Source organism: Pseudonocardia sp. ICBG601 (assembly GCF_020496245.1).
This window is the reverse complement of the sequence record NZ_JAHLJA010000148.1, coordinates 737349-851501: the sequence shown is the minus strand read 5'-3', so window position 1 is coordinate 851501 and position 114153 is coordinate 737349. Positions and strand designations below refer to the sequence as shown.

Sequence of the window (114153 nt, the reverse complement as noted above, 5' to 3'; positions counted from 1 at the left end):
GGTGCCGTTCAGCAAGGCCGCACTGGGCACCCTGCACTGACCGTCAGGCGGTCCCGGTCCCGATCATGCCCTGCAGCGTGACGCGGACCGGGGTCGCCGGTCGGCCCAGCAGCGTCGCGAGGAAGGGATCGGCCGTGGCGAACTCGCCCCGCCGAGCGGCGAGGTAGCTGCCCAGCAGCGCCCTCGCCATGGCCTCCGGGACCCCCGCCGCGACCCGCCGGGCGACGAAGTCCTCGTCGTCGAGCACCACCCGGCGGACGGTGCGTCCCGTCAGCTCCGACAGGGTCCGTGCGACCTGCTCCAGGTCGACCGCCTCGGACGCGGTCAGCGGCGGGGTCGGCCCGTCGACGACGTCCGTCCCGACGAGCAGGGCGGCGGCCGCCTCCGCGAGGTCGTCGTGCGTCGTCCAGGCCACCGGTCCGTCGGCCGGTGCGAGGAGCTCACCGGTCGAGGCCGCGTCGCCGAGATGGAACAGCAGGCTCGTCGCGTAGTACCCGTTCCGCAACGACGTCCAGGCCCGTCCGGTCGAGGCCAGACGGGCCTCGACCGCGGCGTGGTCGCGAGCGGGCGCGAACAGCGAGTCCGGAGCCGCGGCCTGGTGGCCGGTGTAGAGCACCCGCTCGGCGCCGGCCCGGTACGCGGCGTCGACGGCGGCGACGCTGCGGGCGACGCCGTCGGGACCGAGCACGTCGGGGGACACGACCAGAACCCGGTCGGCACCCTCGAAGGCGCGGTCGAGGGTGGCCGGCTCCGAGAAGTCGCCGCGACGCACCCGGACGCCCCTGTCCGCCAGCTCCCGCGCCCGCTCGGGGTCGCGGACGCTGACTCCGACCCGTCCGGCAGGGACCCGGGCCAGGACGTGCTCGACGATCTGCGCCCCGAGACTGCCGGTCGCACCCGTAATGATGATCATGAACTCTCCTCGGTCGGTTCCGGCACGGTCATCAGGGGGAGCAGGACGTCGTCGGCGAGGTGCACCAGGAAGTCCTCGTCGCAGGGCTCGCCGACGACGAGTGTCCGGTGCACGATCACCGCCGGGGCGATCTGCGCGAACAGCTCCCGCGCGCCCGGCCCGGAGGTCTCACCGGGCGCCGCGGCGCCGAACACCGTGTCGGCCATGGCGGCCACGTCGCGATCCAGCACGCGGCGCATCACCGCCGCGAGGGCCGGCTCGGTGCGCATGGCCGAAAGCATCGCCCCCACCAGACCCCCGTCCTGCCCCGCGACACCGTCGGCCAGCCACCGCAGCACCTCCAGCAGCGCCCCGCGCAGGTCGCGCGCACGCAGCGCCGGGAGTCCGGCTCCCGCCCCGGCCTCGACCGCCGCGGCCACCAGCTCGGGCTTCCCGGGGAAACGGCGGTAGACCGTCGTCTTCCCGACCCCGGCCCGTGCCGCGACCGCCTCGATCGAGAGCCGGTCGTAGCCCAGCTCGACCAGCAGCCCTCGGGTCGCCCCGAGGATGGCCTCGCCCCGGGTCGTGTCCCTGGGCCGTCCCGGTCCGACGCGTCCCACCACGACTCCCCTTCCGATACGAGTCTGTATCGTATCGTAATTGGGTCCGACCGGCACCCGGCCGGGACGGCCGGGCCGGTCAGGTCAGATCAGGTCCCAGGTCAGCGGCGTGCCGCGGGCGACGTCGCGGGTGAAGGTCCGGCCCAGGACGGTGCCGATCGTGTCGGTGTGCAGACCGCCCGCCGGGCGGATCGACCGCACGTTGTCCGCGGTCACCTGCTCCCCCGCGGCGACGTCGGCGACCACCCACAGCGAGCGGCGCAGCGCGAGGGTGTCGCGCTCGGACTCGCGCGGGCCGAACCGGGCCGGGCCCATCGCGCGTCGCGCCACGTCGGTCTCGGTGACCAGCGACGCCAGCTCGGCGGGCTCCAGGGAGAAGTCGGAGTCGACGCCGCCGTCGGCGCGCTGCAGCGTCACGTGCTTCTCGATCGCGACCGCGCCGAGCGCGACCGCGGCGACCGGCACCCCGATGCCCGGGGTGTGGTCGGACAGCCCGATCGGGACGCCGAACGCCTCGCGCAGCGCGGGGATCGTCTGCAGGTTCGCGTCGACCGGGTCCGCCGGGTAGGAGGCGGTGCAGGCCAGCAGCACGATCCGCGTCGCACCGCCCTCCCGGGCGGCGGCGACGGCGGCGTCGATCTCGGCCAGCGTCGCCATCCCGGTGGAGATCACCATCGGCTTGCCGGTCGCGGCCATCGCCCGGATCAGCGGCAGGTCGACCAGCTCCGCCGAGGCCACCTTGTACGCCGGCGCGTCGAGGGACTCGAGCAGCTCGATCGCCGTCGGGTCGAACGGCGAGGAGAACGGCACGAGCCCGTGCTCGCGGGCCCGGGCGAACAGCGGCTCGTGCCACTCCCAGGGCGTGTGCGCCTGCTCGTAGAGCTGGTAGAGGTTCCGCCCGCCCCACAGGCCGTGGTCGTCGCGGATCCGGAAGGCCGGGCCGTCGGCGTCGATGGTGATCGTGTCGGCCCGGTAGGTCTGGAACTTCACCGCCTGCGCCCCGGTGCCGGCGATCGCGTCGACGATCTCCAGTGCCCGGTCCAGCGAGCCGTTGTGGTTGCCGGAGACCTCCGCGATGACGAACGGTCGCTCGCCGGGGCCCACGCGGTGGCCGCCGATCTCGATCGGGTCCGGGGTGCGCATGCGCGCCACCCTACGAGCGCCGCGCGAGCACCATCACCTCGGACACCGTGCCCTCGGAGTCCTGGCCGTAGAGCCCGGCGTCGGAGTCGACGAGCTCGAACCGGTCGAACATCTCCAGGTAGCGGTGGCGCAGCATGGGCTCGCGGACGTTCGGCTTGCCGGTCGGGGAGTTGCGCAGCAGCAGCCAGCGGGCGCCCAGGTCGGTGACCAGGCTCGCGTAGTTCGCGACGACGTCGGGCTCCATCTCCTGGAAGGAGATGAAGTTGGCGAACAGGTCGACGGTCCCGGTGAGCCGGGGCAGCTGCCAGGAGCAGAGCACCGTCGCCGGCTGCTCCAGCTCCTCGATCACGATCTTCTCGCGCTCGCGGGTGGCGGCGTAGTCCAGGACCTTCTCCGGCCCGAGCGCCTCGCGCAGGTAGTGCGTGGCGACGGCGGCGACCGGCGGGATGTCGACGTCGATGTAGCGCAGCCCGGGGTTGCCCGACAGCAGGATCTCGCCGAGCGTGCCGAACCCGCCGCCGATCTCCAGGACCGTCGAGACGTCGAGGTCCGGCACGGCGCGCTTGAGCATGACCAGCCCGCGCAGGTAGTTCAGCGACGACCGGCTGAACCGGCGGCCGTCGAACACCAGCTGCTCGGCCGGGGCGCCGGCGGCCGACTCGCTGAACCCGGCGAGCGACGGCGACCGGTCGGCCGGGTCGAGCGCGGTCACCGTGGCGTGGTGGGCCCGGGCGACGGGCACCTGGTCGATCCGCTCGCGCAGCAGCGTCCCGGGGCCGCCCGCCAGACCGAAGGCCCGCGACAGGGCGGCCGCCGGGCGGGACACCGGTGCGTACTGCGGGGCGTAGAAGAACGTCGCCGAGGGGTGCCTGCGGAACTCCGCGAACCCGCGTTCCCGCAGGTCGGCGACCACCTTCTCCAGGCCGGTCTTCCAGAAGTCCGTCGGCCGGTACAGCTCCGGCGCGCTGTCCAGGTCGGCCAGCATCAGCTCGAGCAGCGTCCTCGGGTCCATGTGACGAACGGTACGGAACATCACCTTCGCCCCGATCGTGACCCACCGTCGCACGGCCCGGGTCCCCGGACCGATAGCCTCTGCGGTGCGGCTGTGGACGGCCGCCGGTCAGTGACGAGGGAGTGGGACGTGGTCGCCGACACCGGCACCTGGGTGGTGGTCCCCGTGTACAACGAGGACACCGTCATCGCCGACGTCGTCGCGGAGATCCGCACGAGCTTCCCGAACGTCGTGTGCGTCGACGACGGCAGCCGGGACTCCTCCGCCGAACGCATCGCCGGCACCGAGGCGCACCTGGTGCGGCATCCGATCAACCTCGGGCAGGGCGCGTCGCTGCAGACCGGGATCGACTACGCGCTCCTGAACGGCGCCGAGCGGATCGTCACCTTCGACGCCGACGGTCAGCACGACGTCGCCGACGCCGTCCGGATGGCCGCGATCCTGCGCAGCGGCGAGGCCGACGTCGTCCTCGGGTCGCGCTTCCTGGAGTCGACCGAGCCGGTCCCGCCGCTCAAGCGGCTGGTGCTGCGCACCGTCGCGGCGCTGTCCCCGGCCAGCCGCAAGCTCAAGCTCACCGACGCCCACAACGGGCTGCGGGCCATGAACCGGGCGGTCGCGGAGGACCTGCGGATCACCATGAACGGGATGGCGCACGCGTCGGAGATCGTCGCGTCGCTGGCCCGGTCGTCGTGGCGGATCCGCGAGGTCCCGGTCACGATCCGCTACACCGAGTACTCACGATCCAAGGGCCAGTCGCTGTTCAACGGGGTGAACATCCTGTTCGACCTGTCGGTACGGCAGCGATGACCCAGGAGGCGAACACCGTGATCCTGCAGATCCTGCTCCTGGCCGCCGCGGTCGGAGCGCTCGTCTACTTCGTGCGCAGCGGCCAGAGCGTCGGCGTGCGGGCGAGCAAGCGGATCGCCTTCGGCGCGTTCATCGTGCTGAACATCTACGCGGTCCTGCGCCCCGACGACCTGACCTATCTGGCCCGGGCGGTGGGCATCGGCCGCGGCACGGACCTGCTGGTCTACCTGCTCGTCGTCTCGTTCGTGTTCGGCATGCTGAACACCTACCTGCGGGACCGCGAGATCAGCCAGCACCTGACGAACCTGGCCCGTCAGATCGCCGTCCGGGACGCGGAGCTGACCCGGCGGGAGAACGACCTGGAGCAGCGGCTGACCGCGCTGGAGCAGCAGGCGACGACGAACGGCCACCGGCCCGCCACCACCGAGCCCGCCGCGACCGCATCCGCCGACGAGGTGGGGACGGCCCGCTCCACCGGGAGCTGAGCGGCGATCCGCGCGGGTCACGATCCGGTCGCAGACGGTGACACGTCGGCCGCGCGTGCCGGTCTGCGGCACGACGCTCGTAGGGTGCGCCGGATGCGGCTGCCGATCGACGACGCGCGGAGCCGGGGATGACGTGGGCCCAGGCCGTCCCCGTGGCACTGGTGACCGCGGCGTGGTGCGTACTGCCCGGGGCACTCGTCGCCCGCGCCGCGGGACTGCGCGGGGCGGTCTGCTGGGGCGCCGGGCCGCTGGTGTCGGTCGCGCTGATCGCGACCACCGCGGTGCTGGCCGGCCGGGCCGGGGTGCCGTGGGGACCGTGGCCGGTGCTGGGCGCCACCGCCGTGCTCGCGCTGGTCTGCGCCGCGGTGACCGCCGCCGTCCGGCGGGTGCGCCGGGACCGGGCCGAGCCCGGCGGGGACCCCGGCGACCGTCCGCCGTTCCTGCTGCGCGCGGGACCCGACGGCCCCCTCGGCGGGATCGCGCTGGCGATCGGGACGGCCGTCACCGTCGCGATCGGCTGGCTGACCGTGATGCTCGCGTTCGGGCCCGTCGACGCGATCTCACCGACCTACGATGCGATCTACCACTACAGCGCGGTCGCCCGGATCCTGCAGACCGGCGACGCCTCGTCGCTGACGCTGGGTGAGCTGAACAGCCCCGGGCGGCCCTCGGCCTACCCCGCCGCCTGGCACGACGTCGTCTCGCTCGTCGTGGCGAGCACCGGCACGTCGATCCCGGCCGCGTCGAACCTCGCCGCGTTCGCCGCGGCGGCCGTCGTGTGGCCGCTGTCGTGCACGCTGCTCGTCCGCCAGGTCGTCGGGCGCCGGGCCGGGGCGCTGCTCGTCACCCCGGTGCTCGCGACGGCCTTCACCGCGATGCCGTGGCTGCTGCTGAACTGGGGCGTCCTGTGGCCCAACCTGCTCGGGCTGGCGCTGGTGCCCGCCGGGCTGGCCGCCGTCGTCACCGTGCTGGGGCTGACCCGCGACAGCGTGGTCGGCCGGTTCCGGGCGCTGCTGCTCGGGGCCGCGGCCGTCCCCGCGCTGGCGCTGGCGCACCCCAACGCCGCGGTCAGCCTGCTCGTGCTGGGCCTGTCCCCCGTGGTGGTCGCGGCCGCGACCACCACGGTCCGGCACGTCCGCGAGCGCCGCTTCGCCACCGCGGCCCTCGCCCCCGCGGGCGCGCTGGCCGCGGTCGCCGCCGTCGTCTGGCTGCTGGCGTGGTCGCCCTACCTCGACGGCGTGCGGGCGTTCGACTGGCAGGCCTCGATGGGGGCGCGCGAGGCGCTGACCGGCGTGCTGTGGAACGGGATGAACAAGCGGCCCGAGCTGGTCGTGGTGTCGGTGCTGGTCGTGGTCGGCGCCGTCCTGGCGCTGCGGCACGCGCGCACCGCGTGGCTGGTGCCGGCGCACCTGACCTCGGCGCTGCTCTACACCCTCGCCGTCGCCCGCGAGGGCGACCTGGTCACCGCACTGACCGGGGCGTGGTACAACGACTCGCACCGGCTCGCCGCGATGGTCCCGATCACCGGGGTGCCGCTGGCGACGCTGGGCGTGCTCGGCGCGGCCGGCCTGGCGGTCCGGGCGGTGACCGCGCTGCGGCGGACGGAGACCACCCCGGAGCGACGACGGCTGCTGGCCGTCCCGGCCGTCGCCGTCCTCGCCGCGGCGCTGGTCCTACTCACCGACGGGTTCCGCATCGGGGTGCACGCCGCCGTGATCGCCGACGCCTACCGCTACGAGACCGGCCGGGTGCTGCAGCCCGGCCAGCGGGAGTTCCTGGAGGCGGCGGGCCGGGCGACCGCACCGGGTGCCGTCGTCGCGGCGAACCCGTGGACCGGCAACGGGCTGCTCTACCCGCTGACCGGGCGCCAGGTGCTGTTCCCGCACCTGTCCGGGACCTGGACGCCCGACCAGGAGCTGGTCCGGATGCGGCTGCACGACGTCGCCCGCGACCCCGTCGTCTGTCCCGCCCTGCGGGCCACCGGCGTCGGCTACGTCATCGACGGCCCGGTCACCTGGTGGCCGTGGGACCCGCGGGCCGACACCTACCCCGGGCTGTCCGAGATCGACCGCGCACCGGGGTTCGAGCCCGTCCTCTCCGGGGGCGGCAGCACGCTCTACCGGATCACCGCCTGCGGCGCGGACCCCGCCCGCTCCACCGGCTGAGGCGCCCCGGACACCCGCGGTTACCGTGTGCGCGCAGCCGGGTGCACACACCGTCCGCCCCGGAGGAAGGCAGGTATGCGCGCGCTCGTCACCGGCGGAGCCGGCTTCATCGGCTCCACCCTGGTCGAGTCCCTGCTCACCCGCGGCGACGACGTCCTCGTCGTCGACGACCTCTCCGCCGGGACCCGGGACAACCTCGCCCCGGGCGTCACGGTGGCCGAGCTCGACATCCGCGACACCGCCGCGCTCACCGCGCTGGCCGCGGAGTACCGCCCGGACGAGGTGTTCCACCTGGCCGCCCAGATCGACGTGCGCCGCTCGATGGAGGACCCGGTGCACGACGCCTCGGTCAACGTCCTCGGCACACTGAGCGTGCTGCAGGCGGCCCGGGACGCGGGCGCGGGCGCGGGCGCGGTCGTCGTCTGCTCCACCGGCGGCGCCATCTACGGCGACGGCGCGCCCCTGCCGACGACCGAGGCGGAGCCGGCCGAGCCGGAGTCGCCGTACGGGATGAGCAAGCTCGCCGCGGAGCGCTACACCCGGTTCTTCGTGCGGGCGCACGGCCTCCCGGCGCTGGTGCTGCGCTTCGCGAACGTCTACGGGCCGCGCCAGCACCCGGCGGGCGGGGCCGGGGTGGTCTCGCTGTTCTGCGACCGGGCCCGCACCGGGCTGCGGCCGACCGTGTTCGGCGACGGCGGCCAGACCCGCGACTTCCTCTACGTCGGCGACGTCGCCCGGGCGGCGCTCGCCTCGGCCGACCGGCTGGCGGCCGGGGAGCTGGCCGGCGAGGTGTTCAACGTCGGCACCGGCACCGAGTCCACGGTCGTCGAGCTGGCCGCGACGATCGGGGAGATCGCCGGGCTCGCCCCGGAGGCGTTCGCGCCGGAGTTCCTCCCGGCCCGGGCCGGGGAGCTGCGCCGCAGCTGCCTCGACCCGTCGCGCGGGATCGCCGCGCTCGGCCTGCCCGCGCCGACCCCGCTCACCGAGGGCCTCGCGCACACCTGGGCCTGGCACACCGGGCGCTGACACACCGGGCACCGACACACCGCGGGCCCGGCCCCCTGTGCGGGGAACCGGGCCCGGGCAGCGGCCGGCGTCAGCTGTAGACGGCCAGGGTGAGCATCGCGATCCAGGCCAGCGCCAGGACCTGCAGCGCCCGGTCGCCGAGCGCGATCTCCTCGGGCTCTCCGCCGGTGCCCCGGTCGACGTCCACCGAGTAGCGCAGCACCGCGATCACGAACGGCACGATCGACAGCACCGACCACACCGAGTTGTGGTCCTCGCGGATCTCGAACGCCCACAGCCCGTACATGACGATCATGACGGTGGCCGAGAGCGACCAGATGTAGCGCAGGTAGGACGCCGTGTAGTTCTCCAGCGACTTGCGGATCTTGGCCCCGGTGCGCTCGGCGAGGTTGATCTCGGCGTAGCGCTTGCCGGCGACCATGAACAGCGAGCCGAACCCGGTGACCAGCAGGAACCACTGCGACAGCGGGATGCCGGTGGCCACACCACCGGCGATGGAGCGCATCAGGAAGCCGGAGGCGACGATGCAGATGTCGAGCACCGGCTGGTGCTTGAGCCACAGGCAGTAGGACAGCTGCACCGCCACGTAGACGGCGAGCACGATGATCAGCTGCCAGGTCACCGCGAACGACAGCGCGATCGACCCGGCGAACAGCACGCCCGCCGCGACGAAGGCCAGCGGCACCGGGACGATGCCGGACGCGATCGGGCGGCGGCGCTTGGTCGGGTGCGCCCGGTCGGCCTCGACGTCGAGCGCGTCGTTGACCAGGTACACGCCGGACGCGGCCAGCGAGAACGCGACGAACGCGATCACGCAGTCGATCAGGACCGGCACGTCGAACAGCTGGCCGCTGACGAACGGCGCGGCGAAGACCAGGACGTTCTTCACCCACTGGCGGGGGCGCATCGTCTTGAGCAGACCGCGGGCGACCATCGTGGTGGTGCGCTCGGACGGGTCCATCGGCACGTGCGGGGCGTGCTCGGCGGCGACGGCGGCCGGGGCCGCGTCGGCCTCGTGGCCCTCGGGGGCGCCCGCGTCGTCGGGGGCGTCCGGGACGACGGGGGTCTGCGGGTCGGCGGCCCGGGCGACCTTCTCCTTCTCGGAGTCGTCGCGGTCGACCTTCGTGGGGTCGGTGCTGGTCATGCGCTCACCCTCCGGTGGTGGGGTTGCGTGAGATCACGCGACGCGCGGTACCGGCGACGGCCGCGCCGAGCGCGGTGCCGGTGGCGACGTCGGTCGGGTAGTGCACGCCGAGGACCAGGCGCGACAGCGCCATCAGGCCCACACCCGCCGCGGCCACCGGGCGGGAGCGCCTGCCCAGCAGGCCGCCGTAGAGCACGGCGGCGGCGGTGGTGGACGTGGCGTGCGAGGACGGGAAGCTCAGCCGGCTCGGGGTGCCCACCAGGACCCGGACCGCGGGGTGGTCGGGGCGGCGGCGCCGGACGACGCGCTTGATGCCGATCGAGGCGCCGTGCGCGAACGCGACGGCCGCGGCGGAGCCGAGCCACTCGCGACGGCGGGGGCGGTCCAGCGCGGCACCCACGACGCCGATCGCCAGCCAGCCCGCGGCGTGCTCGCCGAACAGCGACATCCCGCGGGCGACCCGCACGGTGCTGTCGTTCGCGAGAGCGCCCTGCACGGACGCCAGCACGGCGACCTCGCCGGTGGGCGGGACGTCGGCGGGCGGTTGCGGACCGGAACGGTCCAGGGTGTCTGCCGTGTCAGCCACGGGTGGGGGCCTCCTGGCGCGGGCGCTGGCACCCGGCTCGCGGGCGATGACAGCCGGTGATGGTACGCGCGGGCGGGGTCGTGGGCCGGGTCGGGGCGGCCCGTGGGACCGGGCATGACCGCTCGTCGACGGGCAGGTGAACGGCGCCGGGTGCGCTCAGAACCAGCGCTCCAGGATCTCGGCGAGCCCGTCGTGGGTGTGCGGTGCCGTCACCTCGTCGGCGAGCCCGACCAGGTCCGGGTGGGCGTTGCCCATCGCGACGCCGAGCCCGGCCCAGCGCAGCATCTCCCGGTCGTTGGGCATGTCGCCGAACGCCACGGTGTCCGCCGCGGTCACGCCGAGCCGGCGGGCGACCTCGGCCAGGCCGGTCGCCTTGGTGACCCCGGGGGCGGAGGCCTCCAGCAGCCCCGACGAGTGCGAGAACGTCAGGTCGGCCAGCCCGCCCGCCTTCGGTGCGAGCGCGTCCATCATCTGCTCGCTGGTCAGCTCCGGGGAGCGGATCAGCACCTTCGTCGCCGGGCGGCCGAGCAGGTCCTCGCGGCTGGTGGAGCCGCCGTCGTGCTCGCCCCAGGCGTGCACGTAGCCGGGGTCGGTGAGGAACTCGTCGACGACGCCCCGCACGCCGTCGTCGCCCTCGGCGTTCCCGACGCGCTCGACGCCGAACCCGCAGCCGGGGAACAGCTCCGCGGCGAGGCCGGCGAGCTCCCGGATCGTGGCGGGCTCCAGGGTGTGCGCGCCGAGCACGACGTCGTCGGCGGCGTCGTAGAGCACCGCGCCGTTCGCGCACACGCACAGCCGCACCAGGCCCTCGGGCAGCCGCGCGAGCACCGGCGGGATCCAGCGTGGCGGGCGGCCGGTGACCAGCACGAAGCCGGCGCCGGCGGCGACCGCCCGCTCCAGCACGGCGACGGTGCGCGGGGTGACCGCGCCGCCGTCGTCGAGGAGGGTCCCGTCGACGTCGGTGGCGACGAGCCGGGGCGCGTTCTCGACGATCACACCCAGAGCGTACGGAACCGCGCGGAGACCGCCCCCGGACGACCGCGTGGCGGTTACCCTCGAACGGTGCGCGTTCTGGTGGTGGCGGCCCCGCTGTCGGGACACCTGACACCGCTGTTGCCGCTCGCCCACGCGCTCTGGGACTCCGGGCACGAGGTGCTGCTCGCCGGCGGCGGCGACGCGCACCCGCTCCCCGGGACGGACCCGCTGCCGTTCATCGACGTCGCCCGCAGCCTGCGGGTGGGCAGGCTGGCCGCGCGCTCGCTCGTCGCGCACCCGGTGACCGCGCGGGCCGAGCTGGCCGGGCGCGGCGGCGACGCCGGGGTGCGCTCGCTGTTCGGCCCGGTGAACGAGGAGCTGACCGACGCGCTGGTGACCGTCGCCGAGCAGTGGCGGCCCGACGTCGTGGTGTACGAGCCCCTCGCGGTCGCGGGGGCACTCGCGGCCGCCCGGCACGACGTCCCGGCGGTCCTGCACGAGAACGGCCTGCTCGACGGGTTCGCGCTGGTCCGCACGCTGCTGGACTCCCGCCCGCTGCAGCGTGCCCGGCTGCGGCACGGGCTGCGCGGGGTCCCGCCACCGGCGATCGCGCTGACCATCGCCCCGTCGAGCCTGGTCGGGGCGCGCGACGCGCTGGCCGTGCGGCCGGGCCGGGCCCGCGGCTCCGGCCGGTCCTCGCTGCCCGCCTGGCTGAGCGGCCCCTCGGTCCGCCCCCGGGTGCTGGTGCTGCGCGGCGGCGGACCGGTGCGCGGGGACCTGCAGTCCTCCGCGGTGCGCGCGCTGCAGGGCGTCCGCGCCGACGGCCCGGACTGCGAGCTCGTGCTCGTCCGTCCCCCGGCGCGGCTGCTGCGCCACCACGGGCCGGGGGTGCGCACCGTCGGGCGGGTCCCGCTGGACGAGCTGCTGCCGGCCTGCGCGGCGGTGCTGCACGACGGCAGCGCCGCGCACGTGCTGGCCGCGCTCGCCGCGGGCGTCCCGCAGCTCGCGCTGCCCGGGCCCGGCGACCGGCGGCACAACGCCGAGCTGGTCGCCGCCCGCGGCGCCGGGCTGGGCGGCCCGTTCACCGCCGACACCCTGCGCAGGCTGCTGGACGACGGCGAGCTCGCGGCCGCCGCCCGCGACGTCCGCGCCGAGATCGCCGCGATGCCGACGCCGCAGGCCAGGGTCGAGGTGCTGACCGCCCTGGCCTGAGCGGCGCCGGGACCGGGGTCTAGAAGACGGCGACCGCGACGATCAGGCCGAGCGCGACGTGCGCGGCCGCGACGACCTTCGCCACCGCCCGCGGCTCGTCGGACTGGATGACCTCGCCGATGTCGATGCCGGTCACCCACTCCAGCAGCCGCACCGCGGCGACCTGGGCGATGATCCCGATCAGGCCGAACACCAGCGACGACACGACGCCCTGCAGCAGCGAGCCGTACGAGCCGTAGATCGCGGTGACGATGATGAACGCCATCGACACCATGCCGGCCGAGGTGATCGTGACCGCGTTCGGCAGGCCGCCGCGGACCATCGCCGGGAGCTTGCCGGGCGTGGTGAGGTCGATGGCCCAGAAGCCGACCAGCATGAGCAGGGTGCCGATCACGGCGTAGAGCAGGATCGCGCCGACACCGCGGCCGAGGAAGCCCCAGTACGTGGCGTCGAACGCCTGGGCGAGGATCACGGGAGGTACCTCCGGGGAGCGGGGGTGTGCAGGAACTGGTGCGGGAACGGGGGTCAGGACTCGGGGATGCGGTGCGGCACGAAGGCCGCGCCGTCGTCGGTGATCAGGCCGGCGGTCTCGCGGATGCCGAGCCCGGCGGCGGTGTCACCGACCAGCCAGGCGCCCAGGCAGGGACGGAACCCGTCGAACTCGGGCAGCGGGTCGAACATCTGGTAGACGAAGCCCTCGTCGCCGTAGACGCCGCCGGTGGCGGTCTCGTAGCCGGGGGCGACGATCTGGATGTTGGCGCCCTCGCGGCCCAGCAGGGGCTTGCGGACGTACTCGGTGAGGATCCCGGGGTTGCCGAGCGAGGCGGGCAGCAGGTTCGGGTGCCCGGGGTACATCTCCCAGAGCACCGCGAGCAGCGCCTTGTTCGACAGCAGGGTCTTCCACAGCGGCTCGAGCCACAGCGTCTCGGGGAGGCTGCGGGTGACGTGCTTGCCGAACTCGTCCGACAGCATCCACTCCCACGGGTAGAGCTTGAACACCGTCGACATCGGAGCTTCCTCGAGGTCGACGAAGCGGTCCAGTGCGGAGTCCCAGCCGATGTCCTCGATGGACAGTCCGACGGTGTCGAGGCCCGCCTCGGCGGCGGTCTCCTGGAGGTAGCCGACGGTGATGTGGTCCTCGCCGGTGGACTCGGCGCCGGACCAGGTGACGTGCACCTCCGACGACGGCAGCAGCCCCTTCAGCTCGCCCCAGCGTTCGACGAGCTTCTCGTGCAGGGAGTTCCACTGGTCGTCGCCGGGGTGGACGTCCTGCAGCCAGTGCCACTGCAGGATCGAGGCCTCCAGCAGCGAGGTGGGGGTGTCCGCGTTGTACTCGAGCAGCTTGGCCGGGCCGGAGCCGTCGTAGCGCAGGTCGAAGCGGCCGTAGAGGTGCGGGTCGGAGCGGCGCCAGGACTGCGCGACCTGCTCCCAGCACCACTCGGGCAGCGCGAAGTCCTTGAACCGCTCGGTGGTGACCACGTGGTCGACCGCCGACAGGCACATGGACTGGAGCACCTCGACGTCGGCCTCGAGGGACAGGACCTCGTCCATCTCGAAGACGTAGTGCACCGACTCGTCCCAGTAGGGCCGCTCGTTGCCCGAGCCGTCCCGGCCGGGGGTGCCGAAGGCGAGCCCCTGCTCGGCGACGGTGCGCTGCCAGTCCGGACGGGGGGTGCCGCGTTCGCGTCGCACGCCTCAGCTCCCGCTGGACGAGCCGGACCCGCCCGAGGACGACGACGACCCGCCGCCGACGCCGAGACCGCCCCGGGAGATCGTGCCGCTGCGGTTCGCCGAGCCGATGGTCGAGCCGGTCGTGCCGCTGCGGACCGTGGTGCCGCTCGGCGGCGGGGACACGTTCCCGCCGGTCGCGACCTGGCCGACACCGCCGGTGCCGCCGTAGTTGTAGTGGTACTGGCGGCCGCCGCCACCCAGGAAGATCGGGACGAAGGCGAAGCCGCCGCCCCCGTTGGAGACCTGGCCCTGGCTCTCCGGCCCGCTGCAGTTGTCGTCCGGCACGACGACGCCCTGGTCGTCGACGCAGCGCGCCTCGACCGACTCGCTGCCGCCACCGGACCCGGCGTAGACGGCCGCGATCAGGGCGACGACGCCGACGGTCGCGCCGGCACCGATCAGCACCCGCTTGGTGGTCTTGGAGCGGGCCTCCTTGAGCCGCACCGCCTCGCGGTCCGCGCGCAGCTTCTGCTCGCGGGCACGCTTCTCGGCGAGCGTGGGCTCGCGCGGCGCGGTGCTGCCGTCCTGCTGCCGGATCCGGCCGCGCGGCGCCTCGGCGGGCTGCTCGGCGGGCGCGTTCGCCCACGGCGCCGTCGCCGGTCCGTCGGTCTGCGGTGTCGGCGTCGTCGACTGCGGCTCCGGCGGCTGCGGTGTCGCGCCGCCCGGTGTCGCCCTCGGCGTACCGGCGGGCGGCGTGCTGTCGTCCGGGCCGCCGCCGGCGCGCGGTCCGTCGGTCATCGCTGGTCCCCCATCGTCACTCTCGTCCCCCGCGCGCACCGTACCGGGACCGGCCGACGACCACCGGCCGTTCCCGGATGACGATTCGGCTGCGTTTCACCCACGCCCGCCCGGACGAGTGGTCGCGGCACCCCGTCGCACCGGGCGGACCTGCACGTTCACAGCATCCGGCCGACCGACCGCCGCGCCGGGGCACCGGCCGGGTGAAGCCGGGCCGACCCCGGCTGCATGATGGGGACGTCATGGATTCCCGCTCCCCCGCCGGCTCCGACCGGCCCGACGCGACCGGCCGCACCGCCGTCCACGGCGGGCAGGGCACGACCTCGGTGCTGTCCCGGCCGTCGGCCACCCCGGTGGTCCCGACCCGTCGGCGACGGTCGTCGGAGGCCTCCGGAGGGGCGGGCGCAGGGCGGGGCGGGCTCCTCGGGGCCCGCCGGGTCGGCATCGGGATCCTCGTCGGCGCGCTGCTGATGCTGACCGTCGCGTCGGTGGACTCGCTGCTCGGCGCCGAGGTGCCGGTGCTGGGCTCGTTCGCGTCCTCCGGGGTGCCGAAGGTGGAGGAGCCCCCGCCGCTGCCGCCCCCGCCGGACACCGCGGGCACCTGCCTGAACTGGACCCGCTCCGACGCGACCGACACCGCCGCCGTCGACTGCGCCCGGCCCCACCTGTTCGAGCAAGCGGGGCGGGTCGCGCTGACCGACCAGCCGACGTTCCCGGCCGACGGGGCCTGGCAGAAGCTCGTCGCCGACCGCTGCACCCCGGTGGTCACGAAGTACCTGGACGGCAAGTTCGACCCGGACGGGAAGTTCCGCGTGGGCGCGCTCAAGCCGTCGCAGCAGCGCTGGGACGGCGGCGACAAGGGCATGCGCTGCGGCCTGCAGATGGCCTCGCGCAGCGGGGAGATGTTCCCGATCACCGGCAAGGTCGCCGCGCAGGACCAGTCCGCGGTGCAGCCGGTGGGCACCTGCCTGGGCATCGACGGCCGCACCGTCGGCGACCCGACCGACTGCGCCGGGCCGCACGCCGTCGAGGCGGTCGGGCTGGTCGACCTGGGCACCGAGTTCAAGGAGGACTGGCCGGCCGTCGAGGACCAGGACAAGTTCCTCCAGCCCGCCTGCACCGACGCCGCCAACACGTTCGCCGGCAACGACCAGGTGATCGGTGCCAAGGGACTCACCGTCTACTGGGGCAACCTCTCCGAGGAGTCCTGGAAGGCCGGCAGCCGCAAGGTCAACTGCAACATCGGCACCCTGCTGCCGGACAACAGCGGCTTCGCCTCGATCACCGGCTCGGTGAAGGGCAACCTCGTGGTCTCCGGGCAGCCCGCGGCCCCGGCGCCGTCCGCGCCCGGTGCCCCCGCCGGACCGGACGGCGCCCCGGCAGACGGTGCGGCCACCCCGGCGCCGGGCTCGCAGGCCCCGGTCGAGCAGCCCGACGCCGAGCAGCCCGCCGCACCCGACAGCGGCGCCGGGCAGCCGAACCTCGACATCCCGCCCGGCCTGCCCGGGCTGTCGGGCAACTGACGTGCCGGTGGCGATGCCCGCCGACCGATTCGACGAGCTGGTCGGCGAGGCGCTCGACCTCGTACCCGCCGAGCTCGCCGCAGCGATGGACAACGTCGTCGTGCTGGTCGAGCCGCGCCACCCCGACGAGCCGGACCTGCTCGGGCTCTACGAGGGCGTCGCGCTGACCGAGCGCACGGCGGACTACGCGGGCGAGCTCCCGGACCGGATCACCGTCTTCCGGGACGCCGTCCTCGACTTCTGCGACGACGAGGAGGAGGTCATCGACGAGGTCGCGATCACCGTCGTCCACGAGATCGCGCACCACTTCGGCATCTCCGAGGAGAAGCTGCACGAGCTCGGCTGGGGCTGACCCCCTACCGGTGGGTGGCGCGCCGCCCGCCGGGCATCGCGTCCCACAGCTCCGGGACCCAGCCGCCGCGGTCCCGACGCAGCACGACCCGGCCGGTGTTGGGGACCGGGCGCTCGCGGCCGTAGGTGACCTCGCCGTGGCCGGCGCCGGAGCCGTCGTGCCCGCCGAGCAGCGCCAGCGACAGGATCCGGATCGCCGCCCCGTGGCTGACGACGACGACCGCCCCGTCCGCCACCCCGGAGGTCACCGCAGCGAGGTCGGGCAGCGCCCGGTCCCACACGTCGCGGGCGGACTCGCCGCCGGGCATGGCGCGGTCGACGTCGCCGTCCCACCAGGCCTCGAAGACCTCGTCGAACGCGGCGCGGGCGTCGTCGCCCTCCTGGCCCTCGAGGTCCCCGACGAACACCTCGTGCAGGCCCTGGAGCAGCTCCACCTCGCGTCCGAGCGCGCGGCCGATCGGGGCGGCGGTCTCCTGCGCCCGGGTCGCCCGTGACGCGTACAGGCCCCGGACGGGCCACCCGGCGAGCAGCCCGGCGACCTCCTCGGCCTGTGCGTGACCCAGCTCGTCCAGCCCGGGGCCGGGCAGCGCGGTGTCGAGGCGGTGCCGCACGTTCGACGGGGTGCGGCCGTGCCGGACCAGCACGAGCCGCAGCGCGCCGTCGTCCGGCGGGACCTGTGCGGTCCGGGTGCCGGTGCCGACGGCCGCGAAGGAGGCGGCGCCGTCGTGCTCGTCGTCGGTCTGGTGGCTCACGTGTCGGCTCCCCGTCGGACCGCGGCGAGCCAGCGCTCGGACGCGGCGTAGTCGTCGGCGGTGGCGACGCCGAGCGCCGCCACCGGGCTCCCCACCCCGGCCGCCGGGGCGTCCGGTGCGGGATCGGATCGCGGGAACGACCCGAGGTAGATCAGCCGGTCGCAGCGACGGTGCAGCGCGGCCAGGGCCTCCCCCATCGCCGGGTCGGCGACGTGACCCGAGCAGTCGAGGTGGAACCAGTACTCGGCGTGGCGGTCCTTCACCGGGCGGGACTCGATCCGGGTCAGGTCGATGCCGCGGACGGCGATCTCGGTGAGCAGGCCGAGCAGGGTGCCGGGGCGGTTCGTCGTCGTCGCGACGAGGGTGGTGCGGTCCCAGCCGGTCGGCGCCGGTGGCGGGCCGGGGCGGGTCAGCAGCACGAAGCGGGTGACGGCGCCCGCGTTGTCGGCGATGTCGTCGGCCAGCACCTCCAGCCCGTGCTGCGTGGCCGCGAGCGGGGCGGCGACGGCGGCGTCGACCTCGCCCCGGGCGGCCTGGGCCGCGGCCTCCGCGGTGGAGGAGCTGACCCGGATCTCGGCGGCGGGCAGGTGCTCGGCGAGCCAGCCGCGGGTCTGGGCGATGCCGTGGCCGTGGGAGGCGACCGAGCGGATCGCGTCACGCGTGGTGCCCGGACGGCCCATCAGGCAGAACCGGACCGCGATCCGGGCCTCACGGGCGATCACCAGCGGCGGGTCGGCGACGAGCCCGTCGAGCACCGGCGGGACGGCGCCCTCGACGGTGTTCTCGATCGGCACGCAGCCGGCGTCGACGGAGCCGTCGCGGACGGCCGCCAGCACCGCGGGGGCGCCGGGCAGCGGCACGAGCTCGGCGCCACGCGACTCGGGCAGGGTCAGCAGGGCCTGCTCGGTGAACGTGGCGTGCGGCCCCAGGAATCCGATCCGCATCCGATCCGTCCTGATCAGTCCAGCAGCCCGAGGGCGACGAGGTCGGCGATCGGGACCGGCTCCGGGTCGACGCCGCAGCGCGGCAGGACGGTGCGGACCTGCTCGACGGCGGCCTCGGGCAGCTCGTCGAGCTCCCGGGCGAGCTTCTCGCCGTCGGTGCAGGCCAGGGCCTCCTCGGCCGGGTCGGGCGAGGCGCTGACCCCGGTCATCCGCGCGACGGCGGCGATCAGGTTCAGCAGGCCGTGGCGGCCGCGGGGCGTCGACGCGGACGAGTCCTCGCGGACGATCCGGTCGATGCCCTGGGCCGAGATCCCGCCGGTGCCGCTCTCCAGGCCGGCCAGCAGGAACTTGTGCACGTCGACGATCTCCGGCACGTCGGAGGCGCGCGGCCCGCCGAGGCGGATCTTCGGGGTGCAGCCGTGCTCGGCGACCTTGCGGACGGCGGCGAGCCAGGCGAGCGTGCCCTCCTCGTCACCCTCGACGGGGCGGCGCGGCTCCACGACCGGGGTCACCTCGTCCGGCACGAACTCCGAGACGCGCTCGAGCCAGATGCCGTCGACGTCCGGCGGTGCGGCGCACTCGACGGTGCTCGGGGTGAGCAGGCTGGAGCGGGAGAACACGGTCGACAACGCCTTCGGCACCGCACCCAGCCCGGTGTCGACTACGAGGGCCAGCTCCGCCGGCCGACTCGGCGCGGAACGGGCGAGCTCGGTGACGACGGCGGGCAGCTGCGACGCGGGGCAGACCAGCCGTCCGACGAGGCCTCCGTAGTGGCCGTCGCGGGCGGCGAGATAGCGCGACACGACGGCGTCGACGCCCGGTGCGACGGTCCTCGGCTGCAGCAGGCTGGTGTCGTCGACCAGCGCGGCGAGCAGCGGACGGATCGGCCACGGGTCGGCTGAGGAACCCGAGGGCACGGTCATCACGTCGACAGACGCTAACGGTCGGGTCACGGCGACCCATCAACGGGGGTTGCCCCCCTGTGTCCACAGCCACTGGACAGGCGATACTTCCTACTGATTAGGTAAGGGTTACCTAATCGGAGGTGAGAGTGGGAACGACCCGAGTGCGCCGCCCCCCGACGCCCGCCGTCGCCGAGCGAGCCCGCAGCCTCGTCACCCGTGGTGGCCGCGCGGCACTCGTCGGCACCGGCGAGCCGGAACCGTGTGCGCCGCTGATGCACCACACCTGGCCGGACGGCACGACCGACCTGCTGCTGCCCGACGACCACGTGCTCCGCGAGCGCGCCCGGCTCACCCTCGACGGGCTCCCGGTGATGCTCGAGCTGACCGGCAGCACGCCGGTGCCGCTCGACGAGCCGGTCCGGGAGCTGCTGTGGCTGGTCGGGACCCTGCAGGAGCCGGACCCGACGACCGGCCGGGAACGGGCGCTGCGGCTCGCCGAGAAGGCCCCGCACCCCAACCTCCTCGACGCCGGGCGCGGCGCCACGCTGCTGCGGCTGCACCCGTCGTCGGCGGTCTACTCCGACGCCGAGGGCTGCGCGCCGGTCTCGCCGACCGAGCTCGCCGCGGCCGAGCCGGACCCGTTCTGCCGGGTCGAGCAGGTGTGGCTGGAGCACCTGGACCGGGCGCACCCGGAGATGCTGTGCGCGCTGCGCCGCCACCTGCCCGACGGGCTGGGGTTCACCGGCGGCCGGGTCCGCCCGGTCGGCGTGGACCGCTTCGGGCTCCGCGTGCGGGTGCCCACCGCGACCGGCACCCAGGACGTGCGGCTGGCGTTCTCCGCGCCCGCGGACACGCCCGAGGAGCTGCAGCGCCGGTTCGCCGAGCTGGTGGGCTGCCCGGCGGCCGGGGGCCGCTGAGCCGGGCTCAGGGACCGGCGGGTGCCAGGTGCTCGGCCTGCACCTTCCGGGTCACCTTGCGCTCGGCGACGAACGACGCGACCGGGATGGTTCCCGCAGCCAGGATGACCACGGCGAACACCGGCTTCCACCGGCAGCGCTCGGCCAGGATCAGCGTGCACACGATGTAGATCATGTACAGGAAGCCGTGCACCATCCCGATCAGCGCGACCGGCCGCGGGTCGTCGAACAGGTACTTCGCCGGCATCGCGTAGAAGGTCAGCAGCAGCAGGCCGACGCCGGTGACCCACGCGGAGATCCGGTAGGCCTTCAGAGCGGTCGCGACGGTCACGGGGTGGACTCCTCCCGGTGCCGGGCCGCAAGGCGGGCCAGCTCCTCGTTGTAGGCCCGCAGCTGCGGGTCGGTGCTGCGGGGCGGGGCGGCGTTCGCCGGGCGGGACGTGAACGGCGACGGCCCGGCCGGGGGTGCCGGGACGGCGGGCTCGGTGGCCGGCGTCGAGACCGACGCAGCTGCCTCCTTCGAGGCCGCCCTCGTGGCCGCCTTCGTCGCCGACGCAGTGGCCGGCGTCGGGGCCGCGGAGGGGGCGGTCCCGGCGACGGGTGCCTCCGCGGCCGACGGCGCCCTGTCCGGCGTCCCCGCGGTCCCGCCGGGTCCGTCCGCGGCCGCCCGCAGGTCGGCGATCTCCATGCTCAGGAAGCGCCACCACATGACGCCGAAGAAGACGGCGAACAGCGGCCACTGCAAGCCGTAGCCCACGTTGAGGGCCGAGCCCATCGCCGATCCCGCACGTCCCCACTGCCAGATGGCCAGCCAGGTGCAGGCGACCATCGCGCCGAGTGTGAGGACGTGCCAGACCATCCACCTCGGGGACAGCAGCAGCCGCATCACGCCGACCAGGGTACGCACCCCGGCGTGGCCACGGCCGGGCCCCGACGAGCGCTCGGTCACGCCGGCCCGGGCGCCGTGGTGCGCAGACGGGCTCGTGGTCGCCCCGCCGCTCCCCGCCCGCCCCGTGACCCGCGACCCGCAACGCCGATCCGTCACCCACGCCGCGATCCGTCGCCCACGCGGTGGTCCGGTCCGTCGCCCGTCCGGCGGCCCGTCGCCCGACCGGGTGGTCCCCCGCTCGCCCGGCGGCCCCTCGCTCGCCCGGTGGTCCCCCGCCCGGTGGTTCCCTGCTCGCCCTGTGGTTCCCTGCTCGCCCTGTGGTTCCCCGCTCGCCCGGTGGTCCCTCGCCCGCCCGGTGGTCTCACCCCTCCGGCGGGCTCGCCCGCACGGTGGGCTCCCGCGCGCGGTGATCCGCAGTCCGCGCGGTGATCCGCGGACCGCGTGCGTCCGGACGCACGCGAACGACGAAACTGCGCGCGCCATGTGGATCACCGGCCGATGCGCACGCCGGGGCCCCGCAGTCCGCCGCCCGTTACCCCCGCCAGCGCGGCCATGCATCACCGGCGCGGTGGTGCCCCACCCGCGCGGTGATCCGCGGCTCGCGCGTGTCCGGACGCGCGCGAGCCGCGGATCAGCGCGCGCGGTGCCGATCAGGCCGCGATGCCGATCAGCCGCGGTGTGGATCACCCTGCCCACGCCCCCGCCTGCACCCCCGCGACGCGGCCCGCGGAGCCCCCCGGCACCCGGTGCAATGATCGCCCCATGACGAGCGGACCGGTCCCGGCACGACCGCGTGGGGCCCTGCGGGACTGGCTGAGCCCGGCGCCCCCGTCCTTCCCGGGCGTCGCCACCGACCCCCGCGAGCGACGGCTGATCGGCCTGGAGATCGCCGTCGTCCTGACCGTGACGCTGGGCCTGTCCGCGGTACGCAGCGCGCTGTCGCTGCTCGAGGCCCTGCTGAACCCCGCCCCGCTGGCCGACCAGCAGGTCACCCTGAACGCGCCCGCGTCCACCGACGCCTGGATCGACCTCGCGTTCCAGCTCGTCCGCGCGCTGCAGCTGGCCGGATGGGGCGCGCTGGCCGCGTACCTGCTGCTGCGGGCGGGCATCGCGCTGCGCCGGGTCGGGCTCGACGGGCGGCGGCCGTGGCGCGACGCGGCGCACTCCGCGGGCCTGGCCGCGCTGATCGGCCTCCCCGGGCTGGGGCTCTACCTGGTCGGACGGCTCGCCGGGATCACTCCGGACGTTGCACCCAGCACGCTGACCGACCAGTGGTGGCGGATCCCGGTGCTGGTGCTGTCCGCGGCGGCGAACTCCTGGGCGGAGGAGGTCGTCATGATCGGCTACCTGCTCACCCGGCTGCGGCGGCTCGGCTGGTCGGAGAACCGGTCGGCGTTCGCGGCCGCCGTCCTGCGCGGGTGCTACCACCTCTACCAGGGGATCGGCGCGTTCGTCGGCAACCTCGTCATGGGCCTGGTGTTCGCCCGCTACTGGCAGCGGACGAACCGGCTGTGGCCGCTCGTCGGCGCCCATCTGCTGATCGACGTCGTGGCGTTCGTGGGGTACGCACTGCTCGGTGGCGTGCTCCCGTTCTGACCCGGGAAAGCGGCCCTCACCAGCGGAAAGGTGACCCTGTCCAACTGAGACGGACACCCTTTCTGGAGCCGTTCCAGGAAGAGCCGCCAGTCGCTAACCTGGATGACATGACCGACGAGTCGAAGTTCCACGCCCTGCTCCGCGACCAGGTCCGGAGCGAGTTCACCGCCGCCCAGCAGTACCTCGCGATCGCCGTCTGGCTCGACGACGCCGACCTCCCGCAGCTGGCCGCGCACTTCTACGCGCAGGCCGTCGAGGAGCGCAACCACGCGATGATGATGGTCCAGTACCAGCTGGACAACGACCTCACGGCGACCATCCCCTCGGTCGGCGAGGTGCAGAACGACTTCGCCTCGGTCGAGGAGCTCGTGCAGCTCGCGCTGACCCAGGAGAAGCAGGTCACCGAGCAGATCACCACGCTGGCCCGCACCGCCCGCGACGAGGACGACTACCTCGGCGAGCAGTTCCTGCAGTGGTTCCTGAAGGAGCAGGTGGAGGAGGTCGCCTCGATGACGACGCTGCTCACCATCGTCCGCCGCGCCGGCGACGACCTGTTCCACGTCGAGGACTTCGTGGCCCGCGAGCTCGCGCGCGGCGACGCCGCCGACGCGACCGCCCCGGCCGCCGCGGGCGGCGCCCTGTAGGAACCCTCGTCGGTCCGACCCGGGTCCCGGCGCTCCTCGCAGGAGCGCCGGGGCTCGCGGCCGTCTAGCGCAGGGTGATCTGCTTGCCCGCGAGCACGTCGCGCGCCCGGTGCTCGGACTCGGTCAGCGGCGTGGCGTCCAGCCCGGCCACCGCCTCGTCGAGCCGCTTCGCGAACTCCGCGGCGGGACCCGCCCACTCCGAGGAGTGCATCTCCCGGTCGACGTCCCAGACCGGCACGAGCAGCCCGTGCGCCCGGAACGACCCGGCGTAGCGGGAACCCTCGCCCAGCTCCAGGCCGCCCTGGCCGGACAGCCGCGCCAGCGCCGCCATCAGCGTCGTCTCGTCCTCGGTCCGCACCCAGCGCACGTGCGCCTTGGACCCGGTGTCGACCCAGTACGCGCCGCGCACGCCGTCGGCGGTGACCGCCTCGGTCGGCATGATCACCGAGTTGGCGCGCTCCAGCATCGCCTGCGCCTCGGGGTCCGGGCTCTCCGACGGCAGCCACCACGCGAAGTCGGCGTGCACCGTCGGCTCCAGCGGCGTGCCGGGCTCCAGCACGTCCTGCAGCCGCTCACCGGTGTGGCGCCCGGCGCCGACGACCGGCAGCGACGATCCCGGCTCGGCCGAGCGCGCCCAGGCGAGCGCCCCGGCCAGGTCGGCCGAGAGGTCCCCGGAGCGGGTCTGGACCTGCATGCCGAGCAGGACCTCGCCGTTGTCGCGCACGATCGCGGCGGACGCGCCCGGCAGCACCGAGGCCAGCGTGACCGGCCCGCCGGAGCGGACCGGGAGGGCCGCCGTCGCCGACGGGAGGAACTCCCGCATGGCGACGAGGTCGGGCTCCGCCGCGAGGCCCTCGAACGGCCGGATGACGATCACGTCGTCACCGGCGCCGTGGCAGGCCTTGTACCGCTTGCCGGAGCCGCAGGGGCACGGCCGGCGCGGGTTGTCCCCCGCGTCGGCGGTGCTGGCACGGTTGCGCGTCTTCTTACCCATCGCCGGGCAAGGTAGCGGGTCGTGCATGTCTTCGATCCGGCCGACCCCGGTTTCCTCGCCGACCCCTACCCCGCCTACGCGGCCCTGCGCGCCGCCGGGCCGGTCCACGACCACCCCGGTCTGGGCGTCCCGGTCGCGGTGACGCACGCGGCCTGCTCAGCCGTGCTGCGCGATCGCGGCCTGGGCCGCATCTGGTCCGACGCCGAGCCCGCGGCCGAGCTGGCCGCGTTCAACCTGCTGCACCGCAACTCGCTGCTGGAGCGCGAGGGCGAGCCGCACACCCGGCTGCGACGCCTGGTGGCCTCGGCGTTCGCCCGTGGCCACACCGAGCGGCTGGCCCCGCTGGTGCGGGCGCGGGCCGGGGCCCTGGTCGACGACCTGGTGGCCCGCATCCGCGACGGCGCCCCCGCCGACCTGGTGGAGCTCGTCGCCGCACCGCTGCCGGTCGCCGTGATCGCCGACCTGCTCGGGGTGCCGGAGGACCGCCGGGCGCCGCTGCGGGACTGGTCCGACGCGATCGTGCGGATGTACGAGCCCGCCCCCGGCGACGACGGCCGTCGCGCGGCCGAGCAGGCGTCGGCCGACTTCACGGCGCTGCTGCGGGAGCTGGTCGACGAGCGCCGGTCCGGCCGCGCCGCCCCCGCCACGGACACCGGCGCGGGACCGGACCTGATCACCGACCTGCTCGCCGTCCGGGACGCCGACTCGCCGTCCGTCCGGCTCGACGAGGACGAGCTCGTCGGCACCGCGGTGCTGCTCCTGATGGCCGGGCACGAGGCGACGGTCAACGTCGTCGGGAACGGCGTGCACGCCCTGCTCCGGCACCCGGACCAGTGGCAGCGGCTGCTTGACGACCCCGGACTGGTCGGAACGGCCGTCGAGGAGCTGATCCGCTTCGACGCCCCGCTGCAGCTGTTCGAGCGGACCGCCGTCGTCGACACCACGGTGGCCGGCCACCCGGTCCCGGCGGGCACCCGGATCGCGACGCTGCTCGGCGCGGCCGGGCGCGACCCGTCCGTCTTCGGCGACGACGCCGACCGCCTCGACGTCGGCCGCTCCCCCAACCCCCACCTGGGCTTCGGGGCCGGAGTGCACTACTGCCTGGGCGCCCCGCTGGCCCGGCTGGAGATCGCCGAGGTGCTGCGCGCGCTGCTGGGACGCCTGCCCGACGCCGTCGTCGACGGCGCGCCGGTCCGGCGTCCACGGTTCGTCATGCGCGGCTGGGCGGAGCTGCGACTGGCCGCCCACACCGTCCGATGAACCGAATGCCGCAATGATCCAAGAGCCGAACGGTCCATTCCCGGGAGCCGTCGGCGAATTGTCGATGGCGCCGCGCAATCACCGACGAAAAAGGGGCGTCGGGAACGACCGGAACCGACGTCGACGACCATCGGACGACGTGGTGGAATCGACAGCGATGGAATCGTGGTCGGAACTGCTGCGGACCGTTCTCGGCGTGCCGGGGACGGGGTACGCCTGCGTCGCCGATCCCGCCACCGGCGAGCTCGTCGCGGACGCCGGCGGGCGTGCCGTGCCCGGCCTCGCCGAGGTGCTCGGCTGGGGCGCCGCGCAGGTCGTCGCCGAGGGACCGGGGCCGGTGTTCGAGGATGCGGTGATCACCACCCGGGAGGGCGACCACCACCTCCTGCGGGCGCTGCCCCGCGACGGCGCGGCCCCGCTGCTCGCCTACGCCCACCTCGACCGGTCCGGCAGCCCCGTCGCGCTCCTCCGGCGGGCGCTGCGTCCACCCGGCAGGACCCCGGTACGGACGGATCCGCAGGTCACAACGCCGCCCGTCGCGCCGGCCGCGGCCCCGGCACGTCCGGTGATGCGGGTCCGCCCGGCCGCGCCCGCGGTGTCGCCGCCCGGGCCCGCGGACCCCCCACCGGCGACGGTCGCGGTGCCGAGGCCGTCGCCGGTGCCGGACGCCGAGCGCACCCCGGCACCGGCCGTCCCGCTCCCCCGGCGGGCGCCCGGCCCCGCCGAGCCGTCCGAACCGGCCCAGCCCCCTGCCGCGGCCGACGGTGACGACGCGCACGCCGGAGCCGTCCCGGAGGGCGGCCGGTGGGCCGACGACCTCGGCACCATGGCCCGGATCCTCGCCGCGCTGCGCCGTCTGGACCCGTCGTCGACCACCGGGTGACGACAGGGTGTTGACGCTCCGGAATTGCGCGTTATCGTTGTCCGCCCCGGCGCCGGAAAGAACTGAGATCATTTTCCGCGGAATGCGGAACAGGATCGCGGCGCGGGCTCCCCGAGATCGTCGCGGCGGTTGCTGCGCGGAAGGCACCTGAGATGAACAACATCGATCGTTCCCTGGACATGGCCGCCAACATCAAGGGCGCGTTCGCGGTCGCGATCGTCGACTTCGACAGCGGCATGACCCTGGGGTCGCGCGGGGGAAGCCCCGAGTTCGACCTCGACGTCGCCGCGCCCGGCAACTCCGACGTCGTCCGGACCAAGCTCGAGGTCATGCAGAAGCTGGGGCTGCGCGAGAACATCGAGGACATCCTGATCACCCTCGACACCCAGTACCACCTGATCCGGATCATCCGCGGCACCGACGAGCAGCTGTTCTTCTACCTCGTGCTCAACCGCGCCCAGGCCAACCTGGCGATGGCCCGCCGCGACCTGCGCGTCATCGAGCAGCAGTTCGCGATGACCTCGCCGCAGGCCGGTGCGCCGCAGCAGCAGGGCCAGGCGTTCTTCCCCGCCCAGCAGCGCTGAGGCCCCCGCGACCCACACGACCGATGGGACGTCACCGGCACGCCGTCGCCGTGCGCACCGACGGGCTGGCCGCCGTACTCGGGCCGCTGTTCTTCGACCCGCGGATCCGTTCGGCGGCCCTGCTCGACGTCGACAGCGGGATGGTGCTCGACGTCTGCGGGCCCGACACCGCCGTCGGGCGGACGGGCCGGGGGGTCCCCTCGGCCCACGACCACCGCGACGAGGTCCGCGGCGCGGCGCACGCCGAGCTCGTCCGGATCGCGCTGGCCCTCGCCCCGAACGCGGGCGGGCGGCTCGGGCTCGTCCTGGAGGCGGGCCCGGACCGGCACGTGCTGCGCACCGTCGCCGACCCGCACGGCGGGCGGCTGGCCCTGTCGGTGGTCGTGCGCGGCCCCGACCGGGCCGTGCGGCGGGTCCGCAAGCTGCTGGAGGAGGTCTCCGACGCCGCGCTGACCGCCGGCCCGTCGACGGCGGTCCGCCCCGGCTCGGCGGGCTGGGCGGCCACGCCCGTCACCCCCGCGCCGCCGCCGGCTCACCCGACACCCGCACCCATACCGGCACCGGCACCGGCATCCCCACCGGTGGTGCGGCCGGACACCGCCCGGGTGCCCAGCCCGCCCGGGTTCAGCCCGCCGGGTCCGCTGCCGTGGTCGGGACCGGTGCCGCCGTCGGCGCTTCCCGCGGGGCCGCCGCTCCCACCGGCACCGCCGGCTCCGCGCCGGCCGTACCCGCCGTCGCCGACACCAGCAGCTGCCGGGGACCCTGCGCCCGCGTCCCCAGCAGAGCGGTGAGCAGGCGGACGACCCGGATCGTGCGCCACGCCGTGACCGCGGCGAGCACGTCGGCCCAGGCGTGCAGGACGACCCCGTCGGCCAGCGCCTGCGTACCGGTGCGGAACCGCCAGACCAGGACGACCACGCCGAGGACCACACACGCCCCCCACAGCGCCCACCAGACCAGCAGCTCCCGCGACGGCGACGGCCGCCGTTCCGGCGGCAGGTCCAGCGCGGCATGCTCGGTCTCGGCCAGCAGCGAACCGGGCGCGACCAGGTTCCAGCCGGGCACCACCCAGCCCGCGACGACCCAGCGGCGGCTCCGCCAGGCGCGCGTCCCCGCGCGGTCCGCGGCGGCCCGGTAGGTCCACAGGCTCCACGAGATCATCAGCACCCCGGCGGCGATCGTCGCCACCACCGAGGACCAGCCGCCGAACCACACCAGCGCGTCGGAGACGCCGACGGCCTCCGGGGACAACGCGTCGGACCGGCTGAACAGCAGCAGCACGTACCGCCACACCTCGGCGACGGCGGCGACCCCCGACACGACGACGACCACCCACAGCACGGGCACGAGCTGCGCGGCCAGCGCGCGGGCCCGGTCGACCGGCCGGAGCGGGCCCTCACCGGGGACCGGCGTGATCCGCCAGGGCCCCACCGGGAGACCCCAGCGCGGGACGGCGCGGTAGCGGGGCGGGCCGGCGTAGCGGTCCCGCCGGGCCGTGGGCTCGGCGGCCGGCCCACCGGGCGTCGTCGCCACCCAGTCCAGGGCGGCCAGGTACCGGCCGCACCACGGGCAGAACGCACCCCCGCCGGGGGGCGCCGTCCGGCCGCAGCGCGGGCACGGCGGGCCCGGCCGTCGGGACGCCGGCGCGGACACGGGTCAGGCGATCCGGGGGGCGCTGCCGTCGTCGGTCACGACCGTGCGGCCCTGGGCGGCCCAGTCCTGCATGCCGCCCTCGACGTTCACCGCCGGGAAGCCCTGCTGGGCCAGGTAGGCGACGACCCGGGCCGACCGGCCACCGGAGCGGCAGACGACGTAGAGCGGGTCGTCGGTGGGGACCTCGCCCATCCGGCCGGCCAGCTCGGACATCGGCAGGTGACGGGCGTGCGGGGCGTGCCCTGCGGTCCACTCGTCGAGCTCGCGGACGTCCAGCATCGGGGCGTCGGCGGGGAGATCGGACACGCTCACGGCGGGAACCGGGTCGGACATGGCGCCATCCTGCCACGCCGCCCCGTCAACCCGCCGTGAGCGGCGCGGGTCAGCGGCCGTCGTCGCGGTAGAGCGACCCGTGCGGGATCGTCACCTCGTTCGGGTTCAGCGGCGGCTGGACGGCCCGGTACCCGCCGGTGGCCTGCGCGGGGCGGTACCCGCCGGTGCCCTGCGGCCCGGGCCTGCGCCCCGTCCCGAACCGGTCCGGACGCCCGTCGGCCCCGACCGCGGGCTGGGTGCCGGTCAGCCCGGTGTTGCCGAACAGCTCACCGGCCTGGCGGCTGGTCTGCGGCCGCTGCGGCCCCGGGTTCGGCCGGGGCTGCGGATGCGGCTGCGAGCGGTGCCGGCCGGAACCCTCGGCCTCGCGCCGGGGGATCCCGATGAGGTCCTCGGCGGGCACGGCGGTCGGCTTCGGCGCCTCCTTCGGCGCGGTGGTCGCGCGCACCGCACCGGCACCGGTGAGCGAGCGGACCTCCATCTCGGCGTAGCGGGCGGCGTTGAACCGCTCGCGGCCGCCGAGGAAGGTGCCGATGATGCCCAGCGCGAACGACACCGGGATCGACACCAGGCCGGGGTTGGACAGCGGGAAGAACGCGAAGTCCACGTTCGGCACCATCGAGGTCGGGGACCCGGACACCGCCGGGGAGATCACGATGAGGCCCACGCAGACGATCACGCCGCCGTAGATGCTGCACAGCGCGCCGGTCGTGTTGAACCGCTTCCAGAACAGCGAGAACAGGATCGTCGGCAGGTTCGCCGACGCGGCGACCGCGAACGCCAGCGCCACCAGGAAGGCGACGTTCTGGCCGTTGGCGACGATCCCGCCGCCGATCGCGACCAGGCCGATGACCAGCGCGGTCGTGCGGGCGACCTTGACCTCGGCGTCCGGCGTGGCGGTGCCGCGGCGGAGCACGTTGGCGTAGACGTCGTGGGCGAACGAGGCCGACGCGGTGATCGTCAGACCGGCGACGACCGCGAGGATCGTCGCGAACGCCACCGCCGAGATGAGGCCGAGCATGATCTCGCCGCCGAGGGCGTAGGCCAGCAGCGGCGCGGCGTCGTTCTGGTTGGCGCGGGTGATCGTCCCCGGCGGCAGCAGCGCCGTGGCGCCGTAGCCGAGCACCAGCGTGAACAGGTAGAAGATGCCGATCAGCCAGATCGCCCAGACCACCGAGCGCCGGGCCTCCTTGGCCGAGGGCACGGTGTAGAAGCGCATCAGGATGTGCGGCAGACCCGCCGTGCCGAGCACCAGTGCGAGGCCCAGCGAGATGAAGTCGATCTTGTTCGTGTACTGCAGGCCCGGGTTGAGGATCGCCTCGCCGTGCTCGGAGTTCCGGGTGGCCTGCTCCAGCACCGCGGACAGGTTGAACCCGTAGCGGCCGAGCACCCAGGTGGTGAGCACGGCGGCACCGGTGAGCAGCAGACCGGCCTTGATGATCTGCACCCAGGTGGTGCCCTTCATGCCGCCGAACAGCACGTAGAAGACCATCAGGCCGCCGACGACGACGATCACCAGCGCCTGCGCCAGCTTGTCGGTCTTCGGGATCTGCAGCATCAGCGAGATCAGCCCGCCGGCCCCGGCCATCTGCGCGATCAGGTAGAAGAGCGAGACGACCAGCGTCGAGGTCGCGGCGGCCGCGCGGACCGGGCGCTGGCGCATCCGGAACGCCAGGACGTCGCCCATCGTGAAGCGGCCGGTGTTGCGCAGCAGCTCCGCGACGAGCAGGAGCGCCATCAGCCAGCCGACGAGGAAGCCGATGGAGTAGAGGAAGCCGTCGTAGCCGTAGAGCGCGATGGCCCCGGCGATGCCGAGGAACGAGGCCGCGGACAGGAAGTCACCGGCGATCGCGGTGCCGTTCTGCGGGCCGGTGAACGCGTGGCCACCGGTGTAGTAGTCGGCACGCGTGGCGTTCGTGCGGCTGACCCGCAGCACGATCATCAGGGTCACGATCACGAACAGCAGGAAGAACCCGAGGTTCGCGGTGACCGAGCCGACCGACTCGGCCTGGGCCAGTACCGACGTGGTCATGCGCGCACCTCCGCCTGCTCGACCCGGGCGCGCAGCTCGGCGGTCGGGCCGTCGATCTCACGCTCGGCGAACCGGACGTACAGGGTCGTGATCAGGAAGGTGGAGACGAACTGGCCGAGGCCGACGAGCAGCCCGACCGTGATCGTCCCGACGACCCGGGTGGACATGAACTCGGGGGCGTAGCTGGCGAGACCGACGTACGCGAGATACCAGGCGAGGAAGATCGCGGTCATCGGGAACACGTAGCGCCGGAGACGGCTGCGGTACGCCCGGAACTCGGGACTCGCCTGGACCTGCTGGTAGATCGTGCCGGCCGAGCGCTCTGCGGGGCTGCTCATGGCGCCGGTTCCTTTCGGGTCGTGCTGCGGGGAGCCGGGCCGCGTCGTGGCCGGGGGACCGCGGCGCGCCCCCGGGGGACACACTTCACCCGGAACAACGACGGGGTATCGCATCGGGGAACGTCGTTGCGTGCCGTTACCGACGAAGAACCCCGGTCCGGACGAACCGACCCGTCCGAACGGTGACGCTGTGTAGACCCGTTCGGGGGAGAGCGGTCAGGCCCTGTCGTCCAATCGGTCCCGCATGAGACCCAGTCGTTCGGGTGCGTGCAGGCGCAGGAGCACCTGGCCGGCATCGGCGGGGCGGCGCGCCCGGGTGAACCAGGAGACCAGCGCCATCGTCGCGAACGCCAGCGGCACGCTGACGATCGCCGGCCGGTACAGCAGGACCCCGATCCAGCCGGCCGACGGGCCGAGCCCGGAGACGTCGGCGCCGGCCAGCGCGGCGACGACCGCCCCGGCCGACACCACCCCGCCGACGACGACCCCGGCGATCGCGCCGACGTCGGTCAGCCCACGCCACCAGATGCCCAGCACCAGCAGCGGGCAGAACGTGGACGCGGCGACGGCGAACACGAGCGCGACGGCCTCGGCGAAGTTCAGGCCCGTCGGCACGAGCGCGACGATCGTCGGCGGCACCCCGGCGAGCACCGTCGCCAGCGGGAAGCGCCGGGTCATCCGGCCGTGGCGGGGCAGCACGTCGGTGGACACGACGCTGGCCAGGCTGACCAGCAGGCCCGACGCCGTCGAGAGGAACGCGGCCCACGCCCCCGCGGCGACGAGGCCGCCCACCAGCGCACCGAGCAGCCCGCTGCCCAGGATCGCGGTCGGGAGCAGCAGCACCGCGGCGTCGGTGCGGCCGGTGACCAGCAGCTGCGGGGTGTAGACCCGCGACAGCACGCCGAGCAGGGTCACCAGCACGTAGAAGCCGCCCAGCATCGCCAGGACGAGCACGGCGCTACGCCGGGCCGCCCGGCCGTCGGAGTTGGTGTAGAAGCGGCCGAGCACGTGCGGCAGGCCCATGGTCCCCAGGAACGTGGCGAGGATCAGCGAGTAGGTCGCGAGGAGCTGGTGCTGCTCGGAGCCGGTGAACGGGCGCAGCCAGCTCTCGTCGTCGGTGGGGGCGCCGCGGGTGACCGGTACCGGGTCGCCCGCCGCGAAGCGCAGCTCGGTCCCGGCGGTGACCTCGTGGGTGGACCCGGCGACCCAGCGCAGCGGGCCGTCGACGGCCTGACCGTCGACGGTGCCGCGGGCGACGACGTCGACGGCCAGCCGCGCCTCCAGCGTCACCGGCGTCGCGACCGAGACGGTCGTGGGCTCGCGGAACTCCGGCGGCTCGTCACGGGCGAAGGTGTGGCCGTCGCCGAGCCACACGGCCAGGCCGATCACGGCGGGCACGGCGAGCGCGGTCAGCTTGAACCAGTACTGGAACGCCTGCACGAACGTCACGGACCGCATCCCGCCGAGCGCGACGGTGGCGACCACGATCACCCCGGCCGCGCCGGAGCCGATCCAGTCGGGCAGACCGGTGACGATGCCGACGGTCAGCCCGGCGCCCTGCAGCTGCGGCAGCAGGTAGAGCCAGCAGATGACGATGACGACGGCCGCGCACACCTTGCGCAGCATCGGCGAGGCGAGCCGGGCGTCGGCGAAGTCGGGGACGGTGTAGGCACCCGACCGGCGCAGCGGCGCGGCGACGAACAGCAGCAGGAACAGGTAGCCGGCGGTGTAGCCGACGGCGTACCAGAGCGCGTCGACGCCCTGGACGAGGATCAGGCCCGCGATGCCGAGGAACGACGCCGCGGACAGGTACTCGCCGGAGATCGCGCCGGCGTTGAGCCGTGACGGCACCGACCGGGACGCGACGAGGAAGTCCGAGGTCAGCCGGGTCCGGTGGGCGACGGAGCCGATCACGGCGGACGCGACCGCCACCAGGACGATCGCGACCAGCGACAGGATCGCGGTCAGGCTCATCGATCGGCCACGTCGTCGGCGAAGTCTTGTTCCGCCGCCTCCGCGGAGCTCACGTACCACCAGCCCAGGCCCAGCAGGAACGGGTAGACGAGCACGCCGAGCAGCAGCCAGGGCAGCCGGATGCCGAGCACCTCGACCTGGCCGATCACCGGGACCGCGATGAACAGCGCGGGCAGCACGCCCAGCCCGATCAGCGCGACGACGCTGACCCGCAGCGCGAGCAGCAGCTGGGTGCGGACCAGGGAGTTGCGCAGCAGGGTGCCGACGGCGCCGGGGTCCTGCACGTCGGACAGCCCGCGCGAGGACTGCGCGGTCGAGCGGCGTTCGGAGAGCACGACGCGGACGCGTCCGGCGCCGGGCCCCTCGCCGTCGGCGTCGTCGAGCTCCTCGACGGCGGCGGGCGGGTCGGTCGGCTCCGCGGAGAACGGGCGCGGGCGGGCCCCGGTGTAGGGCGCCGCGGCGGCCGGGGCGAACGGCTCCGGCCCGGGCTCGACCGACGGCTCGGGAGCCGGGGCGACGACGTCGACCTCGGGGGCGCGCCAGATGACCTCGGTGCGTTCGAGGGGGCCGCCGCGCAGCTCGTCGAGCTCCTCGTCGAGCTCGTCCTCGTCGGGGAGGTCGTCGTCCAGCTCGTCGTCGGCACGGTCGGCGGCGGCGTCCTCGACGCCGAAGTGGTCGTCGGAGTCCGCGGGGCGGTACGGCATCGGTGCGACGGGGCCGCGCCGTCCCGCCGCGGACCAGCGGGTGGGGACCGGACGGGTCTCGGGGGACTCCTCGGGACGCAGCCGGTCGTCCGGTGCGACGACGGTCGTGTCCCCGGTCCCGGTACGGGCCCGGATCGCGGTGCCGTCCGTGCCGTGGGTGTCGGCCGTGTCCGGGCCGCGGGCCGTGTCGGCGCCGGCCGTGCTGTCCGTGGCGTCGGCCGTGCCGGTCGCGCCCCCGGTCCCGGGGGCGCCGGTCGTGTCGGTGGTGCCCGCCAGGAGCGCGCTGCGGTCGGGGGACCAGGTGTTCGACCACGACGTCGCGCCCGGGACGCGCTGGGGCAGGCCGGAGCCGCCGCTCGAGGGGGGCCACTGCTTCCCGCTGTCGGCGACGCCCGGTGCCGGGGTCACGCCCGGGGCGGACGGCCAGCCGTCGCCGGGGCGCACACCCTCCGGGGCGTAGGGGTCCGGCACGAGGTTCGTGCGGGTCCGGGCCGGGCGGGAGCGGGTGGGGTGGACGGGCCGGGCGTAGGTCTCGCGCGCGTCGGGGTCGTCGGAGTCGCGGGCATCCGGGTCGCCGACGTCGGGGGTGCGGACGTCGGGGGTGCGGACGCCGTCGTGCGGGGCGTCGTCCTGCGGGGTGCCGTCGTGCCGGGCGTCGTCGTGCCGGGCGTCGTCCTGCGGGCGTGGGTCGGCCGGGGCGGGCGCGACGGGCGACGACGCGGCGGCCGCACCGGTCCCGGCGGTTCCGGCGGTTCCGGCCGGGTTCGCGACGCCACGGGCGGCCGCACCGCGGGGCGGGTCGGCGTGGTCGACATCGGGGGCCGGAGCGTCGTGGTGGTCGGGCTGCCCGCCGTCCCGCGGTCGCGGCCCGGCCGGGTCGACGCGGGCGTGCCGGCCGGTCCCCCCGGCCCGGTCCGCGACGCGACGGGCGATCTCGGCCTGGAGCCAGCCGGCGCCGCTGTCGTCGGCGGGTTCCTCGACCGCGCGGCGGGCCCGGCGGGCGGCGCGGCCCCCGGTCGCTGCGGTCGCGTCCCGGTCACCGACGGCCCGGTCGCCGGAGCCCGGGTCGCCGGGCCCCTGGCTGCCCGGTCCCTGGCTGCCCGGTCCCTGGCTGCCCGGTCCCTGGGTGCCGGGCGCCCGGGTGCCGGTATCCGGGCGGCCGTGGACGCGGTTGCCGGGGGCGGAAGCGGAGGCGGTGTCACCGGGCGCGGCGCTGTCGGGCGTCGGGCCGCCGGGGACGGGGCCAATGGCGGGTGCGGGCGCGGCGGGTGCGGGCGCAGCCGGAGCAGCACCGGCAGCGCGCGCGACGGCCCCCTCGGGCCCCGGTCCGGCGGTCGGTCCCGGACCGGCGGTCGATTCCGGACCGGCGGTCGATTCCAGGCGGGGGGTCGGTTCCGGGCGGGGGGTCGGTTCCGGGCGGGGTGTCGGCCGGGGGCCGGGGCTCGGCACGGAGCCGCCACCGGCGCGGCCGGACCCGGACCGCTCGGGGCCGGACGCACCGGCGACCGGCCGGGCCGAGCCGGACCGGCCGGAGGAGGACCCCGGAGCAGAACGGTCGGACGGGGTGCCACCGGCGTCCGGCCGGGCCGGTGCGGGCCGTCCACGGTCGTCGGGCGCACCGGACCCCGGCACCGGGCCGTGCGGCAGCGCGGCGGACGGGCCGGCGGACCCGGGCGCGCCGTACCCGCCGGCCGGCCGCGGGTGCGGACCGGACGCGAACGAGCCACGCGGCTGGGCCGGGATGGCGTTCCCGGACGGCTCCGGCGCGAGGGCGACGCGGCGGTTGCGGTGCTCGAGCGCCGGGTTCCAGGCGTCGAGTCCGGCGACGGCGCCGTCGGGGTACGGGCGCGACCGTGCGGGGTCCGGACGCTCCTCGGGCGCGGCGGAGCCCTGGTCCGCACGGGACCCGGCGACCGTCGCGTCGGGCTCGGTGCCGGGCCGGTCGGACCCGTCGAGATCGTCCGCGGCCCGGTCGGACTGCGGACGCACCGACGGCGAGACGCCGCCGGTGGACCTGCTCACCTCTGGCTCCACGCCTGCTTGGTCGCGCGGACGAGGCGGTCCTTCAGTTCACGGGTGTGCCGACGGCTGACCGGCAGCTCCGCGGTCTCCGGGCCGGATCCGATGCGCACGACGTAGCCGGACCCGGCCAGCCGCAGCTCGGTGACCAGCGGCAGCGCCACCAGGAACGAGCGGTGGATGCGCACGAAGCCGGCGTCGCGCCAGCGGTCCTCGAGCACCGACAGCGGGATCCGGACGAGGTGGCTGCCCTCGGTGGTGTGCAGCCGGGCGTAGTCGCCCTGCGCCTCGACGTAGCGCACGGCGGACCGCGGTACCAGCTTCGTGGTGCCGGCCAGCTCGACGGGGATGACCTCGTCGTCGCCGCCGGTCTCCTCGCGCACGGTCTCGACCGGCCCGCTGCGCCGGGTCGACAGGATCCGGTCGAGTGCGGCGGAGAGGCGCTCGGTGCGCAGCGGCTTGAGGAGGTAGTCGATGGCACCGACGTCGTAGGCGTCGACCGCGCGGTCGTCGTGCGCGGTGACGAAGACGATCGCGGGCTGCACGGCCATGTTCTGCAGCACCCGGGCCAGCTCCAGGCCGTCGAGACCGGGCATGCGGATGTCGAGGAACACGGCGTCGATGTCGGTCTGCTCGGCGACGTCCGCGCCGCCCCCCGCGCCGGCTCCCGCGGCCGCCCCGGCCCGGCGGCCGTTCAGGATGCGCAGGGCCTCGGTGGACTCGCCGGCCTTGAGGACCGTCGCGACGCGCGGGTCCTCGTCGAGCAGGTAGGCCATCTCCTCGAGCGCGGGCTGCTCGTCGTCCACCGCGAGAACGACCAGTCCGCGAGTGGTGTCGTTGCTGTCCACGATCTCCTCATCCTGCTTCCGGGCCTGCGCCGGGAAGCCCATCCGCTCGATGATCGCCCGGCGCCGCGACCATGGTGACGTGCCGACGCGCGTGATGCCAGGGCACGAACCGGATCGGTGACCGTCCGGACACGGGGTGCAGCTCGGCCGTGGTACGCACGGTCACCGGTGTCACAGCCCGTAACGGGCCCACGCCGCCCGCGTCTCGAGGGCGGAGAGCAGCTCGTGCCCGGCCCCGGCGATACCGCCGGAGAGGCCGGCCTGGGCCGCGGACCCGCCCGCGCCGAGGCGGGCGAGCAGCGGCCTGCGCTGCTCCACCGGGCGCTGCTCGGCGTCGGGGAAGCGTTCGGTCAGGACGTCGTGGGCGCTGCCGATGCCGTCCACCAGGCCCAGCTCGCGGGCCCGCTCGCCCAGCCACACCTCGCCGTCGAACAGCTCGGTGCCGGTCGCGAGCCGGTCGCCGCGCCGCTCGCGCACCCATCCGGTGAACCGGTCGTGCAGCTGTTCCTGCAGGCCGGTGAGCCAGGCGACGTCCTCGGACCGCTCGGGAAGGAACGGGTCCAGCCTCGACTTCGACCCGCCCGCGGTGTGCAGCCGCCGGGAGACGCCCCACCGCTCGATCAGGCCGTCGAGCCCGAACCCGGCGCTGATCACGCCGATCGAGCCGACGATCGAGGTGGAGCAGGCGTAGATCTCGTCGGCGGCGCAGGCCAGCCAGTAGCCACCGGACGCGGCGACGTCCTCGCAGAACGCGAGCACCGGCACGTCCTTCTCCGCCGCCAGCGAGCGGATGCGGTCCCCGATCAGCTGGGACTGGGTCGGCGAGCCGCCCGGGGAGTTGATCACCAGTGCGACGGCGGCGAGCCGCTCGGTCGCGAACGCCCGTTCCAGCACCTTCTCCATCGAGGAGATGCTCAGCGCCTGGCGCGGTACCGGCGCGGCCTGGGCGCTGATGACGCCCTGCATCCGCACGACCGACACCACCGGAGGGCCGACCGACTCACCCAGCCTGCCGGGCAGACGGGAGCTCACCGCCGCGGGAATACGCAGGACGTCCATGCCGTCCCACCGTACGCGCGAGCACAGGGTGACGTGGTGTGACCGGATCGGCACAGCTCGCGACCACCCAGGTCACCCGTACGGCCCATCGGATCGCCGGAGGGTCCCACGGATGCCCGCCGGTCAGGCCCGGATGCCCGCCCGAAACTTCGGCACCCGCAGCGTGATCTTCATACCGGCGCCGATGTTGGTGTCGACGACGAGGCCGAAGTTGTCGCCGAAGGCGGAACGCATGCGGTCGTCGACGTTGCCGAGGCCGACGTGCGCGCCGGAGAGGTGGGCGTCGTCGAGGTCCTCGTTGAGCCGGGCCGGGTCCATGCCGACGCCGTCGTCCTCGACGACGATCACGCACTCCGACCCGGCGTTCTCCGCCCGGATGGTGACGGTGCCGCCGTTGGGCTTGCCGGACAACCCGTGGCGGACCGCGTTCTCCACCAGCGGCTGCAGCGCGAGGAAGGGCAGGACGACGTTCTGCACCTCCTGGTCGATCTGGAGCTTGATGTTGAGCCGGTTCCCGAAGCGGGCCTTCTCCAGCCGGACGTAGCGCTCGATGTTGTTCAGCTCGTCGAGCAGCGTCGTGTACTCACCGGCCGAGCGGAACGAGTACCGGGTGAAGTCGGCGAACTCGATGAGCAGCTCACGGGCCCGCGCCGGGTCGGTGCGGATGAACGAGGCGATCGTGGTGAGCGCGTTGTAGACGAAGTGCGGCGAGATCTGGGCGCGCAGGGCGCGGACCTCGGCGCGGTTGAGCCGGGCCCGGTAGTCGTCGAGCTCGGCGAGCTCCAGCTGGCTGGACACGTAGCGCGCGACCTCGCCGGTGGCCCGCAGCACCGGGGGACCCGCCGTCGACGGGGTGAGCGCGGCGAGCGTGCCGATGATGTTGCCGTCGCTCTCCAGCGGGACGACGACGATCCCCCGCACCTCGCAGCCGGGCTGGTTGCACTTGATAGAGGTGTGGCTCATCAGCTCCATCCGGCCGGTCCGGACGACCGTGTCGGCGAGCGTCTGCACGTCCTGCTGGTGCTGGTCGGCGGTGCCGTCCCAGCCCAGGACCGTCCCGCGGGAGTCGGTCATCGCCATCGCCGTGGTCTCCAGCAGCTGGCGCAGGTACGGCAGCGCCTGCGACGCCGAGCGCGACGACAGCCCCTCGCGCAGCACCGGCGCGGCCAGCGCGACCGTGTGCAGCGCGGAGAACGTGGCCTTGGCCAGCGGCGAGACCATCGTGTTGCGCCGGTTGCGCTGCCACAGGAAGAAGAACACCGCGACCACGCCGACGACGACCGCCACCACGAGCAGCAGCGCCATGGACGGGGTGAGCGTGGTGGATCCGTCCACGACTGCGAGCACCCCCGTTCCCGCGCCCGCCACTAGCGCACCAACCGGGACAGGCGGCGGTCGGCGAGCGGTTTACCCCCGGTCTGGCAGGTCGGACAGTACTGGAACGATCTCTCCGCGAACGACACCTCGCGCACGGTGTCGCCGCAGACCGGGCAGGGCAGCCCGGTGCGGGCGTGCACCCGCAGCCCGGAGCGCTTCTCCCCCTTGAGCTCGGCGGCGCCCTGGCCGACCGAGCGGGCCACCGCGTCGGACAGCACGGCGTGCAGCGACTCGAACAGGGTGTCCCGGGCGGCTGCGTCGAGCCGGGACGCGGTGGCGTAGGGCGACAGGCGCGCGGTGTGCAGGATCTCGTCGGAGTAGGCGTTGCCGATGCCGGCGAGCGTGGACTGGTCGGCCAGCAGCGTCTTGAGCCTGCGGTTGTCGCCGTCGAGCAGCTCGTCGAGGCCGGCCCGGCCCAGCTCCAGTGCGTCCGGCCCCAGCTTCGCGATGCCCGGGACCTGCGCCGGGTCGTCCACCAGGTAGACGGCGAGCCGCTTCTGGGTGCCCTGCTCGGTGAGGTCGAAGCCCGGCCCGCCGACCTGGTCGAGGTGCACCCGCAGCTGCAACGGGCCGCGGCCCGGTTTGGGCGGGGTGACGCCCGCGGTGGTGTGCCAGCGCAGCCAGCCGGCCCGGGACAGGTGCGTCACCAGGTGCAGCGGGCCGGTGTCGGGGCGGTCGTCGAAGTCGACCGACAGGAACTTCCCGAACCGCGACGCCCCGGTCACCACCCGGCCCACCAGCGCCGACATCGGCGGATCGAACGTCTTCAGCGCGCTCATCGAGGCCAGGTCCACCCGGGCCACCGGGCGGTACACGGCGTGCTCACGCAGGTGGTGGGCCAGGGCCTCCACCTCGGGCAGTTCGGGCACCGCGACTCCTAGTTGATCGGCTGCAGCGGGCTGTCCGCGTGGCCGGGCGTCGAGCGGTTCTTGAGGCTGCGCACGACCACCTTGGTCTCCTCGCGTGCGGTGGCGAGCCCGCGCACCATGCCCGTCCACTTCTCCGGGGGCAGGTCGTAGCCGCCCTGGGTCTTCGCGGTGATCGTGAACGGCCTGCGCAGCAGCCAGCGGAACGGGAAGAAGCCCAGTCCGACGATGACGACGAGCCAGTAGAACCAGGGGAAGACCACCCCGCTGGGCACCCAGACGATGAGGACCAGCCAGAAGAACGCCAGCGTGCTGAGGACCAGCACGACCGCGCCGTTACCCGCATCGACGTCGTGCTCGAACTCGTCACCGACCGCCGGCGTGGTCCACTCGATCCGCCGGCTCACCTGCCATTCGCGGTAGTCCGCCGCGATGACCGTCTTCGTCGTCAAGGTGTCCGCTCCCCTGCCCCGGTACCGCCCACGATGTTCCCACAGGGGGCCGACAGAACCGAGTATCCGCGCGCGGGCCACCCGGCGGTGCGAGGACGTGCGGGGCCACCCGGCGGTGCGGGGACGGGCAAGGGCCTCAGCAGGCGGGCTCGGCGGGCTCGCGTTCCGGGGCGCCGGGGGCCAGCAGCTCCGAGCGGGTCAGCACGACCGGGTCCGGGCCGTCGTTGCGCAGCTCGTTGGGCCTGCCGTCCTCCAGGAAGAACGCCTCCCCCGGGCCGAACGGGCGCGGCTCGCAGGAGTCGGCACGCTGCACGGTCACCGTGCCGGACCGCACGACGGAGATCACCGTGCCGGGATGGCGGACCCAGCCGCTCGCCTGGCCCGGCTGCAGCACCTCGGTGCGCACGAGCAGCTCGGCGGGGCCGGGCGTGGAGATGTCGACCGGGCGGTCGAGGCGCCCCTGGGCGTCGGAGCCCGCCTGTGTGACCGGCACGTCCGGGACGCCGGGGACCGCGGGCTCCGTGGTCGGCGCGGGGGCGGCGGACGCCGACGGGGCGGCCTCGCCCTCGTGGCCGAGCTGCCCCGGCTGGGCGCACCCCGCGAGCAGGGCGGCGGTCGCGACCAGCAGGGCCGGTCCGAGAAGGTGACGGGCGAGCGGCACGGGCGGTGTCCCTCCGGGCGCGATGCGTGATCGCACCGCACGCTAGTGGCCGATCACCACGCGAGCGGCAGCCGGGTCGTCCCGTTGATGAAGTTGGAGGTCAGACGGCGCACCTCGCCGTCGAGCCGGGCCGGGGGCAGGCGCAGGAACGCGGTGAGGAAGGCCCGCATCTGCATCCGGGCGAAGTGCGCGCCCAGGCACAGGTGCGGCCCCTGCCCGAACGCCAGGTGCTCGTTCGGGGTGCGGGTGATGTCGAAGGTGTCCGGGTCGGCGAAGCGGCGCTCGTCGCGGTGCGCCGAGCAGTGGTAGACGACGACCTTGTCCCCCGCCGCGATCTCCGCCCCGTTCAGGACGTGGTCGCGGGTGGCGGTCCGGCGGAACGTCAGCACCGGCGGGTGCCAGCGCAGGATCTCCTCGACCGCCGACGGCAGCAGCTCCGGTTCCGCGCGCAGCCGGGCGTAGGCGTCGGGGTGCCCGACGAGCGCGAGCACCCCGCCCGGCAGTGCGCTGCGCACCGTGTCGTTGCCCGCGATGACCAGCAGGAAGAAGAACATGTGCAGCTCGGGGCCGGTGAGCGCGCGGCCGTCGACCTCGGCGTGCACCAGCGCGGTCATGACGTCGTCGCCGGGCTCGGCGCGTTTGCGCTCGGCGAGGGCGTCGGCGTAGCCGAACATGTCGGCCAGCGCGGCCGGGGAGCGCGGGTTCACCGGCGGGCCCTCGGCCGCGTGGTCCGGGTCCTGGTAGCCGATCACCCGGTTCGTCCAGTGCAGCAGCATCGGGCGGTCCTCGACCGGCACGCCGAGCAGGTCGGACAGGTTCTGCAGCGGGAACTCGTCGGTGACCTGCCCGACGAGCTCGCAGCCGCCGCCGACGCGCACGGCGTCCAGGAGCGCGTCGGCGCGGCGCTGCACCGCGGCGGCGAACCCCTCCAGCCGCCGACGCGTGAACGCCCCGGTGACCAGCGTCCGCAGCCGGACCTGCTCCGGCGGGTCCATGTTGAGCACCATCCGGCGCAGGAACGGCAGATCGCCCGGGTCGGGGTCGCGGATCTGCGTCGCCCCGAGCGACGACGAGTAGTCGGCCGGGCTGCGCAGGACGTGCCGGACGTCGTCGTAGCGGGTGACGGCCCAGAACCCGGGTCCGGCCGGCCACGGGCCGACGGCGTGCTCGTCCTGCCAGGAGACGGGCACGGTGTCGCGCAGCAGCCGCAGCGCGTCGTGCGGCACCCCGCGGGCGAACACACGCGGGTCGAACACGTCGGTGTCGATCCCGTCCGGGTCGACCCCATCGGGGCCGCTCACCGGTTCGCCACCTCGATCAGCGTGTCCGCGTGGCAGGGCACGTCCTCGGCGCACCAGCAGCACAGGTCCTTGCCCGCGAGCTCGGTCCGGGCCCGTTCGACCAGGTCGGGGCGCTCGTCGAGCAGCCAGCGGCGGTGCGCGGCGATGGCCGGCGCCCGCCCCATCTCGCGCACGTCGAAGGGGTTGCCCCACGGTCCGGGCCGGGTGACGAGCACCGCGCCGTCGGGTTTGCGCCACCCCTTCGTGCGACGCAGCCGGATCCGCTGTGGAGTGCTCACGATCCGCACCGTAATCAGGTGGCGCAGCTCACGGCCAATCGCTTTGCATTGCGCAACGCACCGGCGCATGCTTGCGCGAGTCAACTAGTTGCGTGATACATGCACTACCGAGAGGGGGTCCGCGATGAGCACCGCACAGGCTGCCACCGCCGAGCCCGCCGACGCCGACCTGGAGCTCGCCGACTCGATCGTCCGGGAGCTGTTCCTACTGGTCCGCCAGGTGAAGCGGTCCGGTGAACGGCACCGACCCGAGATGATCGTCGACATGGCCGGCTACCACGTGCTGGCCCACCTCCACTTCGGCGGCCCGCAACGGGCCGGCGAGGTCGCCGCCACCTTCCACTCCGACCCCTCCACGATCAGCCGGCAGGTGTCCGGCCTGGTCAAGGCGGGTCTCATCGAGCGGCGCGCCGACCCCGGCGACGGGCGCGCCTCCCTTCTCGCCGCGACGGACGAGGGCGTCCGCGTGATCGAGACCGAGCGACGCCGTCGCGCGCACGTCATCGCCACCGTGCTGGCCTCGTGGAGCCCCGACGACCGGCAGGCCCTCACCGGCCTGCTCGGCCGTTTCCTCGACGACTACCAGACCTTCGAAGCACAGGAGTCCTGAGAATGTCCACCGCTGCCGCCAGTGCGCAGCGCCCCGTCGCCACCTCCGGCGACGGCGAGCTGACGCACCGGCAGATCCTGACCGTCCTGGGTGGACTGATGCTGGGCATGTTCCTGGCCGCCCTGGACCAGACGGTCGTCTCGACCGCGATCCGCACCATCGCCGACGACCTGTCGGGCCTCAACCTGCAGGCGTGGGCGACGACGGCCTTCCTCATCACCAGCACCATCACCACGCCGCTGTACGGCAAGCTCTCCGACATCTTCGGCCGCAAGCCGCTGTTCATGACCGCGATCACGATCTTCCTGATCGGGTCCGTGGCCTGCACCCTGGCCTGGTCGATGTACTCCCTGGCCGCGTTCCGCGCGCTGCAGGGCCTCGGCGCCGGCGGCCTGATGTCGCTGGCGCTGACCATCCTCGGCGACATCGTGCCGCCGCGTGAGCGTGCCCGCTACCAGGGCTTCTTCCTGGCCGTGTTCGGCACCTCGAGCGTGATCGGCCCGGTCATCGGCGGCCTGCTGTCCGGCGTCGACACCATCGCCGGCATCGACGGGTGGCGCTGGATCTTCCTGGTCAACGTGCCCATCGGGCTCGTCGCGCTGGTCGTCGTCTACCGGGTGCTGAACATCCCGCACGTCCCGCGACCCGCCCGGATCGACTGGCCCGGCGCGCTGGCGCTGGCGCTGTGCCTGGTGCCGCTGCTGATCATCGCCGAGCAGGGCCGCGAGTGGGGCTGGGGCTCCACGTCGGCGGTGGTCTGCTACGTCATCGGCGGTGTCGGCCTGCTGCTGTTCCTGCTGGCCGAGCGTGCCTACGGCGACGCCGCGCTGCTCCCGCTGCGGCTGTTCCGCACCGGCATCTTCTCGCTGTCCTCGGTGCTCAACCTGCTCATCGGTATGGCGATGTTCGGCGGCATCGCGCTGCTGCCGCAGTTCCTGCAGATCGTGCACGGCGCGACGCCCATCGAGGCCGGCTTCATGATGCTGCCGCTGGTCGGCGGGATCATGGTCGCGTCGATCCTCTCCGGCCAGCTGACCTCGCGCACCGGCCGCTACAAGATCTTCCCGGTGATCGGCACCGCGTTCATCACGATCGCGATGGTGCTGCTGTGGCAGACCGTCACGCCGTCGATCCCGATCTGGCAGCTCGACCTGACCATGGCCCTGCTGGGTCTCGGCCTGGGTCTGTGCATGCAGACCCTCGTGCTCGCCGTGCAGAACGCGATGCCCGCCCGCGACATGGGTGTCACCACCTCCTCGGTGACGTTCTTCCGGCAGATGGGCGGCACGCTGGGCACCGCGATCTTCCTGTCGGTGGTGTTCTCCACCGCCGGCGACAAGATCGCCGACGCCATCCGCGCCGCGCTCGGCACGAGCTCGTTCCGGGCCGCGCTGACCGACCCCGCCGTCGCGGCCGACCCGGCCAACGCGCAGGTCGTCGGGGCGCTGCAGTCCGGTCAGGCCGGCGGCCTGTCCACCTCGGTGCTGGCCGACTCCTCGTTCCTGCAGCGGATCGACCCGCGGCTGGCCGCACCGTTCCAGGAGGGCTTCACCAGCGCGATGACGCTGGCGTTCCTCATCGCGGCCTGCGTGATCGCGGTGGCCTTCGTCCTGGTGCTGTTCATCAAGGAGCTGCCGCTGCGCACCATGTCCGGTGCGCAGGCCGCCCGGGCCGAGGCCGCGGGCGAGGGTGGCGCCGCCGCGTCGGTCCCGACCGAGGCGCTCGCGACGGTCGCCCCGGCCCCCGCCCCGGCCGGCCGGGTCGACGGCGGTGGGCGCGGAGCGGACATCGCGCCGCCCACCACGCCGCTGCCCGTCGTCGCCCGGCAGGAGCCGCCGCACCCGGCGCCCCAGCCGCAGCCCCAGCCGCGTCCGCACAACGGCACCGTCGGTGACGCCGCCGCGGCCGCGGGCCTGGACCACCTGCACTCCCGCAACGGCGACGGCCCGGCCGTCACCGGACGGGTCCAGGGCGGCACCGGCGCACCGGTCCCCGGGGCGGTCGTCACCGTCACCCGGCTGTCCGGCGACCAGGTCGGTCGCACCACGACCGACGGCGACGGCCACTACCGCATCGCCGTCGACCAGCCCGGACGCTTCCTGGTGGTGGCGGCCTCGGCGGCGCTGCCGCCGCACGCCGCCACGGTCTCGGTCGGCACCGAGCCGGTCCGCCACGACGTGCGGCTGTCGGTCAGCAGTGGCATCCGCGGCACCGTGCTCGACGCCGCGGGCACCCCGCTGCCCGGGGTCACCGTCTCGCTGATCGACCACGGCGGCGACGTCGCCGCGGCAGGCCGGTCCGGTGAGGGCGGCCGCTGGGCGCTCGACGGCGTCCCGGCCGGTCGCTACACGCTCACCGCGGCCGGCGAGGGCGTCGACCCGGTGGCGGTCGGCGTCGAGGTGCCCGGCTCCGGCACGGCGGTCCAGGACCTGCGGCTGCCGCAGCGCTCCCGGCTCACCGGCCGGGTCACCGCGGCGCCCGACGGGCACCCGGTGGCGCACGCACTGGCCACGCTGATCGACGCCGAGGGCGCCGTCGTCGGGTCGCGGCTGTCCGGCCCGGACGGGACCTTCGCGTTCGAGGGCCTGCCCGCGGGCAGCTACACCCTCGCGACCAGCGGCTACGCCCCGGTCGCGACGGTGGTCGCGCTGGAGCCGGGCCGGGTGACCCACTCCGACGTGGAGTTCCCGCTCCCGCTCGACGGACAGGCGTCCACGAACGGCAACGGGTCCGCGTCGAGCAACGGCAACGGCAACGGGCTGCAGAACGGCCGGCACGTCCGGGAGGGCGAGCAGGGTCTGCGCGGCGAGGCGCACCGCTGACCCACCCGTCCGTGTTCCACGTGGAACGCCCCGTTCCTCCCGTCGCGGGAGGGGCGGGGCGTTCCGCCGTCTACAGCGCGATCGCCGCGCCCACCCCGGACCGGGGGTCGACCGCGGCGTGCAGCGTCCCGGGCCCGCCGCCCCCGGGGACGGCGGCGCCGGTCCCGACCGCGCACATCCGGCCCAGCGCCCAGGCGCCCGCGTCGTCCACGACGTGCCCGCGGCGGGTCAGCCCGGCGAGGGTGCCGGCCCCGAGCCGGGACTCGACGACGAGCACGTGCGGCTCCCAGCCGCGCGGCGCGAAGGACGCGGGGAACGCCGTCGAGTGCCAGGTCGGTGCGTCGATCGCGGCCTGCAGGTCCAGTCCGCCGTGCATCAGCGCGAGCAGGAAGGCGAGCTGCCACTGGTCCTGCTGGTCCCCACCCGGCGTCCCGAACGCGAGCGCGGGCTCGCCGTCGCGCAGCGCCAGCGACGGCGACAGCGTCGTGCGCGGCATCCGCCCGGGCGCCAGCGTGCTCGCGAGCCCCTCCTCCAGCCAGAACATCTGGCCGCGGGTGCCGAGGCAGAAGCCCAGCGCCGGGATCGTCGGCGACGACTGCAGCCAGCCCCCCGACGGCGTCACCGAGATCATGTTCCCGGCGGCGTCGACGACGTCGACGTGCACCGTGTCCCCGCGGGCGACGCCGTCCCGCGACACCGTCGGCTCGCCGGTGCCCGGCCCGTCCGTCCCGGAGCCGCGCCCGGCGCCCGGGGTCGCCGCGTAGTCCCCGATCCGGGGGGTGCGCCCGCCCGGCGAGCCGGGTCGCAGCCCGCCGTCCGAAGCCGGGCCGATCAGGCCCCGCCGGTCGTCGGTGTAGGCGTCGGAGAGCAGGTCGGCGAGCAGGTCGGGGGTCGCGCCGTCGCCGTACCAGGCCTCCCGGTCGGCGAAGGCGAGCTTCGCGGCCTCGGCGGCGGCGTGCACCGTGTCGAGGGTCGCGACGCCGCCGGGCAGCTCCAGGTCCAGGCCCGCCAGCAGCCGCAGCTGCTGCAGCAGGACCGGCCCCTGCGACCACGGGCCGCACTTCGCGACCGACCAGCCGGACCCGGCGTCGGCGACGAGCGCGTCCTCGTAGTGCGCCGACCAGCCGGCCAGGTCGTCGGCGGTGAGCAGGCCGGTGTGGTCGCGGCCGGTCTCGTCCCGGACCGGGGTCGCGGCGAACCGGCCGATCTCCTCGGCGACGAACCCGCGGTACCAGGCGTCGCGGGCGGCGTCGATGCGCGCCTCCCGGCTCGGGCCGACGGCCTCGTCGAGCAGCCGGCGCCAGGTCGCGGCGAGCGCGGGCAGCCGCACCAGCTCTCCCGCGGCGGGGACCCGGCCGTCGGGCAGCCAGGTCGCCGCCGACGACGGCCAGTGCGTACGGAAGTGGTCGGCCACCGTGCCGATGGCCGCGGGCACCCGCGGGACCAGCGGGAACCCGCCCGCGGCGTAGCCGAGCGCCGGTGCGAGGACGTCGGCGAGCTCCCAGGTGCCGTGGTCGCGGAGCAGGGTCAGCCAGCCCTCCCAGGCCCCGGGGACCGTCGCCGGGAGCAGGCCGGTGCCGGGGACGATCGTGCAGCCCAGTGCGCGCAGCCGGTCTGCCGTCGCGGCGGCCGGTGCCACGCCCTGGGCGCACAGCACCCGCGGGACCGGGTCGGTCGCGGTGACGAACACGGCGGGCAGCTCACCTCCCGGCCCGCACAGGTGCGGCTCGACCACCTGCAGCACGAACCCGCAGGCGACGGCGGCGTCGAAGGCGTTCCCGCCCCGCGCCAGCACCGTGGCCGCGGCGACGGTGCCGAGATGGTGGGTGCTGCTGACCGCGCCGTGCGGCCCGATCCGGTCGTGTCCTCTGGCTGCCACGACCCGGATCCTCACACGCTCGCGCGTCCCCCGCGGACCTCAGGCGGGGTCGCGCAGCTCGCTCACCAGCGGAACCTCCAGCACCCGGTCCGAGGACATCCACTCGCGCAGCGCGTGGGTGGCCAGCACGTCGTCGGTGTTGTAGCCGAGCAGCCGCTCCCGCTGGACCGGGTCGGGCTCGCCGCCGTCGAGCGCGACGGCGTCGCGGTACCAGCGCATGGAGTTCTCCCCACCCGCCTCCGGGTCCCGCCAGGAGAACCCGGCGGCGGGAGCGATCTTCTTCAGCCCCTTGCCCTGCGAGCACAGGAACCAGGTGGAGACCACGCCGTAGAGGTCCACCCAGCACGGGTCCGCGACGAACGCGCGCACCTCGGCCTCGGTCGGCACCCCGGGCATCCCGGCGAACCGCTGCGCCGAGGCGATCATCCAGCGGTTCTCGGCCTGCTCGTTGTAGCAGTAGGCGGCGAACGTGCGCCCGGACGCGAGCGTGGCGGCGCGCAGACCCGCGAACCACGTCCAGAACTCCCCGAACGAGCGCCCCTCGTCGCGGGTGGGCAGCGGGTCCCAGGTCGCGAACGCCCGGTAGCCGGGCTCCGGGTCCCCGTCACGGGCACCGCCGGGCAGCGTCAGCAGCGCGCCCCACAGGTAGGCGCCGGACTCGCCGAAGCTCTCCATGTCGACGTCGACCTCGACGTCGGCGCGGGTGACCGGCACCCGCGGCACCCGGCGGGCGACGGCGAGGCCCTGCCCGCGCGCACGGGCCAGCGCCACGAGGTCGGTGAACGGCGGCCCGGGCAGCGGGCCGGTCAGCTCGGCGGGCGGGTCCGCCGGGTCCAGCGCGGCCAGCCCCGCGACGGTCGCGACGCCCGACTCCCGCAGCAGCCGCGCCGTCTCGCCGTGGGCGACCAGGCTGACGTCGTCGACCTGCTCCAGCTCGGCCTCGCACGTCGGCCACCAGGGGCAGCGGCGGCACTCGGTGATCCGCGACGGCGCCGCGAGCGCGGGTCCGCCGGTCGCCGCCGCCCGGGCGACGGCGGCCCGGTCGGTGAACCGCGCGTCGTACTCCTCCAGCGTGGACCGGCCGCCGGGCCAGTGCCCGGACCGCAGGTCGTGCCAGACGACCACGTCGGCGTCGAGCCCGATCACCCCGCCGAGCCGCGGGGCCGACTCCGGCGGCGCCCAGCCCGCGGCCTCCAGCAGACGGGTCAGCTGGGCCAGGGCCAGCAGGTCGCGCGGCTGGGAGCGGACCTTGCGGTCCGGGTCGTGCCGGGCGCGCTGCGGCCACGGGTCGGTGACGGCGGTGGTGCGTGCGCCCTCACCCGGATCGGTGATCCGGCGGCGCACGACGAGCAGCGGGACGTAGCCCCCGGTGGGTGTGCGCACGAGCAGCTCCGCGGTGCCGCGCCGGTCGCCGTCGACGGGCAGGACCGCGCCCCAGACCAGCGGCGCACCGGCCGCGACGAGCTCGGCCGTACGCTCCGCCCGGGCCGCCCGCGGACCGGCGGCGGTCCCGGACGGCCCGGCCGCGCCGTCCGGCCAGGTGCTCGCCCAGTCCGCACCCCAGGTGCGCGCGAGGAGCTCTCCGATCCGCACCCGGTGCGCGCCCGCGTCGGCCCGGCGCTGCTCGATCGCCGGGTCCGGCAGCGCCCGCGGCCGCTCCGCCGCCGACGGGTCGTGGTCCAGGTGCACCCGGCGGCGGCACCCGCTCAGCGCCGCCGCGTCCAGCAGGACACGGGGTGCGGTACGCGGTCCGGTCGAGGTGCTCACGGCTCCCGAGGGTAGAGACCACCCCCGACAGGACCGGATCCGCGTGACGCCCCGTTCCCCCACCCGGGTGGTGTCGGTCCTGCGCGTGCGGTGTGCGGGGCCCTAGGCTGCGTCGACACGGCGATCATCTGCCGAGCCGACCCGGGAGGACACGACATGGGACTGCTGCGCAGGAAGCCGAGCGCGGGCGAGCGCGCCGCGGCGGCGACCAGGGAGGCGGCGGTCGACGCGTCGGAACGGGTGCAGTCGGCCACGGTCCAGACCCTCGAGTACACCCGCGAGACCGCCGACAAGGCCGCCGAGAAGCTGCACCAGCGCGCGGTGAAGGCCCGGAAGAAGGCCGAGACGGCGTCCCGGCGGGCGGAGAAGGCCGGCCGCCGGGCGGCGCGCAGCACGCGTCGCGCCGTCGGTGAGGGCACCGCCACCGCGAACAGCCTGCTGAGCTCGGCCGATCTCAAGGCCCGCTCGGCCGACCGGAAGGTCGCCAAGGCGGCCGCGAAGGCCGACGCCGGGGCCCGGAAGGCCGAGGCGAAGGCCGCGCGCGCCACGGAGAAGGGCAGGCTCAAGAGCGAGAACCTGGCCGCCAAGCAGGCCGAGCGGGACCGCGCCGCCCGTGAGTGGAACGCCAAGAAGGTGCAGCGGTACCTGGGCGTGGCGAAGATCGTCGCGCCGCTGCTGGCGCCGTACGCGATGGCCGCGGCCGGGTCGCTGCGGCACCGCCTCGACGACCACCGCTCCCGGCGCCTCGGTGTGTCCCCGGACGAGCTGGGCGGCTACTCCGGCCCCGGCGGCCGGCTGCACGCACGGCTGTCCCGGATCGCGCGCACCATCTCCGAGCTGCGCGAGGACGGGACCGTCGAGCGCGACCAGGCCGCGAAGCGGTTCGCCGACGAGACCGAGCCGCGGCTGCACGACCTCGCCGCCGCCGTCCGGGCCGCGGAGAACATGCCGGCCGCCCGGCGCAAGGCCGCGTACCGCACGGTGTCGGCCGACCTGGACCGCATCGAGGTCCGCCTGCTCGACCACCTGGGCGTCCGCTCCTGAGACCGCCGCTCCTGTGGGCCCGGCCGACACCCGGGCCCACAGGACGACCTCATCCGGCGCGGTAGGTCTCCAGCAGCCGCAGCCACACCTCGCTGATCGTGGGGAACGCGGGCACGGCGTGCCACAGCCGGGCGAGCGGCACCTCGCCGACCACGGCGACCGTCGCCGCGTGCAGCAGCTCGGCCACCCCGGGGCCGACGAACGTGACCCCGAGCAGCACCTCGCGCTGCGGGTCGACGACGGCGACCACCCGGCCGGACCAGTCGTCCGCGGTGAGCGAGGACCCGGCGACGGCGATGTCCATGTCGACCACCCGCACGTCGAGCCCCTCGGCGCGGGCGGCCGCAGCGGTCCGGCCCACCCAGGCGACCTCCGGGTCGGTGAACACGACCTGGGGCACGGCGTGGTGGTCGGCGGTCGCCGCGTCCTCGCCCCAGGCCGCGTCGTCGAGCGGGCGGCCCGCGGCGCGTGCGGCGATCGCGTGCGCGGCGATCCGGGCCTGGTACTTGCCCTGGTGGGTGAGCGGGGCGCGCCCGTTGACGTCGCCGACGGCGTAGAGCCAGTCCCCCGCGGCCAGCCCCGAGTCGTCGACGACGATCTCGCCGCGCCGCCCGAGGCCGACCCCGGCGGAGTCCAGGTCCAGCCCGTCGGTGGCCGGGCGGCGCCCGGTCGCGACGAGCAGCCGGTCCACCTCGACCTCGTCCCCGCCGCCGCGCAGCACCGTCGCGTCCCCGTTCCGGCGCACCTCGTCCAGGCCGGTGCCCAGCCGCAGGTCGACGCCGGTCTCCCGCAGCCCGGCCGCGACCCGCTCGGAGGCCTGCGGCTCCGCGCCCGGCAGCACCCGGTCACCGTGGTTGAACAGCGTGACCTGCGCGCCCAGCCGGGCGTGGGCCAGCGCCATCTCGCAGCCGACGACGCCGCCGCCGAGCACGCCGAGCCGGCGCGAGATCTCCGTCGCCGAGGTCGCCTCGCGCGAGCCCCAGTACTCGACCGTGTCCAGCCCCGCGACGTGCGGGACGACCGGCACGCTGCCGGTCGCGACGACGACGGCGTGGCGCGCGGTCACCACGGTCTCGGTGCCGTCGGCCGCGGTCACGACGACGCGCTTCTCCCCCGCCAGCCGGCCCCGGCCGCGCAGCACCGCGGCACCGGCGCCCTCGGCCCACCGCACCTGGCCGCTGTCGTCCCAGTCGGAGGTGAACGTCGTGCGGCGTTCGAGAACCTTCGCCGGGTCGAACTCGGCCCGCACACCGGGCAGCCGCCGGGCTTCGGCGACGGCCTGCGGGGTGCGAAGCAGCGCCTTCGACGGGATGCACGCCCAGTACGAGCACTCCCCGCCGAGGAGCTCGGCCTCCACCAGCACCGCGGACAGGCCGGCGTCCACCGCGTAGCCCGCGGCGTTCTCACCGACCGGGCCCGCCCCGATCACGACGACGTCGTAGCTCTGCTCGCTCATGGGGGCGACCCTTCCGCACTCACCCCAGGGCCGCGACCGCGTCACCCAGCTCGGTGTCGCCGCCGCGCAGCTCCAGCGTCGTGCCCGCGGTGCCCGGCGCGGTCAGCAGCGCGGCGACGGCCGCGGCGGAGTCGTCGCGGGTCACCTCGCCGTACTCCACCGGCGGCGGGGCCAGGGTGACGCGCCCGGTGCCCGGGTCGTTCGTGAGCTTCCCGGGCCGCAGGATCGTCGCGTCGAGGCGCGTGTCGGCGCGGATCGCGTCCTCGGCGGCCTTCTTCGCGCGGAGGTAGGCGGCCCACACCTCGCCGCGCTCGGGGTCGGGCTCGGCGTCCACCCCGGGTGAGGAGACCAGCAGGTAGCGGCGGACGCCCGCCCCGGCGGCCGCGTCGGCGAGCAGGGTGGCGCCGTCCCGGTCGACGGTTTCCTTGCGCTCCACACCGCTGTCCGGCCCGGCCCCCGCTGCGAAGACGACGGCGTCGGCGCCGGTCAGGTGCCCCGCGAGGTCCGCCGCGGAGATCTTCTCCAGGTCCGCCACGACCGGGCTCGCCCCGGTGGCCGCCACGTCGTCGGTGTGGTCGGGGTTGCGCACGATCGAGCGCACCGTGTGTCCCTGCCCCGTGAGCAGTGTGGACAGTCGCAGCGCGATCTGTCCGTGTCCTCCGGCGATCACCACGTCCATGCGGCCACGCTAGGCCGGACGGACGCTCACCGCCTGTTCGGCTTGAGCGTCCAGACGATCGTCATGGCCCCGGTCTGCACACCCTGGGCGTCGGTGATGGTGACGTCGACGGCGAACTCCGGGCGCGTCCCGGCGTCGAGCTCGGCGAGCACCTCACCGGCCGGACGGGTCAGCACCGCCTCGGCGCGGAGGTCGCCCTTGGCGAGCTTGAGGTAGCGGATCTCGGACCGGACGACCAGCGGCACGGCCCGGTCCCCGGCCGAGGCGAACGCGGCCAGGCCGACCGCACCGGAGGCGGTCTCGCCCAGTCCGAACATCACCGCGGCGTGCGGTCCGCCGACGTGGTTGTGCTGGTCGGACCGGTCGGGGAGGAACGCCTCGACCCGGTCGGTCGTGATCGACCCGAAGGTGATCCCGGCGGTGCCCACCCACGGCACCGCCTGCGTCATCGCGTCGGCCACCCAGCTCGCGTCATCAGCCATGACCCGACCCTACTCGTCGGTAACCTCCGGCGAAAGCGACGCCCGGTTCCTCACGATTCTCGCTGCGCGAGAACGAACCCCCTTGTCCGTCGTGCACAACGGGGTTGAGATCGGTGTGACAGCAGGCACACCAAGTCCCACCACCACGATGCGCAACGCCGCGCGTCCGAGGCTCGGAGGTACCGCCAGTGAAGGCCGTGCGGGTGCACGCGTACAAGCAGGACCCCCAGATCGACGACATCCCGGAACCGACGATCCAGGGTCCGCTCGACGTCATCGTCAAGATCGGCGGTGCCGGCGTGTGCCGCACCGACCTCCACATCATCGACGGGGACTGGGCCGACATCCAGAACCCCGACCTGCCGTACGTGATCGGCCACGAGAACGCGGGCTGGGTGCACGCGATCGGCGACGGCGTCACCAACGTCAAGGTCGGCGACACCGTCATCCTGCACCCGCAGCCTTCGTGCGGGCTGTGCACCATGTGCCGCTACGGGCGCGACATGCAGTGCACCGGGGACGCGTTCTTCCCCGGCCTGTCGAACAACGACGGCGGCATGGCCGAGTACCTGCGCACCACCGCGCGGTCCTGCGTGAAGCTGAACCCGGACACCAACCCGGCCGACGTCGCCGCGCTCGCCGACGCGGGCATCACCGCCTACCACGCGGTCCGCAAGGCGGTCCCGTTCCTGTACCCGGGCACCACCGCGGTCGTGCAGGGTGCGGGCGGGCTCGGCCACATCGGCATCCAGGCGCTCGCCGCGCTCACCGCCACCAAGATCATCGTCGTCGACAAGAACCCGGCCGCGCTCGAGCTGGCGAAGCAGATCGGCGCCGAGGAGACCGTCGTCGCCGACGGGAACCAGGTCGAGGCCGTCCAGGAGCTCACCGGCGGCGGCGCCACGGTGGTCTTCGACTTCGTCGCCGAGCAGGGCGCGGAGAACGACGCCTGGGCGATGACCGGCCCGGCCGGCTACAACTTCGTCCTCGGCTACGGCGGCAACCTCTCCGCCCCCACGCTGGACTTCGTCGCCGGCGAGAAGAACATCATCGGCAACATCGTCGGCACCTACAACGACCTCGCCGAGCTCATGGTCCTGGCCCAGGCCGGGAAGGTCACCCTGCACACCGTCCAGTACAAGCTCGACCAGGCACTGGAGGCCCTGCACGACCTGGACGCGGGCAAGGTCCGCGGCCGGGCGATCCTCGTTCCGTAACTCAGTCATACGTACGTACAGGACGAACGTTCTTTCCCTGACCCACCACCGATCAGCAGAGCTGCTGACGCAGGAGGAACCACATGTACGAGAAGGACGGCGAGAAGTACTTCATCGTCGACTCCCACAGCCACTTCTGGGACGCCTCCCGGGAGAACTGGGTCGAGGGTCGCGAGCAGTACGCCAAGGGCTGGATCGACTGCTTCTACGGCTACCACCAGCTCGGCCCGCCCGAGACCCACTGGGACTGGGAGCACTACCTCAAGGTCTCGCAGGACGACTTCGAGCGCGACGTCTTCATCGAGGGCCACGTCGACCACGTGGTCTTCCAGTCGACGTACCTCAAGGAGTGGTACAAGAACGGCTTCAACACCGCCGACCAGAACGCGGCGCTGCTGGAGAAGTGGGGCGACCGGATCATCGTCAACGGGCGCTTCGACCCGCGTGACGGCGACGAGGGCATGAAGCAGTTCGAGGCGGACTGCGCGAAGTACAAGCACAAGGGCGTGAAGCTCTACACCGCGGAGTGGAACGGCAGCTCCCGCGGCTTCAAGCTCACCGACCCGGAGTGCTACCGCTTCCTGGAGCGGGCCCAGGAGCTGGGCATCAAGAACGTCCACGTCCACAAGGGCCCGACGATCTGGCCGCTGGACAAGGACGCGTTCGACGTCGCCGACGTCGACCACGCGGCCACCGACTTCCAGGGCCTGAACTTCATCGTCGAGCACGTCGGCCTGCCGCGCATCGAGGACTTCTGCTTCATGGCGGTGCAGGAGCCCAACGTCTACGCCGGCCTGTCGGTCGTCGTCGGCGGTCTGATGCACGCCCGTCCGAAGTTCTTCGCCAAGGTGATGGGCGAGCTGCTGTTCTGGGTCGGCGAGGACAAGATGACCTTCGGCAGCGACTACAACATCTGGACGCCGAAGTGGCAGGTCGAGGGCCTGGTCGACTGGCAGATGCCCGACGACGACCAGTTCGCCGACTACCCGCGCCTCACCACCGCGTCGAAGAAGAAGATCCTCGGCCTCAACGCGGCGAAGCTCTACGACCTCGAGGTCCCGGCCGAGTGCCGGCTGCCCGACACCACGGCCGACGAGGCCATGGCCCCGGGTGAGGAGCTCGTCGACAACAAGGCGGGGGCGCAGGCGTGACCCCGCGGCCTGCTGAGAGCCCGCTCCGGCAGGCCGTGTGGTCCGCGCTGGGGACGGTGCTCGACCCGGAGCTGGACGAGCCGATCACCGAGCTCGACTTCGTCGAGTCGTGGTCGGTCTCGCCCGCCGGTGAGGTCGTCGTCGGGCTCCGGCTGCCGACGTTCTTCTGCGCTCCGAACTTCTCGTTCCTGATGGTCGCCGACGCCTACGACGCGGTGACCGCGGTACCGGGAGTGACGAGGGCGGAGGTGACGCTGGCCGACCACCACGCCTCCGACGAGATCAACGGTGGGGTCGCGGCGCACGCCGGGTTCGTCAAGTCCTTCGAGGGCTCGATCAACGGGCAGGCCGCGGCCGAGCTCGACGAGCTGCGGCACACGTTCCTGGCCAAGGCCGCGCTGGCCGGCCAGGACCGGGTGGCCCGCCCGCTCGTCGACGCCGGCCGGGGACCCGACGAGCTGGCCGGGCTGACGCTCGGCGAGCTGGTCGGGACCGAGGCCGACACCGAGGAGCTGACCCGGATGCGGACCCGCCGCAGGGCGATCGGCCTGCCCGCCGGCGACGACGCACCGCTGCTGGTCCACTCCGACGGCACCGCGGTGACCGTCGAGCAGGTCCCGCTGCACCTGCGTCGCGCGCGGTTGCAGCGGGTCGGGATCGAGACCAACGGGGAGTACTGCAAGGGCCTGTTGAAGATCCGCTACGGCGACAAGGCACCCGCCGCGGCCGCCGGACACTGACACCGCACCACCACGACACGGGCCGCGTCCTCCACCGGGGGACGCGGCCCGTCCGCGTCCGCGGTGGTCACCGGCGGGGAGCGGATCAGCGCGCGGGCGGGGCGGCGTCCAGGACCCGGACGGTGTCGGTGAGGCGGTAGCCGTCCCCGTGCACGAAGGGGGCCAGGGCGTCGAGCAGGGCGGCGCGGACGGCGGCGGGACCGGCGTGGCGTGCCGCGTGCCGCCCCGGCCCGGACGCGAGCACCCCGGCGACGAGGTCGTCCGGGTCGGGGTGCACCACCGGCACCCGGACGACGGCGACCTCCCGCACCACGAGCCCGGCCAGCTCCGCCAGCCGGGTCAGCCGCCGCGGGTCGGTCAGCGGGGGCGCGCCGACGCCGCTGCGGTCCGGCCCGGGGTTGTTCTGCGGCGGCGCGGGCGCGGCCCCGGTGAGCGGGGCGAGCGCCGCGCCGATGACGGCGGCGTCGCACTCGTCGGGGGTGCCCCAGACCGTGGCCCGCACCGCGCCGCCCGGCGCGCACACCCGGCCCGCCCCGCGCAGCGCGAGCACCGGGTTCGTGAGGTGCTCCAGCACCTGCACCAGCGTGACCAGGTCGAACGCGTCGTCGGCGAAGGGCAGCTCGTGGGCGTCGGCGACCCGCAGGTCCGCCCCGGGCGCGGCCCGCTCCGCCGCGGCGAGCGCGCGGGGTTCGGTGTCGACGCCGGTGACGGCCAGCCCGGCGGCGGCCGCGTCGGCGAGCAGCCGCCCCGCCCCGCAGCCGACGTCGAGCAGCCGCGAGCCCGGGCCGGCGCCCGCCAGGACACGGTCGAACAGCGGGGACGCGGCAGCGGTGCTCACGGCTCCGACGCTAGTCCGGCCCGGCGCCGCGGTCACCGCTTCGGCGGGAGCGTCTCCACGACCGCGACCGCCTCGGCGACCCAGCCGGCGAGCTCCGGGCCGTCGAGGTCGTCGACGTCGGGCTCGCCGGTCACCCACAGCCAGCCGGCCATCTCGCGGCCGCCCATCACCGTCCGCTCGGCCCGCGGGCGCTCCAGCAGCTCCGCGGAGCGGTCCGCGGCCACCCGCACGAGCAGCCCGCCGCGCCCGCTCGCGGCGACGGCCATGTGCCCGTCGAGCAGGAACGCGAGCCCGCCGAACATCTTCTTCTCGGTCACCGGCCGCCCCGCGAGCAGGCTGCGGAGGCGGGCGGCGAGACCCTCGTCGTAGGCCACCCGGGCGAGTATGGCCCCCTCAGCGGCCCCAGACGTCCTCGGCGACCGAGACGATCAGCTCCAGCTTGCGCTTCTGGTCGTCGACGGTGAGCTCGTTGCCCTCGACGGTGGAGGAGAACCCGCACTGCGGCGACAGGCACAGCTGGTCCAGCGGCACGTACCGCGCCGCCTCGTCGATCCGGCGCTTGAGCGCGTCCGGGTCCTCCAGCGCCCCGGACTTGGTCGTGACCAGCCCGAGGACCACCTGCTTGCCCTTCGGGACGAACCGCAGCGGGACGAACCCACCGGAGCGCTCGTCGTCGAACTCACAGAAGAAGCCGTCGACGCCCAGCGTGCCGAACAGCGCCTCGGCGACGTGGTCGTAGCCGCCCTCCGCCGCCCACGACGACCGGTAGTTGCCCCGGCACATGTGGGTCGTGACGTACATGTCCGACGGCCGGTCGGCGATCGCGGCGTTGATCTGACGGATGTAGCGCAGGTGCTGGGTCTCCGGGTCGTCACCCTTCTCGGCCAGCTGCGCGCGGTGCGCCGGGTCGTTCAGGTAGGCCAGCGCGGTGTCGTCGAGCTGCAGGTAGCGGCAGCCGCGGTCGTACATCGCGCGGAGCTGGTCGGCGTACGCGGCCGACAGGTCGGACCAGAACTCCTCGACGTCGGGGTAGACCTCGGTGGAGATGACCGACCGGCCGCCGCGGGCGTAGACCATGCTCGGCGAGGGGATCGTGAGCTTCGGGGTCGCCGTGGTGACCTGCGCGGCGAGGTACTCGAACGCCGAGGCGAAGACGGGTTCGTCGAGGTGCACCCGGCTGTCGACGGCCATCCCGGCGGAGGTGAAGTTGTTCTGGCCCGCCGCGTTGCGCATCGCGACCTCGACCCGGCCGGAGGTCTTCGTGACGCCGCCGAGGGCGTAGATGAAGTCCATGTGCCAGGAGGTGCGGCGGAACTCGCCGTCGGTGGCCGAGCGCAGGCCGACCGACTCCTGCAGCGCGACGACGTCGGTGATCGCGGCGTCCTCGGCCGCGCGCAGGCCCGCGTCGTCGAGCTCGCCCGCGGCGTGCCGCTCCCGGGCGGCGAGCAGGGCGGGCGGGCGCAGCAGCGAGCCGACGTGGTCGGCCCGGAACGGCGGGACGGTGCGGACGAGCGACTCCACTGTCTTCTCCGGCATCGGGCGAACGTATCGCCGTGTCCGCATGTCCGCCGACGTCACTTCCGGAGAATGGAAGGTCTATCGCGCACGCCAGTGCGGGGGCCGCTTCTCCCGGGCCGCGGCGGCACCCTCCGCCGCGTCCTCGGTGGCCGCGACGACCTTCCGCAGCGTCTCGCCGAAGCGGATCGCCTCGGTGGTGCCCATCTCCGGGCCGCGCACCGCCATCTCCTTGATCGCACGCTGGGCCAGCGGCGCCCCCGCGGTGAGCCGCCGGGCGAGGTCGCGGGCGGCGTCACCCAGCTCCTCGTGCGGCACGACCCACCCGGCGAGGCCGATCTCGTGCGCCCGCCGCGCGTCGATCGTCTCGCCGGTGAGCAGCAGCTCCATCGCGTACTGCCGGTCGATCATCCGGGGCAGCCGCAGGGCACCGACGATCGTCGGGACGCCCAGCCGGGCCTCCGGGAAGGAGAAGGTGGCGCGGTCCGAGGCGATCACGAAGTCGCACCAGGTCAGCAGCGTGACGCCGTAGCCGACGGCCGGCCCGTTCACCGCGGCGACGATCGGCTTGAAGATCTCCCAGCCGCTCTCCAGCGAGTTCACCGTCGGCCGCTCGAAGAAGCTGCCCGGGAAGTCGCCCGCCGGGTTGCCGGTGGTCGAGCGCATGTCCGCCCCGGCGCAGAACGCCGGCCCCTCGCCGGTCACGATCGCGACCCACGCCTCGTCGTCGGTGCGGAAGCGGTCCCAGGCGGCGTTGATCGCGCGCCGCATGTCCCCGTCGATCGCGTTGCGCTTCTCCGGGCGGTCGTAGGTGATCGTCGCGACGTGCCCGTCGCGTTCGTAGCGCACCCCGTCGGCCATCGGACCATCCTGGCGGGCTCAGCCGGACGCGGCGACCCCCGGCGCCGCGGCCAGGTGCCGGGCCAGCGGCACCGCGGCCTCGCGCACCGCGCGTTCGAGCTCCCAGCGGCGCCCGGTGAAGTCCGCCCGGCTGACGACGACCGACAGCGCGGCCCCGCCGCCCGGGTGCGGCACCGCGACCGCGAGCCCGGCCCGGCCGCGGGCGTGCTCCTCCACCTCCACCGCGACCCCCGCCGAGCGGACCCGCAGCAGGTCGCGGTCGAGCAGCCGCCGGTCGGTGAGGGTGTGCGGGGTCAGCGGCGCCAGCGGCCCGTGCCCGACGCCGAGGACGTCGGCCAGCCGTCCGGCGTCGAGCCCGGCGAGCAGTGCCTTGCCCGGTGCGGTCGCGTGCGCGGGCAGCGGCTCCCCGGTCACCGCGCCCGGGCCGGGGTGCGCCGCACAGGTCTCGGTGTGGGCGACGACGACGTCGTCGGACCGCAGCACGGTCAGCACCACCGCCGCGCGGGCCGTGGTGTGCAGCTCGGCGAGCACCTCCCGGGCCGGGGCGGGCGGCACGATCGGGTCGGTCATCCCCCGGTACAGCCCGACGACGCGGTAGCCGAGCCCGTACCCGCGCTCGGCGTGCAGGCGGACCAGGTAGCCCTCCTCGACGAGCGTCCCCAGCAACCGGTACGCCGTCGGCAACGGCAGCTCCAGCCGGCGGGCGAGCGCCTTGGCGCTGACCCCGTCGCCCGCCTCGGCGACCGCCTCGAGGACCCGCAGCGCTCGGCGCAGCACCGCTCCCGCGCCGTCGCCGACCATCCGCCTAGTGTCGCTGCGGGACCGAGGGCACGCCAGGACCGGGAGGACGACATGGCAGGGGCGTTCCGGCCCGTCGACCGGGCGGGGCTCGCGGCGCACCTGGCCGAACGCGCCGGGGAGCCGTCGGGGCGGGTGCGCGTGCTCGTCGACGGCGCCCCGCCCGCGGCCCCGCTGGAGCTGGCCCGGGCGGTCGCGGAGCGGCTGCGCTCCGGCGGCCGACCGGCCCTGGCGGTGGACGCCGACGACTTCCTGCGACCGGCGTCGGTCCGACTGGAGCTCGGCCGCACCGACCCGGACATGTTCCTCGACGGCTGGCTCGACGAGCCCGCGCTGCGCCGCGAGGTCCTCGCCCCGATGGGCCCCGACGGCAGCGGGCTGGTGCTGCCCCGGCTGCGCGACACGGTGCGCGACCGTGCCTACCGCGACGAGCCGGTGCCGCTCGGGCCGGACGGGGTGGTGCTGCTCGCCGGCGGGCGGCTGCTGGGCCGGGGCCTGGCCGCCGAGCTGACCGTGCACCTGCGCGTCGGCGGGGCCGCGCTGCGCCGCCTGCTGCCCCCCCGACGACGCCTGGACGGCCGCCGCGTACGCCCGCTACGAGAGCGAGGGCGACCCCGGTTCGTTCGCCGATGTGCTCGTGATGGCCGATCATCCCGACCGCCCGGCGCTGCGGGACGCCTGATCGGCGCACGGCGTCCGGGCACGGAGCGTGGCCGGAACCCGGGAAAACGAGAAGCGAGACCGGATCGGGCTACACCCGGAACCGATCTCGCGATGGCGGTGGTGACCGCCGGAGGGGGAGAATCCCCGATGAGGGGAGGTGGTGGGCGAGGAGGGAGTTGAACCCTCACGTCCTTTCGGACACACGGACCTGAACCGTGCGCGTCTGCCATTCCGCCACTCGCCCGAGCGACACGAGAAAGTTAGCACCCCGCTCGGCAGCCGTTCGCAGGGGGGTCCCCTGCCCGTCGATCACCAGCTGGAGGGGGTCACGGCGGGCGGGACACCGGGATGCGCCGCGGCTCCGGGCCGGGTAGATCGGAGGGGAGCACGTCGGTGGCACTGCGGGGCCGGTCGCCCGCTCGTGCCGGGCCCCGCCGTGCCCGGCGGATAACACAGATACGATCGGTCGCACATCACCGACACGCCGATGCGGATGGAGGAGATCTTTTGGGCCGCGTGGACCGCTTCGAGCGCCGACTTCAGGGGTTCGTGGGCGACGCCTTCGCGCGGGTCTTCGGGGGCAGTGTCGTCCCACAGGAAGTCGCACAGGCACTGCTGAGGGAAGCCGAGGACAACGTCGAGCAGCTCGCCGGAGGTCGCCAGCTGGCGCCCAACCGGTACACCGTTCTGCTCAGCCCCAGCGATCTCGACCGGATGGCGGGCGACGAGGACGGGGTCGTCCGATCCCTCTCGTCGCACGTGGCGAAGGAACTCACCGACCAGGGCTGGGACACCTACGGTGAGGTCGTAGTCTTTCTGGAGCGCTCCGAGGCGCTGCACACGGGACAATTCCGCACCCGCTCCGCTGTCGACCCCGACGCTTCCCGTCGGGCCGCCAACCGAGCACGCACCGCAGGAGAAGCACCCATGAGCCAGCAACCGGGCCACCCCGAGGAGAACGGGCAGTACGGATACGACCGGGGCGCACCCGGCGGGTACGGCCAGCAGACCTACGCGCCTCAGGGGTACGACCAGGAGCAGCAGGGCGGCTACGGCCAGCAGCAGCAGGGCGGGTACGACCAGTACGGGCAGCAGCAGGGCGGCTACGGCCAGCCCGGCTACGACCAGTACGGCCAGCCCCAGCAGGGCTACGGCCAGCAGCAGCCCGGGTACGACCAGCAGCAGCAGCCCGGCTACGACCAGTACGGCCAGCAGCAGGGCTACGGCCAGCAGGGCGGCTACGGCCAGCCCCAGCAGGGCGGGTACGACCAGTACGGCCAGCAGGGCTACGGCCAGCCCCAGCAGGGTGGCTACCCCCAGCAGGGCTACGAGCAGGGCTACGACGGCTACGGCCAGCCCCAGCAGGGTGGCTACGGCCAGCCCCAGGGCTACGCCCAGCCCGGCTACCCGCAGCAGGGTGGCTACGAGCAGGGCTACGACGGCGGCTACGGCCAGCAGCAGGGCTACGCCCAGCCGGGCTACCAGCAGGGCGGCTATGACCAGGGCTACGACGGCCAGGGTTACGGCGGCCAGGGCGGCTGGGGCGCTCCGGCGCAGCTGACCGCGATGCTGATCCTGGACGACGGGTCGAACCGCAACTACCAGCTGGCCGAGGGCACCCACGTCATCGGCCGCGGTCAGGACTCCCAGTTCCGGCTCCCGGACACCGGCGTGTCCCGCCGGCACCTGGAGGTCACCTGGGACGGCCAGGTCGCGACGCTGAACGACCTGGGCTCGACCAACGGCACCACGGTGAACAACTCCCCGGTGCAGTCCTGCCAGCTGACCGACGGCGACGTGATCCGCGTGGGTCACTCCAGCCTGGTGTTCCGCACCCAGGGCTGAGCCACACCCGCGGAGCGGAGTCCGCGCAGCGACAGCGGTGCGTCCCCGCCCGCCCGGTGATCCACCGGGCGGGCGGAGCGTGCAGGAACACGAGAAGGGCGAGTAGGACGACGTGCCGGAACTGGTACTGCAACTGACCCGGGGCGGCTTCCTTGCCCTCCTGTGGCTGTTCGTCCTGCTCGCGCTCCAGGTGGTCCGCTCCGACCTCTACGCCGCGTCCGGTCTCCGGACGACCGCACCCGGCCGTGCCGGCGGGGGCCGGGCCGCCAGGGTCCGCGGCGGTGGCCGCGGCAAGGTGGCCCGCCAGCTGCTCGTCACCCAGGGCCCGCTGGCCGGCAGCCGCATCACGCTCGACTCCCGGCCGATCCTGATCGGCCGCGCCGACGACTCCACCCTCAAGCTCGACGACGACTACGCCTCCACCCGGCACGCACGCATCTCGCAGCAGGGCGACGACTGGTACGTCGAGGATCTCGGGTCGACGAACGGCACCTATCTGGAACGTAATAAGGTCACCGGGCCCACCCGGGTCCCGCTGGGGACACCGGTCCGCATCGGCAAGACGGTGATCGAGCTGCGATCGTGACGGACACGGACCGACCATGAGGTACCGACCGTGAGCCCGGCGCGACCGACCGCTCCCCCGGTGCCGCGGCCGTCCGACCGGTCCCGCGGCGCGGGATCCGCCCGACGTGCCCCGACCGAAGCCGGAGCCGCCCCGTGACACTGGTGCTGCGCTACTCGGCCCGCAGTGACCGCGGACTGGTCCGGCAGAACAACCAGGACGCCGTCTATGCGGGCCCCCGCCTACTCGCCCTCGCCGACGGCATGGGCGGCCACGCCGCGGGCGAGGTCGCCTCGTCCCTGGTGATCTCCGCACTGGCCCCGCTCGACGACGACGTACCCGGCGACGACCTGCTCGCCGAGCTCCGCGAGGCGACCCACGACGGCAACGAGGCGATCTCCCGCCACGTCGCCGAGGCCCCCGACCTCGAGGGCATGGGCACCACGCTGACCGCGATCCTGTTCGCGGGCTCGCGCCTGGGCATGGTCCACGTCGGCGACTCGCGCTGCTACCTGCTGCGCGACGGCGAGTTCGCCCAGATCACGAAGGACGACACGTTCGTCCAGTCGCTGATCGACGAGGGCCGGATCACCGAGGAGGAGGCGCACACGCATCCGCAGCGGTCGCTGCTGCTGCGCGCCATCACCGGGCAGGACGTCGACCCGTCGCTGTCGATCCGCGAGGCCCGCGCCGGGGACCGCTTCCTGCTGTGCTCCGACGGCCTTTCCGGCCCGGTCAGCGACGAGACGCTGCACGACACGCTGACCGACTACGCCGACCCGCGCGAGTGCGCCGACCGCATGATCGAGCTGGCGCTGCGCGGCGGCGGGCCGGACAACATCACCTGCATCGTCGCCGACGTGGTGGACGTCGACTACGCCGACGACGCCCCGATCATCGGCGGCTCGGCGGGCCGCAACCCGCGCGCCGGCGACGGCGACTACCGCCACGACGAGCGGACCCCGCACTCCTCGGCGCAGCGCGCCGCGGCCACCACGCTGCCCCGCACCGAGCCGGTGCGGCTGGAGCCCGCCGCCGCGGAGGAGCCGCGGCGCCGGCGCGGCCTGCGCCCGGTGCTCGCCCTGCTGGGCGTGCTCGTGGTGCTCGTGGCGGGCGTGTTCGTCGCCCGGGCGCTGGTGCTGCAGCAGTACTACGTGGCCGTCGACCAGAACCAGGTCGCGATCTACCAGGGTGTGCGCGGCAACGTGCTCGGTGTCCCGTTGCAGCGGGTGGCCGAGTCCACCGACATCGGCCTCGACGACCTGCCGCAGGCGGTCCGCAGCCAGGTCACCGACGGCATCGTCTCCGACGAGGGCGAGACCGGTGCCCGCGAGACCGTCGACCGGCTGCGGGAGCGCATGCTCCCGCTCTGCTCCACGCTGAACCCGCCGCAGCCGCCCGCGGTCGTCCAGGTGCCCGGCGCCCCGCCGGTGACGACGACCCCGCTGCCGACCGCGACCCCCGAGCCGGGCCGGAACTGCCGGCTCGACGGCTGATGGCCACGGGCAGCTCCGCTGCGGAGCAGACCACGCCCACCGGCCGCGGCATCGAGCTGTTGATGCTGGGCCTGGCCGCCGTGCTCACCACCGGTGCGCTGGTGCTGGTGGAGGCGAACCAGGAGCAGTCGCTGACGACCGACCTGCTGTGGGTGGGTCTGGCGTACCTCGTGCTGTTCGCGGGTGCGCACGTGGCGGTGCGCTTCCTGGCGCCCTACGCCGACCCGCTGATCCTGCCGTCGGTCGCCCTGCTCAACGGCATCGGCCTGGTGATGATCCACCGGCTCGACCTGGCCAAGGCCGCCCGCGCGGAGGCCACCGGGAGCCCGGTGCCGAGCGGGCTGATCGGCGCCCAGATCACCTGGACCGTCGCCGGCCTGGCGTTGTTCGCGCTGGTGCTGTTCTTCGTCCGGGACCACCGCACACTGGCCCGCTACGGCTACACCGCGGGCTTCGTCGGCCTGGTCTTCCTGGCGATCCCGGCGTTCCTGCCGTCGTCGATCTCCGAGGTCAACGGGGCCAAGCTGTGGATCCGCATCCCGGGCGGCCCCGGCATCCAGCCCGGCGAGTTCTCCAAGATCCTGCTGATCATCTTCTTCGCGGCCTACCTGGTCCAGAAGCGCAACCTGCTCTCCACCGCGGGCCGCCGCTTCCTGGGCATGGAGCTGCCCCGCGCCCGTGACCTGGCGCCGCTGCTCGTCGCCTGGGGGCTGTCGGTCGGCGTGCTCGTGCTCCAGCGCGACCTCGGCAGCTCGTTGCTGATCTTCGGCCTGGTCCTGGTCCTGCTCTACACCGCGACCGAACGCGTGTCGTGGATGGTGATCGGGCTGCTGGCGTTCTCCGGCGGTGCCGTCGTCGCCTACAACCTGTTCGACCACGTCCAGACCCGCGTGCGGATCTGGCTGGACCCGTTCGCCGACTTCAGCGGCGGCGGCTACCAGCTCGCGCAGGCGCTGTTCGGGCTCGGCACCGGCGGCGTCGGCGGGACCGGGCTGGGTGCCGGACGGCCGGACATCGTGCCCTTCGCCGAGTCCGACTTCATCTTCTCCTCGCTCGGCGAGGAGCTCGGGCTGATCGGGCTGGCCGCGATCCTGCTGGTCTACCTGGTGCTCATCACCCGTGGACTGCGCTCGGCGCTGGCCGTGCGCGACTCCTACGGCAAGCTGCTCGCGACGGGGCTGTCGTTCTCGGTGGCACTGCAGATCTTCGTCGTCATCGGCGGGGTCACGAAGCTGATCCCGCTGACCGGTCTGACGCTGCCGTTCCTGTCCTACGGCGGCTCGTCGCTGCTGGCGAACTACGTGCTGGTGGCCATCCTGCTGCGGATCTCGCACGTGGCCCGGGCACCGCTGCCCGTCCGGCCCGCGAAGCCGCGGGCGCCGATCGCCGAGGCCAGCACCGAGCTCGTCCAGCGTCCCGGGACGGGCCGTTCCGACACCCGTGACGACAACCGCGCCGACACCGCCGCCCAGAGGAGCGAGACGTGAACCGCCCGGTCCGCCGCGTGGCGCTCGCCGTGATGGTGATGATCGTGGTCCTGCTCGGCAACATCACCTACGTGCAGGTGGTCATGGCCGGCCAGTACCGGGACGACTCCCGCAATCAGCGCTCGCAGATCGACGAGTACTCGCGTCAGCGCGGCCAGATCGTCGCCGGCGGGCAGGTCCTCGCGCAGAGCGTCGAGAGCGACGGCCGGCTGCGGTTCGCCCGCCAGTACCCGCAGGGCGAGATGTTCGCGCCGATCACGGGCTTCCTGTCGACCGTGTACGGCAAGACCGCGCTCGAGCGGTCCACCGACGAGGTGCTCAACGGCACCGACGACCGGCTGTTCGTGCGCAGGCTGTCGGACCTCATCACCGGCCGGGACCCGGCGGGCGGCAACGTGGTGACCACCATCGACCCCGAGGTGCAGCGCGCCGCCTACGACGGGCTGGCCTCCCGCGGGTACACCGGCGCCGTCGTCGCGCTGGTGCCGCAGACCGGGGAGATCCTGGCGATGGCCTCGACGCCGTCGTTCGACCCGAACCCGCTGGCCTCGCCGGACCCGGCGCAGCAGCAGGAGGCGTGGAAGCGCTACGGCGCCGACGACCCGGACCCGATGACCAACCGGGCGATCAACGAGATCGAGCCGCCCGGCTCGACGTTCAAGCTCGTCACCACCGCGGCCGCCCTGCAGAACGGCTACACCCCGGACAGCCAGCTCACGGCCGCCCGCAACATCCAGCTGGCCGACTCCACGACCACCCTGGAGAACTACAACGGCTCGGCCTGCGGCGGCGGGGCGACGGCGTCGCTGCGCGAGGCGCTGGCGCGCTCCTGCAACACCGCGTTCGCCCAGCTCGGCGGTGAGCTCGGCCCGGACAAGCTCCGGGCCCAGGCCGAGGCGTTCGGCATCGGCCGCACCGACCTGCAGATCCCGATGCCCGTCACGGCGTCGCAGGTCGGCCCGATGTCCGACACCCCCTCGACCCAGCAGTCCGCGATCGGGCAGCGCGACGTCCGGCTGACCCCGATGCAGCTCGCGATGATCGGCGCCTCGATCGCCAACGGCGGCCAGACGATGGCCCCGCACCTGGTCAAGGAGATCCAGAGCCAGACCCTGGACGTCGTCGACACCACCGACCCGGACCGGATGTCGCGGTCGATGCCGGCCGACGTGGCCCGCACGATGACCGACCTGATGGTCGGCTCGGAGGACCGGACCTCGGGCGGCGGCAAGATCACCGGCGTCCAGATCGCGTCGAAGACCGGTACCGCCGAGCACGGCACCGACCCGAAGAACACCCCGCCGCACGCCTGGTACGTGGCGTTCGCCCCGGCCGACAACCCCAAGGTCGCGGTGGCGGTGCTCGTCGAGAACGGCGGCGACCGGGCGCTGGAGGCGACCGGTGGCTCGGTCGCGGCCCCGATCGGGCGGGCCGTGATCGCCGAGGCGCTGCGGGACGCCCAGTGAGCCCGCGGGACACGGCCCGGCGCAGGTCCCCGGCGGCCCCGTGAGCGCCCTGTCGGCCGGGCAGCTGATCTCCGAGCGCTACCAGCTGGACCGGCGGATCGCGGTCGGCGGGATGGGCGAGGTCTGGGAGGCCTCGGACACCCGGCTCGGGCGCAGCGTCGCGGTGAAGGTCCTCAAGGCGGAGCTCTCCGACGACCCGGAGTTCCTGCACCGGTTCCGCATCGAGGCCCGCACCGTCGCCTCGCTCGACCACGCCGGGATCGCCGCCGTGCACGACTACGGCGAGGACGACAGCCCCACCGGCGGCGGGCGCACCGCCTACCTGGTGATGGAGCTCGTCCGGGGTGAGCCGCTGTCGTCGCGGATCGGGCGTGGGCCCATCCCCGCCGACGAGGCGCTCGACATCCTCGAGCAGGCGGGCCGGGCGCTGTTCGCCGCGCACGAGCGCGGGTTCGTCCACCGCGACGTCAAGCCCGGCAACATCCTGCTGCGCACCGACGGCGTCGTGAAGCTGACCGACTTCGGCATCGCCAAGGCCGCCGACGCGGTCCCGGTGACCCGGTCCGGGATGGTCATGGGCACCGCCCACTACATCGCCCCGGAGCAGGCCTCCGGCGAGGAGGCCGGGCCGTCCGGCGACGTCTACTCGCTCGGCATCGTCGGCTACGAGTGCCTGGCCGGGGTGCGGCCGTTCCGCGCCGAGAGCGCGGTCGCGGTGGCGATGATGCAGGTCCGCGACGACCCGCCGCCGCTGCCGGACGAGATCCCCGAGCGGGTCCGCGAGCTGGTCTCCTCGGTGCTGGTCAAGGACCCCGAGCAGCGCTACGCCGACGGCGCCGAGTTCGCCGACGCCGTCGCCGCGGTCCGGCGCGGGCACCGGCCGCCGCCGCCCGGCATCCCCGCCCCCGGCGGGTACGCCCCCGACTTCCGCGGCGACGACGGCACCGGCTCGCGGCACGCCCTGCAGGAGACCGGGCCGGGGACCGGCGACGACGGCCCGTCGGCGGGCGGTCCCGACACCGCCGACCGCGGTCCGCGCACCGGTGACCTCGGCCCCGACGGCGCCCGCCGCACCGGACCGGACCAGGGTGTGTCCCGCCCGGTCACCGGTCCGTACCCCGGTGGCGCGCCGGGCCGGCCGCAGGGACCGCGCACCCCGGGCGGCACGCCGTCCTGGTCCGGGCCGGTCCCGGTGCCCCCGGGCTCGCCGCCCTACGGTGCCCCGCTGCGGCCGCCGCACACCGGGCCGCACAGCGGCGGTCTCCCGGGCGGCCGTCGTCCGGGCGGGCCACCCACCGGCCCCGGGGTCCCGGGGCAGCAGCGATCGGCGCCGACGCGTCCGCCGGTGCGCCGCAACGCCTCCGCCGACCGGATGCCCGAGCAGCACCCGTCCGGCCCGCTCGATCTCGGCCCGCAGCGCTCCGGACGGTCGAAGGCGTGGCTGGCCGTGCTGTTCGTGATCCTCACGCTCGCCGCCGTGCTCCTGGCCGTGATGATCTTGAGGGGCGCCTCGCCCGACGACATGCGGCCCGGATCGCTGGGGGTCGCGCCCGGTACCGTGGCGACCGCGGCCGGCCCCTCGGCCGGGTCCACGGGACCGGCGGTCCCGGCGGAGCCGTTCGCCGTCCCCCGTGCCCAAGATCGACCGGAGGTGCCCGGTGATGTCCCGGTGATCCCACCGAACGGTCGCTCCGGCGCACATGTCGCCCGTACGGGACCGGCAGTGAGCGCCGACCGGCATGATGAGCACGCCTCCGACGGACTCGATGAGTACGGGAATCTGAACCGATGACGACACCGCGACTGCTCTCCGAGCGCTACGAGCTGGGCGACCCGCTCGGCTACGGCGGCATGTCCGAGGTCCACCGCGGCCTCGACACCCGGCTCGGCCGGGACGTGGCGGTCAAGGTGCTGCGCGCCGACCTGGCCCGCGACCCCCAGTTCCAGCTGCGCTTCCGCCGCGAGGCGCAGAACTCGGCGTCGCTGAACCACCCGGCGATCGTCGCGGTGTACGACACCGGCGAGGTCGAGTCCGAGTTCGGGCCGCTGCCCTACATCGTCATGGAGTTCGTCGACGGGCAGACGCTGCGCGAGATCGTCAAGACGACCGGCCCGATGACCCAGCAGCGGGTCGTCGAGGTGATGGCCGACGTCTGCGCCGCGCTCGACTTCTCGCACCGGCACAACATCATCCACCGCGACGTGAAGCCCGCGAACGTGATGATCAACGGCGTCGGCGCGGTCAAGGTCATGGACTTCGGCATCGCCCGTGCGCTGGGCGAGGGCCAGAACGTCACCCAGACCGCCGCCGTCATCGGCACGGCGCAGTACCTGTCCCCCGAGCAGGCGCGCGGCGAGGCCGTGGACGCCCGCTCGGACGTCTACGCCGCGGGCTGTGTGCTGTTCGAGCTCCTGACCGGCGAGCCGCCGTTCACCGGGGACACCCCGGTCGCGGTCGCCTACCAGCACGTGCGGGAGGACCCCCGGGCCCCGTCCGAGCTGAACCCGTCGGTGCCCCCGGCGCTCGACGCGGTAGTGCTCAAGGCGCTCAGCAAGAACCCGGCCAACCGCTACCAGTCGGCCGCCGAGATGCGGGCGGACCTGGTCCGCGTGCGCAACGGCGAGCCGGTGCACGCGCCGCTGGTCATGAGCGAGCACGAGCGCACGCACATGATGGCCCACGACGGCGCGACCCAGGCCATGGCGACGCGCCGGCTCGACGCGGGCGGCCCGCCCACCGGCCGGCACACGATGCCGCCGCACCACCCCGACTACGCCGACGACGAGGGCCGCGGGGGACGGCGCAAGGCCCTGCTGTGGGTCGCCGCGCTCGCGGTCATCGGCCTGCTCGGCTTCGTCGGCTTCCAGCTGTTCTCCTCCTCGGGCCCGGACCAGGTGTCGGTGCCCGACGTGCTCGGCCAGTCCCCGGACCAGGCCCGGCAGACCATCACCCAGGCCGGGCTGCTGTTCTCCCAGCAGGACCAGCCGTCGGACGTCGCACAGGTCGGCAAGGTCGTCCGGACCGACCCCGGCGGCGGCAACCAGGTCGCCGAGAACAGCCGGGTGACGGTCTACGTCGGCAGCGGGCCCGCGCAGGTCACGGTGCCGAGCGTGGAAGGCCTGTCCCCGGACGAGGCCGAGGCCAAGCTCCGGGAAGCCGGCCTGCAGGTCGGCGGCCGCACCGAGCGCGACACGAGTGACTCCAGCCAGGTCGGCAAGGTCATCACCTCCGACCCGGGGCCAGGCCAGCAGGTCTCGGGCAACACCGCGGTGTCGCTGGTGGTGGGCCGCAAGCAGCAGACCGTCGCCGTGCCGGACGTGGCGGGCCAGTCGGCCGACGCCGCCCGGGCGACGCTGCAGAACGCCGGCTTCCGGTCGATCTCCACGACCGAGGTCGACAGCAGCGGGTCGGCGGGCCAGGTGGTCGGCACGAACCCGTCGGCCGGGACCCGGGTCGCGCCCGACCAGACCATCACGATCCAGATCAGTCGTGGGAACCAGAACCAGGTGCCCAACGTCGTCGGTCAGCGCGTCGACAGCGCGATCAGCACGCTGCAGGAGGCGGGGCTGAGCCCGTCGATCCGCCAGGTCGACGTCTCGGACTCCTCGCAGAACGGCGTCGTGCTGCAGCAGAGCCCGTCCGGCGGGTCCGAGGCCTCGAGCGGCCAGACCGTCACCCTCACCGTCGGCAGCTACTCCGGTGGCAGCAGCAGCGACGGAGAGAACGGCAGCAACGGCTTCCCGTTCAACTGACGATTTCCCGGGAGGGACCGTGCGCGTACTCGTCGTCGACAACTACGACAGCTTCGTCTACAACCTGGTCCAGTACCTGGCCCAGCTCGGTGCCGACCCGGTGGTCCGGCGCAACGACGAGGTCGAGCTCGACGAGCTCGACGAGGTCGGCGCCGTCCTGGTCAGCCCCGGTCCGGGGACCCCGGAGCGGGCCGGTCGCAGCGTCGAGGTCATCCGCCGCGCCGCGGAGCGCGGCACACCCCTGCTGGGCGTGTGCCTCGGCCACCAGGCGCTGGCCACCGCCTGGGGCGGGGTCGTGGAGCGCGCGCCCGAGCTGCTGCACGGCAAGACCTCGGAGGTCTTCCACGACGGCACCGGTGTGCTCGCCGGGCTGCCGTCGCCGTTCACGGCCACCCGCTACCACTCGCTGACGATCGCGCCCGACGGTCTGCCGTCGGAGCTGGAGGCGACCGGCCACACCGAGACCGGCCTGATCATGGCCGTGCGGCACCGGGAGCTCCCGATCTCCGGCGTGCAGTTCCACCCGGAGTCCGTGCTGACCGAGGGCGGGCACCGGATGCTGGCGAACTGGCTGCGCCAGGCCGGCTACGACGTGCCGGAGGACCTGGTCGTACGGCTGTCCGACGAGATGGCCGGGCTGGTCGCCGGGGTCTGATCCCCGCCCGCACCACCCGACGTCCCCGTGACGTGTGACGCCTGTGTCGCCGGTGTGACCCGGACGGCGACGCGGTCGCGCTACCGTGGTGGCGGATCTGTCCGGGTCGCCACGTCCCCCGACCACGGTGCCCCGTCGCAGGTCCCGCCCCCGGCCGGCGCACCGGCCGGACCCGTGTCCGACTCCGACAGGCGATGAGGTCAGATGCCGAAGTCGAAGGTCCGCAAGAAGGCGGCCTACACCCCGCCCCCGGTCAGCCGCACCCCGCAGAAGGTCGCGGGACCGACACACCCGGCCTACATCGCCGTCATGGTCGCGATGTGGGTCCTCGGCCTGGCCTGGCTGGTGATCAACTATCTGGCCGGTCCGTCCATCCCGTTCATGCTGGCGCTGGGCAACTGGAACTTCATCATCGGGTTCTCACTCATCGTGATCGGCCTGTTGATGACGATGCGGTGGCGCTGACCAGCAGAAATACACGGATGTGAGTTGTCCACCATGTGGATGGAGCCTGTGGACAACTTCACATGACCACACAGGGTGATCGACTTCGGTGGTCGACGCCGGTGGGCGCGGTCGTCGTGCTCTGGGTGCTGGCGGTCGCCGCGACCGGCTGGTCGGTCACGGTGCTCGTCTCCGGCGCGGACGCGGCGGGCGCGCTCGTCGCGGGCGTCGCGGCGCTCGGTCTCACCCTGGCCGCGGCCTCGGGGACCCGTGCCCGGCCCCGGCTGGAGGCCGGCCCCGAGGGGCTGACGGTCCGCAGGCTGACCTGGACCCGGCACGTGCCCTGGGGGCGGGTGGACGACCTGCGGCTGCTGCGGACCCGCAGGCTGGGCCGCGAGTCGGTGCTGCTGGAGCTGGAGCTGCGCGACGTCGACGACCGCGAGCGGCTCGTGATCCTCGGCCGGGCCGAGCTGGGCACGGACCCGGTCGACGTGTTCGACGACCTCGCCGCCCTGCGCCCGGGCCACCGCCCCGGCGACGCGGGCCCACCCGGGCACTGACCCGCCACCCGCACCTCGGCGAGCACCGGATCCGGCCCCCGACGGCCCGGGTCGGCGGGCAGCCCGAACGACGGAGACCCACCGGCGAGCGGGGGTACGGGCGGCGCGACGCCTCAGACGCCGGCGGCCGCGAGCAGCCCCGCGGCGCGTACCCCGATCAGTACCAGCGCGAGCACGGCCAGCCCGGAGACCGCCAGCAGCTGGGTCCGCCTGCGCTGCGGGGACCCCGTCCCGAGGTGGACCAGCGCCGCGGTGACCGCGGCGCCGAAGACGAGCCCGCCGAGGTGCCCCTGCCAGGAGATCCCCTGGATGCTGAGGCTGATCACGGCGTTGATCGCGATGACGGCGACGACCTGCCCGGTCGGCAGCTTCAGCCGCCGCAACAGGACGAACAGTGCCCCCATCAGCCCGAACACCGCACCGGAGGCGCCCGCGGTCGCCCCGACCGGGGAGCTGAAGAGCATGACCGCGGCCGCACCGCCGAGCATGGAGACGCCGTAGACGGCGACGAACCGGGCCCGGCCCAGGACCGTCTCGACCTCGCGGCCGATGATCCACAGGGCGTACATGTTGAACGCCAGGTGCAGCGGGCCGATGTGCAGGAAGCCCGAGGTGATGATCCGCCAGTACTCGCCGTCGGCGACCAGGAGCGGGACGAGCCCCCCGGCGTCGAACAGGGGCGAGCGGAAGTTGGACATCACGCTGCCCGCCGTGACCGCGGTGAGCACGTAGACCACCACGTTGGCGACGATCAGCCCGGGGACGATCACCGGCTTCCCGGTGCGGCTCGCACCGGCGACGTTGCGCCAGCGCGGAGTCGTCCGCGCGCCCTCGGCGAGGCAGTCCACGCAGTGCTGACCGACCGGGGCCGGCCGCAGGCAGTCGGGGCAGGCGGGCCGGTCGCAGCGCGAGCAGGCCAGCCCGGTGGGCCGGTCGGGGTGCCGGACGCAGACCGCACCGGCACCGGGCCCGGGGACCCCACCGGGCGGTGGACCACCGTGCGGCATGCCGTGCGTGGCACCGCCGTCCGGGGCCCCGCCGTACGCCGCGCCGGAGCCGGCCCAGGGCGGACCGCCCGGCGCGCCCGGCGGCGGCCACTGGGGCTGCGGGTAGCCGGGCGGCGCCGGGTAGTACGGCGTGCCCGCGGGGCCGGGGGAACCCGGCCCGCCCTCGGGCTCGCCGGGTGTCCCGGATCCGCTGCTGTCGGGTCGTCCGTTCACCACGGCCCGTCCACTCGGTGGTCGGAGACCTGCGGGGTCAGGACCGCTCGATCTCGATCTTCTCGATGACCACGTCGGTCAGCGGCCGGTCGGCCTGGCCGGTGGTGGTCTGGGCGATGGCGTCCACGACGGCCCGCGACTCGGCGTCGGCGACCTCACCGAAGATGGTGTGGCGCCGGTTCAGGTGCGGGGTGTTGCCCACCGTGATGAAGAACTGCGAGCCGTTGGTGCCCGGCCCGGCGTTGGCCATGGCCAGCAGGTAGGGCTTGTCGAACTTGAGGTCCGGGTGGAACTCGTCGCCGAACTGGTAGCCCGGGCCACCGCGACCGGTACCGGTCGGGTCGCCGCCCTGGATCATGAAGCCGCTGATCACCCGGTGGAAGATCGAACCGTCGTAGAACGGCCCGGAGTCGCCGCCGCTCGCGTTCGGGCCCGTGTAGTCCTTGCTGCCCTCCGCGAGGCCGACGAAGTTCGCGACCGTCTTCGGCGCGTGGTCGCCGAACAGCACAATGCGGACGACGCCCTCGGAGGTGTGCAGGACGGCCGTCGTGTTGGCGTTTCCTGGTTCCGTCACGGCTACCATCGTGCCAGTAAGCAGCCGCATCCGTGGGAAGCAGGTCCGGAACATGAGTGCCGAGAGGACGCGGGCCCGTGCCCGCAAGGATGCGGCCGAGGCCGTGCACACCTTCGCCGACGCCGGCCGGATCGCCGGTGGCGCGGTCGCCGACGCCGTGGCGGGAGGGGTCTCGTCCCGCCTGTCCGGCCTGTCCGACGTGGTGTCCGGCTCGGTGCACGACGCCCGCCACGCGCTGGCCGAGGTCGTCGAGCCGACCCCGGCGCGGGTGCGCCGGGCCCCGTGGATCGTGGCCGTCCTGCTGCTGACCGCGGCCGCGGTGTGGGGCTGGGCGACGGTCCTGCAGCGCGAGCGCGAGGTGGACCCGGGGACCCCGGTGCCGACGACCCCGCCGACCGACGACCAGATCCACGGCAAGCCGATCGGCCAGGGCCGGTCGCAGACGAGCGGTCACTGACCCCCGGGCCCGTCCCGGAGCGGGCGGGTCAGGCCGGCCGCAGGGTCCGCAGGAAGCCGGTCACGGCGGCCTCGTAGCCGTCGGGATCGGCGTTCCAGCTGCCGGTGTGCTCGGTACCGGAGAACTCCCGGTAGGTGACCGGCCAGCCGTGCTCGGGGGCGGTCGCGGCGAGGTCCCGGCTCAGCGTGACCGGCACGGCGGTGTCGGCGTCGCTGTGCAGGACGAGCGTCGGCGGGCGGACCGCGGGCGGGCGCCGGACCAGGTCGAACCGGTCGAGGTCGATCCCGATCCGGCGCGCGGTGAACCGGGCCGCGACCCCGGCGAGGGTCGGCGGGAGACCCCGGTTGCGGGCCTGCCTGCGCAGCGTGCGACGCCAGTCGAGCAGCGGCGCGTCCCAGACCACGGCGTCGACGAGGTCGGCGTGCGGGGACCGGTCGAGGAACGCCCCGCCCACCGCGGCCCCCATCGACCAGCCGACCAGCACCAGCCGGCGCGCGCCGTGGACCAGTGCGTAGGCCGCGGCGGCGTCGATGTCGCGCCACTCGGTGTCGCCGAGGTGCGAACGCCCGTCCGGTGACTCCGGGGCGGTCCCGTCCCCGTGGTAGCTGACGACGAGCTGGGTCAGCCCGGCCGCGTGCAGCGCGGGCAGGATCCGCAGTGCCTCGCGCCGGGTCCCGCCACGGCCGTGCACGCACAGCGCCCAGGTGTCCGGGTCACCGCCGTCCGGGGCGGGGATGCGCCAGGCCGGGGCGAGGCCGAGGTCGGTGGGCACCCGGACGTCGTCGAAGGGCAGCCCGCGCGCGGACGGGTCCGGGTCGAACGGGCCGGCGTCGAGCACCGCGGGGCCGGTCGCCGGGACCGGGCCGGCACGCAGCTCCCGGACGACGGTGCGGCGCCCGCGGTCCAGGACCGGACCGACGACGGCGAGCCCGGCCGGGCCCCGCAGCCCCCACACACCCGGCTGCGCGGACAGCCGGGTCCGCGCCAGCTCGACGGTGCCGTCCCCGGTGGCGACGACCCGCTCGGGCAGCCCCGGGTGCGGCGACGGGTGCAGCAGGATCGTCGAGTAGTGCCAGCCGATCGCGGCCGCGGCGGCGCCCCCCGCCCCGCCCAGGGCCCCGGCCAGCGCACCCGCGACGGGCGCCGAACGACGGACGGAGTGGCGGACGGAGGAGCTCGGCGCGCGCACACACTCATCCTGCTCCCCCGCGTACGGGTGCCGCGAGCGGACCACCTGATGCCTGCTGGAGTGACGAGAAGGGGCCGTACGTGCGAGCCCCCTCTCAGGTTGCCACTCGTACGGGTGAAGATCGCTATCGGATGACTGCGGAACGCAACTGACCGATGTGGATCTCGTTGTCCCCCGGCGAGGGGCGCCCGTCGCCCCTCCGCTCCCCGATCCCCTTGGAAGGACGTGCGCATGACCCCGCTCGCCCGTACCGCCCTGCGGCTGTCCCTCGCCGGCGCCGGCATCGCCGCCCTCGGCGCCGGCGTCGTCGGCCAGGCCTCGGCCGCCGAACTGCCCGAGGCACCCGACGCCCCGGACACCTCCGCTCTGGACACCTCCGCCCTGCCGTCCTACGAGGACGGCACCCTGTCGAACGACGCGAACAGCGTCTCCTTCGGCGAGCTGCAGACCCCGCACGGCGAGACCTCCGGTCTGCCGGAGCTGCCCTCGGCCGACGCGCTCCCCGGCCTGCCGGGCGCCGACTCGCTCCCCTCCGCGGACTCGCTCCCGTCGGCCGACTCGCTGCCGGGCACGGACTCGCGGCCGGACACCGCGTCGCTGCAGTCCTCCGACGACGCGCCGGAGCTGCCCTCGGCCGACGACGCCCCCGAGCTGCCGTCCGCGGACGACGCCCCCGAGCTCCCGTCGGCGGACGACGCCGACCTCCCGTCGGCCGACGACGCGGGCGCGCTTCCCGTGTTCGAGGTCCCGGGCGTGATGTACATCGAGGCCCCGACCGTCTCCTGACGGCGGACCGACGAGCGCCGGACCCCCGACCGGCGCTCGCGACGTCGCCCGTCCGGTGTCCCCCACGACCGGGGAACCGGGCGGGCGGCCGCGTACGCGGACGGGCTCAGGGCCGGCCGTGCCGCGGACGCGGCGGCGGCGCGGGCACCACCGGCGCGCGGACGAGGAGCTCGTAGCGGTCGAAGGACCCCTCGTCGTCGACGACGTGGCGCAGGAACCGGAACCCGGCCCGTCGCGCGACACCGACCGATGCGGTGTTCTGCGGGTCGACGTCGATCGAGATCCACCGCACGTCGCCCCGTTCGCCCAGGTAGCGGGCCGCGAGCCGGACCGCGCGCGTCGCGAGGCCGCGACGGCGGTACGCCGCGTAGACGCCGTAGGACAGACCTGCCCGGTCCCCCGCCGGATCGAGGTCGACGTCGATGGTCCCGGCGAGGACGGCGCCGCCGTCGACCCGGATGCCGAAGCTCAGCTTCGGCCCGTCGTCGGCCCAGCGTTCGATCGCACGGCGGACGTGGGCGCGGGCGGTCGCCGGGGTCGCGGGTGCGCCACCGAGCCAGCGGACGATCTCGGCGTCCTCACCCGCGAGGTGGGCCGTCACGTCGTCCCAGCCGAGCGGACTGAGGACGACGACGCCGTCCGCCAGCATGTTCGAGGGACGCGACACACGACCATCCTGCCCCAGACGTCGCCGTGCGTGATCGGGACCTCCCCCTCCGGGGTTCCCCGTCAGGACGACGGCGCCGCGCGCACCCGGTAGCGCATGAGGAGCGTGTCGTCCCCCGTGACGACGCTGACCAGCTCGAGACGCGCGGGGTCCATGCCCGCGCCGCGGGCGATCCGCCCGGCCTCGCCGGAGACCAGGAACGGCGCGAGGGTCAGCCGCAGCTCGTCGACCAGGCCCGCCTCGGCCAGGCTGCCGAACAGCGCGGGTCCGCCCATGCAGTTGATCCGGCGCAGCCCGCGCTCCCCCAGCGCGGCGACGGCGACGGCGAGGTCGACCGACTCGTCGCCGGTGAGCACGACCTCGGCGCCGGCGTCGGTCCACCGGCCGCGCAGGTCCGCGGGGACCGACTCGCAGGTGAGCACGATCGTGGGGACCACGGTGTCGGTCAGCACCGGCGCCGACGGGTCGAGCGACTTTCCCGACGAGGTGACGACCGCCGTCGACGGCAGCTCCGACATCCCGAAGCGGCGGCGCCGGTCGTCCATCCGGTCGTTGTGCTTGACGCCCGTGAACCCCTCGGCGGTGGCCGTCCCGGCCGCGACGAGCACGACGTCGGCCAGGTCGGTCCCCAGGTCCAGCACCGCGCGGTCGGGCGGGGTGGACAGCCCGGCCGAGCTGCCCTCGACCTCGACGGCGCCGTCGGCGCTGGACACGAAGTTGACCGACAGCCGGAGGCGGTCGTCCGGGTAGGCGTAGAGCCGTTCGAGCTGCTCGGTCGACAGCGGTCCGGCGTCGGCCGCCGGGAAGATCTGGTGGATCATGCTCACGCGAGCAGTCTCACCGCCCGCGACGGGTTCCGCTCGCCACGGACGGTGGCGACCATCTCGCAGGTCTCCCGGGTGGCCCGGGCCTGGTGGGCGCGCACCATGGCGACGCCGCGGTCCGCGGCCAGCGCCGTCGCGGCGAGGGTGCCGGTCAGCCGCTCCTCCAGCGGCACGGCCAGGGACTCCCCGACGACGGTCTTGTTCGACATCGCCAGCAGCACCGGCCAGCCGGTCGCGACCATCTCCTCGATGCCGCGCAGGACCTGGAGGCTGTGCAGCGTGTTCTTGGAGAAGTCGATCGCCGGGTCGATGAGGATCCCCCCAGCGGGCACGCCCGCGGCGACGGCCTTCTCGGCGAGCGCGACGGTCTGGTCGATGACGCTGCGGAGCACATCGGCGTAGCGGGGCCGGTGCGGCTCGGTGCGCGGGGTGACGTGGTCGGTGTGGGCGCTGACGTAGCCGGCGCCGTACCGGGCGGCGACGTCGAGGATCGCCCCGTCGGCGGCGGCCCAGTTGTCGTTGACCAGGTCGGCCCCGGCGGCGCAGACGGCGTCGGCGGGCCCGGCGCGGAAGGTGTCGACCGAGATCGCGACGTCGGGGAACGTGTGGCGCGCCCACTCCACGGTCGGCACGACCCGGTCGATCTCCTCCTGCTCGGAGACCTCGGTGCCGGGACTGGCCGGGACGCCGCCGATGTCGATGACGTCGGCACCCTCCCGGACGACCGCGGTGATCCGGTCCCGGGCGGCCTGCTCGGCGAAGGTGACGCCGTGGTCGTAGAACGAGTCGGGGGTCCGGTTCACGATCGCCATGACCATCGCCCGGTCCCGGTTCCAGGTACGTCCACGGAACGTCACGCTCGGCACGTGGTCTCCTCACAGCACGGGCGGGCCCGCTGCAGGACCCGGTTGGATCTCCATCCTCCCCGGGGCCCGGCGTGCGCGCCCACCCCGCCGGTCGTCAGCCGCGCGCGTACTCCCGCAGCGGCGGCTCGGCGGCCACCCGCGGCTCGGTCGCGATGCTGGTCGCGACCTGCCCCAGCAGCCGCGCCTCGTTCACCGGGAGCTGCGTCCGGTCGACGGCGGGCATGACGTCGGCCAGGCAGACGGCGCGGTCGATCCGGCCCGCGTCGGCGGGGCCGTCGTGGTCCAGCGCGTCGGCGACGACGGCGTAGCCGACCGGGTCCGTGCTGCCCATGGTCAGGTGCTCGGCGACGTGCACCGGGCAGATCGACTGGACGGGGATGTTCGCGAGCCGGCCCGCGCCGTCACGGCGCAGCTCCGAGCTCGCCGCGGGCGGCAGGTTCGGGACCACGACCTCGTCGGTCACCGTGTAGACCACGGTGTAGTCGATCCCGGCGAACGTCTCCGGCCCGTCGTTCAGGGCCGTCAGGAACCGCGAGCCGGTCCGCTGCTGCCAGAACGCGGGGACGCAGCCGGGGCCGCAGACCGGGTACGCGTCGAGCGTGCCGTGGTTCGACGGGTCGATCCCGATCATGTCGGTGACCATGCCGCGGGTGTCCGGCCAGTACTTCAGGGCCCAGCGCGGGACCATGCCGCCCTGGCTGAACCCGACGACCGAGATCCGGCCGCCCGCCTCGTCGTGCATGGTGCGGATCGCGTGGACGACGTGCTCGGCCGCGATCTGGATGTCCCCGGTCGCGTGCGCCGGCAGCTGCACCCAGCAGTAGGCCCGCCCCTCGCCGGCGAAGGCACGGGCGTAGTTCCAGTCGAAGTTCACGTCCGGGTCCAGCGTCGTCCCGGGCACCAGCAGGACGGGGGTACCCGCGGAACCGGCGGGGTCGCCGTGGCAGGTGAGGCTCTCGTCCAGGCCGGGCGCGGTGAGCGCGGGCCCGGGGTCGGCGGCGCGCTCCGGGGAGGCCGCCGCCACCCCCGCGACGCCGGTCAGGCAGGCCGCGGTGACGGCCAGCGCGAGCAGGGTGGACCTCGTCGTCCGAGCCATGTGTTCCCCCGTTGTCGATCTTCCTGATCGGTGAACGAGGGCGGCGGCCTGCGGTGACGCGTTCTCGTCGCTCCGACGACGACCGGGTGCGCCTCAGGCGGCCGGGCTGCGGTGCGCCGTGGTCACCAGATCCCGCGCCAGGTCGGTGTTGTCGGCGTACCCGGGACCCGAGAACCAGGTCTCGTCGGCCTCCGGGTGCGCCCCGACCAGCCCGATCCGGCCGCGCCCGACGGTCTGCGCGAGCGCCGCGACCGAGCCGTCGGTGTAGGTCGCGAGCACCTCGGCCGTGCTCCCGGACGGCAGGTCGAAGGCGGCCCCGTCCTGGAAGTACAGCCGTCGCGACGTCCCGCGCCAGTTCACGGTGACGGTCTCGCCCTCGGCCCCGGCGCCGTCGGCGGGCCGGACGGTGCCGTCGAACAGACCGAAGCCCGAGCGACGGCCGGCGAGATAGGCGCCGAGGCAGAACCCCAGGTACGTGCCGCCACCCCGGACGAAGTCCGCGACGGCGCCGGTGTGGCGCTCCAGCACCGGCCACGCCTCGTCGACGGTCCCGCCGCCGGGCTGCACGTAGAGCGCGGCCCGGGACAGTGCCTCCGGGGAGAGGTCGGCGTCCTCACCGGACCCGACGAACTCGGTGCGGAACCCGAGCGGCGCGGCGGCGAGCAGCCGCTGCAGCGTCTCGGGTGAGCCCGGCGCGGTGACCGACGGCCCGCGGTGGATCAGGGCGAGCGGCGCGTCGCCCGCGGCGGAGGCCACGCCCCGCCCGGCGAGGCCGGCCGCCACGGTGAGGGCTCCGACGGTCAGGAACGTCCTGCGGTCCACGTGTCGTCCTCCGGGGTCGGGGGGAACCCGGCGGAACGTCACGAGGGGGAGCGGACGGCGCCACCGGACCGGATGCCACGACCCTGACACGGACGGCACCCGGACGGGCCCGGACGGGCGACAGCGCTGCCGGACGGTCGGCCGTCCGCTGTGGGCGGGCGGGACCTCCGGCAGCGGTACGACCGGCCGGGCGAGGCCGGTCCGCTGATCGTCGCAGCGGACCGGCCCGCCGGGGTCACGCCAGGTGCTTCCCGGAGATCGCGCGGGCGATGACGAGCTGCTGGATCTGCTCGGTGCCCTCGAAGATGTCGTAGATCTTCGAGTCGCGGTGCATCCGCTCCACCGGGTGCTCGCGCGAGTAGCCCGCACCGCCGAGGATCTGGATGGCGCGCTCGGTGGTCCACACCGCGACCCGGCCGGCCTTGAGCTTGGACATCGACCCCTCGCCGGCGGTGAACGGGACGTTGTTGCGGCCCATCCACGCGGCCCGGTGCACGAGCAGCCGGGCGGCGTCGATCTCGGTCTTCATGTCCGCGAGGGTGAAGGAGATCGACTGGTTCTCGATGATCGGGCGGCCGAAGGCGACCCGGTCCTTGGCGTACTCCAGGGCGTACTCGTAGGCGGCGCGGGCGATGCCGATCGCCTGCGAGCCGACCGTCGGACGGGACAGCTCGAAGGTCTGCATCGCGGCCGAGCCCTTCGACTTCTCCCCCGACCGGGCGCGGGCGAGCCGCTCGTCGAGCTTCTCCTTGCCGCCGAGCAGGCAGGAGCCGGGGAGCTTCACGTCGTCGAGGAAGACGTCCGCGGTGTGCGACGCGCGCAGACCCATTTTCTTGATCTTGCGGGTGGACTCCAGGCCGGGGGTGTTCGGCGGGACGACGAACGCGGCCTGCCCCTTGCTCCCCAGGCCTGCGTCGACGACGGCCTGCACCACGTGGATGTTCGCGATGCCGCCGTTGGTGGCCCAGGCCTTCTGGCCGGTCAGGGTCCACTCGTCCTTCGCCTCGTCGTAGACGGCGCGGGTGCGCATCGCCGAGACGTCGGAGCCGGCCTCGGGCTCGGACGAGCAGAACGCGCCGACCTGCGGCTCGGAGGCGTCGCCGTAGCACTGCGGGATGAACTCGACCATCTGCTCGGGCGTGCCGGAGGCGAAGATGCCGGCCACCGCGAGGGTGGTGCCGAAGATCGCCATGCCGATGCCGCCGTCGCCCCAGAAGAGCTCCTCGTTGACCAGCGGCATGGACAGGCCGGTCTCGTCACCCCAGAAGGAGGCGAGGGTCTCGAAGTTGTAGAGCTCGATCTTCGCAGCCTCCTGCAGGATCGGCCACGGGGTCTCCTCGCGCTCGTCCCACTCGGCGGCGGCCGGGCGTACGACGTCGGCGGCGAAGCCGTGCACCCACTCCTGCAGCTCGCGGTGCTCCTCGGACAGTTCGAAGGAAGTCATCTCAGCTCTCCGCTGGTCGGTCGCGGTTCTCGTCAGGCGGACGGGATCTGGAACATCTTCTGCAGGGCGGTCGCGAAGCCGACGTCGCCGGAGACCTTGAGCTTGCGCGTCATGAACAGGGTCACCGGGTTGGCGTTGTTCGTGGCGACCTTGAGGAACTCGGTGCCCGGCATGGTCAGCGAGGTCCGGGCGTCCTCGTCGGTGCCCTCGGTGACGGTGCAGGTCCCGTTCTGCATCACGGTCTGGAAGCTGTCGGTGGTCGAGCCGTCCTTGATGTGCCAGTGCACGACCTGCCGGTTTCCGGAGGCACCCTTCGACGAGTAGAACTCGCTCATCCGGCCGAAGATCGCCTCCAGCACCGGCCGGCGGACCTCGGACGACATCACGGTCGCCAGCTGCTGCTTCGACGCGGTCTTGACCAGGCGGGCGAACAGCGACGGGTCGACGTCCTTCGCGTTCCCGTCACGCAGGGCCGTGCCGAGGGTGGAGATCAGCTGCTCGTCGGACAGGGACTTCGGGTCGACGCTGCGACCCAGCTCGTTGATGTCGACCGTGTCGGCCATCGCTCGCTCCACCTCGCCGTGGTTCACACAAGTGTCCGGTACTCACCGTACCGGCTCGGACGGGGCGTACTTTACGCAGCAGTAGCTAAGCTGTCGAGATGGCACCCCCACCCCGCCGCAGGCTCCCGCCCGCACAGCGCGAGAAGCAGGTCCTCGACGCGGCGGTGCGCGTGTTCTCCCGGGACGGGTTCCACGACGCGTCGATGGACGCCGTCGCCGACGAGGCGGGGCTGTCGAAGCCGATGGTCTACACGCACGGCGGGGGCTCGAAGGAGGAGCTGCTGCGCCGCTGCATCCGCCGCGAGTCCGACCGGCTGCTGGAGTCGGTCTCCGGCGCCGCCGCCGGGCCACCGGCCGACGCCGAGGTGCGCCTGCACCGCGGCCTCCGGGCGTTCTTCGCCAGCGTGACCACCCACCGCGACGGCTGGTCGGTGCTCTACCGCCAGGCCCGCACCGGGGCGCTCGCGGACGAGGTGCACGCGGCGCGCACCCGCATCGTCGACCGGGTGGCACAGCTGCTGGCCGCCGAGCTGGCCGTCCCCGAGGGGGTCGACCCGGCGACGGTCACCACCCCGATCGCGGCGGCGCTGGCGGGTGCGGCCGAGGGGCTGGCCGACTGGGCCGGCGACGGCGGGGACCCCGACGACCTCGCCTCGACGCTGATGGCCCTGGTCTGGCCGGGACTGGAACGCCTGCGCGGGTGACCCGGGCCCGTCCTGCGGGTCCGGGGTGCCGGTAACGCATTCCCGCGCGGGTCTGATGGAACGGACAGACGGACCACCCGTACAGGAGGAGCTCATGTCCGCCACGCGATCGAAGTGGGCCACGACCGTCCTCCCGACGGTGCTGGAACGGGACGGCACCCGCAGGGTGCACGACCCCCTCGTCCTCGGCGGGCCGGGCCGGAAGCTGAACACCTCCGGCGGCGTCGACCTCCCCGGTTCCGGCGCCGGGGCCGTCGTGCTGCTCCTGGTGGTCGTGGCGGCGGCCGTCCTCGTGCCGCTGTTGCTGGCCACCGGGGTGCTGTCGGCGGTGCTCTGGGGCGCGGGCGCCGCTGCGGTGGCGGTGGTCGCCGGCTCGCTGGTCTACACCTCGGTGTTCCCGGACCCCGTCGCGCGGTACCGGAAGGAGCGCGGCGGCGACCCGTTCCTGGACGTCGGGGACGGCACGGACCAGGCCCGCCTGTGCGACCTGGCGACGGCCGTCGCCACCTCGTCCGCCTGGCAGCAGGCCCGTGTCGATCCGGACCGGTTGTTGCCCGCGACCCTCTGGAACGCCGTGAAGCTGGCCGAGCACGTCGGGAACCAGTCCGCCGACCTCGCGCGGGACCGCGCGGCGGGCCGCGCCGAGCACGTCCTGGCCCCGACCGTCGACGACCTGGCGGCGGCCACCGGCGAGCTGGCACGGGTGGAGACCAACCTGCGCACGCTCGGTGCGCTCGCCCGGGACCTCGACGGGCGTGCCGCGGCTCCCGAACGGGCGGCGATGACGATGACCTCGGCGCCGGTCGCGGAGCTCGGGCTCGCAGCCGCGGCCTCGGAGGCGATGCTCGACCACGCCCGGACGGTGCACCGGCTGCAGTGAGCCGGTCGCCCCGCCCGGCCGCCCTCAGCTCTCCGTGGCCGGACGCGTCACGAGGCGCCGGGTGCGGTCCGGGAGCCGGTCGACGATGCGGCCGATCCGCTCGGTGGTGCCCTGCAGCGGCGCGAGCGCGTCGGCCAGCACCCCGATCTGCCGGTCGAGCGCGTCGATCCGGGCCGCGACCGACCGCAGGTCCGGGGCGACGGCGGTCAGCTGGCTCGCGGCCTGCGCGAGGTTGACGTCCAGCGCGGCCAGCCGCGGGGTCCCGTCCACGTCGGCGTCCGCGACGGCCGCGGCGATCCGCCGGACGGCGCCCTCGTCGCCGGTGGCGGCGGCCAGCGTCGCGAGGTCCTCGCGCACGGTGGCGAGCACCCGCAGCGGCTCCACCGCGCCCGCGAGGGCGGCGAGGTCGCCGGGGGTGCGGGCCAGCTCCTGCAGCGGTCCGACCGCCTCGGCGAGCCGCGCGAGGTCGGCCCGGGTCGCGGCCAGCTCGTGCACCGCGGGCACGGCGCCGGTGAGGCTCTCCAGGTGCTCCCGGGCCGAGGCCAGCTCCCGCAGCGGCTCGACGGCGCCGGCGAGCTGCGCCAGGTCGGCGCGGGTGGCGGCGAGCTCCTGGAGCGGGGCGACGGCGTCGGCAAGGCGCTGCAGCGAGGTGACGGCACCGGCGAGCGCGGCGAGGTCGCCCGCGGCCGGGGCCAGCTCCCGCAGCGGCGCCGCGGCACCGGCCAGCTCGTGCAGGTCCCCGCGCACCGCGGCCAGCTCGGACAACGGCCCGACGGCGGCGCTGAGCTCCCGCAGCGACTCCACGGCCCCCGCCAGCTCCGACAGCGGACCCACGGCCGAGCTGAGCTCGGTCAACGGCCCGACGGCCGTGCTCAGCTCGGACAACGGCCCGACGGCCGTGCTCAGCTCGCGCAACGGGCCCACCGCGGTGCTGAGCTCGGTCAGCGGGCCGACGGCCGTACCCAGCTCGCGCAGGGGCTCCACCGCCGTACCCAGCGCCCGCAGCGGCTCCACCGCCGTGCCCAGCTCGGTCAGCGGCCCGACGGCGGTCGCGAGCTCACGCAACGCCTCGACCGCACCCGCCAGCTCCGACAGCGGACCCACTGCCGCGGCCAGCTCCTGCAACGACGCGACCGCCCCGGCCAGCTCCGACAGCGGGCCCACCGCGGCGCCGAGCTCCCGCAGCGCCTCCACCGCACCCGCCAGCTCCGACAGCGGACCCACGGCCCCCGCCAGCTCCTGCAGCGACGCCACCGCCCCGCCCAGCTCCCGCAGCGGCCCGACCGCGGCGGCGAGCTCGTGCAGGTCACCCCGCACCGCGGCCAGCTCCCGCAGGTCCTCCCGCATCCCCGCCAACTCGTGCAGGTCACCACGCACCGCGGCCAGCTCGTGCAGGTCCTCCCGGACCCCGGCCAGCTCGTGCAGGTCGTCGCGCACGCCGGCCAGGTGGTGCAGGTCCTCGCGCAGCCCGGCGAGCTGGTGCAGGTCGTCGCGGGCACCGGCCAGCTCGCGCAGTGGTCCGGCGGCCCCGGCCAGCTCGACCACGGCCGCGGTCAGCCGGTCGATCCGCTCGACGGTCACCGGGTCGTCCCACAACGTCACGACCCGGCCGAGCACATCGTCGAGCACCGGGGCGAGGCCGGTCAGGGCGGCGTCGACACCGGCGATGCGCCGCGGCAGCGCGGCGACGTCGGCCGCGACCGACGGCATCGCCTCGACCGCACGCGGGGCCTCGGCCAGCCAGCCGGGCAGCCGGCGGCCGATCTCCACGGCCGCGCCGACCGTGCCGAGGGCGGCGCCGATCAGGGTCCCGGTGACGCCCGCGGGCGACCAGGAGCTCGGGAGGGGCTGCTTCGCCATCGGTCTCCTCCGGGGCTCACGGGAACGTGCTCGGGTCAGCTTCGCAGATCCGGCGGCCCGGTGTACCGCTCGGTAGCCCCGTCAGTACGACGCGTCGTCCACCCGGGCCGTCGCGTCGCCGCCGGCGTCACGGGCCGCGGCGTCATCGAGGATCGTGGCCGTACCGCTGGTGCCGAAGCGGGTGACGCCCGCGGCGTGGAAGGCCAGCACGGTGTCGAGGTCCCGGACCCCGCCGGAGGCCTTGACCTGCACCTGCGGTCCGACGGTGGCGCGCATGAGCGCGAGGTGCTCGGGCGTGGCGCCGCCGCCGGCGAAGCCGGTGGAGGTCTTCACGAAGGCCGCGCCCGCCGACTCGGCGGCCCGGCAGCCGGCGACCACGTCGTCGTCGGACAGCAGCGCGGTCTCCAGGATCACCTTCACGACGCGGCCGTCGGCGGCCCCGACGACGGCCGCGATGTCGGCCTCGACGTCGTCGGTCAGGCCGCTCCGCAGCCGGCCGATGTTCAGCACCATGTCCAGCTCGGCGGCGCCGTCGGCGATCGCCTGCCGCGCCTCGGCGACCTTGGCCGCGGTGCTGGTCGTGCCGTGCGGGAAGCCGATCACGGTGCCGACGGCGACGCCGGTCCCCGCGAGCCGGGCGGCGGCGTGCGCGACGTCGGACGGGCGCACGCACACGCTGAAGATGCGGTAGCGCGCGGCGAGGTCGAGCTGGGCGTCGACCTCGGTGCGGGTCAGCTCGGGCTTGAGGATCGCGTGGTCGATCATCCCGGCGATCGCGGCGGCGGAGAGGGTCGTAGCGCTCACGGTGGTCCTTCGGGTCCCGGCGGGAGGATCGCCCCCGCGGGTGGTCGGCGGTCGGGTGCGAAGGCTACGCGCCCGGGGCGCCGCCGATCAGCACATGCGGTGACGGCCACCCGCTGCGATGCTGGTCGGACGTACCGGAGATCCCGGTGGCGGAAGGGGGCCCGACCATGGCGGACGACGACCGCTCCGCTCCGGACGCCGCGCACGCCGCCGTTCCCGGACCGACGCTGCGCTTCGAGCAGTCCAGCCACCCGGCGGGCGCCACCGTGCTGCACGCGATCGGCGCCATCGACGACGACACCTCGCCCGATCTCTGGGTCGAGATGGGCATCTGGTCCGAGGCGGGCCCCGAGCTCATCCTCGACCTGACCCGCGTGGACTTCCTGGGGACGGCGGGGCTGAACTCACTGCTCCAGTCGCGCGACATGATGGGCTCCGAGGGCAAGCGGCTGCGGGTGTACTGCGGGTCGAGCCGGCCCGCACGGCGCGCGCTCCAGGTGACCGGCGCGATGGACCTGTTCGACGTCGTCGACCGGATCCCCGAGGAGCCGGCGTCGTCGCGGAACATGCTGTTCGGCGTGCCGGACCCGGACGTCCGCCTGAACGGTCAGCGCCGCTCGAACGACGAGTAGCCCGCGGCGGCCTCGTCGTCGCAGGCCCGCAGCACGCCCGCGACCCCGCCGGGCACCGCGTACGGCGCGACCGGCTCCGCCGGGCACGACAGCGCCTCGATCGTCGACAGGCCGTCGGCGTCGAGGTCGCCGATCGCCCGGTCGACCCACTCGACCTGTCCCTGCAGGCAGGCCGCGTCGTTGCCGTACCCGAGGGTCGGCGCCAGCGGCGCGAACAGGTTCGGGAAGCCGGGGTGCGCCATCCCGAGCAGGCCCGGCCCGGTGCCGAGCAGCCGCCCGTCGCGGCCGACGACGTCGATCCCGGCCCGGGTCGCGCCCGGGTCGAACCCGGTGGCCAGCACGATCGCGTCCAGACCGACGACGGTCCCGTCGGCCAGCCCGACCCCCTCCGGCCGGATCCGCGTGACCGGGTTCCGGGCGAGGGGGAGCACCTCGACGTCGTCGCGGTGGAAGCTCTCCAGCCAGCCCTGGTCGGTCGCGACGGGGCGCAGGCCGTAGTCGTCGCCGTCCGGGACCAGGGCCGCCGCGAGGCGGTCGTCGCCCAGCCGCGCCCGCATCCGGTCACGGACGACCGCGGCCGCCGCGGCCCGCAGTGCCGGGTCGGACGCGAGCCCGGCGAGCCGGGCCGGGTGCAGCGCCAGCGGGTCCTCGTCGTAGACCGTCCCCAGACTGTGGAGTCCTCTGTGGACAGACGGATGTCCGGTGCCGGACGGTGTGGACCGGACCGCCTCGCGCATCGCGGGCAGCCGGTCGCGGTAGGCCGCGCGCTCCGGCCAGCCGAACATCGGGTTGGCCGCGGGCAGCACGAAACGCGGGGTCCGGGCCAGGACGGTGAGCCGGCCGACCCGCCCGGCCAGGGCCGGGACCAGCTGGACCGCGCTCGGCCCGCAGCCGACGACGCCGACACGCAGCCCGTCGAGCTCGGGTCCCCCGGCGGGCCACGCTCCGGTGTGGACGACCGGCCCGGTGAAGTCCGACCGGCCGGGGACGGCGTCGGTACGGGGTGCGGTGAACGCCCCCGTGCAGCGGACCAGGAACCGGGCCGACAGCTCGTCGTCGCCGGTGCGGACCCGCCAGCGGCCGCCGTCCCAGCGGGCGGCGGTGACCGGTGTGGACAGGCGCAGGTCGCGGTGCAGATCGAGGCGGTCGGCAACGAACCGCAGCCAGCGCAGCACCTCGTAGCCGGCCGGGAAGCGCTCGCTCCAGCCCCAGTCGTGGTACAGCTCGTCGGAGAACAGGTACTGGTACGCGGCGCCCTCGGTGTCGATACGGGCACCCGGGAACCGCTGGTGGTGCCACACCCCGCCGGGCTCGGGCGCGGCGTCGACGCAGATCACCCGCAGACCGCGCCGGCGCAGCAGGTGCAGCGCGTACAACCCCGCGACCCCCGCGCCGACGACCACGACGTCGTGCTCGTCCTCCACCGGCCCAGCGTGGCCGATCCGGGACGTCGCCGGACCGACCTGTCTCAGATCGACACGCGGCGCCCGGTGGGCGAGGCTGGGTCCGTGGTTTCCGGCGGGGCGCGGTAGCGCCGGTGGACGCGGTCCTCCTCGGGGTCGGCGGTCTCGTGCTGCTGCTCGTCGGCGCCGAGCTGCTGGTCCGGTCCGGCAGCAGGCTCGCCACCCGGCTGGGTCTGTCCCCGATGGTCATCGGGCTGACCGTCGTCTCGGTCGGCACGAGCCTGCCCGAGCTGGCGATCGGCATCGACGCGGCGCGCTCGGGCAGCCCGGGCATCGCCACCGGCAACATCGTCGGCACCAACCTGGCGAACCTGCTGCTCGTGCTCGGTCTGGGCGCGCTGCTGCGGCCGGTCGCGTTCGACCGGCGCACACTGCGCTACGACCTGCCTGCGATGATCGCCGCCGCGCTGCTGCTGTTCGCCCTGTCACGCGACGGGTCGGTCGGCCCGGCCGGCGGGGTCGTGCTGCTGCTCGCCGCCGTCGGCTACGTCGTGCTGGTGCTGCGCACCTCCCCGCGCGAGGACGTCGCCGCCGAGGCCGACGCCGACGCCGGGCGCGGCGGCCCGCTGGTGCAGCTGCTGGTGCTGGTGGTCTCGCTGGCGCTGGTCGTGCTCGGCGCGGAGTGGCTGGTCGACGGCGCGGTGCAGGGCGCGCTGGTGCTCGGCGTCGACGAGGCGGTGATCGGGCTGACGGTCGTCGCGCTCGGCACGTCGGCACCCGAGCTGGTGACGATGCTGGTCGCCGTCGCACGGCGGGAGACCGGGCTCGCCGTCGGGAACCTGGTCGGGTCCAGCGTCCTGAACATCGCGCTCGTGCTGGGGGCGACGGTGCTCGCCGCACCCGGCGCGACGGTCGCGGTCCCGCCGGACGTCGTCGAGGCCGACCTGGTGCTGCTCGTCGTCGCGACCCTGGGGACGGGGCTGGCGATGCGGACCGGGTCCCGGCTGTCGCGGCCCGAGGGCGGGCTGCTGGTGCTGGCCTACGCGGCCTATCTGACCTGGTTGGTCCTCACCCGGGTGTGAGCAGGTGTCGCACACTGGGTGCATGACCGCTTCCGACGACGCATGGTCCTGGCCCGACGCGACGACCGCGGCGCACGACCTCGCCGCGCACCTGGAGGACGCCGCCCGCGCCCTGCGCGACGGCCGCGCCGAGGTCCGCCGGTCCGCGACCGGCACCGCCTCCGACGGCCACCGGCAGCTGGAGGTCGACCTGACCTGGCGCGAGGACGCGTCCTAGGGCGGGGTCAGCGCGCGGCGAGCTCGGCCCACACCCGCTTGCCGCGGCCCCGGGTGTCACAGCCCCAGGCCTGTGCGACGGCGTCGACGAGCTGCAGGCCGCGCCCGCGCACCGCCCGCAGGTCGAGCGGCTGGAGCAGCGGGCTGCCCGTACCCTCGTCGTCGACCTCGATCCGCAGGGCGTCCCGGCCCCGGACCAGGGTCAGGCGGAACGCTGTGCGGGCGTGGTCGACGACGTTCGCGACGAGCTCCTCGATGACCAGCATCGCGTCGGCGAGGGTGCCGGGGGCGAGGTCCCAGCCGACGAGGACGCGTTCCGCGGAACGCCGCGTCTCCCGGCCGACCCCGGCGTGCGGGACGTGCTCGGTGACGACCCGGTCGGCGTCGCCGGTGCCGGGCTCCTCGACCTGCACGACGACCACCCCGGCATCGTCGCTGAGGTGACCGCCGCAGTGCGCGAGGGCGGCGTCGGTGAGGGCGCGCGCGATCGTGTCGGCGTCGGCACCCGGGTCGAGCGAGGCCAGCGTGCGCCGGGCGCCCTCCTCCCCCAGCTGCTCCCAGTGCCCGCGCACGTGCGCCTCGGTGATGCCGTCGGTGTAGAGCACCAGGCTGTCGCCCGCGGCGAGGGTGACGGCCTCGTCGGCCACCATCGGGGTGGTGCCGATGCCGAGGACCAGCCCGCCGCCGCCGTGGAACTCGGCGGAGCCGTCGGCCCGTCGCACGAGGGCGGGCGGGTGACCGGCCGAGGCGAGGTCGGCGTGCCAGGTGTCGGAGGGACCGCGGCGCAGCGACGCGAGCGCGGCGGTGACGAAGCTGATACGGCCGTCGAACCAGACGTGCAGGACGTCGTTGACGGTGCGGAGCACGGCGGCCGGGTCGTTCTCGAAGTGCGCGGCGGTGCGGGTGGCCGACCGGGCCAGCGCGGTCGTCCGGGCGGCGGCGGCGCCCTTGCCCTGGACGTCGCCGATCACCACGGCGACGCCGTCCGGGGTGGGGACCGCGTCGTAGAAGTCGCCCATGACCTCCACGCCGGAGCCGCCGGGCAGGAAGCGGGCCGCGATGTCGACCCCGGGCAGCCGCGGGGGCTGCGCGGGCAGCAGCGACTCCTGCAGCGTCCGGGCCAGCGTCTCGGTCTCGGCGGCGTTGCGGGCGGCGGCGAACGCCTGCCGCTCGGTCTCGCGCAGGGCCAGGCGCAGCGCGATCTCGCCCTCGACGGCGTCGGCCAGGGTGCGGATCGTCTCGCGGTGCAGCGGGGTCCACTCGCGGACGACGACGTCCATCGCGCAGAGGTTGCCCACGACCTGGCCCGCGGGGTCGCGCACCGGCACGCCGAGCCAGGCGGCCGCACCGAAGTCGGTCATCAGCGAGAGGTCACGCAGCCGCGGGTCGGCCCGCACGTCACCGGCGCAGATCTCCCCGCCCGACTCGACGACGACCTTGCACCCGCTGTCCTCGACGGGCGCCGACCAGACGCCGTCCGGCCCGACGATCTGCGCGGGCTCGGGGGTGCCCTTGAGGAAGGTCCGGACCTCGTCGACGACGGTCAGCATGACCGCCGGGGTGCCGAGGACCACCGAGACCAGCCGGGTCAGGCGGTTGAACGCCTCCTCCGGCCCGGTGTCCAGCAGGTGCGTGGCCTGGACCGCGGCCAGCCGTGCCGGCGACTCCAGCGGCGACGGTGCCGCGACCGCAACGGGATCCGACACCAGGCTCATTCGCGTGATCCTTGCACCGCGGCGCGCCGGCGTCCTGTCGGTGTACCGCGGAGGCCGGGTGATCGTCAATTGTGACGATGCGGTTCAGCCCGCCGATCCGGTGTGGAGACGGGCGGCACACCGGGTCAGGTGGTCCCGTTCGGCCGTGGAGGACGCCAGTGCCGCGGCCTCGGCGTAGAGACGCGCGGCCGTGGCCCGCTCCCCCGCCCGTTCGTGCAGGTGGGCGCTGACCGCGGTCCAGCGGGGCAGCGCCGGGTCGAGATCGGCGAGAGCCGCCAGTCCGGCCCGTGGTCCGTCGGCCTCCCCGACGGCGACGGCCCGGTTCAGCCGGGCGACCGGGCTGCCGGTGAGCCGGACCAGCTCGTCGTACCACTCGACGATCTGGGGCCAGTCGGTCTCCCCGGCGGCCGGCGCGTCGGCGTGCAGGGCGGCGACGGCCGCCTGGGCCTGGAACTCCCCCAGCCGGTCGCGGGCCAGCGCGGCCTGCAGCACCGCCACCCCCTCGGTGATCAGCGCGGTGTCCCAGCGGCCGCGGTCCTGCTCGGCCAGCGGCACCAGCTCGCCGGCCGGGCCGGTCCGGGCGGCGCGGCGGGCGTGGTGCAGCAGCATCAGCGCGAGCAGGCCCGCGACCTCGGGATGGTCGACCGACGCCGCGAGACGCCGGGTCAGCCGGATCGCCTCGGCGGCGAGGTCGACGTCGCCGGAGTAGCCCTCGTTGAACACCAGGTAGAGCACCCGCAGGACGGTCGCGACGTCGCCGGGGCGGTCGAACCGCTCCCCCGCGACGGTGCGTTTGGCGCGGCTGATCCGCTGCGCCATCGTCGCCTCGGGCACCAGGTAGGCCGCGGCGATCTGCCGGGTGGTGAGCCCGCCGACCGCGCGCAGGGTGAGCGCGACCGCCGACGACGGCGACAGCGACGGGTGCGCGCACAGGAAGTACAGCTCGAGCGCGTCGTCGTGGTCCGGCGCCGGGCCGGGCGCCGGCTCGGCCTCGGCCCGTTCCTCCCGGCCACGACGCGCGGTCTCCGACCGGGTGGCGTCGAGGAAGCGGCGCCAGGCCACCGTCACGAGCCAGCCCTTCGGGTCCCGCGGCGGGTCGGCGGGCCAGGTCCGCAGGGCCTCGACCAGCGCGTCCTGCACGGCGTCCTCGGCCGCCGCGAAGCCCGCCCCGCGACGGCCGAGGATCCCCAGGACCTCCGGTACGAGACCGCGCAGCAGCGCGGCGTCGGTACCGACCACCTCGCTGCTCACTCCGTGACGGTCGGCGGGGCCTCGAGGAACGGGCGCAGCTCGATCCACTCGTGGATCGGCTCCCCACCGGCGCCGGGGGCCGCCGACAGCCCACCGGTCAGCTCGACGGCACGCTCATAGCTGTCGACGTCGATGATCATCCAGCCGGCGACGAGGTCCTTGGTCTCCGCGAACGGACCGTCGGTGACCGGCGGGCGGCCCGCGCCGTCGTAGCGGACGAAGGTGCCCTCCGGCGCCAGCGCCTGGGCGTCGACGAACTCGCCGGTCTCCTTCAGGGACTCGGCGAAGTCCTGCATGAAGCGGATGTGCGCGGTGACCTCCTCGGGAGCCCAGCGGTCCATCGGCACGTCGTTCTTCGGGGCCGGGGCGCCGCGGTAGTGCTTGAGCAGCAGGTACTTGGCCATGGTGGGTCTCCTCGGTGCTCGTCGCGGCCCATCCTGGCCGCGTTCACCCCGGGGACGGAACCGGACGCGCGTTCTCGACACGTCCGCTCGATTTTTCTTCTACCCGTCAGTAGGTTCCGCACATGATCAGAGCGACGTCCGTCCGCACCGTGTCCGCGACACCCGATGCGGTGTGGTCGGTGCTGTCCGACCACGAGGGCATGTCGGCGTGGGCCCCGGGCCTGAAGGTGGCGGTGACGCGGGCCGGGACGCCGGAGCCCAACGGTGTCGGCACCGTCCGCAAGGTCGGTATCGGCTCACCCGGTCCGATCGTCGAGGAGGTCACCGCGTTCGAGCCGGGGCGACGCCTCGGCTACCGGGCGCTGGCCGGTGTGCCGCTGAAGAACTACCGCGGCGAGGTCACGCTGCGCCCGGTCGGCACCGGTACCGAGATCACCTACGCGGTCGAGGCCGACAAGCGGCTGCCGGCGGGCGAGGCGCTGCTCGCGAAGGGGCTGTCGAAGGTGCTGCTGTCCGGCCTGGTCCGCGGGGTCGGCGCCGGTCCGCGCTGACCGGCCCTCCCCCTCGGGTCACGTCTCGTCCGGCCGCGGGCCGACCGGTTCGCCGTGCCGGTGCCAGGCGGCGGACGGTGCCCCGATGACCGAGAGCAGCTGCAGCTTCTCGTGGGTCTCGCTGCCCGGGACGGCGGTGTAGACCAGCAGCAGCTGGGACTGCTCGGGGTCGAGCAGCGTCTGGCAGTGCAGCTCCAGTGCGCCGACCTCGGGATGGAGGAGGCGCTTGACGTCGTCGATCCGGACGCCGACCTCGTGGCTGTCCCACAGCGCGCGGAACTCCTCGTTCTCCGGGTACAGGAGATCGGCGAGGTGGGCCGCGCGGGACCCCGGCCCGCGCCGGGCCGCGACCGCACGCAGGCCGGAGACGTAGCGCCGCGACAGGAACGCGTGGTCCTCCTGCGGGTAGAGCAGACGGGCGCCGGGCTCGGTGAACCAGCGGTAGCCGATGCTCCGCGACGGGCCGGTGAAACCGGTGGTGTCGCCGGTCAGCGCGACCCCCAGTGAGGTCTGGCGCAACGTCTCCCCGAGCTCGGTGACGATCTCGGCGGGGGTGTCGACGAGGCGGTCGAGGATGCGCAGCAGGCCGGGGCCGATGTGCTCGCTGGTCGCGCCGCGGGCGGGCGGGTGCTGCCCGGCGAGGCGGAACAGGTGGTCGCGCTCGTCGAGCGAGAGGTGCAGCCCCTGGGCGATCGCGGCGATCATCTGCTCCGACGGCCGCGGGCCACGCTCCCGTTCGAGGCGCGCGTAGTAGTCGGTCGACATGTGGCACAGCGCCGCGGCCTCCTCACGGCGCAACCCGCTGGTACGTCGGCGCTGCCCCCGCGGCAGCCCCACGTCCTCCGGTTGCAGTACCTCACGGCGCCGCCGCAGGAACTGGGCCAGGCCCACCCGGTCGATCATCTGTACCGCCTCTCGGTCGCTCCTGGCTCGTTCCTACCGGGTCGCGCAGCACGCAGCCACGGACTGTCGATCCGCCCCGGCGGCCCGGGGGGCGGACCGCTCAGCCTCGGATCGTCAGGCCGTGGTTGCCGGTGCCGCGGGGGTCGAACGTGGTCGGCACACGGCCACCGACCCGAGGAGCTCACCGTGCCGAACGAACTCTTCCCGCTCGACCCGACCACCACCGTGCCGCCGGGCCGCCCGGAGGAGCACCGCACCGGCGAGCCGGCTCCGGCCTCGACACTCTCCGCGGCGATGCGGACCAGCCTGGACCGCTCCGGCGGCGCCGTCGGGATCCTCCTCGCCGCCACGCCCGCCGTCGCCTTCGTGGCCGCCGACGCTGCGGGTGGTCTGACCTGGGCGTTCATCGCGCTCGCCGTCGCCGCGCCGGTGACGTTCGGGGTGCGCCTGGCCCGCCGGGAGTCCCTGCGTGCCGCCGTCGTCGGTCTGGCGGTGGCCGGCGTGGGCGCCGCCGTCGCCGCGTTCTCCGGGGAGGCCCGGGCGTTCTTCCTGCTCCCCACCCTGATCCCGGCCGCGCTCGGCGTGCTGTTCCTCGGCTCGGTCCTCGTCCGCCGCCCGGTGACCGGGACCCTGTTCAACCGGCTGGTCGGCGGCCCCGAGGACTGGCGCGGGCACCCCCGGCTGATGCGCGTCTACACCGTCAGCACGCTGGCCGGCGTCGTGCTCCACGCACTCAACCTCACCCTGCGCGCCGTGGCCTACCTCGCGGACCAGCCCGCCGTCCTGGCCGCGCTCGGCGTCGCCGCCGTACCGGCCTTCGCCGCACTCGCCGCGGGCACCCTCGTCGCCGCCCGCCGCGCGATCGGCCCCCGCGTCGCCACCGCCGTCGCCACCGCCGCCTGACCACCGCCCGACCTCGAACACCGCACCCACCAGGGAGACATCATGTCCAGCACCCGCGACATCACCATCGGCGACCTCACCGGCCGGCTCGCCGTCGTCACCGGCGCCAGCGACGGCATCGGGCTCGGCATCGCCACCCGGCTCGCCGCCGCAGGAGCCGAGATCGTGCTGCCCGTCCGCAACCGGCGCAAGGGCGAGGCCGCGGTCGACGCGATCCGCACGCAGGCCCCCGGCGCGACCGTGTCCCTGCGCGAGGTCGACCTGTCGTCCCTCGGCTCCGTCGCCGCGCTCGGCGCCACGCTGCGGGGCGAGGGCCGCCCGATCCACATCCTGGTCAACAACGCCGGCGTCATGACCCCGCCCCGGCGGGTGACGACGGTGGACGGGTTCGAGCTGCAGTTCGGCACCAACCACCTCGGTCACGTCGCCCTCGTCGCGCACCTGCTGCCCCTGCTGCGTGCGGGCCGGGCACGGGTGACCTCCCAGCTCAGCGTCGCCGCCCGCCGCGGACGGATCGCCTGGGACGACCTGCAGGCGCAGGTCGGCTACGGCAACGGGATGGCCGCGTACGCCCAGTCGAAGGTGGCGTTCGGGCTGTTCGCCCTCGAGCTCGACCGCCGCAGCCGCGCCGGGCACTGGGGCATCACCAGCAACGTGTCCCACCCCGGGATCGCCCCGACCAGCCTGCTCGCCGCGCGTGCCGAGGTCGGTCGCGAGCAGCCCGCGCGGGGCCGACGGGTGATCGGCGCGCTCTCGGCCCGCGGCATCCTCGTCGGGACCGCTCAGAGCGCCGGGCTGCCCGCGCTGTACGCCGCGACCTCCCCGGACGCGCACGGTGGGCGGTTCTACGGGCCCGACGGGTTCGGGGGTCTGGGTGGTGCGCCCGCCGAGCTGAGCCTCTACCGGCCCCTGCGCAGCACCGACGACGCCGAGCGCATCTGGCGGGTCTCGCAGGAGCTCACCGGGGTCTCGTTCGACGGTGGTGACACCGTCGCGAGCGAGGACACGGTCGTCCTGCGCCGCCACGTCGGGTGAGGACGGGGGAGTCCGGCCCGGCGTCCGCGTACTGCGCCACCTCGTCGTCTGTGCGTGAGCACCGGACGACGGCGCCGGCTCCTCAATCCTGGGTACAACGGGTGCCGACCCGCAACGCGTCCGTCCGGCCGAACGACAGTCCCGCCAGACGGACACACGGAGGGCGACCAGTGGCGATCTCGATGATGCGGGCGGCGCGGCTGACCCGGGAGAACCGGACCAGGGCCCGACAGCTCGCGGACAGACACCGGCGACTCGTCACCGACGTCGAGATCGAGCGTGACGCCCACGGTCTTCGGCGGATGAACCTCTACTACACGACCCTCGTGCCGTTCTGCGTCGCCTTCCTCCGACTGAAGAACGTCGACCTCGGCGTCCTCGAGGAGATCACCCTCCCGAGTCCGACGACGTTCTCGCCCGCTGAATCCGCCGGTCCGACCCGGACGACGGCGGCGGTACACGGACTCGCTGCGACTGTCGGAGGAGCGGTACTGGGCGCCGGAGCAGGGTCCGCGGCCTTCGCCGGGGTGGGTGCCTTCGCGGCGGCATCGACCGGAACCCCGATCTCGTCGCTCGCCGGTGCCGCTGCCACCAACGCGACCCTCGCGTGGCTGGGGGGCGGTTCGCTCGCCACCGGTGGTGGGGGCGTCGCCGCCGGATCAGCAGTGCTGACGGGAGTCACCGCCACCCCCGTACTCGTCGTCGGGGCCGCGTTCATCGAGTGGAAGGGACGTCGGGACCTCCGCGACCAACGCGAGGTCGAGGAGCAGCTGTCGACCCGGGAATCGGCGATGGCGGCCGACGAGCAGCGGTACGCGGAGATCATCGAAGGGAGCCGCCGGTTGCGCATGGTCCTCTCGGAGCTGCAGGACCAGATCGCGGGCAGGCTCGACGAGTTCGTGTCGTCGGTGCAGCGGAACGACGACTTCACCTCCTACTCCACCGAGGAGCAGACGGCGGTGATGACGATCGTCCGACTGGTCTCCACCGCATCGCGGACCATGTCGGCACGGCTGACGGACGACACGGGTTCGGTCAGCTACGACTCCGTTCGGATCATCGACCGGGCCCGGGAGGTCCTCGACGCCGTACGGACCACGGGCGGCGACACGACGGCCATGGGGTCGGCGGCGTGAGCGAGCAGCGGAAGCCGCGGACCGACGACGCAGGACGTGACGCGATGTGGCAGGCGGTGGTCGATACGATCACCCGCAGGGCAAGAGCCCACACCCTGGAGGCGTTCTCCACGCGCGACGAGGCCGCCGCCCTGGCTGTCAGGTTCGACGGTCACCGCGTCGAACATCGCGCCGGCCATCTCTTCGAGCTGTGGCACAAGCACAGCTTCAACACCGACGCCATCACGAAGAACGCGACCGCACGTGCACGTGTCACCGCGTCCGACGGCGAGCCGACTGCCGCCGCAGATCTGCGCATTCTCGACGGCGGGCGCGTCGTAGGCGAGGTCCAGGCCAAGCTGTACGGACGCGCGTCCGCTGCCGCCCGTGCGCTGGCGCACCCCCGGTACACGGGGATGCAGCGCCTCGTCGCGGCGGACAAGCGCGAGCAGGTCGAGAATCTCCTCGACAAGGCGCTGCGGCGCGACGCCGACGGCATCTATCAGGACGACTACTCGGACACGCGTGCCCACCTGGCGGAGATCGTGTCGCACGGCGATGTCACGAGCACCCCGGTCGACACGGGAGACGTCCACCGCGCCGCGGAGAACATCGCCCGCTGGGGCGACGGACTGGCGCTCCGAGCGGCGGGGCGGGAGATCGTTTCGGCTGCGGCCGCCGGCGCGGCAGTGAACGGAGGTCTGGCCGGGGCGACGGCGGCGGTCCGTGAGGTCGCCCGCGTGCGTTCCGGTGAGACGACAGCCGTCGGGGCCGCCTGTTCTGCAGCCGGTGCCGCCGCCAGGGCCGCGGCCCGAGCTGGCCTCCTCTCAGGTCTGGGTGCCGGCGCGAAGGTCGCCATGACGGCGCTGAAAGCCCCCGCCCCGGTTGTCGCGAACGGTCTACCGGGAGCCGTCGCATCGGCGGTCTTCGGTGTCGCCGACGCGGCGGTCGCATTCGCGTGCGGCGACATCGACCGTGGGGAGTTCGCCGCCACCACCGGGGAGGTCACCTTCCAGGCCGGGATGGCGTGGGCAGGCGGAGCAGTGGGCCAGGCGGTGTTCCCTGTCCCGGTTCTGGGAGCTCTCGTCGGAGGCTTCGTCGGCCAGGTGTCCGCCACGGTGGTCGCACAAGGCATTCAGATGGCGATGGAGGTGCTCCGTTCGCAGGGACAGAGTGACTCGACGCTGTCGCTGCTCGACGCCGAGGCGGATGCGGCCGTGGAGATGGCGCTTCTCCTGAGCGAGGCCGAGCGGGCGCTGGGAGCCGAGAACTCCGCTCGCATCGGTGTCGCCGTCGTTCCTCAGCTCGAGCATGCTCTGAGGCTGGGAATCGCAGCAGGCCCGCAGACTGGCGTCGCAGAGCTGCTCGGTATCGCCCGTCGTACCGACGGCGAGTCACTGTTCGAGCAGATCGACGACTTCGGCCCGTGGATGGCGGACCCGACGACATCGTTGTCCCTGTCCACCGTCTAGAACAGGCCGACCACCGCGTGCTCACCTCGTCCTGACCGCCACAGCGGAGAGCTGACGTCGGCGGTCGGAGCGACCGGCGTTCACACCGGTCGGAACTGTGGAGACAAGGGGAATCGAACCCCTAACCCCCGCCTTGCAAAGGCGGTGCTCTGCCAATTGAGCTATGTCCCCTGGTGGGTCCCGATCACGGTACCCCGGGAGGCGGGGTCAGCGGGTGGTGGCCTCGTGCCACAGGTCGTCGGACCCGACGCCGCGGAAGCGGGACCAGCCGAAGTACGCAGCACCGGCGGCGACGGCCAGCACGAACAGCTTCTTCATCGGAGGTCTCCTCGCGAGTGACTGTCGGAGGGGGAAGGTGTGGGCCTAGCTGGATTTGAACCAGCGACCTCATCGTTATCAGCGATGCGCTCTAACCAACTGAGCTATAGGCCCGTGCAACAGGAGAAACACTACCGCACGGGGTCGAGCGGGTTACGAGGGGGTCCCCCTCCGCCCGGCCCCGTGCGGGGTGCGCGACGACGCTCCGGTCAGTCCCGCTCGGAGAGCGTGACCTCGATGCCGCCGACCAGGTCGGCGGCCACGTTGTAGACGAACGCGACCACGGTGATGGCCACCGCGAACAGCAGGCTGTTCACCGCGCCGACGACGGCGGCGAGCCCGAAGACCCGGCCGACGCTGATCAGCGAGCCCCCGGTCTCTTGCTGCGAGGTGACCAGGTCGGCGTAGGTGCCGTTGAGCCGGTCCCAGACGCCCATCCCGCCGAGCACGCCGTAGAGGACGCCCGCGGCGACCATCCACACCAGCCACAGCACGACAGCCAGCGCCAGGGCCATCTTCAGCACCGACCACGGGTCGAGCCGCTTGAGCTGCAGCAGCGCCTGGCGCGGGGGCCGGTTGCGGACCGACGCGCGCGGCGTGTCCGCCGGGGCCGTGCCGTTCTCGCGCTGCTCCGGGTCGCGGACGGCGGTCGTCGCGCCGGCCGCACCGGCGCCGGGGGCGGTCATGAACGCGGTCGGGGCCTCGCTCAGCAGCGAGTCCGCGACCGAGCCGCCGTCGCGGTCGTCGTGGGTGTCGGGTACCCGGCGCCACGGGGGCGGCGAGGCCGCAGCCGGGTCGGCCGCGGGCTCGGCGTCGTCGCGCGGGCCGGGGACGTGGTCGGCCGGGGCCGCCGCCGTCGTCGACGGGTCGTGGTCGGCGTCGGTGGCGACGGTGCGGGCCTCGTCCTGCGACGGGGTGCGGTCGTCGGTGCTCACGAGTGGGAGCTCTCCTCGCTGGTCGTCGCTCGGTACTGCTCCGGTCCCACGGCGTGTACCGGGTGGCCGGCCCTGCGGACCGGCCACCCGACGTGCACTACGCCTGCTGGCCCGGGTCCTCCTCGGTCTCCTCCGCGTTGCGGGCGACGGCCAGCAGCGTGGAGCTCTCGCCCAGGTTCATCAGGCGGACTCCCTTCGTCTGCCGGCCGGCCTTCCGCACCTCGCGGGCGGAGGTCCGGATGACCCCGCCGGTGGAGGTGATCGCGTACAGCTCGTCGTCGATACCGACGATGAGCGCACCGACCAGCGTGCCACGCCGACGGTCGTACTGGAGGGTCAACACTCCCTTCCCGCCACGGCCCTGAACGGGGTAGTCCTCGATCGGGGTGCGCTTCGCGTAGCCACCGGTGGTGGCGACGAGCAGGTAGGTGTCGGAGCGGATCACGCCGAGGGCCAGCAGCTTGTCGCCCTCGTTGAACCGCATCCCGAGCACGCCGGAGGTGGCGCGGCCCATCGGGCGCAGCGCGTCGTCGGACGCGGTGAACCGGATGGACTGGCCCTCGGCGGACACGAGGAGCAGATCGTCATCACCCGAACAGAGGACGGCGCCGACCAGCTCGTCGTCGTCGCGCAGGTTGATGCCGATGAGGCCGCCGGCCCGGTTGGAGTCGAAGTCGGTCAGGCGCGACTTCTTCACCAGGCCGTTGCGGGTGGCCAGGACCAGGTACGGCCGTGCCGAGTAGTCCTTGATCTGCATGACCTGGGCGATCTCCTCCTCCGGCTGCAGGGCCAGGAGGTTCGCCAGGTGCTGGCCGCGCGCGGTGCGGTTCGCCTCGGGCAGCTCGTAGGCCTTGAGCCGGTAGACCCGCCCGCGGTTGGTGAAGAACAGCATCCAGTCGTGCGTGGAGCACACGAAGAAGTGGTTGACGATGTCGTCCTGCTTCAGCTGCGCCCCCTGCACGCCCTTCCCGCCGCGCTTCTGGGCGCGGTACAGGTCGGTCTTCGTGCGCTTGGCGTAGCCGGTGCGGGTGATCGTGACGACGACGTCCTCGACCGCGATCAGGTCCTCGTCGGTGACGTCGCCGTCGTAGCCGACGATCCGGGTGCGACGGTCGTCGCCGTGGGCCTCGACCAGCTCGGCGAGCTCGTCGCGGACGATCTCCCGCTGACGCTCCGGACGGGCCAGGATGTCCTGGTAGTCCGCGATCTCGCGCTCGATCTCGGCGAGCTCGTCGATGATCTTCTGGCGCTCCAGCGCGGCGAGGCGCCGCAGCTGCATGTCCAGGATCGCCTGGGCCTGGATGTCGTCGACGTCGAGCAGGTCGATCAGGCCGGCCCGGGCGACGTCGACCGTGGCCGACGCCCGGATCAGGGCGATGACCTCGTCGAGCGCGTCCAGCGCCTTGACCAGACCACGCAGGATGTGGGCCCGCTCCTCGGCCTTGCGGAGCCGGTAGCGGGTCCGCCGGACGATGACCTCGATCTGGTGCCGCACGTAGTGCCGCACGATCTGGTCGAGGCGCAGCGTGCGCGGGACGCCGTCGACGATCGACAGCATGTTCGCGCCGAAGCTGTGCTGCAGCTGCGTGTGCTTGTAGAGGTTGTTCAGCACGACCTTGGCGACCGCGTCGCGCTTGAGCGTGACGACGATCCGCATGCCGATGCGGTCCGAGGACTCGTCGACGATCTCGGAGATCCCGGCGATCCTGCCGTCGCGGACCATGCCCGCGATCGACTCGATCAGGTTGTCCGGGTTGACCATGTAGGGCAGCTCGGTGACCACCAGGGTGGTGCGGCCCTTGGCGTCCTCCTCGACCTCGACGACGGCCCGCATCCGGATCGAGCCGCGCCCGGTCCGGTAGGCGGACTCGATGCCGTCGCGCCCGACGATGAGGCCGTGGGTCGGGAAGTCCGGCCCCTTGATGCGCTCCATGAGCGCTTCGAGCAGCTCGTCGTCGGTGGCGTCGGGGTTCTCCAGGCACCAGGCGACGCCGGCGCCGACCTCGCGCAGGTTGTGCGGCGGGATGTTCGTCGCCATGCCGACCGCGATGCCGGAGCTGCCGTTGATGAGCAGGTTCGGTACCCGCGACGGCAGGACGACCGGTTCCTGGGTCTTGCCGTCGTAGTTGTCCAGGAAGTCGACGGTCTCCTCGTCGATGTCCTGGAGCATCGCCATCGCCAGCGGCGAGAGCCGGCACTCGGTGTACCGCATGGCCGCGGCCGGGTCGTTGCCGCGCGAGCCGAAGTTGCCCTGCCCTTGGATCAGCGGGTAGCGCATCGACCAGGGCTGGGCCAGCCGCACGAGGGCGTCGTAGATCGCCGAGTCGCCGTGCGGGTGGTAGTTGCCCATGACGTCGCCGACGACGCGGGCGCACTTGACCGGGGCGCGGTCGGGCCGGAAGCCGTTCTCCCCCATCGAGTAGAGGACGCGGCGGTGGACCGGCTTGAGACCGTCCTCCACCAGCGGCAGCGCCCGCCCGACGATCACGCTCATCGCGTAGTCGATGTACGAGCGCTGCATCTCCTGCTGGATGTCGACCGGTTCGACCCGGCCCCCACCCTCTCCGCCGCCTGCCGCGGGGGCGGCGGGGTCGATCGTGTCCGTCACGAAGTCTCCTCGTGCGTGTTCATACGTGCGTCTGGATCAGATGTGTGGATCAGACGTCCAGGAAGCGCACGTCCTTGGCGTTGCGGGTGATGAAGGACCGGCGGGACTCGACGTCCTCACCCATCAGCACCGAGAACAGCTCGTCGGCGGTGGCGGCGTCGTCCAGGCTCACCTGCAGCAGCAGCCGGTTCGTCGGGTCCATCGTGGTCTCCCACAGTTCCTTGGCATCCATCTCGCCGAGACCCTTGTAGCGCTGCACGCCCTGGTCCTTGGGGAGCTTCTTGCCCGCGGCCCGACCGGCCTCGATCAGGCCGTCGCGCTCGCGGTCGGAGTAGGCGTACTCCGGCTCGGCCCCGCGACCGGACCACTTGAGCTTGTACAGCGGCGGCTGCGCCAGGAACACGTGCCCGTTCTCGATCAGCGGGCGCATGAAGCGGAACAGCAGCGTGAGCAGCAGCGTCCGGATGTGCTGGCCGTCGACGTCGGCGTCGGCCATCAGTACCAGCTTGTGGTACCGCAGCTTGGCCAGGTCGAAGTCGTCGTGGATGCCGGTGCCCATCGCGGTGATGATCGACTGGACCTCGGTGTTCTTGAGGACGCGGTCGATCCGGGCCTTCTCGACGTTGATGATCTTGCCGCGGATCGGCAGGATCGCCTGGTGCATCGAGTCGCGGCCGGCCTTCGCCGAGCCGCCCGCGGAGTCACCCTCGACGATGTAGAGCTCGCAGCTCTCCGGGTCGCGCGAGCGGCAGTCCGACAGCTTGCCGGGCAGACCGCCGATGTCGCCGGCGCTCTTGCGGCGCACGAGCTCGCGGGCGCGGCGTGCGGCCAGGCGGGCCTGGGCCGAGGAGACCGCCTTGGTGACGATCGTCTTCGCCTCGGTGGGGTTGCGCTCGAACCAGTCGGCGAGCCACTCGTTCGACACGCGCTGGACGAACGACTTGACCTCGGTGTTGCCGAGCTTGGTCTTGGTCTGGCCCTCGAACTGCGGCTCGGAGACCTTGACCGAGACGATCGCGGCGAGGCCCTCGCGGATGTCGTCCCCGGACAGCGCCGGGTCCTTCTCCTTGATGAGCTTCTTGTCGCGCGCGTACTTGTTGACCGTCGCGGTCAGCGCGTGGCGGAAGCCCTCCTCGTGGGTGCCGCCCTCGTGCGTGTTGATCGTGTTCGCGAAGGTGTAGACCGACTCGGAGTAGCCCGAGTTCCACTGCATCGCGACCTCGACCTGGTGGCCCGGGCCCTCGCCGGTGTAGCTGACGATCTTGCGGTGGATCGGGTCCTTCGACTTGTTCAGGTGCGCGACGAAGTCCTCCAGCCCGTTCGGGTAGTGGAAGACGTACTCCTTGGGCTTGGCCACGTAGCCCTCGGCGTCGGGCTCGGAGTCCGCGTCGATCTCCGGGACGGGCGCCTCGATCGGGTTGCCGTCCTCGTCGACCGCGTCCGACGACGGGACGCCCGCCGGCTTCTCCGGCCGCCGCTCGTCGCGCAGGACCATGGTGAGGCCCTTGTTCAGGAACGTCTGCTCCTGCAGCCGGCGACGGATCGTCTCCAGCGTGTAGCTGGTCGTCTCGAAGATCTTCGGGTCGGCCCAGTAGGTGATCGTGGTGCCGGTGTCGGCCTTCTTCGTGGTGCCGGCCTCGACGAGCTCGCCGGGCACGGCGTACTCGTAGTGCTGGCGCCAGATCTGGCCGTCGCGGCGGACCTCGACGTCGAGCGCGGTGGACAGCGCGTTCACGACCGAGACGCCGACACCGTGCAGACCACCGGACACGGCGTAGGACTTGTCGTCGAACTTGCCGCCGGCGTGCAGGCTGGTGAGGACGACCTCGAGGGTCGGCTTCTTCTCCACCGGGTGCATCTCGACGGGGATGCCGCGACCGTCGTCCTCGACGCGGATGCCGCCGTCGGACTGCAGGGTCACGACGACCTTCGTGGCGTGACCGGCCATCGCCTCGTCGACCGAGTTGTCCACCACCTCCCAGATCAGGTGGTGCAGGCCCCGCTCACCGGTCGAGCCGATGTACATGCCGGGCCGCTTGCGGACCGCCTCCAGGCCCTTGAGGACCGTGATGGACGACGCGCCGTAGGCGTTGTTCGCTGCCTTGTCGGAAGCCACGGGTAGCTGCTTCTCCTCGCCACGTGAACCGCCCGCGCGACGCGCGCACCACCGGTGCGACGACGACGGAGCGGTTCCACCGACCGGGCGCTCTGGTCATGTCTTGGGGAGCCACCCGGGAAACACCTGTCGATCCTACCCGTCGGGACCGACGGAAAGGCGGGAAGGACCCACCCAGAAGCGCCACAGACGGGCGAACGGCGTCCGGTGCGGGATCGGACGTGCCCCTGCGGGGCCGAGCGGACCGGCGGCCGTGTCATCCCGCGCTCACCGCCGACGAGAGCGGCGCGTGCGCCCCCGCGCAGCTCCCCACCCGATCCGGGCCCCCACACGCGTCCGTGGCGCCGTGACGCGTCCGCAACGTGAGCGGCCCGGTTCGCACCGCCCGGTCGGCGGTCGATGTCCGGGCGGAACGGGGGCTCAGCCGTAGGTGTCGCGGGGGCCGCGGCCGCGGACGTGCCGGGGACCGTGCCGCCAGCTCGGCCCGCTCGGCCCGACGACCCGGATCCGGCGCACGACGTCCGGCCCGACCGCGGCGGCGAGCCGGGTCAGCAGCTGACGCTGCAGGGTCCGCAGCTGGGTGGCCCACGCCGTCGACTCGGCCTGCAGGGTCAGCTCGCCGTCGCGCAGCGAGACCGGTGTGCAGTGGTCGGCGACGTCCGGCCCGACCAGCTGCGGCCACCGGCCGAGCACGGTCGCGTCGGTCAGCCGGTTCGACCAGCCGCGGTCCACCGACACCCGCGACACCAGACGTCCGAACGGCTGCGGGTCCCGGTCGTCGGGCCCCGCCCCCGACCAGCGACGGCGGCGCCCCCGCCCGGAGACCACGCGCAGCTTGGGCCGGTCGGCCTGGGCCCGCTCCTCGGCCTTGCGGGCCGACGCCTCACGGGCCGCGCGCAACGCCTCGCGCGCGAGGTCGGCCCCGCGCAGGTTCGCGCGGTCGCCGGCGAGCAGGTCGCCCTGCTCCCCCGGGACGCCGCCGCCCGGTACGTCCCCGCCCGTGACCGCGTCGTGACCGGGTTCGGTGTCGCGTCCGTCCCCAGGCGCCGCGCCGTCGGTGCCCGGTCCCCGGCGTCCTGTCCTCCGGTTTCCGGTTCCGGAACGGCGTCCGTCCCCCGGCGCTCCTGAGTTATCCACAGTATCCACAGCCTTGTCCCCAGAATGCCGTGACACGTTCGAGACCTGCCGGGGTGATCACGCGGGCACCTCGCCGTCGCGGCTCACCGTCCGGTCGCCGACGGCGAACCGGACCCCGTCGAGCTCCGCGGGCACGTCCTCGGCCACCGCGGCGGTCACCAGGACCTGCTCCGCGTCGGCCACCAGCCCGGTCAGCGCGCGGCGGCGGGCCGAGTCCAGCTCGGCGAAGACGTCGTCCAGCACGAGGACCGGCTCGACGTCGTCGGCGTGCAGCAGGCGGTAGGACGCCAGCCGCAGCGCCAGCGCGAACGCCCATGACTCGCCGTGGCTGGCGTAGCCCTTCGCCGGTCCCTCGCCCAGGGCGAGGTCCAGCTCGTCGCGGTGCGGGCCGACCAGGCAGACCCCGCGTTCGACCTCCTGGGACCGCACTTCGGCCAGCCGGTCGAGCAGCAGCGTCTCCAGGTCCCCGGTCGACGACGGCAGCTCCGCGACCCCCGCCGTCCCGAGGCTGGACCGGTAGTCCAGGCCGATCGGGTCCGACGACGGCGCGATCGCCGCGAACGCCTCGCGGGCGTAGGGCGCCAGCGCGACGACGAGCTCGCGCCGCCCGGCCAGCAGCGCCGCGCCGGTACGGGCGAGGTGCCCGTCCCAGACCTCCAGCGTCGCCAGGTCGTCGGGCAGCTCCGGGTCCGCGGCCACCGGCGCCCGGGACCGGCCGCGGGCCCCGCGCAGTGCCGGCTTCGCGGACTTCAGCAGGGCCGAGCGCTGGCGCAGGACCTTGTCGTAGTCGGCGCGGACGCCGGCGTAGCGCGGGAACCGCGCGACGAGCAGCTCGTCGAGGAAACGCCGGCGCTCCGACGGGTCGCCCCGCACGAGCGCCAGGTCCTCCGGCGCGAACAGCACGCTGCGCAGGATCCCCAGGATGTCGCGCGGCCGCGAGACCGGTGAGCGGTTGACCCGCGCCCGGTTCTGCTTCCCGTTGTTGATCTCCAGCTCGACGCCGAGCTTCCGGCCGTGGTGGTGCACCTCGCCGCGGACGACGGCCTGCTCGGCCCCGCGCCGGATCAGCGGCGCGTCGGAGGAGACCCGGTGCGAGCCGAGGGTGGCGAGGTAGCCGATCCCCTCGACCAGGTTGGTCTTGCCGACGCCGTTGGACCCGACCAGCACGGTCACGCCGGGGTCGAGCTCCAGCTCGGCCTCCGGCCAGGACCGGAAGTCGGTGACCGAGAACCGCCTGAGGTACACCGCCTGGTCACCCTTCCCGTCCGGCTCGGCGCCGGGTCACTGCTGCGTCGAACCGCCGCCGGACGACGGTCCCGCCTTGTCGCCCGGGGCACCGGCCGGCCCGGACTTCTTCACCGCGTGCCCGCCGAACTGCTGGCGCAGCGCGGCGACGGCCTTCATCGCGGGCGACTCGGCCTGCCGGGAGGAGAACCGGGCGAACAGCGCCGCGGAGATGACCGGCAGCGGCACCGCGTGCGCGATGGCCTCCTCGATCGTCCAGCGACCCTCGCCGGAGTCGTCCACCCAGCCCTCGAGCTGGTCGAGACGGGGGTCCTCCTTGAGCGCGTCGACCAGCAGGTCGAGCAGCCAGGAGCGGACGACGGTGCCGCGCGACCAGGCCTGGATCACCCCGGGCACGTCGGTGATCAGCTCGCTGGCCTCCATCAGCTCGAAGCCCTCGGCGTAGGCCTGCATGAGGCCGTACTCGATGCCGTTGTGGACCATCTTCGCGAAGTGGCCCGCGCCCACCGGCCCGGCGTGCGCGAACCCCTCCTCGCGCGCGCCCTCGGGGCGCAGCGCGTCGAAGATCGGCATGGCGCGCTCGATGTGCCCGGGCTCGCCGCCCGCCATCAGGCCGTAGCCGTTGTCCTTGCCCCAGATCCCGCCGGAGACGCCGCAGTCGACGTAGCCGATGCCGTGCGCGTCGAGCAGCGCGGCGTTGGGCTGGTCGTCGGTGTAGCGGGAGTTGCCGCCGTCGATGACCAGGTCACCGGGCTCCAGCGTGGTCGCCAGCGTGGCGACGGTGTTCCGGGTCGGCTCGCCGGAGGGCACCATGACCCACACGACGCGCGGCGCGGCCAGCGCACCCGCGAGCTCCGCGAGCGAGGCCACGTCGCTGACCTCCGGGCGGGGGTCGTAGCCGACCACCTCGTGCCCGGCGGCCCGCAGCCGCTCCCGCATGTTGCCGCCCATGCGGCCGAGTCCGATCATGCCGATCTGCACGGCAGTGGCCCCCTTCGCGTCCGTGCCGCCGGCATGCCCCGCAGGGCACCGGTGGCCCTCGTCGATCACACCGGGGACGAGTCTTCCCCCTCGCCGGGACGCCCGCCCGGCGGGGGTCAGCCCGGCAGCCGCACCGGCATCAGCAGGTGCAGGTAGCCGGACTTCTCCGGCGACGGCGCCTCGCCGGCGTCGTCGGTGGCGGGCTTGGGCACCGGACGGACCAGCGCGGGCCGGTTCGGCGTGGTGAACGTCAGCTGGGCGCGGTCGGTGTGCAGCGCGCCGAGCGCGTCGAGCAGGTAGCCCGGGTTGAACGCGATCGTCAGCGGGCTGCCGTCGAGCGCGCAGGGCAGCTCCTCCTCGGCGGACCCGACGTCGTCGCCGCCGGCGGCCAGGCGCAGCCCGTCCTCGCCGAACTCCATCCGGATCTGGGCGACCCGGTCCGCGACGAGCGAGACACGCTTGATCGCCTCGACCAGCAGCGCCACGTCGAGCTCGACGGCGGTGGTGTGCTCGGCCGGGATCAGCTGGCGGAAGCGCGGGAACTCGGCGTCGAGCAGCCGGCTGGTGGAGCGGCGGCCGCCACCGGTGAGGCCGAGCATCCCGTCCCCGGCCGACAGCGCGATCTCCACGGTGCCGGGCCCGGCGAGGGTCTTGGCGACCTCGGCCAGGGTCTTGGCCGGGATCAGCACCGCGGTCGAGATCGAGGCGTCCTCCGGGGACCACTCGAGCTCGCGGACGGCGAGCCGGAACCGGTCGGTGGCCGCGAGCGTGAGCTGCGAGCCCTCGATCTCGAGCCGGATGCCGGTCAGCATCGGCAGCGTGTCGTCCCGCCCGGACGCGACGGCGACCTGGGCGACGGCGGCGGCGAGCGCGTCGGCGGCGACCGACCCGGCGCGCTGCGGCATGTCGGGCAGCTGCGGGTAGTCCTCGACCGGCATCGTCGGGAGGCTGAACCGGGAGTTGCCGCAGTTGATCGTGGCGCGGGAGCCGTCGACGGTCAGGTCGACCGGCTTGGACGGGAGCGCGCGGGTGATGTCGGCCAGCAGCCGCCCGGAGACGAGCGTGCGGCCCGGCTCCCCGACCGTCGCGTCGAGCTCGACGCGCGCCGAGGTCTCGTAGTCGAAGCCGGAGACGGTCAGCTTCTCGCCGGACTCGCCGTCGGACTGGATGAGGACCCCGCCGAGCACGGGCACCGGCGGACGAGCCGGGAGGCTGCGCGCCACCCAGGCGGCCGCGTCCGCGAGGACGTCGCGTTCGACCCGGAACTTCATCTGGAGACCTTCCCCGGTAGCGCCCGGCTCGGACCACGGCGCGGGGCCGGGTCGTCGACGGGACGGCGGTGCGGCGGCGGACCGGTTCGTCCTCCGGGTCTGGCCGGCGCCGTGGCCCGGAGGGGGCTGCGGAGCGGAGTGGCCGGAACGGGATCGGAAGCCGGGGTTCGCCGGGACGCTCACGGTAGAGCCTCGCCCCGACAGTTTCCACGCCACCCCGGTGCCCGTTCGGTGTCCCCGTCCGTGACCCCCGTCCGGGGGTCGGTCCACACAGGTGTTCTTAGGAAGAAGAGATAGAGAGAGATAAACCGTCGTAGTACTAAGTCCTGTGCACAGTGTGGATGGAGCGCATCCCCGCTGGTCAGCAGGCCGCGTCGGCTGGGGATACGGCGGTGGGGGCACCCGTTGACAGGTCTGTGGAGCGGTGGACCGACGGCGTCGACCCCCATCCGTCCCCGGTTCATCCCGGGTTCACCACAGAGTTGTCCACGGATCCCGGGCGATCCGTCCACGGGGCTGCGACGATCCATCCACAGAGTTGTCCCCAGATGTGGGTGGAAACGTGGTGGATCGTGGACCCAGGGTGATGGCGAGCACAGACCGTTCGGCACTCCCGCGTTGCACGATGAACCCACAGACGTCCCACCCGTCACAGGAATATCGACGGAGCGTGACCGGCGGGTGAGCGCAAGCGATCACCGGGACGAGTGGCGAAGCGCCGAGTGCCCACTACCGGACGACGAACGGGAGTGGTGGGACCGACACGCGGGTGACGCCACGCCGGACCCGATCGGTACCGCGCCGGACGGACCCGGTGTCCCGGGCGTCCGCGGCGGCGGGGGTGCCGATCGCCCGGGGACGGCCCGGAACGCGCCGCAGCGGCGATCTGGGGGCCGTGGTCCCTGTGGGTTGCACGGGATCGGTCCCGGTGCGCGCGGTGACCGCTGAGAACGCGTCCTGCCTGGTCACGGCGGGGCCGGCCGGGGCTGTGGAGAAGCGGTGCGACCGGTGGACAACCCGCCTCGGCGGGCCACCGGCCGAGGTCAGTGCCGGGCGCGCAGCTTGATCCGCGCGGTCAGCTCCTGCACCTGTTCGAAGGTCTTCCGCCGGAGCGAGATCTCGTTGCGGATCTTCTTGTCGGCGTGCATGACGGTCGTGTGGTCCCGGCCGCCGAAGGTCTGCCCGATGCGCGGCAGCGACAGGTCGGTCAGCTCGCGGCACAGGTACATGGCGATCTGGCGGGCCTGGGCGAGCGCCTTCGTCTTGCCGGGCCCGGACAGCTCGTCGAGTGTGAGCCCGAAGAACTCCGCGGTGACCGCCATGATCGTCGGTGCGGTGATCTCCGAGGCCGCGGAGTCCGGGATCAGGTCGCGCAGCACGATCTCGGCGAGCTGGGTGTCGACGGCCTGCCGGTTCAGCGACGCGAACGCCGTGACCCGGATCAGCGCGCCCTCGAGCTCGCGGATGTTGCGCTCGATCCGCTCCGCGATGAACTCCAGGACCTCACCGGGGACGGCGAGCCGGTCCTGCGCGGCCTTCTTCCGCAGGATCGCGATCCGCGTCTCCAGCTCGGGCGGCTGGATGTCGGTGATCAGACCCCACTCGAACCGCGTGCGCATCCGGTCCTCGAGGGTCTCGAGGCGCTTGGGCGGCCGGTCGGAGGAGACGACGATCTGCTTGTTCGCGTTGTGGAGGGTGTTGAAGGTGTGGAAGAACTCCTCCTGCGTCCCCTCCTTGCCCTCCAGGAACTGGATGTCGTCGACCAGCAGCACGTCGACGTCCCGGTAGCGGCGCTGGAAGGCGACCTTGCGGTCGTCGCGCAGGGAGTTGATGAAGTCGTTCGTGAACTCCTCGGTACTGACGTACCGGACCCGCATCCCGGGGAACAGCCGCTGGGCGTAGTGCCCGACGGCGTGCAGCAGGTGGGTCTTGCCCAGCCCGGACTCGCCCCAGATGAACAGCGGGTTGTACGCCCGCGCCGGCGCCTCGGCCACCGCGACGGCGGCGGCGTGGCTGAACCGGTTCGAGGCACCGATGACGAAGGTGTCGAAGGTGTAGCGCTCGTTGAGCCGGGTCTGCGACCGCGGCGCGACCGGGTCGCCCGCCTGCGGTGCGGTGTAGGCAGGCCACGAGGTCTGGCCCTCGCGCGAGCCCGGCTCCGGGCGCCCGGTGGGCTGCGGCGCCCATCCCCCGGACGACGACGGAGCCGGCTCGGCCGACCAGCCGCGGTCGGTGCCGGAGGGGCCGCCGTCGTCACGGCGGGACCCGCCGGCGAAGCCGTTGCCGAACCCGCCGTCGACGGCGGGCTGCGGCCCGGTGTCCGGACCGGCGCCGTCGGCGGGGGCGTGCTCGCGCGCGGGGCGGTCGTGTGCGGGACGGGCGCCGTGGTCCCCGTCGGTCGCCGCGGCCGGGTCGTCGCCGGCCCGGTCACCGGTGCCGGTGTCGCGGACGCTGTCCCCCGCGGTGACGCCGCGGTGCATGCCGAACCCGGGCGGGTCGGGGACCTCGGTGCCGCCGGACGCCGCGGAGGCGTCGACGACGACGGCGAGGTTGACCGCCACACCGAGGTGGCGGCCGAGGGCGTCGCTGATCGGCCTGCGCAGGATCCGCTCGATGGCGTCCTTCGCGAACTCGCTCGGCGC

At 74.3% G+C, this 114153-nt stretch carries 108 protein-coding genes, 3 tRNA genes and 1 pseudogene (2 of these 112 running past the window's edge); 43 read left to right on the top strand and 69 right to left on the bottom strand.

What is annotated here, in order from left to right; genetic code table 11:
- Positions 1–40, top strand: partial view of an NADH:flavin oxidoreductase gene (locus tag KPL57_RS33230; RefSeq protein WP_226354548.1) — the 3' end only. Its footprint begins 1085 nt before the window's first position; 40 of the gene's 1125 nt are visible here — the last part of the coding sequence; the start codon falls outside the window, past its left edge; the stop codon is at positions 38–40.
- A gap of 3 nt (positions 41–43) precedes the next feature.
- On the opposite strand, the gene KPL57_RS33225 is transcribed toward KPL57_RS33230, so the two are convergent.
- The 4 genes from KPL57_RS33225 to KPL57_RS33210 all read right to left on the bottom strand — a co-directional run bounded on the left by KPL57_RS33225 (position 44) and on the right by KPL57_RS33210 (position 3667).
- The gene (locus KPL57_RS33225) at positions 44–913 is read right to left on the bottom strand and encodes an NAD(P)H-binding protein (RefSeq protein ID WP_226354547.1); all 870 of its coding nucleotides are present in this window, start codon (positions 911–913) and stop codon (positions 44–46) included.
- Positions 910–1512: a TetR/AcrR family transcriptional regulator gene (locus KPL57_RS70515; RefSeq protein ID WP_226354546.1), complete on the bottom strand. Its 603-nt coding sequence runs from the start codon at positions 1510–1512 to the stop codon at positions 910–912. The genes KPL57_RS33225 and KPL57_RS70515 overlap by 4 nt, the downstream gene beginning before the upstream one ends.
- Positions 1513–1596: 84 nt before the next feature.
- Entirely contained in the window at positions 1597–2655 is a 1059-nt protein-coding gene (gene pseI / locus KPL57_RS33215; RefSeq protein ID WP_226354545.1) for a pseudaminic acid synthase, read from the bottom strand.
- Positions 2656–2665: 10 nt separating this feature from the next.
- Positions 2666–3667 (bottom strand): putative sugar O-methyltransferase, encoded by a 1002-nt coding sequence (locus KPL57_RS33210; protein WP_226354544.1) that lies wholly within the window; start codon positions 3665–3667, stop codon positions 2666–2668.
- Between the two features lie 129 nt (positions 3668–3796).
- Between KPL57_RS33210 and KPL57_RS33205 the strand changes: the two genes are divergently transcribed.
- The 4 genes from KPL57_RS33205 (at position 3797) to KPL57_RS33190 (ending at position 8150) form a co-directional block, all read left to right on the top strand.
- Positions 3797–4474, top strand: a complete 678-nt coding sequence (locus KPL57_RS33205; protein WP_226354543.1) for a glycosyltransferase family 2 protein — start codon at positions 3797–3799, stop codon at positions 4472–4474.
- The gene (locus KPL57_RS33200) at positions 4471–4959 is read left to right on the top strand and encodes a DUF2304 domain-containing protein (RefSeq protein ID WP_226354542.1); all 489 of its coding nucleotides are present in this window, start codon (positions 4471–4473) and stop codon (positions 4957–4959) included. The genes KPL57_RS33205 and KPL57_RS33200 overlap by 4 nt, the downstream gene beginning before the upstream one ends.
- Positions 4960–5087: 128 nt before the next feature.
- A complete protein-coding gene (locus KPL57_RS33195) occupies positions 5088–7124 on the top strand; it encodes a DUF6541 family protein (RefSeq protein ID WP_226354541.1) in 2037 nt (678 codons plus the stop codon).
- A gap of 75 nt (positions 7125–7199) precedes the next feature.
- The gene (locus tag KPL57_RS33190) at positions 7200–8150 is read left to right on the top strand and encodes an NAD-dependent epimerase/dehydratase family protein (RefSeq protein ID WP_226354540.1); all 951 of its coding nucleotides are present in this window, start codon (positions 7200–7202) and stop codon (positions 8148–8150) included.
- A gap of 70 nt (positions 8151–8220) precedes the next feature.
- Here KPL57_RS33190 and KPL57_RS33185 read toward each other — a convergent pair whose 3' ends face one another.
- The 3 genes from KPL57_RS33185 to KPL57_RS33175 form a co-directional block, all read right to left on the bottom strand.
- Positions 8221–9294, bottom strand: a complete 1074-nt coding sequence (locus KPL57_RS33185; protein WP_208818715.1) for a decaprenyl-phosphate phosphoribosyltransferase — start codon at positions 9292–9294, stop codon at positions 8221–8223.
- Positions 9295–9298: 4 nt separating this feature from the next.
- Entirely contained in the window at positions 9299–9880 is a 582-nt protein-coding gene (locus KPL57_RS33180; protein ID WP_226354539.1) for a phosphatase PAP2 family protein, read from the bottom strand.
- A 156-nt stretch (positions 9881–10036) separates the two neighbouring features.
- Complete coding sequence (locus KPL57_RS33175) at positions 10037–10876, bottom strand: HAD family hydrolase (RefSeq protein ID WP_226354538.1); 840 nt, start codon at positions 10874–10876, stop codon at positions 10037–10039.
- Between the two features lie 66 nt (positions 10877–10942).
- Between KPL57_RS33175 and KPL57_RS33170 the strand changes: the two genes are divergently transcribed.
- Positions 10943–12067, top strand: coding sequence for a nucleotide disphospho-sugar-binding domain-containing protein (locus KPL57_RS33170; RefSeq protein WP_226354537.1), 1125 nt, complete (start codon positions 10943–10945; stop codon positions 12065–12067).
- 19 nt (positions 12068–12086) lie between these two features.
- Here the strand turns inward: KPL57_RS33170 and KPL57_RS33165 are convergent, their stop codons facing one another.
- The 3 genes from KPL57_RS33165 to KPL57_RS33155 are packed head-to-tail and all read right to left on the bottom strand — an operon-like array spanning position 12087 to position 14536.
- Positions 12087–12539, bottom strand: coding sequence for a DUF350 domain-containing protein (locus KPL57_RS33165; protein ID WP_226354536.1), 453 nt, complete (start codon positions 12537–12539; stop codon positions 12087–12089).
- 53 nt (positions 12540–12592) lie between these two features.
- Positions 12593–13759, bottom strand: coding sequence for a glutathionylspermidine synthase family protein (locus tag KPL57_RS33160; RefSeq protein ID WP_226354535.1), 1167 nt, complete (start codon positions 13757–13759; stop codon positions 12593–12595).
- A gap of 3 nt (positions 13760–13762) precedes the next feature.
- Positions 13763–14536 (bottom strand): hypothetical protein, encoded by a 774-nt coding sequence (locus KPL57_RS33155; RefSeq protein WP_226354534.1) that lies wholly within the window; start codon positions 14534–14536, stop codon positions 13763–13765.
- Positions 14537–14778: 242 nt separating this feature from the next.
- On the opposite strand from KPL57_RS33155, the gene KPL57_RS33150 reads away from it, so the two are divergent.
- Together KPL57_RS33150 and KPL57_RS33145 are read left to right on the top strand one after the other, a co-directional pair.
- Positions 14779–16059, top strand: coding sequence for a septum formation family protein (locus KPL57_RS33150; RefSeq protein ID WP_226354533.1), 1281 nt, complete (start codon positions 14779–14781; stop codon positions 16057–16059).
- 1 nt (position 16060) lies between these two features.
- Positions 16061–16411 carry a metallopeptidase family protein gene (locus KPL57_RS33145; RefSeq protein WP_226354532.1) on the top strand — a complete coding sequence of 117 codons (351 nt, stop codon included), beginning with the start codon at positions 16061–16063 and terminating at the stop codon, positions 16409–16411.
- Positions 16412–16415: 4 nt separating this feature from the next.
- Here KPL57_RS33145 and KPL57_RS33140 read toward each other — a convergent pair whose 3' ends face one another.
- The 3 genes from KPL57_RS33140 to KPL57_RS33130 are packed head-to-tail and all read right to left on the bottom strand — an operon-like array spanning position 16416 to position 19029.
- Positions 16416–17162: a histidine phosphatase family protein gene (locus tag KPL57_RS33140; RefSeq protein WP_226354531.1), complete on the bottom strand. Its 747-nt coding sequence runs from the start codon at positions 17160–17162 to the stop codon at positions 16416–16418.
- Entirely contained in the window at positions 17159–18106 is a 948-nt protein-coding gene (gene pheA / locus KPL57_RS33135) for a prephenate dehydratase (RefSeq protein WP_226354530.1), read from the bottom strand. The genes KPL57_RS33140 and pheA overlap by 4 nt, the downstream gene beginning before the upstream one ends.
- 14 nt (positions 18107–18120) lie before the next feature.
- The gene (locus tag KPL57_RS33130) at positions 18121–19029 is read right to left on the bottom strand and encodes a hypothetical protein (protein ID WP_226356620.1); all 909 of its coding nucleotides are present in this window, start codon (positions 19027–19029) and stop codon (positions 18121–18123) included.
- A 143-nt stretch (positions 19030–19172) separates the two neighbouring features.
- Between KPL57_RS33130 and KPL57_RS33125 the strand changes: the two genes are divergently transcribed.
- Positions 19173–19928 carry a DUF2470 domain-containing protein gene (locus KPL57_RS33125; RefSeq protein ID WP_226354529.1) on the top strand — a complete coding sequence of 252 codons (756 nt, stop codon included), beginning with the start codon at positions 19173–19175 and terminating at the stop codon, positions 19926–19928.
- A gap of 7 nt (positions 19929–19935) precedes the next feature.
- Here KPL57_RS33125 and KPL57_RS33120 read toward each other — a convergent pair whose 3' ends face one another.
- Together KPL57_RS33120 and KPL57_RS33115 are read right to left on the bottom strand one after the other, a co-directional pair.
- On the bottom strand, positions 19936–20259 hold the full coding sequence (locus KPL57_RS33120) for a DUF3817 domain-containing protein (protein WP_226354528.1): 324 nt from the start codon (positions 20257–20259) through the stop codon (positions 19936–19938).
- Positions 20256–20813 carry a hypothetical protein gene (locus KPL57_RS33115; protein WP_226356619.1) on the bottom strand — a complete coding sequence of 186 codons (558 nt, stop codon included), beginning with the start codon at positions 20811–20813 and terminating at the stop codon, positions 20256–20258. Before KPL57_RS33115 ends, KPL57_RS33120 begins: the two co-directional genes overlap by 4 nt.
- A 765-nt stretch (positions 20814–21578) precedes the next feature.
- Between KPL57_RS33115 and KPL57_RS33110 the strand changes: the two genes are divergently transcribed.
- Together KPL57_RS33110 and KPL57_RS33105 are read left to right on the top strand one after the other, a co-directional pair.
- Positions 21579–22412, top strand: a complete 834-nt coding sequence (locus KPL57_RS33110) for a CPBP family intramembrane glutamic endopeptidase (RefSeq protein WP_161151720.1) — start codon at positions 21579–21581, stop codon at positions 22410–22412.
- A 107-nt stretch (positions 22413–22519) separates the two neighbouring features.
- Positions 22520–23056, top strand: coding sequence for a ferritin (locus KPL57_RS33105; protein WP_083657986.1), 537 nt, complete (start codon positions 22520–22522; stop codon positions 23054–23056).
- A 64-nt stretch (positions 23057–23120) separates the two neighbouring features.
- Here KPL57_RS33105 and KPL57_RS33100 read toward each other — a convergent pair whose 3' ends face one another.
- Positions 23121–24050: a DUF5926 family protein gene (locus KPL57_RS33100; protein ID WP_100879147.1), complete on the bottom strand. Its 930-nt coding sequence runs from the start codon at positions 24048–24050 to the stop codon at positions 23121–23123.
- Positions 24051–24071: 21 nt separating this feature from the next.
- On the opposite strand from KPL57_RS33100, the gene KPL57_RS33095 reads away from it, so the two are divergent.
- The 3 genes from KPL57_RS33095 (at position 24072) to KPL57_RS33085 (ending at position 26777) form a co-directional block, all read left to right on the top strand.
- Entirely contained in the window at positions 24072–25310 is a 1239-nt protein-coding gene (locus KPL57_RS33095) for a cytochrome P450 (RefSeq protein ID WP_226354527.1), read from the top strand.
- A gap of 196 nt (positions 25311–25506) precedes the next feature.
- The gene (locus tag KPL57_RS33090; RefSeq protein WP_226356732.1) at positions 25507–26193 is read left to right on the top strand and encodes a hypothetical protein; all 687 of its coding nucleotides are present in this window, start codon (positions 25507–25509) and stop codon (positions 26191–26193) included.
- 152 nt (positions 26194–26345) lie between these two features.
- Positions 26346–26777 (top strand): hypothetical protein, encoded by a 432-nt coding sequence (locus tag KPL57_RS33085; protein WP_226354526.1) that lies wholly within the window; start codon positions 26346–26348, stop codon positions 26775–26777.
- A 624-nt stretch (positions 26778–27401) separates the two neighbouring features.
- Here KPL57_RS33085 and KPL57_RS70510 read toward each other — a convergent pair.
- The 14 genes and pseudogenes from KPL57_RS70510 to KPL57_RS33010 form a co-directional block, all read right to left on the bottom strand.
- A complete protein-coding gene (locus KPL57_RS70510; RefSeq protein ID WP_308253065.1) occupies positions 27402–28430 on the bottom strand; it encodes a DUF4328 domain-containing protein in 1029 nt (342 codons plus the stop codon).
- Between the two features lie 3 nt (positions 28431–28433).
- The gene (locus KPL57_RS33070; RefSeq protein ID WP_062399145.1) at positions 28434–28763 is read right to left on the bottom strand and encodes a rhodanese-like domain-containing protein; all 330 of its coding nucleotides are present in this window, start codon (positions 28761–28763) and stop codon (positions 28434–28436) included.
- A 436-nt stretch (positions 28764–29199) separates the two neighbouring features.
- Positions 29200–30792 (bottom strand): annotated as a pseudogene (locus tag KPL57_RS33065) (cation acetate symporter); the annotation flags it as partial.
- Entirely contained in the window at positions 30789–31130 is a 342-nt protein-coding gene (locus KPL57_RS33060) for a DUF485 domain-containing protein (protein ID WP_226354524.1), read from the bottom strand. The pseudogene KPL57_RS33065 and the gene KPL57_RS33060, both read right to left, overlap by 4 nt.
- A gap of 216 nt (positions 31131–31346) precedes the next feature.
- The gene (locus KPL57_RS33055) at positions 31347–33104 is read right to left on the bottom strand and encodes a cation acetate symporter (RefSeq protein WP_226354523.1); all 1758 of its coding nucleotides are present in this window, start codon (positions 33102–33104) and stop codon (positions 31347–31349) included.
- The gene (locus KPL57_RS33050) at positions 33101–35830 is read right to left on the bottom strand and encodes a hypothetical protein (protein ID WP_226354522.1); all 2730 of its coding nucleotides are present in this window, start codon (positions 35828–35830) and stop codon (positions 33101–33103) included. The genes KPL57_RS33055 and KPL57_RS33050 overlap by 4 nt, the downstream gene beginning before the upstream one ends.
- Positions 35827–36675: a LytTR family DNA-binding domain-containing protein gene (locus tag KPL57_RS33045; RefSeq protein ID WP_208820466.1), complete on the bottom strand. Its 849-nt coding sequence runs from the start codon at positions 36673–36675 to the stop codon at positions 35827–35829. The genes KPL57_RS33050 and KPL57_RS33045 overlap by 4 nt, the downstream gene beginning before the upstream one ends.
- A 171-nt stretch (positions 36676–36846) precedes the next feature.
- Positions 36847–37734, bottom strand: coding sequence for a S49 family peptidase (locus tag KPL57_RS33040; protein WP_226354521.1), 888 nt, complete (start codon positions 37732–37734; stop codon positions 36847–36849).
- Positions 37735–37857: 123 nt separating this feature from the next.
- Positions 37858–39069, bottom strand: coding sequence for a sensor histidine kinase (locus KPL57_RS33035; RefSeq protein ID WP_226354520.1), 1212 nt, complete (start codon positions 39067–39069; stop codon positions 37858–37860).
- A 32-nt stretch (positions 39070–39101) separates the two neighbouring features.
- Positions 39102–39980, bottom strand: coding sequence for a DNA-formamidopyrimidine glycosylase family protein (locus KPL57_RS33030; RefSeq protein ID WP_226354519.1), 879 nt, complete (start codon positions 39978–39980; stop codon positions 39102–39104).
- 8 nt (positions 39981–39988) lie between these two features.
- A complete protein-coding gene (locus KPL57_RS33025; protein WP_226354518.1) occupies positions 39989–40429 on the bottom strand; it encodes a hypothetical protein in 441 nt (146 codons plus the stop codon).
- Positions 40430–40565: 136 nt separating this feature from the next.
- On the bottom strand, positions 40566–41090 hold the full coding sequence (locus tag KPL57_RS70505) for a cupin domain-containing protein (RefSeq protein ID WP_226354517.1): 525 nt from the start codon (positions 41088–41090) through the stop codon (positions 40566–40568).
- A 53-nt stretch (positions 41091–41143) separates the two neighbouring features.
- Positions 41144–42391 (bottom strand): cytochrome P450, encoded by a 1248-nt coding sequence (locus tag KPL57_RS33015; RefSeq protein WP_226354516.1) that lies wholly within the window; start codon positions 42389–42391, stop codon positions 41144–41146.
- Positions 42388–42669 carry a DUF4326 domain-containing protein gene (locus tag KPL57_RS33010; protein WP_226354515.1) on the bottom strand — a complete coding sequence of 94 codons (282 nt, stop codon included), beginning with the start codon at positions 42667–42669 and terminating at the stop codon, positions 42388–42390. Before KPL57_RS33010 ends, KPL57_RS33015 begins: the two co-directional genes overlap by 4 nt.
- A gap of 124 nt (positions 42670–42793) precedes the next feature.
- Between KPL57_RS33010 and KPL57_RS33005 the strand changes: the two genes are divergently transcribed.
- Together KPL57_RS33005 and KPL57_RS33000 are read left to right on the top strand one after the other, a co-directional pair.
- Positions 42794–43279: a MarR family winged helix-turn-helix transcriptional regulator gene (locus KPL57_RS33005; RefSeq protein ID WP_226354514.1), complete on the top strand. Its 486-nt coding sequence runs from the start codon at positions 42794–42796 to the stop codon at positions 43277–43279.
- Positions 43280–43281: 2 nt separating this feature from the next.
- Positions 43282–46101 carry an MFS transporter gene (locus KPL57_RS33000; protein ID WP_226354513.1) on the top strand — a complete coding sequence of 940 codons (2820 nt, stop codon included), beginning with the start codon at positions 43282–43284 and terminating at the stop codon, positions 46099–46101.
- Between the two features lie 70 nt (positions 46102–46171).
- On the opposite strand, the gene KPL57_RS32995 is transcribed toward KPL57_RS33000, so the two are convergent.
- Positions 46172–47980, bottom strand: coding sequence for a gamma-glutamyltransferase family protein (locus KPL57_RS32995; protein WP_226354512.1), 1809 nt, complete (start codon positions 47978–47980; stop codon positions 46172–46174).
- Positions 47981–48019: 39 nt separating this feature from the next.
- Positions 48020–49747, bottom strand: a complete 1728-nt coding sequence (locus tag KPL57_RS32990) for a TM0106 family RecB-like putative nuclease (RefSeq protein WP_226354511.1) — start codon at positions 49745–49747, stop codon at positions 48020–48022.
- Between the two features lie 156 nt (positions 49748–49903).
- Here KPL57_RS32990 and KPL57_RS32985 point away from each other — a divergent pair, with 156 nt between their 5' ends.
- Positions 49904–50791 carry a DUF6474 family protein gene (locus KPL57_RS32985; protein WP_226354510.1) on the top strand — a complete coding sequence of 296 codons (888 nt, stop codon included), beginning with the start codon at positions 49904–49906 and terminating at the stop codon, positions 50789–50791.
- A gap of 49 nt (positions 50792–50840) precedes the next feature.
- Here the strand turns inward: KPL57_RS32985 and KPL57_RS32980 are convergent, their stop codons facing one another.
- From KPL57_RS32980 to KPL57_RS32970, 3 genes are read right to left on the bottom strand one after another with little or no spacing between them, the layout of a single operon-like run.
- Positions 50841–52247 carry an NAD(P)/FAD-dependent oxidoreductase gene (locus tag KPL57_RS32980; RefSeq protein ID WP_226354509.1) on the bottom strand — a complete coding sequence of 469 codons (1407 nt, stop codon included), beginning with the start codon at positions 52245–52247 and terminating at the stop codon, positions 50841–50843.
- 19 nt (positions 52248–52266) lie between these two features.
- Entirely contained in the window at positions 52267–52926 is a 660-nt protein-coding gene (locus KPL57_RS32975) for an NAD(P)H-binding protein (protein ID WP_226354508.1), read from the bottom strand.
- A 26-nt stretch (positions 52927–52952) separates the two neighbouring features.
- The gene (locus KPL57_RS32970; RefSeq protein WP_073573749.1) at positions 52953–53408 is read right to left on the bottom strand and encodes a DUF4442 domain-containing protein; all 456 of its coding nucleotides are present in this window, start codon (positions 53406–53408) and stop codon (positions 52953–52955) included.
- Between the two features lie 188 nt (positions 53409–53596).
- Between KPL57_RS32970 and KPL57_RS32965 the strand changes: the two genes are divergently transcribed.
- From KPL57_RS32965 to KPL57_RS32955, 3 genes are all read left to right on the top strand, one after another.
- Positions 53597–54625 carry an NAD(P)-dependent alcohol dehydrogenase gene (locus tag KPL57_RS32965; protein WP_226354507.1) on the top strand — a complete coding sequence of 343 codons (1029 nt, stop codon included), beginning with the start codon at positions 53597–53599 and terminating at the stop codon, positions 54623–54625.
- Positions 54626–54708: 83 nt separating this feature from the next.
- Positions 54709–55776, top strand: coding sequence for an amidohydrolase family protein (locus tag KPL57_RS32960; protein WP_226354506.1), 1068 nt, complete (start codon positions 54709–54711; stop codon positions 55774–55776).
- 35 nt (positions 55777–55811) lie between these two features.
- Positions 55812–56516: an iron-sulfur cluster assembly protein gene (locus tag KPL57_RS32955; protein WP_253068781.1), complete on the top strand. Its 705-nt coding sequence runs from the start codon at positions 55812–55814 to the stop codon at positions 56514–56516.
- A gap of 85 nt (positions 56517–56601) precedes the next feature.
- Here KPL57_RS32955 and KPL57_RS32950 read toward each other — a convergent pair whose 3' ends face one another.
- Genes KPL57_RS32950 through KPL57_RS32930 form a run of 5 tightly spaced genes read right to left on the bottom strand, consistent with a single transcriptional unit; the run spans position 56602 to position 60531 of the window.
- The gene (locus KPL57_RS32950; protein ID WP_226354505.1) at positions 56602–57354 is read right to left on the bottom strand and encodes a class I SAM-dependent methyltransferase; all 753 of its coding nucleotides are present in this window, start codon (positions 57352–57354) and stop codon (positions 56602–56604) included.
- A 32-nt stretch (positions 57355–57386) separates the two neighbouring features.
- A complete protein-coding gene (locus KPL57_RS32945) occupies positions 57387–57728 on the bottom strand; it encodes a TfoX/Sxy family protein (protein WP_226354504.1) in 342 nt (113 codons plus the stop codon).
- A gap of 19 nt (positions 57729–57747) precedes the next feature.
- The gene (locus tag KPL57_RS32940) at positions 57748–58890 is read right to left on the bottom strand and encodes a 5-methyltetrahydropteroyltriglutamate--homocysteine S-methyltransferase (RefSeq protein ID WP_226354503.1); all 1143 of its coding nucleotides are present in this window, start codon (positions 58888–58890) and stop codon (positions 57748–57750) included.
- A 60-nt stretch (positions 58891–58950) separates the two neighbouring features.
- A complete protein-coding gene (locus KPL57_RS32935; RefSeq protein ID WP_226354502.1) occupies positions 58951–59730 on the bottom strand; it encodes an enoyl-CoA hydratase/isomerase family protein in 780 nt (259 codons plus the stop codon).
- Positions 59731–59748: 18 nt separating this feature from the next.
- Positions 59749–60531, bottom strand: a complete 783-nt coding sequence (locus tag KPL57_RS32930; protein ID WP_226354501.1) for an IclR family transcriptional regulator — start codon at positions 60529–60531, stop codon at positions 59749–59751.
- 51 nt (positions 60532–60582) lie between these two features.
- Between KPL57_RS32930 and KPL57_RS32925 the strand changes: the two genes are divergently transcribed.
- Positions 60583–61371: a uridine kinase gene (locus KPL57_RS32925; RefSeq protein ID WP_374203821.1), complete on the top strand. Its 789-nt coding sequence runs from the start codon at positions 60583–60585 to the stop codon at positions 61369–61371.
- Here the strand turns inward: KPL57_RS32925 and KPL57_RS32920 are convergent.
- Positions 61350–61435 (bottom strand) — tRNA-Leu (locus KPL57_RS32920). The genes KPL57_RS32925 and KPL57_RS32920 overlap by 22 nt on opposite strands.
- Positions 61436–61698: 263 nt before the next feature.
- On the opposite strand from KPL57_RS32920, the gene KPL57_RS32915 reads away from it, so the two are divergent.
- The 10 genes from KPL57_RS32915 (at position 61699) to KPL57_RS32865 (ending at position 73462) form a co-directional block, all read left to right on the top strand.
- A complete protein-coding gene (locus KPL57_RS32915) occupies positions 61699–63036 on the top strand; it encodes a DUF3662 and FHA domain-containing protein (protein WP_226354500.1) in 1338 nt (445 codons plus the stop codon).
- Between the two features lie 112 nt (positions 63037–63148).
- Positions 63149–63622, top strand: coding sequence for an FHA domain-containing protein (locus KPL57_RS32910; protein WP_226354499.1), 474 nt, complete (start codon positions 63149–63151; stop codon positions 63620–63622).
- Between the two features lie 134 nt (positions 63623–63756).
- The gene (locus KPL57_RS32905) at positions 63757–65097 is read left to right on the top strand and encodes a PP2C family serine/threonine-protein phosphatase (protein WP_062399101.1); all 1341 of its coding nucleotides are present in this window, start codon (positions 63757–63759) and stop codon (positions 65095–65097) included.
- Positions 65097–66584, top strand: a complete 1488-nt coding sequence (locus KPL57_RS32900; RefSeq protein WP_226354498.1) for an FtsW/RodA/SpoVE family cell cycle protein — start codon at positions 65097–65099, stop codon at positions 66582–66584. Before KPL57_RS32905 ends, KPL57_RS32900 begins: the two co-directional genes overlap by 1 nt.
- Positions 66581–68050, top strand: coding sequence for a penicillin-binding protein 2 (locus KPL57_RS32895; RefSeq protein WP_226354497.1), 1470 nt, complete (start codon positions 66581–66583; stop codon positions 68048–68050). Before KPL57_RS32900 ends, KPL57_RS32895 begins: the two co-directional genes overlap by 4 nt.
- A 40-nt stretch (positions 68051–68090) precedes the next feature.
- Positions 68091–69842, top strand: coding sequence for a protein kinase (locus KPL57_RS72885; protein ID WP_374203820.1), 1752 nt, complete (start codon positions 68091–68093; stop codon positions 69840–69842).
- Entirely contained in the window at positions 69839–71803 is a 1965-nt protein-coding gene (gene pknB, locus KPL57_RS32880) for a Stk1 family PASTA domain-containing Ser/Thr kinase (RefSeq protein ID WP_226354496.1), read from the top strand. The genes KPL57_RS72885 and pknB overlap by 4 nt, the downstream gene beginning before the upstream one ends.
- Before the next feature lie 19 nt (positions 71804–71822).
- Positions 71823–72458, top strand: coding sequence for an aminodeoxychorismate/anthranilate synthase component II (locus KPL57_RS32875; protein WP_226354495.1), 636 nt, complete (start codon positions 71823–71825; stop codon positions 72456–72458).
- 204 nt (positions 72459–72662) lie between these two features.
- The gene (gene crgA / locus KPL57_RS32870; protein WP_226354494.1) at positions 72663–72923 is read left to right on the top strand and encodes a cell division protein CrgA; all 261 of its coding nucleotides are present in this window, start codon (positions 72663–72665) and stop codon (positions 72921–72923) included.
- 101 nt (positions 72924–73024) lie between these two features.
- Entirely contained in the window at positions 73025–73462 is a 438-nt protein-coding gene (locus KPL57_RS32865; RefSeq protein ID WP_226354493.1) for a PH domain-containing protein, read from the top strand.
- A 113-nt stretch (positions 73463–73575) separates the two neighbouring features.
- On the opposite strand, the gene KPL57_RS32860 is transcribed toward KPL57_RS32865, so the two are convergent.
- Together KPL57_RS32860 and KPL57_RS32855 are read right to left on the bottom strand one after the other, a co-directional pair.
- A complete protein-coding gene (locus KPL57_RS32860) occupies positions 73576–74685 on the bottom strand; it encodes a rhomboid family intramembrane serine protease (protein ID WP_226354492.1) in 1110 nt (369 codons plus the stop codon).
- A gap of 34 nt (positions 74686–74719) precedes the next feature.
- Complete coding sequence (locus KPL57_RS32855; protein WP_226354491.1) at positions 74720–75265, bottom strand: peptidylprolyl isomerase; 546 nt, start codon at positions 75263–75265, stop codon at positions 74720–74722.
- Between the two features lie 43 nt (positions 75266–75308).
- On the opposite strand from KPL57_RS32855, the gene KPL57_RS32850 reads away from it, so the two are divergent.
- A complete protein-coding gene (locus tag KPL57_RS32850) occupies positions 75309–75713 on the top strand; it encodes a hypothetical protein (RefSeq protein ID WP_226354490.1) in 405 nt (134 codons plus the stop codon).
- Positions 75714–75741: 28 nt separating this feature from the next.
- Here the strand turns inward: KPL57_RS32850 and KPL57_RS32845 are convergent, their stop codons facing one another.
- A complete protein-coding gene (locus KPL57_RS32845; protein WP_226354489.1) occupies positions 75742–76902 on the bottom strand; it encodes a prolyl oligopeptidase family serine peptidase in 1161 nt (386 codons plus the stop codon).
- A gap of 231 nt (positions 76903–77133) precedes the next feature.
- Between KPL57_RS32845 and KPL57_RS32840 the strand changes: the two genes are divergently transcribed.
- Positions 77134–77688 carry a hypothetical protein gene (locus tag KPL57_RS32840; protein ID WP_226354488.1) on the top strand — a complete coding sequence of 185 codons (555 nt, stop codon included), beginning with the start codon at positions 77134–77136 and terminating at the stop codon, positions 77686–77688.
- Positions 77689–77794: 106 nt separating this feature from the next.
- Here the strand turns inward: KPL57_RS32840 and KPL57_RS32835 are convergent, their stop codons facing one another.
- The 7 genes from KPL57_RS32835 to KPL57_RS32805 form a co-directional block, all read right to left on the bottom strand.
- Complete coding sequence (locus KPL57_RS32835) at positions 77795–78355, bottom strand: GNAT family N-acetyltransferase (RefSeq protein ID WP_062399087.1); 561 nt, start codon at positions 78353–78355, stop codon at positions 77795–77797.
- A 62-nt stretch (positions 78356–78417) separates the two neighbouring features.
- Positions 78418–79176, bottom strand: a complete 759-nt coding sequence (locus KPL57_RS32830) for a dihydrofolate reductase family protein (protein WP_226356618.1) — start codon at positions 79174–79176, stop codon at positions 78418–78420.
- 2 nt (positions 79177–79178) lie between these two features.
- Complete coding sequence (gene folP / locus KPL57_RS32825) at positions 79179–80045, bottom strand: dihydropteroate synthase (protein ID WP_226354487.1); 867 nt, start codon at positions 80043–80045, stop codon at positions 79179–79181.
- Between the two features lie 94 nt (positions 80046–80139).
- Entirely contained in the window at positions 80140–81141 is a 1002-nt protein-coding gene (locus KPL57_RS32820; RefSeq protein ID WP_226354486.1) for a triacylglycerol lipase, read from the bottom strand.
- 93 nt (positions 81142–81234) lie between these two features.
- On the bottom strand, positions 81235–81963 hold the full coding sequence (locus KPL57_RS32815; RefSeq protein WP_226354485.1) for a BPL-N domain-containing protein: 729 nt from the start codon (positions 81961–81963) through the stop codon (positions 81235–81237).
- 235 nt (positions 81964–82198) lie between these two features.
- The gene (locus tag KPL57_RS32810) at positions 82199–83407 is read right to left on the bottom strand and encodes an acyl-CoA dehydrogenase family protein (protein WP_226354484.1); all 1209 of its coding nucleotides are present in this window, start codon (positions 83405–83407) and stop codon (positions 82199–82201) included.
- A 32-nt stretch (positions 83408–83439) separates the two neighbouring features.
- Positions 83440–83970 (bottom strand): SCP2 sterol-binding domain-containing protein, encoded by a 531-nt coding sequence (locus KPL57_RS32805; protein ID WP_226354483.1) that lies wholly within the window; start codon positions 83968–83970, stop codon positions 83440–83442.
- Positions 83971–84068: 98 nt separating this feature from the next.
- Between KPL57_RS32805 and KPL57_RS32800 the strand changes: the two genes are divergently transcribed.
- Together KPL57_RS32800 and KPL57_RS32795 are read left to right on the top strand one after the other, a co-directional pair.
- Complete coding sequence (locus tag KPL57_RS32800; RefSeq protein ID WP_226354482.1) at positions 84069–84674, top strand: TetR/AcrR family transcriptional regulator; 606 nt, start codon at positions 84069–84071, stop codon at positions 84672–84674.
- 94 nt (positions 84675–84768) lie between these two features.
- Entirely contained in the window at positions 84769–85554 is a 786-nt protein-coding gene (locus KPL57_RS32795; RefSeq protein WP_226354481.1) for a hypothetical protein, read from the top strand.
- A 24-nt stretch (positions 85555–85578) separates the two neighbouring features.
- Here the strand turns inward: KPL57_RS32795 and KPL57_RS32790 are convergent, their stop codons facing one another.
- Both KPL57_RS32790 and deoC read right to left on the bottom strand, forming a co-directional pair.
- Entirely contained in the window at positions 85579–87414 is a 1836-nt protein-coding gene (locus KPL57_RS32790; RefSeq protein WP_226354480.1) for a hypothetical protein, read from the bottom strand.
- An 81-nt stretch (positions 87415–87495) separates the two neighbouring features.
- Positions 87496–88218, bottom strand: coding sequence for a deoxyribose-phosphate aldolase (gene deoC / locus KPL57_RS32785; protein ID WP_226354479.1), 723 nt, complete (start codon positions 88216–88218; stop codon positions 87496–87498).
- A gap of 167 nt (positions 88219–88385) precedes the next feature.
- On the opposite strand from deoC, the gene KPL57_RS32780 reads away from it, so the two are divergent.
- Positions 88386–88850, top strand: a complete 465-nt coding sequence (locus KPL57_RS32780; protein WP_226354478.1) for an STAS domain-containing protein — start codon at positions 88386–88388, stop codon at positions 88848–88850.
- Here the strand turns inward: KPL57_RS32780 and KPL57_RS32775 are convergent.
- Entirely contained in the window at positions 88826–90274 is a 1449-nt protein-coding gene (locus tag KPL57_RS32775; RefSeq protein ID WP_226354477.1) for an NAD(P)/FAD-dependent oxidoreductase, read from the bottom strand. The genes KPL57_RS32780 and KPL57_RS32775 overlap by 25 nt on opposite strands.
- A 113-nt stretch (positions 90275–90387) precedes the next feature.
- On the opposite strand from KPL57_RS32775, the gene KPL57_RS32770 reads away from it, so the two are divergent.
- On the top strand, positions 90388–91335 hold the full coding sequence (locus KPL57_RS32770; RefSeq protein WP_226354476.1) for a calcium/sodium antiporter: 948 nt from the start codon (positions 90388–90390) through the stop codon (positions 91333–91335).
- Positions 91336–91357: 22 nt separating this feature from the next.
- Positions 91358–91552, top strand: coding sequence for a hypothetical protein (locus tag KPL57_RS32765; RefSeq protein ID WP_073573721.1), 195 nt, complete (start codon positions 91358–91360; stop codon positions 91550–91552).
- A gap of 7 nt (positions 91553–91559) precedes the next feature.
- Here the strand turns inward: KPL57_RS32765 and KPL57_RS32760 are convergent, their stop codons facing one another.
- The 3 genes from KPL57_RS32760 to KPL57_RS32750 form a co-directional block, all read right to left on the bottom strand.
- The gene (locus KPL57_RS32760; RefSeq protein ID WP_226354475.1) at positions 91560–93266 is read right to left on the bottom strand and encodes a SpoIIE family protein phosphatase; all 1707 of its coding nucleotides are present in this window, start codon (positions 93264–93266) and stop codon (positions 91560–91562) included.
- Between the two features lie 84 nt (positions 93267–93350).
- Entirely contained in the window at positions 93351–94517 is a 1167-nt protein-coding gene (locus KPL57_RS32755; RefSeq protein ID WP_226354474.1) for an RNA polymerase sigma factor, read from the bottom strand.
- On the bottom strand, positions 94514–94921 hold the full coding sequence (locus KPL57_RS32750) for a YciI family protein (protein ID WP_226354473.1): 408 nt from the start codon (positions 94919–94921) through the stop codon (positions 94514–94516). The genes KPL57_RS32755 and KPL57_RS32750 overlap by 4 nt, the downstream gene beginning before the upstream one ends.
- A gap of 122 nt (positions 94922–95043) precedes the next feature.
- Between KPL57_RS32750 and KPL57_RS32745 the strand changes: the two genes are divergently transcribed.
- Positions 95044–95472, top strand: coding sequence for an SRPBCC family protein (locus tag KPL57_RS32745; protein ID WP_226354472.1), 429 nt, complete (start codon positions 95044–95046; stop codon positions 95470–95472).
- Between the two features lie 18 nt (positions 95473–95490).
- Here KPL57_RS32745 and KPL57_RS32740 read toward each other — a convergent pair whose 3' ends face one another.
- Entirely contained in the window at positions 95491–96375 is an 885-nt protein-coding gene (locus KPL57_RS32740) for a helix-turn-helix transcriptional regulator (RefSeq protein WP_226354471.1), read from the bottom strand.
- 186 nt (positions 96376–96561) lie between these two features.
- Between KPL57_RS32740 and KPL57_RS32735 the strand changes: the two genes are divergently transcribed.
- The 4 genes from KPL57_RS32735 to KPL57_RS32720 are packed head-to-tail and all read left to right on the top strand — an operon-like array spanning position 96562 to position 100900.
- Positions 96562–97278 (top strand): DUF3159 domain-containing protein, encoded by a 717-nt coding sequence (locus KPL57_RS32735; protein ID WP_226354470.1) that lies wholly within the window; start codon positions 96562–96564, stop codon positions 97276–97278.
- 42 nt (positions 97279–97320) lie between these two features.
- On the top strand, positions 97321–98313 hold the full coding sequence (locus KPL57_RS32730; protein ID WP_226354469.1) for an SDR family oxidoreductase: 993 nt from the start codon (positions 97321–97323) through the stop codon (positions 98311–98313).
- A gap of 50 nt (positions 98314–98363) precedes the next feature.
- Positions 98364–99449, top strand: coding sequence for a hypothetical protein (locus KPL57_RS32725; RefSeq protein WP_226354468.1), 1086 nt, complete (start codon positions 98364–98366; stop codon positions 99447–99449).
- Positions 99446–100900 (top strand): hypothetical protein, encoded by a 1455-nt coding sequence (locus tag KPL57_RS32720; RefSeq protein WP_226354467.1) that lies wholly within the window; start codon positions 99446–99448, stop codon positions 100898–100900. The genes KPL57_RS32725 and KPL57_RS32720 overlap by 4 nt, the downstream gene beginning before the upstream one ends.
- 98 nt (positions 100901–100998) lie before the next feature.
- On the opposite strand, the gene KPL57_RS32715 is transcribed toward KPL57_RS32720, so the two are convergent.
- The 11 genes from KPL57_RS32715 to dnaA all read right to left on the bottom strand — a co-directional run.
- A tRNA-Ala gene (locus KPL57_RS32715) sits at positions 100999–101071 on the bottom strand.
- A gap of 36 nt (positions 101072–101107) precedes the next feature.
- A complete protein-coding gene (locus KPL57_RS32710) occupies positions 101108–101218 on the bottom strand; it encodes a DLW-39 family protein (RefSeq protein ID WP_208820446.1) in 111 nt (36 codons plus the stop codon).
- A 40-nt stretch (positions 101219–101258) separates the two neighbouring features.
- Positions 101259–101332, bottom strand: a tRNA-Ile gene (locus KPL57_RS32705).
- Between the two features lie 95 nt (positions 101333–101427).
- On the bottom strand, positions 101428–102153 hold the full coding sequence (locus KPL57_RS70500) for a DUF3566 domain-containing protein (RefSeq protein WP_226354466.1): 726 nt from the start codon (positions 102151–102153) through the stop codon (positions 101428–101430).
- A gap of 97 nt (positions 102154–102250) precedes the next feature.
- A complete protein-coding gene (gene gyrA, locus KPL57_RS32695; protein WP_226354465.1) occupies positions 102251–104761 on the bottom strand; it encodes a DNA gyrase subunit A in 2511 nt (836 codons plus the stop codon).
- Positions 104762–104810: 49 nt separating this feature from the next.
- A complete protein-coding gene (gene gyrB / locus KPL57_RS32690) occupies positions 104811–106877 on the bottom strand; it encodes a DNA topoisomerase (ATP-hydrolyzing) subunit B (RefSeq protein WP_226354464.1) in 2067 nt (688 codons plus the stop codon).
- A 420-nt stretch (positions 106878–107297) separates the two neighbouring features.
- Positions 107298–108014 (bottom strand): DciA family protein, encoded by a 717-nt coding sequence (locus tag KPL57_RS32685; RefSeq protein WP_308253064.1) that lies wholly within the window; start codon positions 108012–108014, stop codon positions 107298–107300.
- Positions 108015–108071: 57 nt separating this feature from the next.
- Entirely contained in the window at positions 108072–109259 is a 1188-nt protein-coding gene (gene recF, locus KPL57_RS32680) for a DNA replication/repair protein RecF (protein WP_226354463.1), read from the bottom strand.
- Between the two features lie 36 nt (positions 109260–109295).
- The gene (gene gnd, locus KPL57_RS32675) at positions 109296–110240 is read right to left on the bottom strand and encodes a phosphogluconate dehydrogenase (NAD(+)-dependent, decarboxylating) (protein ID WP_226354462.1); all 945 of its coding nucleotides are present in this window, start codon (positions 110238–110240) and stop codon (positions 109296–109298) included.
- A 116-nt stretch (positions 110241–110356) separates the two neighbouring features.
- Complete coding sequence (gene dnaN, locus KPL57_RS32670; protein WP_226354461.1) at positions 110357–111511, bottom strand: DNA polymerase III subunit beta; 1155 nt, start codon at positions 111509–111511, stop codon at positions 110357–110359.
- A 1043-nt stretch (positions 111512–112554) separates the two neighbouring features.
- A protein-coding gene (gene dnaA, locus KPL57_RS32665) for a chromosomal replication initiator protein DnaA (RefSeq protein WP_226354460.1) crosses the window boundary here: on the bottom strand, positions 112555–114153 show its 3' portion. 165 nt of this gene lie beyond the right edge of the window; 1599 of the gene's 1764 nt are visible here — the last part of the coding sequence; the start codon falls outside the window, past its right edge — the gene reads right to left on this strand; its stop codon occupies positions 112555–112557.

Excerpts from the sequence above, each read along its gene's own strand:
- KPL57_RS33225 (WP_226354547.1), bottom strand. The coding sequence starts at position 913 with ATGATCATCATTACGGGTGCGACCGGCAGTCTCGGGGCGCAGATCGTC.
- pseI (WP_226354545.1), bottom strand. The coding sequence starts at position 2,655 with ATGCGCACCCCGGACCCGATCGAGATCGGCGGCCACCGCGTGGGCCCC.
- KPL57_RS33210 (WP_226354544.1), bottom strand. The coding sequence starts at position 3,667 with ATGGACCCGAGGACGCTGCTCGAGCTGATGCTGGCCGACCTGGACAGC.
- KPL57_RS33200 (WP_226354542.1), top strand. The coding sequence starts at position 4,471 with ATGACCCAGGAGGCGAACACCGTGATCCTGCAGATCCTGCTCCTGGCC.
- KPL57_RS33195 (WP_226354541.1), top strand. The coding sequence starts at position 5,088 with ATGACGTGGGCCCAGGCCGTCCCCGTGGCACTGGTGACCGCGGCGTGG.
- KPL57_RS33190 (WP_226354540.1), top strand. The coding sequence starts at position 7,200 with ATGCGCGCGCTCGTCACCGGCGGAGCCGGCTTCATCGGCTCCACCCTG.
- KPL57_RS33185 (WP_208818715.1), bottom strand. The coding sequence starts at position 9,294 with ATGACCAGCACCGACCCCACGAAGGTCGACCGCGACGACTCCGAGAAG.
- KPL57_RS33155 (WP_226354534.1), bottom strand. The coding sequence starts at position 14,536 with ATGACCGACGGACCGCGCGCCGGCGGCGGCCCGGACGACAGCACGCCG.
- KPL57_RS33150 (WP_226354533.1), top strand. The coding sequence starts at position 14,779 with ATGGATTCCCGCTCCCCCGCCGGCTCCGACCGGCCCGACGCGACCGGC.
- pheA (WP_226354530.1), bottom strand. The coding sequence starts at position 18,106 with ATGCGGATCGGATTCCTGGGGCCGCACGCCACGTTCACCGAGCAGGCC.
- KPL57_RS33130 (WP_226356620.1), bottom strand. The coding sequence starts at position 19,029 with ATGACCGTGCCCTCGGGTTCCTCAGCCGACCCGTGGCCGATCCGTCCG.
- KPL57_RS33115 (WP_226356619.1), bottom strand. The coding sequence starts at position 20,813 with ATGCGGCTGCTGCTGTCCCCGAGGTGGATGGTCTGGCACGTCCTCACA.
- KPL57_RS33110 (WP_161151720.1), top strand. The coding sequence starts at position 21,579 with ATGACGAGCGGACCGGTCCCGGCACGACCGCGTGGGGCCCTGCGGGAC.
- KPL57_RS33105 (WP_083657986.1), top strand. The coding sequence starts at position 22,520 with ATGACCGACGAGTCGAAGTTCCACGCCCTGCTCCGCGACCAGGTCCGG.
- KPL57_RS33100 (WP_100879147.1), bottom strand. The coding sequence starts at position 24,050 with ATGGGTAAGAAGACGCGCAACCGTGCCAGCACCGCCGACGCGGGGGAC.
- KPL57_RS33085 (WP_226354526.1), top strand. The coding sequence starts at position 26,346 with ATGAACAACATCGATCGTTCCCTGGACATGGCCGCCAACATCAAGGGC.
- KPL57_RS33070 (WP_062399145.1), bottom strand. The coding sequence starts at position 28,763 with ATGTCCGACCCGGTTCCCGCCGTGAGCGTGTCCGATCTCCCCGCCGAC.
- KPL57_RS33060 (WP_226354524.1), bottom strand. The coding sequence starts at position 31,130 with ATGAGCAGCCCCGCAGAGCGCTCGGCCGGCACGATCTACCAGCAGGTC.
- KPL57_RS33055 (WP_226354523.1), bottom strand. The coding sequence starts at position 33,104 with ATGAGCCTGACCGCGATCCTGTCGCTGGTCGCGATCGTCCTGGTGGCG.
- KPL57_RS33040 (WP_226354521.1), bottom strand. The coding sequence starts at position 37,734 with ATGGACGTCCTGCGTATTCCCGCGGCGGTGAGCTCCCGTCTGCCCGGC.
- KPL57_RS33005 (WP_226354514.1), top strand. The coding sequence starts at position 42,794 with ATGAGCACCGCACAGGCTGCCACCGCCGAGCCCGCCGACGCCGACCTG.
- KPL57_RS33000 (WP_226354513.1), top strand. The coding sequence starts at position 43,282 with ATGTCCACCGCTGCCGCCAGTGCGCAGCGCCCCGTCGCCACCTCCGGC.
- KPL57_RS32985 (WP_226354510.1), top strand. The coding sequence starts at position 49,904 with ATGGGACTGCTGCGCAGGAAGCCGAGCGCGGGCGAGCGCGCCGCGGCG.
- KPL57_RS32980 (WP_226354509.1), bottom strand. The coding sequence starts at position 52,247 with ATGAGCGAGCAGAGCTACGACGTCGTCGTGATCGGGGCGGGCCCGGTC.
- KPL57_RS32975 (WP_226354508.1), bottom strand. The coding sequence starts at position 52,926 with ATGGACGTGGTGATCGCCGGAGGACACGGACAGATCGCGCTGCGACTG.
- KPL57_RS32970 (WP_073573749.1), bottom strand. The coding sequence starts at position 53,408 with ATGGCTGATGACGCGAGCTGGGTGGCCGACGCGATGACGCAGGCGGTG.
- KPL57_RS32960 (WP_226354506.1), top strand. The coding sequence starts at position 54,709 with ATGTACGAGAAGGACGGCGAGAAGTACTTCATCGTCGACTCCCACAGC.
- KPL57_RS32940 (WP_226354503.1), bottom strand. The coding sequence starts at position 58,890 with ATGCCGGAGAAGACAGTGGAGTCGCTCGTCCGCACCGTCCCGCCGTTC.
- KPL57_RS32935 (WP_226354502.1), bottom strand. The coding sequence starts at position 59,730 with ATGGCCGACGGGGTGCGCTACGAACGCGACGGGCACGTCGCGACGATC.
- KPL57_RS32930 (WP_226354501.1), bottom strand. The coding sequence starts at position 60,531 with ATGGTCGGCGACGGCGCGGGAGCGGTGCTGCGCCGAGCGCTGCGGGTC.
- KPL57_RS32925 (WP_374203821.1), top strand. The coding sequence starts at position 60,583 with ATGGCAGGGGCGTTCCGGCCCGTCGACCGGGCGGGGCTCGCGGCGCAC.
- KPL57_RS32900 (WP_226354498.1), top strand. The coding sequence starts at position 65,097 with ATGGCCACGGGCAGCTCCGCTGCGGAGCAGACCACGCCCACCGGCCGC.
- pknB (WP_226354496.1), top strand. The coding sequence starts at position 69,839 with ATGACGACACCGCGACTGCTCTCCGAGCGCTACGAGCTGGGCGACCCG.
- crgA (WP_226354494.1), top strand. The coding sequence starts at position 72,663 with ATGCCGAAGTCGAAGGTCCGCAAGAAGGCGGCCTACACCCCGCCCCCG.
- KPL57_RS32855 (WP_226354491.1), bottom strand. The coding sequence starts at position 75,265 with ATGGTAGCCGTGACGGAACCAGGAAACGCCAACACGACGGCCGTCCTG.
- KPL57_RS32850 (WP_226354490.1), top strand. The coding sequence starts at position 75,309 with ATGAGTGCCGAGAGGACGCGGGCCCGTGCCCGCAAGGATGCGGCCGAG.
- KPL57_RS32840 (WP_226354488.1), top strand. The coding sequence starts at position 77,134 with ATGACCCCGCTCGCCCGTACCGCCCTGCGGCTGTCCCTCGCCGGCGCC.
- KPL57_RS32830 (WP_226356618.1), bottom strand. The coding sequence starts at position 79,176 with ATGATCCACCAGATCTTCCCGGCGGCCGACGCCGGACCGCTGTCGACC.
- KPL57_RS32820 (WP_226354486.1), bottom strand. The coding sequence starts at position 81,141 with ATGGCTCGGACGACGAGGTCCACCCTGCTCGCGCTGGCCGTCACCGCG.
- KPL57_RS32810 (WP_226354484.1), bottom strand. The coding sequence starts at position 83,407 with ATGACTTCCTTCGAACTGTCCGAGGAGCACCGCGAGCTGCAGGAGTGG.
- KPL57_RS32805 (WP_226354483.1), bottom strand. The coding sequence starts at position 83,970 with ATGGCCGACACGGTCGACATCAACGAGCTGGGTCGCAGCGTCGACCCG.
- KPL57_RS32800 (WP_226354482.1), top strand. The coding sequence starts at position 84,069 with ATGGCACCCCCACCCCGCCGCAGGCTCCCGCCCGCACAGCGCGAGAAG.
- KPL57_RS32795 (WP_226354481.1), top strand. The coding sequence starts at position 84,769 with ATGTCCGCCACGCGATCGAAGTGGGCCACGACCGTCCTCCCGACGGTG.
- KPL57_RS32790 (WP_226354480.1), bottom strand. The coding sequence starts at position 87,414 with ATGGCGAAGCAGCCCCTCCCGAGCTCCTGGTCGCCCGCGGGCGTCACC.
- KPL57_RS32780 (WP_226354478.1), top strand. The coding sequence starts at position 88,386 with ATGGCGGACGACGACCGCTCCGCTCCGGACGCCGCGCACGCCGCCGTT.
- KPL57_RS32765 (WP_073573721.1), top strand. The coding sequence starts at position 91,358 with ATGACCGCTTCCGACGACGCATGGTCCTGGCCCGACGCGACGACCGCG.
- KPL57_RS32760 (WP_226354475.1), bottom strand. The coding sequence starts at position 93,266 with ATGAGCCTGGTGTCGGATCCCGTTGCGGTCGCGGCACCGTCGCCGCTG.
- KPL57_RS32750 (WP_226354473.1), bottom strand. The coding sequence starts at position 94,921 with ATGGCCAAGTACCTGCTGCTCAAGCACTACCGCGGCGCCCCGGCCCCG.
- KPL57_RS32745 (WP_226354472.1), top strand. The coding sequence starts at position 95,044 with ATGATCAGAGCGACGTCCGTCCGCACCGTGTCCGCGACACCCGATGCG.
- KPL57_RS32740 (WP_226354471.1), bottom strand. The coding sequence starts at position 96,375 with ATGATCGACCGGGTGGGCCTGGCCCAGTTCCTGCGGCGGCGCCGTGAG.
- KPL57_RS32730 (WP_226354469.1), top strand. The coding sequence starts at position 97,321 with ATGTCCAGCACCCGCGACATCACCATCGGCGACCTCACCGGCCGGCTC.
- KPL57_RS32710 (WP_208820446.1), bottom strand. The coding sequence starts at position 101,218 with ATGAAGAAGCTGTTCGTGCTGGCCGTCGCCGCCGGTGCTGCGTACTTC.
- dnaN (WP_226354461.1), bottom strand. The coding sequence starts at position 111,511 with ATGAAGTTCCGGGTCGAACGCGACGTCCTCGCGGACGCGGCCGCCTGG.